This is a genomic window from uncultured Friedmanniella sp. (assembly GCF_964244005.1).
Taxonomy (GTDB): domain Bacteria; phylum Actinomycetota; class Actinomycetes; order Propionibacteriales; family Propionibacteriaceae; genus Microlunatus.
Genome location: NZ_CAXTHG010000006.1, coordinates 1 through 115,343 on the forward strand (window position 1 = coordinate 1; position 115,343 = coordinate 115,343).

At 70.6% G+C, this 115,343-nt stretch carries 92 protein-coding genes (1 of these 92 running past the window's edge); 48 read left to right on the forward strand and 44 right to left on the reverse strand.

All coding sequences use genetic code 11. From position 1 onward, the window contains the following. From ACFE76_RS05225 to ACFE76_RS05255, 7 genes are all read left to right on the forward strand, one after another. Positions 1-1,539 (forward strand): hypothetical protein (locus ACFE76_RS05225; protein WP_375430690.1); only part of this gene is annotated, 1,539 nt, incomplete at its 5' end. Then, positions 1,536-2,507: a zinc-binding dehydrogenase gene (locus ACFE76_RS05230; protein ID WP_375430691.1), complete on the forward strand. Its 972-nt coding sequence runs from the start codon at positions 1,536-1,538 to the stop codon at positions 2,505-2,507. The genes ACFE76_RS05225 and ACFE76_RS05230, both read left to right, overlap by 4 nt. Further along, entirely contained in the window at positions 2,500-3,681 is a 1,182-nt protein-coding gene (locus tag ACFE76_RS05235; protein ID WP_375430692.1) for a Gfo/Idh/MocA family protein, read from the forward strand. Before ACFE76_RS05230 ends, ACFE76_RS05235 begins: the two co-directional genes overlap by 8 nt. Positions 3,682-3,719: 38 nt before the next feature. Continuing rightward, positions 3,720-4,430: a ThuA domain-containing protein gene (locus ACFE76_RS05240; RefSeq protein ID WP_375430693.1), complete on the forward strand. Its 711-nt coding sequence runs from the start codon at positions 3,720-3,722 to the stop codon at positions 4,428-4,430. Then, a complete protein-coding gene (locus ACFE76_RS05245) occupies positions 4,427-5,164 on the forward strand; it encodes an SDR family oxidoreductase (RefSeq protein ID WP_375430694.1) in 738 nt (245 codons plus the stop codon). The genes ACFE76_RS05240 and ACFE76_RS05245 overlap by 4 nt, the downstream gene beginning before the upstream one ends. Positions 5,165-5,169: 5 nt before the next feature. Beyond that, complete coding sequence (locus ACFE76_RS05250; protein WP_375430695.1) at positions 5,170-6,225, forward strand: amidohydrolase family protein; 1,056 nt, start codon at positions 5,170-5,172, stop codon at positions 6,223-6,225. 13 nt (positions 6,226-6,238) lie between these two features. Beyond that, on the forward strand, positions 6,239-6,598 hold the full coding sequence (locus ACFE76_RS05255; protein ID WP_375430696.1) for a Rieske (2Fe-2S) protein: 360 nt from the start codon (positions 6,239-6,241) through the stop codon (positions 6,596-6,598). Between the two features lie 203 nt (positions 6,599-6,801). Here the strand turns inward: ACFE76_RS05255 and ACFE76_RS05260 are convergent, their stop codons facing one another. After that, positions 6,802-8,793, reverse strand: coding sequence for a purple acid phosphatase family protein (locus ACFE76_RS05260; RefSeq protein WP_375430697.1), 1,992 nt, complete (start codon positions 8,791-8,793; stop codon positions 6,802-6,804). Between the two features lie 52 nt (positions 8,794-8,845). After that, entirely contained in the window at positions 8,846-9,622 is a 777-nt protein-coding gene (locus ACFE76_RS05265; RefSeq protein ID WP_375430698.1) for a DUF4118 domain-containing protein, read from the reverse strand. 199 nt (positions 9,623-9,821) lie between these two features. On the opposite strand from ACFE76_RS05265, the gene ACFE76_RS05270 reads away from it, so the two are divergent. After that, positions 9,822-10,295, forward strand: a complete 474-nt coding sequence (locus tag ACFE76_RS05270) for a zinc ribbon domain-containing protein (RefSeq protein ID WP_375430699.1) — start codon at positions 9,822-9,824, stop codon at positions 10,293-10,295. A 307-nt stretch (positions 10,296-10,602) separates the two neighbouring features. Here the strand turns inward: ACFE76_RS05270 and ACFE76_RS05275 are convergent, their stop codons facing one another. After that, positions 10,603-11,265, reverse strand: a complete 663-nt coding sequence (locus tag ACFE76_RS05275; protein WP_375430700.1) for a hypothetical protein — start codon at positions 11,263-11,265, stop codon at positions 10,603-10,605. A gap of 29 nt (positions 11,266-11,294) precedes the next feature. Here ACFE76_RS05275 and ACFE76_RS05280 point away from each other — a divergent pair, with 29 nt between their 5' ends. After that, positions 11,295-12,101, forward strand: coding sequence for a phosphotransferase enzyme family protein (locus ACFE76_RS05280; RefSeq protein WP_375430701.1), 807 nt, complete (start codon positions 11,295-11,297; stop codon positions 12,099-12,101). A gap of 20 nt (positions 12,102-12,121) precedes the next feature. Here ACFE76_RS05280 and ACFE76_RS05285 read toward each other — a convergent pair whose 3' ends face one another. Together ACFE76_RS05285 and ACFE76_RS05290 are read right to left on the reverse strand one after the other, a co-directional pair. Continuing rightward, positions 12,122-12,793, reverse strand: coding sequence for a hypothetical protein (locus tag ACFE76_RS05285; protein ID WP_375430702.1), 672 nt, complete (start codon positions 12,791-12,793; stop codon positions 12,122-12,124). A 216-nt stretch (positions 12,794-13,009) separates the two neighbouring features. Continuing rightward, the gene (locus ACFE76_RS05290; protein WP_375430703.1) at positions 13,010-13,315 is read right to left on the reverse strand and encodes a hypothetical protein; all 306 of its coding nucleotides are present in this window, start codon (positions 13,313-13,315) and stop codon (positions 13,010-13,012) included. Positions 13,316-13,936: 621 nt separating this feature from the next. Here ACFE76_RS05290 and ACFE76_RS05295 point away from each other — a divergent pair. Together ACFE76_RS05295 and ACFE76_RS05300 are read left to right on the forward strand one after the other, a co-directional pair. Further along, on the forward strand, positions 13,937-14,053 hold the full coding sequence (locus tag ACFE76_RS05295) for a hypothetical protein (RefSeq protein WP_375430822.1): 117 nt from the start codon (positions 13,937-13,939) through the stop codon (positions 14,051-14,053). A gap of 517 nt (positions 14,054-14,570) precedes the next feature. Then, positions 14,571-15,107 (forward strand): hypothetical protein, encoded by a 537-nt coding sequence (locus ACFE76_RS05300; protein ID WP_375430704.1) that lies wholly within the window; start codon positions 14,571-14,573, stop codon positions 15,105-15,107. 4 nt (positions 15,108-15,111) lie between these two features. Here ACFE76_RS05300 and ACFE76_RS05305 read toward each other — a convergent pair whose 3' ends face one another. Genes ACFE76_RS05305 through ACFE76_RS05315 form a run of 3 tightly spaced genes read right to left on the reverse strand, consistent with a single transcriptional unit; the run spans position 15,112 to position 17,059 of the window. Next, positions 15,112-16,041, reverse strand: a complete 930-nt coding sequence (locus tag ACFE76_RS05305) for a cation diffusion facilitator family transporter (protein WP_375430705.1) — start codon at positions 16,039-16,041, stop codon at positions 15,112-15,114. Continuing rightward, positions 16,038-16,685 (reverse strand): cation transporter, encoded by a 648-nt coding sequence (locus ACFE76_RS05310; RefSeq protein ID WP_375430706.1) that lies wholly within the window; start codon positions 16,683-16,685, stop codon positions 16,038-16,040. Before ACFE76_RS05310 ends, ACFE76_RS05305 begins: the two co-directional genes overlap by 4 nt. Beyond that, the gene (locus ACFE76_RS05315) at positions 16,682-17,059 is read right to left on the reverse strand and encodes an ArsR/SmtB family transcription factor (protein ID WP_375430707.1); all 378 of its coding nucleotides are present in this window, start codon (positions 17,057-17,059) and stop codon (positions 16,682-16,684) included. The genes ACFE76_RS05310 and ACFE76_RS05315 overlap by 4 nt, the downstream gene beginning before the upstream one ends. 140 nt (positions 17,060-17,199) lie before the next feature. On the opposite strand from ACFE76_RS05315, the gene ACFE76_RS05320 reads away from it, so the two are divergent. Continuing rightward, on the forward strand, positions 17,200-17,472 hold the full coding sequence (locus tag ACFE76_RS05320) for a hypothetical protein (protein ID WP_375430708.1): 273 nt from the start codon (positions 17,200-17,202) through the stop codon (positions 17,470-17,472). A gap of 228 nt (positions 17,473-17,700) precedes the next feature. Here ACFE76_RS05320 and ACFE76_RS05325 read toward each other — a convergent pair whose 3' ends face one another. From ACFE76_RS05325 to ACFE76_RS05335, 3 genes are all read right to left on the reverse strand, one after another. After that, positions 17,701-17,832 carry a hypothetical protein gene (locus tag ACFE76_RS05325; RefSeq protein WP_375430709.1) on the reverse strand — a complete coding sequence of 44 codons (132 nt, stop codon included), beginning with the start codon at positions 17,830-17,832 and terminating at the stop codon, positions 17,701-17,703. Between the two features lie 299 nt (positions 17,833-18,131). Beyond that, positions 18,132-19,124 carry a hypothetical protein gene (locus ACFE76_RS05330; protein WP_375430710.1) on the reverse strand — a complete coding sequence of 331 codons (993 nt, stop codon included), beginning with the start codon at positions 19,122-19,124 and terminating at the stop codon, positions 18,132-18,134. Positions 19,125-19,210: 86 nt separating this feature from the next. Continuing rightward, positions 19,211-19,774, reverse strand: a complete 564-nt coding sequence (locus ACFE76_RS05335) for an RNA polymerase sigma factor (protein WP_375430711.1) — start codon at positions 19,772-19,774, stop codon at positions 19,211-19,213. Positions 19,775-20,519: 745 nt separating this feature from the next. Here ACFE76_RS05335 and ACFE76_RS05340 point away from each other — a divergent pair. Continuing rightward, complete coding sequence (locus ACFE76_RS05340) at positions 20,520-20,672, forward strand: hypothetical protein (protein ID WP_375430712.1); 153 nt, start codon at positions 20,520-20,522, stop codon at positions 20,670-20,672. A 25-nt stretch (positions 20,673-20,697) separates the two neighbouring features. Further along, positions 20,698-22,203 carry a DUF222 domain-containing protein gene (locus ACFE76_RS05345; RefSeq protein WP_375430713.1) on the forward strand — a complete coding sequence of 502 codons (1,506 nt, stop codon included), beginning with the start codon at positions 20,698-20,700 and terminating at the stop codon, positions 22,201-22,203. Positions 22,204-22,529: 326 nt separating this feature from the next. Here the strand turns inward: ACFE76_RS05345 and ACFE76_RS05350 are convergent, their stop codons facing one another. From ACFE76_RS05350 to ACFE76_RS05365, 4 genes are all read right to left on the reverse strand, one after another. After that, on the reverse strand, positions 22,530-23,357 hold the full coding sequence (locus ACFE76_RS05350) for a carbohydrate ABC transporter permease (protein ID WP_375430714.1): 828 nt from the start codon (positions 23,355-23,357) through the stop codon (positions 22,530-22,532). Continuing rightward, the gene (locus ACFE76_RS05355; protein ID WP_375430715.1) at positions 23,354-24,250 is read right to left on the reverse strand and encodes a carbohydrate ABC transporter permease; all 897 of its coding nucleotides are present in this window, start codon (positions 24,248-24,250) and stop codon (positions 23,354-23,356) included. The genes ACFE76_RS05350 and ACFE76_RS05355 overlap by 4 nt, the downstream gene beginning before the upstream one ends. After that, a complete protein-coding gene (locus ACFE76_RS05360) occupies positions 24,247-25,548 on the reverse strand; it encodes an ABC transporter substrate-binding protein (protein ID WP_375430716.1) in 1,302 nt (433 codons plus the stop codon). The genes ACFE76_RS05355 and ACFE76_RS05360 overlap by 4 nt, the downstream gene beginning before the upstream one ends. 119 nt (positions 25,549-25,667) lie before the next feature. Further along, positions 25,668-26,930, reverse strand: coding sequence for an MFS transporter (locus ACFE76_RS05365; protein WP_375430717.1), 1,263 nt, complete (start codon positions 26,928-26,930; stop codon positions 25,668-25,670). 117 nt (positions 26,931-27,047) lie between these two features. On the opposite strand from ACFE76_RS05365, the gene ACFE76_RS05370 reads away from it, so the two are divergent. The 4 genes from ACFE76_RS05370 to ACFE76_RS05385 all read left to right on the forward strand — a co-directional run bounded on the left by ACFE76_RS05370 (position 27,048) and on the right by ACFE76_RS05385 (position 31,357). Beyond that, on the forward strand, positions 27,048-28,016 hold the full coding sequence (locus ACFE76_RS05370; protein WP_375430718.1) for an aldo/keto reductase: 969 nt from the start codon (positions 27,048-27,050) through the stop codon (positions 28,014-28,016). 221 nt (positions 28,017-28,237) lie between these two features. Next, positions 28,238-29,272 (forward strand): GAF domain-containing sensor histidine kinase, encoded by a 1,035-nt coding sequence (locus tag ACFE76_RS05375; protein WP_375430719.1) that lies wholly within the window; start codon positions 28,238-28,240, stop codon positions 29,270-29,272. Between the two features lie 75 nt (positions 29,273-29,347). After that, entirely contained in the window at positions 29,348-30,517 is a 1,170-nt protein-coding gene (locus ACFE76_RS05380) for an endonuclease/exonuclease/phosphatase family protein (protein WP_375430720.1), read from the forward strand. A gap of 36 nt (positions 30,518-30,553) precedes the next feature. Beyond that, positions 30,554-31,357 carry an esterase/lipase family protein gene (locus ACFE76_RS05385; protein WP_375430721.1) on the forward strand — a complete coding sequence of 268 codons (804 nt, stop codon included), beginning with the start codon at positions 30,554-30,556 and terminating at the stop codon, positions 31,355-31,357. Between the two features lie 48 nt (positions 31,358-31,405). Here ACFE76_RS05385 and ACFE76_RS05390 read toward each other — a convergent pair whose 3' ends face one another. The 4 genes from ACFE76_RS05390 to ACFE76_RS05405 form a co-directional block, all read right to left on the reverse strand. Continuing rightward, positions 31,406-32,218 carry an ABC transporter permease gene (locus tag ACFE76_RS05390; protein WP_375430722.1) on the reverse strand — a complete coding sequence of 271 codons (813 nt, stop codon included), beginning with the start codon at positions 32,216-32,218 and terminating at the stop codon, positions 31,406-31,408. A 54-nt stretch (positions 32,219-32,272) separates the two neighbouring features. Beyond that, the gene (locus tag ACFE76_RS05395; protein ID WP_375430723.1) at positions 32,273-33,223 is read right to left on the reverse strand and encodes an ABC transporter ATP-binding protein; all 951 of its coding nucleotides are present in this window, start codon (positions 33,221-33,223) and stop codon (positions 32,273-32,275) included. 8 nt (positions 33,224-33,231) lie between these two features. Beyond that, positions 33,232-34,359, reverse strand: coding sequence for a hypothetical protein (locus ACFE76_RS05400; protein ID WP_375430724.1), 1,128 nt, complete (start codon positions 34,357-34,359; stop codon positions 33,232-33,234). A gap of 67 nt (positions 34,360-34,426) precedes the next feature. Further along, entirely contained in the window at positions 34,427-36,220 is a 1,794-nt protein-coding gene (locus tag ACFE76_RS05405; protein WP_375430725.1) for an ABC transporter substrate-binding protein, read from the reverse strand. A gap of 219 nt (positions 36,221-36,439) precedes the next feature. Here ACFE76_RS05405 and ACFE76_RS05410 point away from each other — a divergent pair, with 219 nt between their 5' ends. Beyond that, on the forward strand, positions 36,440-37,174 hold the full coding sequence (locus ACFE76_RS05410) for an MOSC domain-containing protein (protein WP_375430726.1): 735 nt from the start codon (positions 36,440-36,442) through the stop codon (positions 37,172-37,174). A gap of 28 nt (positions 37,175-37,202) precedes the next feature. Here ACFE76_RS05410 and ACFE76_RS05415 read toward each other — a convergent pair whose 3' ends face one another. After that, a complete protein-coding gene (locus tag ACFE76_RS05415) occupies positions 37,203-37,868 on the reverse strand; it encodes a DNA-binding response regulator (RefSeq protein WP_375430727.1) in 666 nt (221 codons plus the stop codon). 118 nt (positions 37,869-37,986) lie between these two features. Here ACFE76_RS05415 and ACFE76_RS05420 point away from each other — a divergent pair, with 118 nt between their 5' ends. Beyond that, positions 37,987-38,265, forward strand: coding sequence for a GlsB/YeaQ/YmgE family stress response membrane protein (locus ACFE76_RS05420; protein ID WP_375430728.1), 279 nt, complete (start codon positions 37,987-37,989; stop codon positions 38,263-38,265). Positions 38,266-38,452: 187 nt separating this feature from the next. Further along, entirely contained in the window at positions 38,453-39,925 is a 1,473-nt protein-coding gene (locus tag ACFE76_RS05425) for an MFS transporter (RefSeq protein ID WP_375430823.1), read from the forward strand. Positions 39,926-40,099: 174 nt separating this feature from the next. On the opposite strand, the gene ACFE76_RS05430 is transcribed toward ACFE76_RS05425, so the two are convergent. Then, positions 40,100-41,089 carry an alpha/beta fold hydrolase gene (locus ACFE76_RS05430; protein WP_375430729.1) on the reverse strand — a complete coding sequence of 330 codons (990 nt, stop codon included), beginning with the start codon at positions 41,087-41,089 and terminating at the stop codon, positions 40,100-40,102. 263 nt (positions 41,090-41,352) lie between these two features. Between ACFE76_RS05430 and ACFE76_RS05435 the strand changes: the two genes are divergently transcribed. Together ACFE76_RS05435 and ACFE76_RS05440 are read left to right on the forward strand one after the other, a co-directional pair. Then, complete coding sequence (locus tag ACFE76_RS05435; protein ID WP_375430730.1) at positions 41,353-42,324, forward strand: NAD-dependent epimerase/dehydratase family protein; 972 nt, start codon at positions 41,353-41,355, stop codon at positions 42,322-42,324. An 8-nt stretch (positions 42,325-42,332) separates the two neighbouring features. Beyond that, on the forward strand, positions 42,333-43,082 hold the full coding sequence (locus ACFE76_RS05440; protein WP_375430731.1) for a nucleotidyltransferase domain-containing protein: 750 nt from the start codon (positions 42,333-42,335) through the stop codon (positions 43,080-43,082). A gap of 57 nt (positions 43,083-43,139) precedes the next feature. Here ACFE76_RS05440 and ACFE76_RS05445 read toward each other — a convergent pair whose 3' ends face one another. Next, complete coding sequence (locus tag ACFE76_RS05445) at positions 43,140-44,498, reverse strand: reverse transcriptase family protein (protein WP_375430732.1); 1,359 nt, start codon at positions 44,496-44,498, stop codon at positions 43,140-43,142. A 355-nt stretch (positions 44,499-44,853) separates the two neighbouring features. On the opposite strand from ACFE76_RS05445, the gene ACFE76_RS05450 reads away from it, so the two are divergent. The 6 genes from ACFE76_RS05450 to ACFE76_RS05475 all read left to right on the forward strand — a co-directional run bounded on the left by ACFE76_RS05450 (position 44,854) and on the right by ACFE76_RS05475 (position 48,896). After that, entirely contained in the window at positions 44,854-45,624 is a 771-nt protein-coding gene (locus tag ACFE76_RS05450) for a PIG-L deacetylase family protein (RefSeq protein ID WP_375430733.1), read from the forward strand. A gap of 66 nt (positions 45,625-45,690) precedes the next feature. Next, complete coding sequence (locus tag ACFE76_RS05455; RefSeq protein ID WP_375430734.1) at positions 45,691-46,206, forward strand: RNA polymerase sigma factor; 516 nt, start codon at positions 45,691-45,693, stop codon at positions 46,204-46,206. Further along, a complete protein-coding gene (locus ACFE76_RS05460; protein WP_375430735.1) occupies positions 46,203-46,811 on the forward strand; it encodes a methylated-DNA--[protein]-cysteine S-methyltransferase in 609 nt (202 codons plus the stop codon). Before ACFE76_RS05455 ends, ACFE76_RS05460 begins: the two co-directional genes overlap by 4 nt. A gap of 20 nt (positions 46,812-46,831) precedes the next feature. After that, positions 46,832-47,497, forward strand: a complete 666-nt coding sequence (locus ACFE76_RS05465) for a hypothetical protein (protein ID WP_375430736.1) — start codon at positions 46,832-46,834, stop codon at positions 47,495-47,497. 122 nt (positions 47,498-47,619) lie between these two features. Then, positions 47,620-48,363, forward strand: a complete 744-nt coding sequence (locus ACFE76_RS05470; protein WP_375430737.1) for a YcnI family protein — start codon at positions 47,620-47,622, stop codon at positions 48,361-48,363. Beyond that, positions 48,360-48,896: a copper resistance protein CopC gene (locus tag ACFE76_RS05475; RefSeq protein ID WP_375430738.1), complete on the forward strand. Its 537-nt coding sequence runs from the start codon at positions 48,360-48,362 to the stop codon at positions 48,894-48,896. The genes ACFE76_RS05470 and ACFE76_RS05475 overlap by 4 nt, the downstream gene beginning before the upstream one ends. 146 nt (positions 48,897-49,042) lie before the next feature. Here the strand turns inward: ACFE76_RS05475 and ACFE76_RS05480 are convergent, their stop codons facing one another. Together ACFE76_RS05480 and ACFE76_RS05485 are read right to left on the reverse strand one after the other, a co-directional pair. Continuing rightward, entirely contained in the window at positions 49,043-49,606 is a 564-nt protein-coding gene (locus tag ACFE76_RS05480) for a dihydrofolate reductase family protein (protein WP_375430739.1), read from the reverse strand. Next, positions 49,607-51,700 (reverse strand): CAP domain-containing protein, encoded by a 2,094-nt coding sequence (locus tag ACFE76_RS05485; protein ID WP_375430740.1) that lies wholly within the window; start codon positions 51,698-51,700, stop codon positions 49,607-49,609. It abuts the gene before it with no gap. Between the two features lie 108 nt (positions 51,701-51,808). Between ACFE76_RS05485 and ACFE76_RS05490 the strand changes: the two genes are divergently transcribed. Together ACFE76_RS05490 and ACFE76_RS05495 are read left to right on the forward strand one after the other, a co-directional pair. Beyond that, a complete protein-coding gene (locus ACFE76_RS05490) occupies positions 51,809-53,626 on the forward strand; it encodes a gamma-glutamyltransferase family protein (protein WP_375430741.1) in 1,818 nt (605 codons plus the stop codon). Between the two features lie 99 nt (positions 53,627-53,725). Next, positions 53,726-54,661 carry a serine hydrolase gene (locus ACFE76_RS05495; protein ID WP_375430742.1) on the forward strand — a complete coding sequence of 312 codons (936 nt, stop codon included), beginning with the start codon at positions 53,726-53,728 and terminating at the stop codon, positions 54,659-54,661. A 62-nt stretch (positions 54,662-54,723) separates the two neighbouring features. Here the strand turns inward: ACFE76_RS05495 and ACFE76_RS05500 are convergent, their stop codons facing one another. Beyond that, positions 54,724-55,773 carry a zinc-dependent alcohol dehydrogenase family protein gene (locus ACFE76_RS05500; RefSeq protein ID WP_375430743.1) on the reverse strand — a complete coding sequence of 350 codons (1,050 nt, stop codon included), beginning with the start codon at positions 55,771-55,773 and terminating at the stop codon, positions 54,724-54,726. A gap of 95 nt (positions 55,774-55,868) precedes the next feature. Here ACFE76_RS05500 and ACFE76_RS05505 point away from each other — a divergent pair, with 95 nt between their 5' ends. From ACFE76_RS05505 to ACFE76_RS05515, 3 genes are read left to right on the forward strand one after another with little or no spacing between them, the layout of a single operon-like run. Further along, positions 55,869-57,722, forward strand: a complete 1,854-nt coding sequence (locus tag ACFE76_RS05505; protein ID WP_375430744.1) for a glycoside hydrolase family 2 protein — start codon at positions 55,869-55,871, stop codon at positions 57,720-57,722. Positions 57,723-57,742: 20 nt separating this feature from the next. Next, entirely contained in the window at positions 57,743-57,904 is a 162-nt protein-coding gene (locus tag ACFE76_RS05510) for a hypothetical protein (RefSeq protein WP_375430745.1), read from the forward strand. Continuing rightward, a complete protein-coding gene (locus ACFE76_RS05515) occupies positions 57,892-58,881 on the forward strand; it encodes an ERCC4 domain-containing protein (RefSeq protein WP_375430746.1) in 990 nt (329 codons plus the stop codon). Before ACFE76_RS05510 ends, ACFE76_RS05515 begins: the two co-directional genes overlap by 13 nt. Here the strand turns inward: ACFE76_RS05515 and ACFE76_RS05520 are convergent, their stop codons facing one another. Beyond that, positions 58,882-59,865, reverse strand: a complete 984-nt coding sequence (locus ACFE76_RS05520) for a magnesium transporter CorA family protein (RefSeq protein WP_375430747.1) — start codon at positions 59,863-59,865, stop codon at positions 58,882-58,884. Between the two features lie 62 nt (positions 59,866-59,927). Next, the gene (locus ACFE76_RS05525) at positions 59,928-61,628 is read right to left on the reverse strand and encodes an aldehyde dehydrogenase family protein (protein ID WP_375430748.1); all 1,701 of its coding nucleotides are present in this window, start codon (positions 61,626-61,628) and stop codon (positions 59,928-59,930) included. A gap of 206 nt (positions 61,629-61,834) precedes the next feature. Between ACFE76_RS05525 and ACFE76_RS05530 the strand changes: the two genes are divergently transcribed. Both ACFE76_RS05530 and ACFE76_RS05535 read left to right on the forward strand, forming a co-directional pair. Then, positions 61,835-63,193, forward strand: coding sequence for an aromatic acid exporter family protein (locus ACFE76_RS05530; RefSeq protein WP_375430749.1), 1,359 nt, complete (start codon positions 61,835-61,837; stop codon positions 63,191-63,193). A gap of 130 nt (positions 63,194-63,323) precedes the next feature. After that, positions 63,324-65,153: a right-handed parallel beta-helix repeat-containing protein gene (locus tag ACFE76_RS05535; RefSeq protein ID WP_375430750.1), complete on the forward strand. Its 1,830-nt coding sequence runs from the start codon at positions 63,324-63,326 to the stop codon at positions 65,151-65,153. A 463-nt stretch (positions 65,154-65,616) separates the two neighbouring features. Here the strand turns inward: ACFE76_RS05535 and ACFE76_RS05540 are convergent, their stop codons facing one another. Then, positions 65,617-65,847: a hypothetical protein gene (locus ACFE76_RS05540; RefSeq protein WP_375430751.1), complete on the reverse strand. Its 231-nt coding sequence runs from the start codon at positions 65,845-65,847 to the stop codon at positions 65,617-65,619. Positions 65,848-66,227: 380 nt separating this feature from the next. On the opposite strand from ACFE76_RS05540, the gene ACFE76_RS05545 reads away from it, so the two are divergent. From ACFE76_RS05545 to ACFE76_RS05555, 3 genes are all read left to right on the forward strand, one after another. Beyond that, on the forward strand, positions 66,228-66,911 hold the full coding sequence (locus ACFE76_RS05545) for a hypothetical protein (RefSeq protein ID WP_375430752.1): 684 nt from the start codon (positions 66,228-66,230) through the stop codon (positions 66,909-66,911). A gap of 102 nt (positions 66,912-67,013) precedes the next feature. Then, a complete protein-coding gene (locus ACFE76_RS05550) occupies positions 67,014-69,848 on the forward strand; it encodes an SNF2-related protein (protein WP_375430753.1) in 2,835 nt (944 codons plus the stop codon). Between the two features lie 1,235 nt (positions 69,849-71,083). Then, on the forward strand, positions 71,084-74,545 hold the full coding sequence (locus tag ACFE76_RS05555; protein WP_375430824.1) for a restriction endonuclease: 3,462 nt from the start codon (positions 71,084-71,086) through the stop codon (positions 74,543-74,545). A gap of 278 nt (positions 74,546-74,823) precedes the next feature. Here the strand turns inward: ACFE76_RS05555 and ACFE76_RS05560 are convergent, their stop codons facing one another. Beyond that, complete coding sequence (locus ACFE76_RS05560) at positions 74,824-75,846, reverse strand: ParA family protein (protein WP_375430754.1); 1,023 nt, start codon at positions 75,844-75,846, stop codon at positions 74,824-74,826. 255 nt (positions 75,847-76,101) lie between these two features. Here ACFE76_RS05560 and ACFE76_RS05565 point away from each other — a divergent pair, with 255 nt between their 5' ends. The 4 genes from ACFE76_RS05565 (at position 76,102) to ACFE76_RS05580 (ending at position 78,011) form a co-directional block, all read left to right on the forward strand. After that, positions 76,102-76,353 carry a type IV toxin-antitoxin system AbiEi family antitoxin domain-containing protein gene (locus ACFE76_RS05565; protein ID WP_375430755.1) on the forward strand — a complete coding sequence of 84 codons (252 nt, stop codon included), beginning with the start codon at positions 76,102-76,104 and terminating at the stop codon, positions 76,351-76,353. Positions 76,354-76,405: 52 nt separating this feature from the next. After that, positions 76,406-77,005: a hypothetical protein gene (locus ACFE76_RS05570; protein WP_375430756.1), complete on the forward strand. Its 600-nt coding sequence runs from the start codon at positions 76,406-76,408 to the stop codon at positions 77,003-77,005. A gap of 164 nt (positions 77,006-77,169) precedes the next feature. Next, complete coding sequence (locus ACFE76_RS05575) at positions 77,170-77,562, forward strand: hypothetical protein (protein ID WP_375430757.1); 393 nt, start codon at positions 77,170-77,172, stop codon at positions 77,560-77,562. Further along, on the forward strand, positions 77,559-78,011 hold the full coding sequence (locus tag ACFE76_RS05580) for a nucleotidyl transferase AbiEii/AbiGii toxin family protein (RefSeq protein ID WP_375430758.1): 453 nt from the start codon (positions 77,559-77,561) through the stop codon (positions 78,009-78,011). Before ACFE76_RS05575 ends, ACFE76_RS05580 begins: the two co-directional genes overlap by 4 nt. 346 nt (positions 78,012-78,357) lie before the next feature. Here the strand turns inward: ACFE76_RS05580 and ACFE76_RS05585 are convergent, their stop codons facing one another. After that, positions 78,358-79,281: an IPT/TIG domain-containing protein gene (locus ACFE76_RS05585; protein ID WP_375430759.1), complete on the reverse strand. Its 924-nt coding sequence runs from the start codon at positions 79,279-79,281 to the stop codon at positions 78,358-78,360. A 799-nt stretch (positions 79,282-80,080) separates the two neighbouring features. On the opposite strand from ACFE76_RS05585, the gene ACFE76_RS05590 reads away from it, so the two are divergent. Together ACFE76_RS05590 and ACFE76_RS05595 are read left to right on the forward strand one after the other, a co-directional pair. Continuing rightward, the gene (locus ACFE76_RS05590; RefSeq protein ID WP_375430760.1) at positions 80,081-86,359 is read left to right on the forward strand and encodes a DEAD/DEAH box helicase; all 6,279 of its coding nucleotides are present in this window, start codon (positions 80,081-80,083) and stop codon (positions 86,357-86,359) included. After that, entirely contained in the window at positions 86,356-88,557 is a 2,202-nt protein-coding gene (locus ACFE76_RS05595) for a UvrD-helicase domain-containing protein (protein ID WP_375430761.1), read from the forward strand. Before ACFE76_RS05590 ends, ACFE76_RS05595 begins: the two co-directional genes overlap by 4 nt. A gap of 1,056 nt (positions 88,558-89,613) precedes the next feature. Here ACFE76_RS05595 and ACFE76_RS05600 read toward each other — a convergent pair. The 10 genes from ACFE76_RS05600 to ACFE76_RS05645 form a co-directional block, all read right to left on the reverse strand. After that, on the reverse strand, positions 89,614-89,958 hold the full coding sequence (locus ACFE76_RS05600) for an Imm8 family immunity protein (protein WP_375430762.1): 345 nt from the start codon (positions 89,956-89,958) through the stop codon (positions 89,614-89,616). 639 nt (positions 89,959-90,597) lie between these two features. Next, complete coding sequence (locus ACFE76_RS05605; RefSeq protein ID WP_375430763.1) at positions 90,598-96,105, reverse strand: DUF6531 domain-containing protein; 5,508 nt, start codon at positions 96,103-96,105, stop codon at positions 90,598-90,600. 102 nt (positions 96,106-96,207) lie between these two features. Next, entirely contained in the window at positions 96,208-97,938 is a 1,731-nt protein-coding gene (locus ACFE76_RS05610) for a hypothetical protein (protein ID WP_375430764.1), read from the reverse strand. A gap of 63 nt (positions 97,939-98,001) precedes the next feature. Then, positions 98,002-99,690: a hypothetical protein gene (locus ACFE76_RS05615; protein ID WP_375430765.1), complete on the reverse strand. Its 1,689-nt coding sequence runs from the start codon at positions 99,688-99,690 to the stop codon at positions 98,002-98,004. A 351-nt stretch (positions 99,691-100,041) separates the two neighbouring features. Further along, entirely contained in the window at positions 100,042-101,214 is a 1,173-nt protein-coding gene (locus ACFE76_RS05620; protein ID WP_375430766.1) for a Wadjet anti-phage system protein JetD domain-containing protein, read from the reverse strand. Further along, positions 101,207-103,696, reverse strand: a complete 2,490-nt coding sequence (locus ACFE76_RS05625) for an ATP-binding protein (protein ID WP_375430767.1) — start codon at positions 103,694-103,696, stop codon at positions 101,207-101,209. The genes ACFE76_RS05620 and ACFE76_RS05625 overlap by 8 nt, the downstream gene beginning before the upstream one ends. A 26-nt stretch (positions 103,697-103,722) precedes the next feature. Continuing rightward, complete coding sequence (locus ACFE76_RS05630) at positions 103,723-104,598, reverse strand: ATP-binding protein (RefSeq protein WP_375430768.1); 876 nt, start codon at positions 104,596-104,598, stop codon at positions 103,723-103,725. Continuing rightward, positions 104,598-105,254: a DUF4194 domain-containing protein gene (locus ACFE76_RS05635; RefSeq protein ID WP_375430769.1), complete on the reverse strand. Its 657-nt coding sequence runs from the start codon at positions 105,252-105,254 to the stop codon at positions 104,598-104,600. The genes ACFE76_RS05630 and ACFE76_RS05635 overlap by 1 nt, the downstream gene beginning before the upstream one ends. After that, positions 105,251-106,717, reverse strand: a complete 1,467-nt coding sequence (locus tag ACFE76_RS05640; RefSeq protein WP_375430770.1) for a DUF3375 domain-containing protein — start codon at positions 106,715-106,717, stop codon at positions 105,251-105,253. The genes ACFE76_RS05635 and ACFE76_RS05640 overlap by 4 nt, the downstream gene beginning before the upstream one ends. 119 nt (positions 106,718-106,836) lie before the next feature. Then, positions 106,837-109,842, reverse strand: coding sequence for a fibronectin type III domain-containing protein (locus tag ACFE76_RS05645; RefSeq protein ID WP_375430771.1), 3,006 nt, complete (start codon positions 109,840-109,842; stop codon positions 106,837-106,839). Between the two features lie 137 nt (positions 109,843-109,979). Here ACFE76_RS05645 and ACFE76_RS05650 point away from each other — a divergent pair, with 137 nt between their 5' ends. From ACFE76_RS05650 to ACFE76_RS05660, 3 genes are all read left to right on the forward strand, one after another. Continuing rightward, a complete protein-coding gene (locus ACFE76_RS05650; RefSeq protein ID WP_375430772.1) occupies positions 109,980-110,855 on the forward strand; it encodes an aldo/keto reductase in 876 nt (291 codons plus the stop codon). Between the two features lie 60 nt (positions 110,856-110,915). Beyond that, positions 110,916-112,295 (forward strand): MFS transporter, encoded by a 1,380-nt coding sequence (locus tag ACFE76_RS05655; protein WP_375430773.1) that lies wholly within the window; start codon positions 110,916-110,918, stop codon positions 112,293-112,295. 210 nt (positions 112,296-112,505) lie between these two features. Continuing rightward, the gene (locus ACFE76_RS05660; protein ID WP_375430774.1) at positions 112,506-113,828 is read left to right on the forward strand and encodes an MFS transporter; all 1,323 of its coding nucleotides are present in this window, start codon (positions 112,506-112,508) and stop codon (positions 113,826-113,828) included. Between the two features lie 3 nt (positions 113,829-113,831). On the opposite strand, the gene ACFE76_RS05665 is transcribed toward ACFE76_RS05660, so the two are convergent. The 4 genes from ACFE76_RS05665 to ACFE76_RS05680 all read right to left on the reverse strand — a co-directional run. Next, complete coding sequence (locus tag ACFE76_RS05665) at positions 113,832-114,350, reverse strand: hypothetical protein (RefSeq protein WP_375430775.1); 519 nt, start codon at positions 114,348-114,350, stop codon at positions 113,832-113,834. Then, positions 114,343-114,567: a hypothetical protein gene (locus ACFE76_RS05670; protein ID WP_375430776.1), complete on the reverse strand. Its 225-nt coding sequence runs from the start codon at positions 114,565-114,567 to the stop codon at positions 114,343-114,345. Before ACFE76_RS05670 ends, ACFE76_RS05665 begins: the two co-directional genes overlap by 8 nt. 76 nt (positions 114,568-114,643) lie before the next feature. Beyond that, a complete protein-coding gene (locus ACFE76_RS05675) occupies positions 114,644-115,030 on the reverse strand; it encodes a hypothetical protein (protein ID WP_375430777.1) in 387 nt (128 codons plus the stop codon). Beyond that, a protein-coding gene (locus ACFE76_RS05680; protein ID WP_375430778.1) for a hypothetical protein crosses the window boundary here: on the reverse strand, positions 115,027-115,343 show its end. 331 nt of this gene lie beyond the right edge of the window; the window shows 317 of its 648 coding nt (coding positions 332-648); its start codon lies off the right edge, out of view — the gene reads right to left on this strand; the stop codon is at positions 115,027-115,029. Before ACFE76_RS05680 ends, ACFE76_RS05675 begins: the two co-directional genes overlap by 4 nt.

Sequence of the window (115,343 nt, forward strand, 5' to 3'; positions counted from 1 at the left end):
AACAACCCGGTCTGGCGGGAGTACCTCAAGGCCGTGATCCGGATCCAGGTCGACGCAGGAGTGGACGGCATCCAGCTGGACGAGGCCGAGCTGCCGCTGGGGGCGATGCAGTACGGCGCCTGCTTCTGCCGCGACTGCAGCGAGGGCTTCCGCGCGTACCTGCAGGCGCTGCCGGCCGAGCGACAGCCCGACGAGCTGGCCGGGGTCGACCTCGCGACCTTCGCGTACGGGCCGTGGCTGCTCGCCCAGGGCTACGACTTCCAGACCGACCAGCAGGCCTCGCCGCTGTTCGGGCACTACTACGCCTACCAGTGCCAGGCCATCGCGCGGCACTTCGCCGAGCTCGCCGACTACGCCCGCGCGTACGGACGGTCCGTCGGCCGGGAGGTGCTGGTCACCGGCAACTTCTTCAACCTCGACGCGCACTACCTGCCGCTGGCCGAGCACACCGACTTCCTGATCACCGAGATGCGCAACACCACCGACCGCCAGCCCGAGTGGTTCCGCTACGCCGACGCGTTCGCCCGGCACGCCGGGGGCCGCGAGGTCGTGGTCGTCGAGAACCCGTACGGCGGAGTGGTGCCCGAGGTGGCGGCGGCGCTCAGCGTGGGCCGCGGCTACGACCGGATGCGGCTCAGCCTCTACGAGGCGGCAGCGTTCGGGGCTAACATGACGGTCCCGTACGGCTCCTGGATGGGCGCCATCCAGCAGGACTCGTTCTGGGCCCCGCACGACCTGCTCGTGGAGTGCCAGCACTTCCTCGCCGACACCGACGGGCTGCGCTCCGCCGCCAGCGCGAACGAGCTGGCCGTGGTGCACAGCGTGCCCTCCAGTCGGGACCTGATCGCCCGGGCCGACGCGAGCGACAACCTGACCAACGCCCGCGACGCCTCCGTTCTGGTCCCCTACCGGGTCGCGACCGAGACGCTGAGCCGGGCTGGGGCGCCCTTCGACGTCGTGCTCGCGACTGACGGCGAGCTGCAGCCCGACCGCTTCAGCGCGGCCGAGCTGAGCCGCTACGCCACGGTGTTGCTGCCCGGCTGCTGGTGGCTGACTGCGCCACAGGTCGGCGCGCTCGAGACCTATCTCGACGGCGGTGGCCGGGTCGTCGTCACCGCGGAGCCGGCGCAGAACCTGCCACCGGACCGGACCCAGCGGCTGCGGTCCCACCCCGGCCTCACCCGGGCCGCGGACACCGACGTCGCCGGGCTGCAGCCGCGCGGAGCCCAGGTGGTGGTCGGCGCGGACCTGGCCGTGAACCTGCAGCGCGTACCCGGCTCGACGGCCGTCGCCTGCCACCTGGTCAACTACGGCTATGACGACGAGGTCGACGCCGTGACCGAGCTGACCGACGTGACCCTGGGGGTCCGGCTGGACGCCCTGCTGGTCACCCAGGCCCGGGTGGTCCGGCCCGGCCGGCCCGACGAGTTCGTCGAAGTCAGGCTCGTCGACGGTCGGCACACGCTCACCCTGCGCCGGGTCGGCGCCTACACCGTGGTGGTCGTCGATGCCCTCCGACAGGCTCAGGCAACGTCGTGAGGATCGCGGAGCTGCGGGGGCCGCGCCAGTTCGTGGTGGTCGACGCCGAGGTGCCCACCCCGGCGCGGGACGAGCTGCTGGTCCGGGTCAGGGCCTGCGGCGTCTGCGCCTCCGAGCTGAGCCCCTGGACGGGAACGGTGCAGGTCGACTACCCGGCCCGGATCGGGCACGAGGTGACCGGCACGGTGGTGGGCCTCGGCGCCGAGGCGACCGACTTCGCCGTCGGTGACCGGGTCGGGGTCTGGGCGACGGGCGCCGGCTACGCCGAGTACGTGACCGCCACGCAGGAGCACTGTCGGCCGATGCCTGCGAGCGTGCCGACCGACGTCGGCCTGCTCGAGCCGATCGCCTGCGCCAGCAACGCTGTCGAGCTGGCCGACGTCCGGCTCGGCGACCGGGTGCTGGTGATCGGGGCCGGCTTCATGGGCCTGCTGGTCGAGCAGCTCGTCGCGCTGCGCGGCGTCAGCCAGCTGATCGTCGCCGACAGCCGGTCGGACGCGCTGGCCCTCGCCCGCACCCTGGGCGCGACCGACACCGTCGACGTGACCCAGGAACCGCTCGAGGCTGCGGTGCACCGGCTCACCGGCGGCCGCGGGGTCGACCTGACGTTCGAGGTGACCGGAGCCCAGGGCGCTCTCGACGTGATGGGCGACGTCACCCAGATGAGCGGCACGCTGGTGCTGGTCGGCTATCACCAGGGGGAGCCGCGTCAGGTGCCGCTGGCGCAGTGGAATTGGATGGCGTTCCGGCTAGTCAACGCCCACTTTCGGGACCCGGCGGTGATCATGCGCGGGATGAGCACCGGGATGGCGCTGCTGGCCACCGGCCAGCTCGACCTGGGACCGCTGGTCACCCACCGCTTCGGACTGGACGCCATCAACGACGCGTTCGCCGCCGCCGTGGCCAAGCCGGCAGGCTTCGTCAAGGCGGTCGTCGTGGTCGATCACGAGGAGGAGCAGCATGACTGAACCCGTCGGCGAGCTGCGGGTCGGCATCATCGGCACCGCGTTCATGGGCGCGGCCCACTCGCACGCCTGGGCGACCGCGCCACGCTTCTTCGACCTGCCGTGGCGGCCGGTGCTGCAGGTGATGGCGGGACGCGACCCCGAGCGCACCCAGGCGGCGGCGGAGCGCTTCGGCTGGCTCGAGACCACTGACGACTGGCGCGAGCTGGTCGCGCGGGACGACGTCGACCTGGTCGACATCTGCAGCCCGGGCGACACCCACGTCGAGATCGCGACGGCGGCGCTGGCGGCCGGCAAACACGTGCTGTGCGAGAAGCCGCTGGCCAACTCCGTCGCCGAGGCGGAGCAGATGACCGAGGCCGCGGCGGCGGCCGCCGAGCACGGGGTGCTGGCCATGTGCGGCTTCACCTACCGCCGCGTCCCGGCCCTGACCCTGGCGCGCCAGCTGGTCGCGGAGGGCCGGCTGGGCGAGATCCGGCACGTCCGCGCCCAGTACCTGCAGGACTGGCTGTCCGACGCCGACGCGCCGCTGACCTGGCGGATGGACAAGTCCCTGGCCGGCTCCGGTGCTCTCGGCGACATCGGCGCGCATGTCGTCGACGCCACCCAGTGGATCACCGGTCAGTCGATCACCGGCGTCTCCGCCCTGCTGCAGACCTTCGTCCACGACCGGCCCTACCCCGACGCCTACGCCACGGGGCTGGCGAGAGGCAGCGGCGAGCACACCGGCCGGGGTCCGGTCACGGTGGACGACGCGGCCCTGTTCACCGCCCGCTTCGACGGCGGCGCGATCGGCGCGTTTGAGGCGACCCGCTTTGCGCTGGGCCGCAAGAACGCGATCCGGATCGAGGTGAACGGCTCGCTCGGCTCGCTGGCCTTCGACTTCGAGGACATGAACGTGCTGCACCTCTTCGATGGTTCGGCCGACTCGCGCACCCAGGGCTTCACCCGGATCGTCGTCACCGAGCCGGACCACCCGTACACCGGCTCGTGGTGGCCGCCCGGCCACGGTCTCGGCTACGAGCACGGCTTCACCCACCAGGTCGTCGACCTCGTCCGGGCGCTGGCCGCTGGCGAACAGCCGCGGCCGTCGTTCGCCGACGCCCTCGCCGTACAGCGCGTGCTGGACGCCGTCGAACGCAGCGCGGCCGCTGAGTCGCGCTGGACCTCCATCTGACCCGCTCCACTCCTCCCACCCCGACAGGAACCGCCTCGATGCCCACCGCTCCCCCCCGTTCCGCCCTCGTCGTCCGCGGGGGGTGGGAAGGACACAGCCCGGTCGAGGCCACCGACCGCTTCCTGCCGTACCTGCGCGACGCCGGGTTCGACGTCCGGGTCGAGGACTCTCCCGAGGTCTACACCGACGCCGAGCAGCTGGCCACGACCGACCTGATCCTGCAGTGCTACACGATGGGGACGGCGTCCGACGCCGCTGTCACCGGGCTGCGGACCGCGATCGCGGCCGGCACGGGTCTTGCGGGCTGGCACGGCGGGATCGCCGACTCGTTCCGCAACAGCGCCGACTACCTGCACCTGGTGGGCGGCCAGTTCGCCTGCCACCCGCCGAAAGAGCCGCACGAGCTCGAGCCGGACGGCGGCGCGGCCAACAACTTCCTGCCCTACACCGTCAACATCTCCCCCGGCGCCGCCGACCACCCGATCGTCGCCGGGCTCGAGGACTTCGACCTGGTCACCGAGCAGTACTGGGTGCTCAACGACGACTATCTCGACGTGCTGGCCACCACCACGCTGGCTGCCCGCGCCGACGACCCCTGGCACCGGCCCGTCACCTCGCCGGCGATCTGGACCCGGCAGTGGGGCGAGGGACGAATCTTCGTCGCCACCCCCGGCCACAGCCTCGACGTGCTCGACCACCCGTCGGTCCGTACGGTGATCGAGCGCGGTCTGCTCTGGGCCAGCCGATGACCGCGTCCGAGCAGCGCGACCTCACCGACACCGTCGTCGCCGTCACCGGGGCGACCGCGGGTATCGGCCGGGCGACCGCCCGGCTGCTCGTCGCGCACGGCGCCCGGGTCGCCCTGCTTGGTCGGCGGGCGGAGCGGCTGGCCGAGCTGACCGCCGAGATCGGCGACGAGCACGTGGTCACCGTGGCCGGCGACGTCGCCGACCCCGAGGTCAACCGGGGGCTGGTCGCGGCGGCGGTCGAGCGTTGGGGCCGGCTCGACAGCATGGTGGCGAACGCAGGCATCGGCTCCTACGGCGGCATCCTCGACATGACCGACGACGAGATCGTCACCATGAGCGGCACCAACTTCCTCGGTACGGTCTGGAGCGTCCGGGCGGCGGTACCGGTGATGCGGGAGGCCGGCGGCGGCGACCTGGTGATCATCAGCTCGGTGGCCGGGCTGCGCGGTGGCGCGATCGAAGCGGTGTACGCGGCGACCAAGTTCGCGCAGGTCGGGCTGGCCGGCTCGGTCGACCGCGAGCTGCGGGCCGAGGGCATCCGGGTCAGCACGCTCTGTCCGGCCGCGGTCTCGACCGAGTTCGCCATCGGCTCCGGCCGCAACGAGGGCGACGCCTGGCTCGAGGACGTGCTGACCGCCGAGGACGTCGCGGCGGCCGTGGTCGCGACGCTGCAACAGCCGCGCCGGTGGCGGACCCAGCTGTGGGCGCTGCGGAGCATGGCCGAGGAGAGCTGATACCGGTGAGCGAGGGGAATGCGCCTCGGCTGGTGGACACCGACGTCCACCAGTCGCTGCCCGACCTTGCTCCTTACCTGCCGCCGGTCTGGCGCGACCGCTGGACCACGACCGGTCTGGGCACCACCACGGGTTATGCGAACCCGCGCGGCGTGCTGCGCCGCGACACGATCCCGCCGAACGGCGGACTCCCCGCCAGCGACCCGCTCTTCGTGGTCAGCGACCACCTCGACCGCTACGACATCGACTACGCCGTCCTGACCGGACCCTTCGTGCTGCCGCTCGGTACGGACCCCGACTACCTGAACGCCATCGCCGCGGCGGTCAACGACGCCACCATCGAGGGCTGGCTGGGCGTCAGCCCCCGCTTCCGCGGCTCGGTGCTGGTCAACGCCGACGACCCGGCCGGCGCCGTGGCCGAGATCCGCCGGGTCGGTGGCCGGCCCGACATGGTGCAGGTGCTGATGGCCTCGACCACTCGCGCCCCGTGCGGTCAGCGGCAGTACCACCCCCTCTACGCCGCGGCGGCCGAGCTCGGGCTGCCGGTGGCGCTGCACCCCGGGGAGGAGGGCGCTGGGGAGGCCTGGCCACCAACTCCAGTCGGCTATCCGACGCGCTACCTGGAGTGGCACAACATGCTGCCGCTGACGGTGATGGCTCAGCTCAACAGCCTGGTCTGCGAAGGCGTCTTCGAGTTGTTCCCCACCCTGCGCGTGGTCCTCGTCGAGGGTGGGCTGTCCTGGCTGCCGCAGCTGATGTGGCGGATGGACAAGAACTACAAGGCGCTGCGCGACACCGTGCCCTGGCTGCGCCGGCTGCCGTCGGAGTACGTGCTCGAGCACGTCCGGCTGACCACCCAGCCGCTGGAGGAACCGTCGCAGCCGGAGCACCTCGGGCAGATCCTGGCCATGATGGACGCCGGTCGGACCGTGATGTTCTCCTCCGACTATCCGCACTGGGACGGCGACCAGCCGCGGCTGGCGCTGCGCCGGCTCGACCCGGTGCTGCGCGCCCGGATCATGGGCGCTACGGCGGCCGAGCTCTACGGTCTGACGGCATGACCGGGCTGACGGGGTGACCGCCCACCGGGTCGCCGCGCTCGCCGACGTCCCTGAACGCGGTCCGCTGCTGGTCCGGCTGGGCGGGATGGAGCTCGGGCTCTACCGGGTGCGCGGTGAGGTGGTGGCCTGGCGTAACCACTGCCCGCACTTGGCGGCGCCGGTCTGCCGAGGCCGGGTGACCGGCACGCTGCTGCCCTCAGCGGTCTACGCCTACGAGCCCGGCCGGGACGGCGAGGTGCTGCAGTGCCCCTGGCACGGCTGGGAGTTCGACCTCGTCACCGGCCGACACCTGGTCACCGGCTCGGACGCCCGGCTGCGCGGCTACCCGGTCGAGGTCCGCGACGGCGAGGTCTACGTGCACACCGCGGTGTGACGCTGCCCCGCCGACACCCGAAGGCGCTCAGCGGTGGTGGTCCTGGCCCGCCGGTCGGGGCGCCTCGGCCCAGAAGACGACCAGGATCTTGAATTCGACCAGCGCGAACAAGCTGATCAGGTACCACCAGCCGCTCCGTGAGGCCGGGGAGTCGAGAGCGCGATCTGCCCGACGAGAGCGGCCCGCACCGTAGAACGTGTCTCTCAGGAGCGGCCGGGATGCCGCCCGATCCGGGCCTGGCCGGCCCGACGGCGCAGGGTGATCCGGTCGATCTCGGTGTACGGCTCGTTGGTGCCGGGCAGTGCGTCGGCGAGCGTCCGGATGGTGAAGGTGGTCGGCTTGCCGAAGGCCGCGGGGACGACGTCGATCGCCAAGAAGGCGTAGTCGTCGTAGCGGACCTGCGACCAGCTGATCTCCTCGGGCACCTTGGTGCCCTGAGGATAGCCGCTGGCGTTGACCGCGGTGCCCTCAGCGGACCAGACATAGCTGTTGATCACGTTCTCGGTGTTGTTCTCGGCGGAGTTGGCCCCGCCTGGCGGGGTGTAGCCGCGGTAGCGCTGGCCCTCGGGCAGCAGCTGCGGACCCTCCGGGGTGACGCCGTCCGGGGCGGGCGCGGTGGCGCTGGGCGCCGGACGGAACGGATAGCGGGGCCGGCCGCCGCTGCCGGCACAGATGTAGGTGACGCCGTCGGCGACTGGGTCGACGGTGGAGCCGTCGGGGGCGGTCCGGGTGGGCTTCCCGTCGCGGATCGGATCGGTCCGCTCGAACAGGTGGTTGTGGCCCTGCACCACCAGGTCGACCTGGTACTTGCTGAACAGCGGGTCGAGCGCGTCGCGCACGCCGCCGTCGGAGGCGTGGTTGTTGGTGGTGGAGTAGGCGCAGTGGTGGAAGAAGGCGACCACGAAGTCGATCCCCGGCGCGACCTCGGGGTCGGTGCGCCAATGCTTGAGCGTGCTCGTCAGCCAGCGCAGCTGGGCGCCGTCGGAATAACCCTTGTTCGTCTGGATCTCGTTGCTCAGCTCGTTGGCGTCGACCGAGATGACGGCGACGTTGCCGTACACGAAGCGGTACACCGACGGGCAGCCGCGCGGCCCGTTCTTCGGCAGGTCCAGCCGGTACGCGTGCCCCCCGTAGCCGTGCTGCGGGCTGTCGCCGAGGAACGCGGTGTTGCCGTAGAGGGGCTCCATGTCGTGGTTGCCGGTGGCGAACATCCACGGCGTGTACGCCGCCTGGCCTTCGATCTGGTTGAGGAAGACGTCCCACACGTACGGGTTGTACAAGTTGGTGCCCGGCTTGGCCGTCGAACCCGGCAGCGCGCCGGTGTCGTCGGCCGGCAGCCCGCTGCCGCCCGGGTCGGCGTAGCAGATGTCACCCGCGAGCAAGGTGAACACCGGACGCTGGGTGGCCATCAGGTTGCTCAGCGTCGCCGCCGGGTGTGGGTCGGTGCCGGTCAGCCCCGCGACCGGGTCAGCGTCGTTGTAGTAGTTGTTGTCGAAGATCCCCTTCGGCCAGGTGCCGCCGGCGGCCTTGACCGTCGCCGGGTCGTCGGCCCAGGCGTAGCGCGGGTCGGTGGGGGCGTTGTTGGTGCCGACGTCGGCGAACGCCGTGAACGTGAACGGCGACGCTACGTCGTGGTGGCCCCGGCGCCGCGCCGGAGCGGTGGTGAAGTACGCCTCGCCGCTGGTCGCGCCGTCGGAGAGCCGCAGCCGGTAGTGGTAGACGGTGTCCGGCCGCAGCCCAGTCAGCGTGGCTTTGGCGTAGAACTGGCTGCCGACCGGACCGCCCGGGATGGCGTACTGGCCGACGAGGTGCACGATCTCGGCCTCGACGCGGTGCCCGAGACGGCCGGCGTCGGTGCCCAGCTCGACGAAGGCCCGCAGCCGCCGCGGCAGCATGCCGTCACGGTTGACCAGCTGAGCCGTGACGGCCATCGCGCTGTCCGGTCGACCGCGGGAGTCGGCGACGAACGACAGGTGCCGGCCCGAGATGACGGTGTTGCTGGTGCCGGCGGTCCCACCGCCCGCGGCGAACGCGGCGTCGGCCAGCTTGAACTGGGCGGCCGCGTAGCCGCCCGCCCCCGCCATCACCGCGGTGAGCAGGGTGCGCCGGCTCACGCTCTGCGACGCGAGCTGACGCGCGTTCCACTCGGTGTACTCGTCGATCGTGCTCGGCTCGCCCGTCCCCGTGATCTGCATACTGGCGATTCTGCCGACGCTGGACGGCGGCTGAGGTGAACCTATAGCCAACCTATGGTGAACTCTCGGCCACGGCGGTCCGGGCCGCGGGCAGCTGAGCGACGGTCAAGGTGGCGACCAGGGCCGCGACATGGCGCTGCTCGACGGTTGGGCGGGCGACGTGGCTGGACGCGGTGATGGCGAAGTGGGCCGGCTGGCCGAGCTCGGTGGTGACGGGCAGGGTGAGGATGTCGTCGGTCGGCAGCCCGTCCCGGTCGACGGGCAGGACGACCCCGTCCCGGGTGACCGAGCCGTCGAGGAGCAGGGTGGTCGCGCCGTCACCGGCCCCGAGGACGAAGCGGCTGCGGTCGGCGTCAAGCATGCCGGTGAGCGCTGCGCACGCTGCCTCGAGCTGGGACGCGCCTTCGCCGGGCGCCGCGGTGCCCGAGGCCAGCCGCAGGGTCCGCAGATAGCTGAGCCGCCGGTCGGCCTCGGCGTGCTGGCGTTGCGCCCACCAGCTCAGCTGCTCGATCGCCGTCCCGACCGCGACCAGCAGCAGCACCGTCGCGATGTCGGAGGCGTTGCCGACCGCGAGACTCCCGTACGGCTGGGTCCAGAAGAAGTCGAAGCCGAGACCTGTGGTGACCGCGGCCAAGACGCCCGCGGGCCGCCGGCCCAGCGCGGAGACCGCCGCCACCACCAGCACGAGGACGAGGGCGACGTGGACCGGGTCGAGGGAACCGCGGAAGGGGGTCAGCAGTCCGGCCACGAGAGGGCCGGCGACCGCCGCTCCGACCCAGACGCCGAGGCTGTGCCGAACGATCCACGAGGGTGGTTCGAGAACGCTCATCCCTTCACTGTGCGCCGGTTCGACCGCGTCGATACCGCCGTCGACCAACCTTGACGCCGAATTATCGGCTGACGGTGGAAAGGAGACTGTCTGGTCGGCCGGATCTCGACACCGCCTCCGTGCCATGATCCGGACTTATAGGCGACCGGTCCGTCCGGATCTCGGGGGGGCGGGGAGTCAGGATCTTAGGATCGACCCCGTGAAGGAACTCTCAGGTCTGATCGGAGGCATCCGGCTCGCCTATGGAGTCGTCGGCGTGGTCACCACGCTTGCCGCCCTGGCCACCAACCGGTCCATCGCCGTGCTCAACACTATGGGTGTCGCTGGTGTCGTCATGCTCGTCGTCGGCGGATCCGTCTGGCAGGGCAGCTCCGCAGCCGATGACTACAGCCGCGTCAGGAACACCGCGATCGCGATGTCCGCAGCGGGCGCCATCGCCGGCCTCCTCATGTTCTTCGGCAGGCCCTTGGACGAGAACGAGAAAGCGTTCGGCTTGCTCACGTTCATTGGAGTAGTCAACGTCATTGCGTACGCCAGCCTGCTGAGTCTCGGCCTCGCTCATCTCAAGAAACGAGCGGGCCCGGCGAAGAAGGTCTGTCCGGAGTGTGCCAATGAGGTCCTGGCGGCCGCACGGAAGTGTCAGTTCTGTCAGTACCGGTTTGAGCCCGTCTGAGCGTCGACAAATCCTGACCGGCAACGGTTGGACGGGCACCCTCGCTCGCGAGCCTCGCGGGCTGTTGTGGAGCGACCCGTCGGCACTATCCGACGAGAGGGCCTCGTCGAGGGCCGAACCGGGCTGCACCCAGCCGCATCCTCTGCCCTGTATCGACTCTCCATGTCCGAGGTAGTCGCGCCCCAGTGCCACGTCAGACGTTGACCCTCTACTGCGTTGCCGCTTGTCCGCCGCTGAGGAGTGGGGACGGCAGCCGCTAGATCGTCCAGGCCTCGGTGTGCACGTCGACCTTGTCGGACCACCGCCGCTATCGTGCGGCCAGCTCGTCGAGGACGTCGGCCGGCAGCGTGCCCTCACCCTGGCTCTGGGTCACCAGCTCGTCCAGGTGCTCCTGCCGGCTCGTGGATCCCACCGTCGCGACCACCTGCGGGGTGCTGCGGACGAAGCGGAAGCAGAACTCGGCCCAGGTCGCGATCCCCGACCGTTCGCAGATGGGGGCGACCTCCGCGGCCCGCTGCTGCAGGTACGGCTTCCACGCCGCGCCGGGGACGTCCCGGAGCAGCTGCAGCGGGTTGTCGTGGGTGATGAAGCCGTCGACGAGCCCGTCGAGGTGGCCGGCGCGAAGTGCGGCGAGCGGCGCGTCCGAGGTCCACGGGAAGATATCCAGCAGAAAGCGCCCGACCAGCCCCTCGTCGGCGATCCGCCGCAGCTCGTCCAGGATCGGTCCCCGTTGACCAAGTCGTCGGCCAGCTCCCCCACCGGGTTGAGCTGACCAGCGCCACCGACGCGATCCCCAGCGGCCTGACGTTCTCCGCGATAGTGCTGCGGACGTCCGCCGCTGTCCAGCACGGCCCGAGCCATCGCGAGCTGCTGCTCGCGGGCCACGTCGTCGTCGCCGAGCCGGGTGGTGCCGTAGATGTAGGGAGGCAGGGTCGGCCAGGGGTCGGGTCGCGGCGGCGACGCTACCCACCGGTCGCAGCCCGCGGCTACGGTCGTGGCGTGACCGCCGAGCCCGCGCGAACCAGCAGCAGCAGCGAGCCCGCCGCCGGCCACGACCGGGTGACCGTCGACGGCGATGTCGTGCACCGTCCGGCCTATCCGTGGACGCCGTCGGTCCACGCTGTGCTGGCCCACCTCCGCGCCCGCGGACTGGACTGCGTCCCGGAACCCCTGGGCATCGCCGACGGTGTGGAGACCCTGTCCTTCCTCGACGGAGAGGCCGGGCCCGCGTGCTGGCCGCACCAGGCCACCGAGCGTGGGCTGCGGTCGGCCGCTCGCCTGCTGCGCCGCATCCACGACGCCAGCCGGGGATGGACGCCGCCGGACGCACAGTGGGGCATCCCGCCCCAGCCGGGTGCCGAGGTGATCTGCCACGGTGACCCCGGACCGTGGAACATGGTCTGGCGCGACGGCGAGGCGGTCGGGATCTTTGACTGGGACTTCGCCCATCCGGCTCCGGCGATGAACGACGTGGCCTACGCCCTGGAGTACGTCACCCCCTTCCGTGGCGACCAGGAGGCGTTGCGTTGGCTCGGCTTCACCCGGCCGCCTCGGCGAGCTCGTCGGATGGCCCTCTTCGTGGAGGCGTACGGCGGGATCAGCAGCCCGTTGCCCCAGCTGGTCGACGCCGTGATCCGTCACCAGGTCGCGGTCATCCAGGTCGACCGGGATCTCGCCGTACGGGGCATCGAGCCGCAACGGACCTGGGTTGCTGACGGCCACCTCGAGACCTTGCAAGGTCACGTCGACTGGTCACGGGCCCATCGCGAGCAGCTGCTCGCCGACCCGCCGACCAGGAGGGGGTGACGCGGCATTCGTTCAGCGGTTCAGGCGTATCCGTACAGGTCGTGGCTGAGCGGGCGCGGCGGGCAGCTGTCGTACAGCTCCTGTTGGAGGTTGAGCGGTTCCGGCGGGCTGATCGCGGCGTAGGGATCCCAGCGGGAGGTGTTCGGGCTGAAGAAGTCACGGATGAAGTCCTCGCGGCTGGGGGCCGGCGGTACGGCGTAGCCGCGCTCACGAAGGCACGGGGCGAGCGCTTCGTAGTCGTAGTCGTAGACGAGGCCGAGCTGGGACGGGGTCCAGTCGGTGGCGTACTTCGGTTTCAGGCTGAAGCGGGCGGCGCACACGTACTCGGCGGTGTTGTAGGCCTTGGCCTGGGTCTCGTCGATGCCATTGGTGCCGTAGCTGAGCCCACCACCGGGTGCGGGTTCGGTGGTGGTGAAGCCGGCGTCGTTGAGGCAGGTGGCCATGGTCGCGTCGTAGGTGTCGATGGTGGTCCAACGGATCAGCCGGACGCGAGGTGGGTGCGGCAGCTCGTCGAGCTTGGCCAGGGCCTGCAGGTTCTCTGCTCTCGCGGCCGCGTCTTGAGCGTCCGTGGTGGGGGGCGGCAGGTCGATCGGGTTCTTCGGCCGCCACCCGGCTGCAGTGAACGTTCCGCTGGTGGCAGGGGCTTGACTGGCCTTCGACCACGGGACAGGGACCGGAATCGGAACCGGCATGGGCAGGACCGAGCAGGCAGAGGTCACCAGCAACGCACCGGCCGCTGTCGTCGTCGCGACCCGCCGCATCCGCAACGCGCTCAGACCAACCATCGCTTCCCTCCGCAGCTGGGTTGACGAGGTTAGTCAAGCACGAGCCGGCCGCTCTACTGAGGTCGCGACGGTGCCCTCAAAAGCGAGACAGCCGCGCATACGTCGCATTCCCGGAAGATCGGGTCACTCGGGCCACGTGACGGGCGCCCCCAGGAGACCGTCGATCTGCGCCAGCGGCTGGATGGCTGCGGGGGGAAAGTCACTCAGCTTGAGCTGGGGAAATCGGGACGTGTGTAGGTGCTGATCGAGGAACCGCTGCCAGCGGCGCAGTCCATCCGTCAGCTGGGCAACGGTGATAACTCCTTGGGTGCACGCGTCCGCGAGCTCGTCCAGGTCGAGCATCCTCGGCACCCGGCCGTCGCAGATCATGACGTCCGCGTAGAGGTCGCGGAGCACGAACTGGTCCTCCGAGTAACGGTAAACGCTCACCAGATCGACGTACCAGCTGTGCTGCTGCTCGTCCGGTATGGAGATGACCGTGCCGTCCGGTCGCGTGGTTCGACACCAGCACGGGATTCCGAACGAGACGCCGAGGTCGAGGAGTGCGTACTTACGCTCGACTCGGCTCCGTCCGGGCCAAAGCTCGAACCGGGCAGGAGCCTGCATCTCATAGGCCAGGACGTTCCCGGATCGCCGACCAGGCAGCGGTCCGAACAAGGGCTGATCCGGGTGCTGGTGCGATCCGAGGAAGACCTCGACCGTCTCGATCTCGTCAGCCAACACCTGCTCATTCTGTCGGGCAGGCGGGACCGCGGGCCAGGCCCGGTCGAACGTTCGCTGGGGCGGTAGAAGAGGTCGACCGTCTCGGTGCCCGCGAACCGCTCGCCCGGAGAGGCTGCGCTCGGTGGTTGCCCACGCAGCCAAGCAGGCGGTAAGCCTGAGGACAGAAAGTGGACCACTAGGGCGACGATCGAGCTGCGACCGGCGCCCCGAGCGTGGGCGGCACACGACACGGGCAGCGGCGCTCTGGTCGGGTTCGTCATGATCAGCGACAACATTCCGGAGCCGATCGACGATGACCAGGTCGGGCCCTAATTCCTGTGGAAGCTGCTGATCGACCGCCCGTACCAGGGCCGCGGGTACGGGACGGCCACCATCGACGCGATCGTCGCGTACCTCGAGCAGCGCCCGGACGCCGACGTCCTCTTCACCAGCAGCGCCTCGTAACGTCACGTCGCTGGTGCGTTGACTCGTGCTGAAACTGTGACCTGTTCTTGCACGCGGGCCGGGGGCGATTGCCTGATGATCTGGACGTGAATCGCGCTGGGCGGGTGGGTCGGGACGTGTTGTCGTATGCGTTGCCGATCCTCGGCACGGTGGCCGTTCTCTGGTGCGCTTCGGAAGCCGTGGGCGACGCCGGCCCCGGCAGTAGCCTCCACAGCGGCTTCGTCGGCGGGATCGGCGCCGCGGTCGGAATCGGCGTGACATCGGCCCTCGCCCGGCGGCGTGCCCTGCAGCGAACCAAGGCGATGCTGCCGGCCGCGTTCAGCGCCACCCAGCGCGACCTCGTGTTCTCGGCGGCGTGGGGCGGACCCCTGCCCGACGACCAGGCCGTACGCGCAGAGGCGCGGCGGCTGGCTGAGCAACGAGCTTCAGCGCGTGGGTCGACCCTGAGGGTGAACGCCCTCGTCTTCGCCGTCCTGGCCGCAGCACTGGCCGTGGCTGGAGCAGTGGCGTCGCCCTGGTGGTGGGGTCGGGTTGCCTGTTGGCGCTGGGCGCGGCCTGGCTGGGCTGGCAGGACCGTCGACTCACCCAGCGGCTGCAGGTCCTGCGCCAGACCGAGCTACCGGACGATCCGGTGGACGACGGCATCCGTCGCCTCGTGGGCGATCCGGTCACTCCATCGGCCGAGTCGGGTCGCGGTCTCGTGGAGATCATCGTCCGCAAGGCCTTCCTGGGCTCGTTCGCCACCGAGATCCGCGTCCGGCTCAACGGTCAGCCGGTTCCCGCGGAGTGGGGGCACAACACCTATCTCGTCAGGGAAGGCCTCTACCGGATCGCGATCAGTGCCGAGTACGTGTCCGAGTACGGGCAGACCACGACGACGCTCGACGTCCCCGCCGGGCAGCGGGTTGGCCTGCACTACAGCCCGCCAGCGGTGACTTTCTTGCCCGGCCGCACCGGCACGGAACCCCAACGTTCGGCGGGTGCTCTGGGGACAGGCCTTGTCCTCGCCGCGTTCCCGGTCCTGGCCGTCGTCCTGCTGCTCACCAACGCCTGAGCAGTTAGTGGTGGCTGGTCTCGTGCTCGGTATGGGTGGCCTGCTCGAACTGGAAGGTCGAGTGTTCGACGCTGATCTTGAAGTGGGTGGCCACGCAGGTCTGCAGGTCGTCGAGCAGCCGGGCCAGGTGACCGTCGTAGAAGCACTCGTCGTCGACGACGACGTGCGCCGTCAGGACAGGAAGTCCGCTGGCGATCTGGCTGGCGTGCAGGTCGTGGACGCTCTGGACGTGAGCGACGTCGAGGATGTGAGTGCGGATGTCGTCGAGATCCAGCCCGGCTGGGGTGGACTCGAGCAGGACCCGGCCGACGTCTCGGAGCAGCGAGACGGTGCGCGGAAGGATGAGGACCCCGATCAGCAGGGAGACGACCGCGTCGGCGCGCGTCCAGCCGGTGGTCGTGATGACAACCGCGGCGACGATCACCGCGACCGAGCCGAGCGCGTCGTTGAGCACCTCGAGAAAGGCCGCCCGCAGGTTGAGGTTGGTTCCCCGGCTGCCGGCGAGCAGCGAGATGGAGACGGCGTTGCCGACCAACCCGACGATGCCGAAGATCAACATGCCGCTGGAAGTGACCTCGGGCGGTTCGACGAGACGGCGGATGCCTTCCACCAGCACGTAGATCCCGACGCCGAGCAGCAGCAGCGCCTGAGCGGCGGCAGCAAGGGTCTCGGCCCGCTTGTAGCCCCAGGTGCGTCGGCTGGTCGGCGCCCGGGTGACCAGGTGCGCGGCGACCAGGGCCATCACCAGTCCGGCAGCGTCGGTGAGCATGTGGCCGGCGTCGGCGAGCAGCGCCAGGCTGCCCGTCCAGACGGCCCCGATCACCTCCGCGACCAGTACGCTCACGGTGATCGTCAGGACCAGGGCGACCCGGCGTCGGTCCGCAGCGGCGACCAGGTCGGCGCTGCCGTGGTCGTGGTCGTGGAGCGGGCTCATCGGCGGTCCTTGACGCTGCACGCGGCGCAGCAGACCTCGCCGCGCCAGGCCTCGACCCCTTCGCGGACGGCGACGGCGGCGATGACCAGTGCCGCGACCGGGTCGGCCCAGGTCCAGCCGAACAGGCTGTTGAGGGCCAGGCCGACGAGCAGGACCGCGGAGAGGTAGGTGCAGAGCAGGGTCTGCTTGGAGTCCGCGAGCGCCGACCGCGACCCGAGCTCGCGACCCGTGCGGCGTTGGCCGTAGGACAGCAGCGGCATCACCGCGAGGCTGACCGCGGCGAGCACCAGGCCGATGGTGGAGTGCTCGGGGGTCCCCCCGCCGAGCAGGGAACGGGCCGCATCAACGGTGACGAACGCGGCGAGGCCGAAGAACGAGAATGCGATCACCCGCAGCGCGGTCCTCTCTCGCGCCTCGGGGTCGCGGCCGGCGAACTGCCACGCCACCGCAGCGGCTGAGGCCACTTCGATCACCGAGTCGAGGCCGAACCCGATCAACGCGCTGGACGACGCCCGAGTACCGGCAGCCATCGCCACCACCGCTTCGACCACGTTGTAGCTGATGGTGGCAGCAACGAACCAGCGGATCCGCCGAGACAGCACCGCCCGGCGGACAGGTGAGGGACCGAGCGACAGCACCGTCATACCGGCGTCACCGCACCCGCCAGGGCCGGGTCCACCAAGGACGCTGACCGAGCCGGGCCAGCGTAGGACTCGCCGCAGCAGTCGGGGTCGACGACCAGCACCATCGCGAGCAGATCGTCCAGTGCGTGGGCGATACGCGGATCCGTCAGCTCGTAGCGCGAACGTCGCCCCTCCGGGACGGCTACCACGAGGCCGCAGCCGCGCAGGCACGCGAGGTGGTTCGACATCGCCTGCCGGCTCACCCCGACCAGGTCGGCGAGGTCCGCTGGATAGGCCGGGCCTGCTCGCAACGTCAGCAGAACCTTGGTACGGGTCGGATCAGACAGCGCGTGCCCGAACCGGGCCAGCGCCTCCGTCGACGAGGAGATCAGCACGTGCTCGACGATACACGGAGGAGTGTATTCACGGCGCTCTGAACTTGGGAAAGGTCGATCCCGGGGGCCGTGACCGGTCGGCCCGCTCCCTGCGGAGCGGTGTCGGTGCCGCGTCGTAGGCTCACTGCCGTGATCCGACGATGAGCAAGGTTGATGCCCAGCGGGCGATGCGTGAAGCCAGGTACGCCGCTAACCGGGCCAGCGGGCCCACCCGCCGCGAGGCGGCCGCGAGCGGCGACAGCCCGGCCGCCCCGGCTGCTCGGACGCCAAGCACCAAGCCGGCTCAACCCACCAAGGTCGCTCCGGACACGACGGCAGCGCCGGAGGTCGAACGCTGTGGACACAAGTCCATGAACGGCCGAGCGTGCACCCGCGAGGCCGGTCACGCCGAGAAGAACCACCGCTACAGCTGACGTCCGGCCTGCCCGTGCGGCTTGTGAGCCGGAGCACGACAGCGAATAGATCACAGCGCCTCGCAACGCGTGCATCGGACCCTGCCTCCACCGCCCGGTACGGCGAGGCCATCAGGACCACCATGGCCGCTCGGACCAGCCCTACCCCGACTTTCGCGAGGCTGCGCAAGGCAAGGGATTCACCCACACGAAGTCCATCGGCCACTCGACCGGCAACCTCGTGGCTCTTCAGGATCGGTAGCGGCGCCGGGACCCGTAGCCGATCGCGAGCAGCGTGAGCCCGACGAGGAGCAGGACCACCGACAGGGGCGCCGTGAAGGGTCCGTCCGACCCGAAGCCGTACAGCATGCCCGCGACCAAGCCGACGCCCGTGATGGACCCACCAAAGCGAAGCGCGACGTTGTCGCCCCGAGCCCGACGGCTCCGACTCTTGCTCTCCTGCTACGGCTGGACTGGCGTCTCGGAGGCCTTGCTCCGCTCGGTGCAGACGCGAGTGCTCGCCTCAGCCGACGGCATCGAACGCACCGCTTCCCGCGGCGATGCGGCGTACCAGCACATGCTCGAGACGGGTGTAGCGAGCTCACTCCGCGCAGCCGCCGCCGAGCTCGCCCGGGACAGCGCCACCCTTGCCGGGACCTCCGGGTCAGCGTTGCCGCCGGTCAGCGGATCGTTTCGGCATAGAGAAACTTCTCGGTTGTTGCGTCAACGAGGGTGGCGGTGCGAGCGACTTGGGTCAGCGGGTTGCGAGGGGTGGCGCTCGGATCGAGATCGGGACCTGGACCGGCGGCCATCTGAACACCCTCCTGGGACACCAGAACCCAGACCATGCGGTCCTTGATGATGGGCTTTCCGGCTTTCGTGTAGCCGTTGACGGTGACCTGTGCGTAGGTCACGTACTCCAGGTTGTTCGACGCCTTGGTGATGGCCGAAGGAATGCCATCACTATCGATCTCCACCGGAGCCACCTCGGTTCCGCTCGCTTCCAGCTCTGCGAGGAGCGAGTCAGGAATCGGCGGATAGGCGCGCGCAGCCGGCGGCACGATCTCGGGGGTCTTGGGAACCGCGATGAGCGTGGCTGGGGTGGTGGCTTGGTCGAGGACGACGGCCGGCTCGAGAGGCGCTGCCAGGGTTAAGGTGACGCGAGAGGTGACGCCAACTCCTCGACACATCCCGTCCTTCGGCTGCCCGACCGGGTTGTCCTTGACGACCACCAGCACCTCCAGCCCTTGGGTGGTCGGCTGGGACTCGACCCGCACCAGCTGCTTCGTCAGCCCCTCCGGAATGCACTGGCCGTTGTCCCAGGACAGGCGGAGCTGACTGCCGTCCAAGGTGACCGCCACGACACGAGCTGCGCTTTCACCCTGGCCCAGCGGCTGCAGGGCCGGCACGGACGAGCTACCGGTGGATGGCGGCGCAGCGACGACCGGGCCCGCGGAGCCGAGCCGACCGGACAGGGCGACCCCGGCTAGCACGACGAAGATCAGCGCGGCCGCGAGCGACACCAATATCCGCAGCCGGCGGGCCTTTCTCGGTGGCCCGACCTGAAGCGGGACGGGCGACCAGTCGATCCGCTCGATCCGGTCGGTCTCCGAGCCAAGGTCGCTGACCAGCCCCTGCCCGGCCACGATCCGGGAGCTGAGCTCGGCCAACATCTCGGGAGCAGTCTCCGGACGGTCGGCAGCTGGGTCGAGCGTGCGGAGCTGGGCGTGAGCCTCGGGAGGCAGTGCAGCAAATCGAGTCATGGGGTCACCTCAGTGATGGTTGTGTCCACGCCCGAGCTCGAGCCGGCGGGGACGGCAGGCTGAGCGTTGGTTCGGCCGAGACCGGCAGCAAGGCGGCGGCGGGCGCGATGGAGCCGCATGGTGAAGGCGGAGAGGCTGCAGCCCAGGGAGGCCGCCGCCTCCTTGGCGGTGAGCCCGTCCCACGCGACCAGGGCCAGAACCTCCTGGTCGGCCGGCGACAACGAGTGCAGGGCAGCCGACCAGCGCCGGGTCAGCTCCTGCCCGTCCTCCACATCCCACCGTTCAGGGCCCGGCTGGGCCCGTAAGCGCAGCTGCAGCCGGTCAGCCCGCTGGCGCGAGCGCCGTTGGTTGGCCAGGACGTTCCGTGCTGTCCCGATCAGCCAGGGCAGCGGCTCCGCCGGGATCTCATCCAGCCGGCGCCACGCCACCACGAACACGTCCGCCGCCGCGTCTGCAGCCGCGTCCGACTCCGTTCGCCGCAAGGCGTATCGCAGCACCTCGTCGTAGTGGCGGCGGAACAGCACGCTGAAGCGCTCTTCCGCACTCTCGCCGTTGCTCACACCCCTCCATGTCCGCCAACCCGGCCATCCTCACCCTGGTAAGGGAGCGCAGGGCAGGTGCAGCACGCGTGCCTCGAGGTCGTCCGCTGGCGCCAGGGTGATCGTGACCTCGCCGCCCGGGAGTCCGATGGCGGGCCAGGATGCGGCGACGATGAGCCGCCGGTCGGCTGGAGTGGCGTCGACCCAGGCATCGATGCCGAGGACGAAGTAGTCGTCGCTCCAGCTGCCCCGACGGGAGCCCCGAGGGATCGCGGTGATGCCGTCGGCGGTGATGGTGATGACCGGCTCCGTGCCTCTCGGCCGTTCCTGACGCCCACCGGCTTTGGCCCGGCACTCCTTTGCACGGGTGGAGGTCGTCCAGCCGAGAACGCGATATTCGTCAACCTGATCGTGGTGCGCGAGTTCTTCCAGCGCATGACCGCGCTACCCATCGGCGCCCCGGCGGTGAACGCGCAGCCTTCGCCGACCCGCAGGCCTGAGGTTCGTGGCCGCACGCGACTACGGGCAGTACTCCGCGATCACCCAGGCGCCAGAGCTCGTGGATGAACGAGCAACATCCTGGCCGTGCGACTCAAGGAGCCGCAGGCGGCCGACGCCCTCCGCCGGGTCTCGCACTCCCCGGTCATCGTCTACGAGCTGACCCCGGTACGGCCGCGAGCTCGAGCCCCCCCAGTCTGGCGCTCGGCGCCTGGGACTTCAAGGCAATGGGCGAACCGCGCTTCGGTCTCGACGAGCTGGTGATCGGGTGGACCGCTCCACCCTGGACGTGACGCGCAGGGACGACCGGTCGATCGCCACCGGCGTGGTCGAGGTCCTGCATGGGCGCAACACCCTTCTCGACCGCTTCGCGAGCACGTTCCGCCTGGCCGCCTGCCCTCTGCTGGGAGGGTTGCAATAGGTCAGGTATTCGAATAGGATGGGGCATGGCTCGGGGGATCCAGCAGTGCGACGACACGGACGTGTGTCCGGTCAACCGCGCGGAGCGCGGGCTGTCGATGCTGAACGCCGGGCTCGACGAGCTGATCGCGGCGGTCGACGACGGAGAGCTCGGGTCGTTCGACGACCAGGAGCTGATCGGATTCCTCCAGCGGTTGGAGAAGCACCGTAACCAGATGCCGGTGGTCGACCACGCGATGCTGGCCGAGGCGGAGAGTCGTCGGCTGGCCGACCGGCTGACCCAGCCGAACCTGGTGCGGGTCCTGGTGGGGGCGTTGCGGCTGTCCTCGCGCGAGGCACAGAGCCGGGTCAAGGCCGCGGAAGCGGTCGGGCCTCGGACGACCATGGCCGGCGAGCGACTCGAGCCGATCCGGCCGGTGCTGGCGGCGGCGCAGCGGAACGGTCAGGTGACCCCCGAACAGGTGCAGCTGATCGTGCGGGCGCTCTCTCAGGTGGACCGGCCGGGGTTCGACCCGGCCCAGGTGGACGCCGGAGAGACCCTGCTGACCGGGTTCGCGGAGACGTTCGAGCCGCGAGAGCTGAGCCGGCTAGCCGACCATGTGGTGGAGCGGATCGACCCGGACGGGACCCGACCCGACGACGAGCTGGTCGCCGAACGTCGGCACCTGAGCATGCGGCAGGTCCGCAACGGCAGCTGGATCGGGGAGTTCCGGCTCACCGGGGTCGCCGGGGCCAAGCTGGCTGCGGTGCTGCGGCCGCTCGCGAAGCCGCGGACCGAGCCGGTGCCCTGCGCCGACGGGGCGAACCGGACCGCAGCGCTCCTCGCCGCCTCCGACGGGCGGACGTACGGGCAACGGATGCACGACGCGCTCGAAGACGTCTGCGACCGGATGCTTCGCTCCGACACGCTGCCGGACGTCGGCGGGGTCCCGGCGACGGTGATCGTCACCATCAGCGAGGAAGACCTGCGCGAGCGGGTCGGGGTCGGCCACACCTCCGACGGCGCCCGCCTGTCGGTCGCGCAGGTGCTCGACCTGGCTGGGCAGGCCGACGTCATCCCCACCGTCCTCAGCCGGGCAGGCGCGGTCAAAGCTCAGGGTCGGAACCGGCGGATCGCCACCGCCGCCTTGACCTGGGCGTTGATCGCCCGGGATGGCGGCTGCTCGTTCCCCGCCTGCGACCGGTCCCCGGAGCTGTGCGAGCGTCACCACATCGTTCCGTGGATCGACGGCGGCCTCACCGATCTCGACAACCTCACCCTGCTGTGCCGCTATCACCACCACCAGTTCGAACAGCGTGGTTGGACCGCCGCAATCAATGCTGACGGGCTTCCCGAGTGGACCCCGCCGAAGTGGATGGACCCTCAACGACGACCCCTGCTCAACGCCCGGATCCGACAACGACTGCTCAGCCAGACCCTGCCGCCGACCCTGTTCAGGCCCACTCCCGTAAAGGGCGGTCGCGACCCGTCGGGGGAAAGTGACGTGGGGTGGGCGATCGACTCATCCGATGATCGAGACCCCCACCGGTGAGATCCTGGTGACAAGCCACAGCCAGACTACGAGCCGGAGCTGGAGCGGCTGGCTTCTGGATGGTTTGAGTCCGACGTCCGCTGCATCGCCCTCGAGGTTTCGATGAGTGCCGAGACCGACGTTTCGTTGCGCGAGGAACATCCGTGCCGCAACCACTACCGCCGACATCGCGGGCGGAAGCCGTGCCCGGTGGCTCGGGCTCAGCCGCACTCACGGTCCGGCGTCAAGCCGACTGTTCTGACGCTAGCCAGGTCCTCGAAACGATCCGGCGTCATCCGGTGCGTTTCCCACCTCGTGGGAACCGCTCACCACGCCGGTCCGGATCGTCAGCGAATGCCGCTGCGCGCGAAGCCTTGGACGAAGTAGCGCTGAAAGACCAGGAACAGCACGACCATCGGCGCGACGTTCAGCAGCGCGAAGGCCATCGTGCCGCCGTAGTCGGAGCCGAACTGGCCCTGCAGGTAGAGCAGCCCGATCGGGAGCGTGAAGAGCTGGTTGTCCTTGAGCGCGATCAACGGCCACGCGAAGTCGTTCCACGACCCGAGCAGGCTCATGAAGAACAGCACCGCGAGCAGCGGCCGGCTGAGCGGCAGCACCACGTACGCAAACACCCGCAGCTGACCGGCACCATCGATCCGGGCCGCTTCGAGTAGGTCACGGGGGATGGCCAGCATGTACTGTCGCGCCAGGAAGACCCCGAACGCCGACGCCGACGTCGGCAGGATCACCGCCCAGTAGCTGCCGTACAGGCCGAGCCCGGTGACCAGCCGGAACAGCGACACCATGATCACCTGCACCGGGATCATCAGCGTCGACACCGACAGCAGGAACAGCGCCGTCGACCCGCGAAAGCGCAGGTGCCCGAACGCGTACCCGCCGAGCACGCTCACCCCGACGGTGATCAGAGCCACGACCAGGGCAATGGCGACCGAGTTGCCGAACCAGGTGGCGACCGGGAAGGCGGCCAGCACCCGCTCGAAATTGGCCGTGGTGAAGGACCGTGGCCACAGCCGCAGCGCCCCGCCGAGCAGCTCGGCCCGGCTGGAGAAGGCGACGACGACCATCCAGTAGAGCGGGCTGACCATCACCGCACAGACCGCGACGGCGATGAGCACCCGGCAGGCCCGCAGGCTCCGGTCGCGACGGCTCCTCATTCCGCCAGGTCCCGGTTGCGGCTGAACCGCCACTGCACCACCGTGAACGCCAGCATCACGACCAGCAGCACCATCCCGATGGCGGCGGCGTACCCCTGGTCTCGGGTGACGAAGCCGTTGTCGTAGGCGTAGGTGACGAGCACCGACGTGGCGTTCTGCGGCCCGCCGCCGGTCAGGACGAAGACGATGTCGAAGACCTGGAAGGAGTAGATGACGTTCATGATCAGCAGGAAGAACGTCTGCGGCCCGACCAGCGGCACGGTCAGGTAGCGGAGCTGCTGCCAGGGGCCGCCGCCGTCCAGCCGGGCGGCTTCGTAGAGGTCGGGGCTGATGGCCTGCAGACCGCCGAGGTAGATCAGCATGTTGAAGCCGACCCGCCACCACAGGGTGACGAGCACGACCGAGGCGAACGCGGCCGCCCCACCGGACTGCCACGGCACCGCGGGCAGGCCGAAGAAGCGCAGCAGCTTGTCGAGCACCCCGCTGTTCTCGTCGAAGACCAGCACGCCCATCAGCGCCGTCGCCACGCCGGAGATCGCCATCGGCAGGATCAGGATCGACCGGAACAGCCCGCGCGCCGGCAGCACCGGGTTCAGCAGCACCGCCACGCCGAGCCCGAGCGCCATCGACACCGGCGTCACCAGCAGGGTGAACAGCGTGGTGTTCAGCGTCGAACGCCAGAAGAGCGGATCGGCGGCGAGCCGGGCGTAGTTGTCGAGTCCGACGAAGGTCCCGGCGCCGAAACCGTTCGTCCGCTGCAGGCTCAGCACCAGCGCACCGACCAGCGGCACCAGCACGAACAGCCCGAGCAGCACCACGCTCGGTGCTACGAAGGCGTAACCCGCCCACGACTCACCCCGGACCCTCCGGACCGACGCCGAGGCCACGCTCACGAAGCGGTCGCGCGGGCGATGCCGGCCGCGAGACCAGCGAGGGTGTCCTCGGTGGTCTGGCCGCCGACGAAGGCCTGCTCCAGCTGGTCCTTCAGCACCGTGATGATCTTGGACATCGACGGCGACGCGACCTGGCCCGCGTCCTCCGCACGGACCACCGAGGCCTGGCCGACGAAGACCGGCGACAGCTCGGGCCGGACCGCGAACTCGATCCCCGACGTCGCCAGGTCGCGGCGGGTGGGCAGCAGCGAGGCCCCGACGCAGAAGTCGCGCATCGCGTCCGCCGAGGTGACGAAGTCCAGGAACTTCGCGGCCAGGTCCGGCTTCTTCGAGGCGGCGGTCGCCACCAGCGCGTTGCCGCCGAAGTCGCCGCCCCCACGGACCTTGCGCGGTGCGAAGGTGGCGCCCCACTCGAAGTCCAGCGTCGACGCGGCGTCGGGGATCATGAACGCGCCGCCGAAGACCATCGCCGTGGTCTGGGAGTACCACATGTCCGCCGCATAGGTCGTGGACTTGACGGAGTCGTTCGGCGGCACGAACAAGTTGTTGAAGAAGCTGCGGCTGAAGTCAAGAGCCGCCCGCCCGGCGCTGGAGTCGATGGCGGGCTTGGTCAGGTCCTCGGCCAGAAAGCGGCCGTCGGCCTGGAAGAGCAGGCTGAGCCAGCGGGTCACCCCGTTGCCCTGCCAGTTGTATGCGAACGGGTACTTGTCGCCCGGCAGGGCCTTGCGCAACGTCTGCGCGACGGTGGTGAGCTCGTCCCAGGTCCAGGCGTCGCCGACCGACGTGGGGACGGCGGCGATGCCCGCCGAGGACAGCAGCGCCTTGTTGTAGAGGATCGCGGAGGTGTCGGTGTGGTGCGGCACCCCGAACGGGCGGTCCTGGTTCTGCACCGCGCGCCAGGCCGCAGGGGTGAAGCGGTCACCGAACGCGGCGTCCAGGTGCGGGCTGAGGTCGAGCAGCTGACTGCGGCCGGCGTACCCCCCGAACGTGTAGTACGGCACCCGGAACACGTCCGGGGCAAGGCCGGCCTGCAGCTGGGCGTCGATGTTGGTGAACATCTGCTCGTACGGGACGGCGTTCAGGGTGACGGTGACACCGGCGTTGGCCGCCTCGAAGCCGGTGATCGCCTTCCGGAAGCCCGCCAGCTCGCTGTCGGTGCCCCAGGTGGTGAAGCTGAGCGTGTTCGCGTCGTCGTCCGGCTTGGACCCGGACAGCCCGAAGCCGCACCCGCTGAGGCCGGCCGGTGCGGCGAGGGCGCTCGCGCCGCCCAAGAAACGACGTCTGGTGATCGGTGTCATGGTGTTCTCCCCGTCGTGCGCTCGTCCCCCGGACCGGTCGACGGCCCCGCGGTGGGCATGATCACCCGGCGGGAATTCTGTGGATCACCAACACCTGGATGCCTTTACCTCAACATTCCTCAGAAACTACGTTCTGCTGGTCTTTCCGATTGCCGCTCATCGTCATTATCGGCCGCCACGAAATGTTCGGTGACCGTCCGAAGCAGACGCCAGGCCGCAAACACCGCGACGGCACTGAACAGCACGTGCACCGCGACGAAGCCGTCGGCGAGACCGGCCCCCAGCGCCACGCCGGCGATCAGCGGTCCGAGCGCCGAGACGCCGGTCTGCAGACCGGAGAACAGCCCCAGCGTGGTCCCGACGTAGCCGTCCGGCGCGAGCTGGGCGACCAACGGGTTGAGCACCGGGCCGTACATCGTCTCGCCGGCCGCGAAGAGGCCGAACGTGACCACGAGGACCGTCGGTGCGAGCTCCGGCGTCCGCGCAGCGAAGGCGAGAATGACCCAGCAGAGCAGCCAGATCGCCCCGACCGCCATCAGCAGCCGCGGCGCCGACCGCGAGGCCGTCCACTTGACCACGCCCATCTGCAGGACGAGGAGCACGAAGCAGTTCACCGCCGCCGCCGTGCCGACGGTGCGCTCGGAGACGTCGAGGACGATCAGCGCGTACGCGGGCAGACCGCTGTCGAACTGGGCGTAGAAGGCCAGCGCGAGGGCAGCGGTCAGGACCGCGGTCCAGCGCAGCGCCGGGTTCGCGGCCACCAGCCGCAAGGCGCGGCCCGTCTCGCCCGGAGCCGTCGGCACCAGCACCGGCGGTGAGGTGATGTCGTTGACCCCGCGGACGGCGAGCGCGACGAGCAGCCCAGACAGCGCGAACCCGGACGCGGCCGCGCCGAAGGCGACGTCCATCCCGTCGGCCTGGCGCAGGTCGACGACGTAGCCGGCGGCGAACGCGCCGACACCCATCCCGAGGGCCTGACCGGTGGCCAGCCAGGCGAACACCGAGCGGCGGTCGTCGCTGCGCACCCGGTTCAGCAGCAGGACCGACTGAGCCGGGGTCCCGGCCGCGAGCGCGAAACCGAAGACGGCCATCCCGGCCAAGAACGTGCCGGGCCGGTCGGCGGTCGTCAGGGAGGCCGCCGCCACGGCGGCCACCACCTTGGTGCTGATCGCCACCAGTGCCGGGGACCAGCGGTCTGCGAGCCTGCCACCCACCGGGGCAGCCGCCAGCGCGCCCACCGAGAACAGGCTCGAGGCCAGCGCGGCAACCAGGCCGCCCCAGCCGCGGGTGCTCGCCGCGTACGCGTACTGGTACGGCAGGACCGTGCCCCAACCGAGCATCCCCACCGCCGACGCCAACACCACCAACCGTGCCGAACGCATGTCGCACCTCCTCCAGACCGTCCCCATGACGCTAACACTTCGTTAACGAAGGCTTCGATATCGAAATTCCTGATGGAGCATACGTGATCGGACGACCGCAGCGGTCACACTGGTCAGGTGAAGTTCCTCGAGATCGACGGTCTGGGCCAGGTCAGCCGAGTGGGGCTGGGGACGTGGCAGTTCGGCTCCCGCGAGTGGGGGTACGGCGACGGCTACGCCTCGGGTCCCGCGCACGCCATCGTGGCCCGTGCCCGCGAGCTGGGCGTCACGCTCTTCGACACCGCCGAGGTCTACGGCATGGGCAAGAGCGAGCGGATCCTCGGCGAGGCGCTCGGGACCGAGCGCGACCAGGTGGTGGTCGCGAGCAAGATCTTTCCGATCGCTCCCTTCCCGCCCGTTGTCCGACGTCGCGCCGCCGGCAGCGCCCGCCGACTGCAGCTGGCCAAGATCCCGCTCTACCAGATCCACCAGGCCAACCCCGTGGTGCCGGACTCGGTCACCATGCGGGGAATGCGCAGCCTGCTGGACGACGACCGGATCGGCGCCGTCGGCGTCTCGAACTACACCCTGCAGCGCTGGCAGCAGGCCGACGCGGCTCTCGGTCGCCCGGTGGTCAGCAACCAGGTGCAGTTCTCCCTGGCCAAGCCGGGACCGCTGAGCGATCTCGTCCCCTTCGCCGCTCAGGAGAACCGGATGATCATGGCGTGGAGCCCGCTGGCCCAAGGCCTGCTCGGCGGCCGCTACGGCCCCGACCACCGGCCGGGCGGCGTCCGGGCCGCGAACCCGCTCTTCGGCACCGAGAACCTGCGTCGGGTCGCTCCGCTGCTGGACCTGGTGCGCGCGACCGCCGACCGCTACGACGCGAAGCCGGCCCAGGTAGCGCTGGCCTGGCTGCTCGCCCAGCCGCAGGTCGTGGTGATCCCCGGCGCCTCCAGTGTGGAGCAGCTGGAGTTCAACGTGGCGGCCGCCGACCTCGACCTGGACGAGGACTCCGTGACCGCCCTGACCGCAGCGGCCCACTCGTTCGACCCCGTACCAGCGGCCCGCACCCTGGTCGACGGCCTGCGCGAGAAGGCGAGTCGCTGATCAGCGGCAGCGCTTCATTCGGAGCCCGCGCCTTGCTGGATTGGCGTGTCGCTATTGAGTAAGAATTGTCCTATTCCTCGGCAACAATAAGGTCTCGGAAAACCTTTTCAATCTTGGTTCGACCCGGACGAGCGCCTATTCTCAAGGGCAGTCACGTTACCCGGGGGACGTGACAGCTCGCTTCACCATTACCGAGATTCGCGTCCGATCGGAGTCCAGCCGTGGCGTCCCCGTCCTCCTACCGCACCATGCCCACGACGCTCCTGCACCACGCGTCGCTGGAGTCCCAGCCGCAGCAGCCGAATCCGGTTTGGTTACGCGCGGCGCTGGACTTCAGCCAGCTGCTGCTGAGCCGCTCCGACACCGACCCGCGGCCGTGGGCGGCGCTGAGCGCCAGCGTCTGCGAGCTGCTGGACGCCGACGCCGTGGTCGTGGTGCCCGCCAGCCAGGACGCGCCCATCGCGGGCTGCGTGGTCCTCGGCCGGGTGATGGCCCTGCCGCTGGTCGGCCGCAACGGCAGCCTCGGCGTGATCGAGGTCCACCGCCGCAGCGACCAGCCGGCCTTCTCCGAGGACGACGCCGCTCTGGCGCGCGGTCTGGCCCACGAGGTGACCATCGCGCTCGAGCTCGGCGACGCTCGGGCGGCCCAGCACCGGAACCGGCTGCTCGAGGACCGTGAGCGGATCGCGCGCGACCTGCACGACCAGGTGATCCAGCGTCTCTTCGCCACCGGCCTGCGGCTGCAGAGCACCGCCAAAGCCAGCAAGGACGAGGCGGACCGGGCCCGGCTGACCGAGGTGATCGACGAGCTGGACGAGACGGTGCGGCAGATCCGGACCACGATCTTTGCCCTGCACTGCTCGGACACCTCCTCGACCTCGATGCGGCGGGTGGTGCTCGAGGTTGCCGAGAGCGTGGGCTCAGCCTTCGGCCTGCGCCCCGAGGTCTGCTTCCGCGGACCCCTCGACGCGCTCGTCGACGCCCAGGTGGTCGACGACGTCGAGGCCGTCGTCCGCGAGGGACTGACCAACGTGGGCAAGCACGCCGGCGCACACCGCGCGACGGTCAACCTCAGCGCGACCGCTGGCCAGCTCCGGCTCGTGATCGAGGACGACGGGGTCGGCCTGACCGGCAGCACCCGCGACAGCGGCATGGGTAATCTGCGCTGCCGCGCCGAAGGGCACGGCGGCGCCCTCAGCGTCGACCGCTCCCCGATGGGTGGGATCCGGCTCTGCTGGACCGTCCCGCTGCGCTGAGCCCCCCGGACTGCCCGGGCCAGCCGTCCTGTCGGAGTGTCTACGCTGGCCCGACCGAGGCGAGAGGGGACGGCGGTGGCTCAGCGTGAGGAGTCGGGGCGCGTTCTCCGCCGCCGCCGACTCGTGATCGCTCTCGCGGTGGCCCTGCTGGTCGCGGCGGGCGTCGCCGTGGGGACCGGAGTGACCGGCCGCTCCGCGACGACCGAACCGACCGACGTGACCGTGATGACCCGCAACCTCTATCTCGGCGGGGACATCACCCGACCGGTCCGCGCGGCACAGGGCCAGACCGGCGTGGCGGCGCTGCTCGCGCTCGGGCACGCGGCGGACGCCCTGCGTACGGTCGTCGACCAGACCGACTTTCCCAGCCGGGCCCGGCTGCTGGCCGCCGAGCTCGCCGAAAGTCGGCCGGACCTGGCCGGCCTGCAGGAGGTCGCGCTGTGGCGGCACGGCCCGCTGCAGCTCGACCAGCCCGGCCGGTTGGACGCGACCGAGGTGGACCTGGACTTCCTGGCGCTGCTGCTGGGTGAGCTCGACACCCGCGGGCTGCCGTACGACGTGGTCGCGACCCAGGACGAGTCCGACGTCGAAGCGCCGGCCTTCCGCGGCGACCCGCGGACCGGCAACGATCCCACGGCCCGAGACGTCCGACTGACGATGCGCGACGTCGTGCTGGTCCGCCGCGGATCGGGGATCGAGGTGACCGGGACCGGGACGGGCCAGTACGCCCACCGGATCGACGTGGACCTCGGCGGTGTGGCGTTCTCCTTCATCCGCGGCTACGCGTGGGCCGACGTCCGCGTCGGCGGGAGTGCGCTGCGCTTCGTGACCACCCAGCTGGAGTCGCAGAGCCCGGCCGTGGCCGAGGCGCAGGCGCAGGAGCTGCTCGCCGGGCCGCTCGCGGTGACCGGACGACCGGTCGTGCTGGGCTGCGACTGTAACTCCGGTCCGACGGAAGCCTCAGACGACGGACGTGCGGCGTACGGGCTGCTCGTCGGCAGCGGACTGGCCGACGCCTGGGTCGCGCAGCCGGACGGGCAAGGAACCGGCGCGACTTGCTGCCTCGGTGAGCGGGTGGACGCCGAGGCGCCGGACTTGGACCGCCGGATCGACCTGGTGCTCAGCCGCGGCGCCATCACCGACCGCGCCGAGCTCGTCGGCTCGACGCCGGCCGGACGCGACCCGGCGAGCGGGCTGTGGGCCGCCGACCACGCCGGGCTGGTCGCCCACCTCCGGCTGGGCTGAACGGGTCGCCCGCCACCGCCCGCGTAGCCTCGCAACGTGCTCGAGGCCCTCTCCCCGCAGCGACGACGCGTCGTGCTGGGCACGGGCGGGCTGGTGCTGATCCTGGTGCTCGCGCTGGTCGTGACCGGCGTCGTCCGCTCCCGCGCGGCTGCCGTCCAGCCCGTGCCGCAGGACCAGCCCGGCCCGGTGCTGCTCGTGCCCGGCTACGGCGGTACGGGCAGCTCGCTCGAGCCGTTGGCCGCGGCGCTGCGGGCCCAGGGGCGGCAGGCCGTGGTGGTGCCGCCGGTCGGGGACGGGACCGGCGACCTGGCCGCGCAGGCCGAGCACCTGGGCCAGGTGGCCGCCGACGTCCTCCTGCGTCACGTTCAGGGCGACGCCGGGGCCGCTTCGGTGGACGTGATCGGCTATTCCGCCGGCGGGGTGGTCGCCCGGCTCTGGGTGCGTGAGGACGGCGGCGGCTCGGTCGCCCGGCGGGTCCTCACCCTCGGCGCGCCCCAGCACGGCACGAGCCAGGCCGCGCTCGGCAGCCAGCTGGCCGGCGGCTGCCCCGTGGCCTGCGAGCAGCTCGTCCCCGACAGCGACCTGCTGCGCCGGCTCAACGCACGCGACGAGACTCCGGCTGGGCCCGCCTGGATCACGTTGCGCTCCACCAGCGACCAGGTCGTCACCCCGGTCGACTCGGCCGCCCTCGATGGCGCCCTGAACGTGACGGTGCAGGACGTCTGCCCAGGGACCACCCCCGGCCATCCCGACCTGCCGACCAACGCGGTCACGCTGGCCCTGCTCACCTCGGCCCTCGGCGCCGCACCGCCTGCCGTCCCCACCGACGTCCGCTGCTGACTCCCCGCGAGCGTCGGGTAGGTCGGGCCTGGGCGCGATCGGGACGAATCAGTCGTCGATGTCTTTCGTGGTGAAGCTGGCCCAGGCGGCGAGGCCGAAGACGACGAGATAGCTGAGCTGCACGAGCAGGCCGCGGACGACGTCTCGCGTGAGGATCGGGTCGCGGAAGAGGTCGACGAACGAGAGCCAGTAGCGCGTCGGCAGGAACGGGTGCAGGGCCTGCGCGGCGTCCAGACCGAGCAGCACGGTGGAGGCGATCAGCAGACCGATCGTGCCCAGCGCCGCGCCGACCGAGGACGTCGTCACCGTCGAGAAGAACAGCGCCACCGCGGCGACCCCGAGCATGCAGACCACCACGTACGTCAACGCCAGCGCGGTCCGGCCCGCCACCTGCTCCGGGGTCAGCGTCGAACCGCTCAGGCTCACCGTGCCGGCCGCCGTCGAGCGCCCCAACAGGAGACGCCCCTCCACGTAGGACACGCTCGCGACGACCAGCACCGCCATCAGCACGAACGCGATCACCGTCACCAGCTTGGCCAGCAGCAACCACGTCCGACCGACCGGTCGCAGCAGCAGGTAACGCAGCGTCCCCGTCTGGCTCTCGCCGGCGATCGCGTCCCCGCCGAGCACCGCGACCGCGATGGGCAGGAACAGCGGCAGCACCACCCCGAGCGCCGCCAACGGAAAGAGCGTCCCGTCCGTCAGCACCGCGGAGAGGAACGGCGGACCCGTGCCCGGTTGCGGTCCGAGGTCGGTGACCGCCAGCAGCACCGCCACCAGCGTGGGCAGAGCCACCAACATCGCGATGATCACCCAGGTGCGCGGCCGCCGCAGCATCTTGACCAGCTCGACGGTGATCATCTGCTCGCCTCCGGCTCGACGGTGATCATCTGCTCGCCTCCGGCTCGACGGTGATCATCTGCTCGCCCCCGGCTCGATCGTCATCAGCTCCACGGAAGTCGGGACCGGCGCCGGTCGGGGTGTGTCGGCCGCTTCCAGCACCAGCTGTTCGAGATCCCGACGGTACGGGCCGATCTCGGCCACGGCGATGCCCTCCCCCACCAGGTAGGCGTTCAGTGCGGCGGGGTCGGCGGCCTGGACGAGCAGCCGGTCCTGCTCGACCGCGGTGACCATCCCACCCAGCAGTGCGCGGCAACGTTCGAGGTCGGGGGTCCGGACGGCGACCAGACCGGTCGGCCGCAGCAGCACGTCCAGCTGCTCCTGCAGCACCAGCCGGCCCCGGTCGAGGACGCCGACCCGGGTGCACATCTGCTCGATCTCGGCCAACAGGTGGCTGGACAAGAAGATGGTGGTGCCGTCGGCGTTCAGCCGCAGCAGCAGCTCCCGGATCTCGGCGATGCCCTGGGGGTCGAGGCCGTTCGTCGGCTCGTCCAGCACCAGCAGCCGGGGCCGGCGCAGCAGCGCGGCGGCCAGCCCGAGCCGCTGCCGCATCCCGAGCGAGTACGCCCGGGTCGGCCGGGCGTCCGCCGGGTCGAGACCGACCTCCGCGAGCACCTCGGTGACCCGGGTGCCGCGCCGACGCCGCGGCAGCCGGTCCGCCCCGCTGGCGTCGAGCAGGGCGAGGTTGGCGCGGCCCGACAGGTGTGGGTAGGCGCCCGGCCCCTCGACCAGCGCCCCCACCTGCGGCAGCACCTGGCGCCGGGCGGCCGGCATCGGCTGACCAAGCACCTCGGCGGTCCCGGATGTCGGCAGCACCAGGCCGAGCAGCATCCGGACCGTCGTCGTCTTCCCCGACCCGTTCGCCCCCAGGAAGCCGTACACGTCGCCGGCGGCCACCTCCAGATCGACAGCGTCGACCGCCCGCAGGTCGCCGTACCGCTTGGTCAGCGCGGACGTGGCGATCACCCGATCGCTCATCCCGCGGCCAGCAGCTGAGTGGCGGCGCGCTGCAGCGTCGCGGCGTCGACCGTCCCGGCCAGCAGCACACTGCCGCGGCCGTCCCGCCGCGGGGTGAGCAGCACCCCGATCGGCCCGACCGGGGCCAGCGTGCCCTCCGCAGTCTCGGTCGCGCTGGCGCTGGAACGCAGCCGCTCCCGCAACGGACCGGCCACCTGGCCACGCAGCGGCAACACAATCAGCGCGGTCGGTCCGCGGCCGTAGATCCCGACCGCTCCCGGGTCCTGGCCGTTGCGGACGCTCAGCCCGGCCAGGCTGACGGGCAGGTCGTACGGCGCACCGGCGTTGGCGGCGGCCGCCACGTCCACCGACTCCTCGAACTCGATCCGGCTCTCCGCCGACGGCGAGTAGGAGGTCTGCGCCCGGTCCGGCGTCGCGCGGTCGAAGGTGGTCAGGGTCGCGCTGACGGTCGGGCGGCGCTCACCGACCGCGTACAGCTGGACCCGAACAGCCAGCCCGGTCGCCGGGTCGGCCCACAGGTCGACGTGGTCGACGGTCCCGACAGGACCGACGGGGTCCAGGTCGGGCGGCACGCCCCTCAGCGCACGGGGCGTCAGGCGCAGCCCGACGGCGTCGATCCCCGCCACCCGTGCCGTGGGCAGCCGGGTCAGCTCGTCCTCGCGGGCCCCCTGCAGCATCGAACGGCCGAGCGTCGGTGGCAGCAGGTCGGAGGCGTCCGGCAGCCGGATCCGCGACACGGGCGAGATCGTGGCGGTCTCGGACTCGAAGACCCAGCGCGTGAGGTACCCGTCGTGCCGGAAGAGGTCGGTCTCGCCGGTGCTCCGGATCCGGTCGACCCGCCAGTCCTCAACCCCCCGCCACCACACCCGCAGCGTGTTCTGACCGCCCAGCAGATCAGCCAGCGTCGCGAACGAGTCGCTGGCCGGCACCTGGAGCGCGCCGGAGGTCTCCGCCAGTCCCGACCAGCCGGTGGCCGCCGACTCCTGCACCCGGTGGGCCAGCTCGGCCGCCGGCAGCGACGACGCCTCAGCCGGCCGCCGGGCCAAGGCGACGGGGGTGGCGACCAGGACGGCAGCCGCAAGCAGCACCACGGCCCATCGGCCGGCACTGCCCCGGCGCCTCATGGCCGCAACTGTAGGCGCGCCGGCGAAGACCCGCTCGGGATCCACGGCGGCGCTACCCAGCCCGGCGCTAGGTGCCGATCTTCTTGATCCCGAAGATCCAGCCGACCGAGGCACCCGTCCACCCGGGCGGGGCGTACGGGTTCTTCTCGTCCGGGAAGTTCGTCCAGTTCGAGGAGTTGTACTCGTAGAACTCGTTCGGCCGGTACATCAGTGGGATGACCGGGATGCCTTCCCGGTAGATCGCGTCCAGCTTGGTGTAGATCTCCTTCAGCTCATCCTCCGACGTCGCCGCACCGACCGAGTCGAGCAGACCCGCGACGTCGGGGTGGGAGAAGCGGGTGAAGTTTGCGAACGCCGTCTTGCCGATCGGCGGGATCCCGCGGTCGTCGAGCACGTCCCGGAAACGGGTCCACGGGCTGGCGACGCTGACGCCCGAGGCGTTCCAGCAGGCCAGCTCGAAGTTGCCGTTCTGGATCATCGTGGTGACCTGCGGGGCTTGGGGAAACTTCGTCTTCACGTCGATCCCGACCGCCGTACAGGACTTGGCCACGATCTCCAGCGCGGTGTTCCAGTCGCTCCACCCGGTCGGGGTGATCGCCTCCCACGGTCCGAGGCGGGTGCCGTCGGGCAGGGAGTAGATGCCGTCCTTGCCCTTGGTGCAGCCGAGGTCGTCCTCGAGGATCGAGACGGCCTTCGCCGGGTCGTGCTTCCACCCCTGGCTGTCCACGGTCGCCTGGTCGTAGTACTTGCCCTCGGCGCCGTTGGGCAGCATCAGGCTGGCGTTGGCTGGGTCGGAGTAGTCCGACATGGCGGTGCTGGCGATGTTGGCGTAGTCGATGGCGTAGGCGATGGCCAGCCGCACCTTGGGGTTGTCCAGCCCCTTGATCGAGCTGTTGATCTCCAGCAGGGGCAGGTTTCCCGGCAGGTAGTACGGCTTGTCCTTGAGCCAGGTGCCGACCGGCTTGCCCTTCTCCCACATCTTCCAGATCTGCGCGGTGAAGGTCTGCGCGGCGTCCAGCTCGCCGCTCTCGAGCTTGAGGTCGGAGTCGTTGTTGCTCTTGAAGATCGGGTGGTTGATCGTCGTCATCGCCGGCGTCCCGAAGACGGCCTTGCCCCAGTAGTCGTCGAACCGCTTCAGGTTGATCTGGGTCTGGTCGTAGCGGTCGAGCACGAACGGGCCGCTGCCGACGGGCTTGAGGTTGGTCTGGGCGCCGACCTTGGCCCCGAACGGCTCCCAGACGTGCTGCGGCACGATGAACACGCCGCTGATGGCGTCCTTGACCGAGTTGGGGTTGAAGGGCTTCTTCTTCACCGTGAACGTGACGGTGCGCGGATCCGTCGCCACGACGGACTCGAGGTAGGTCCAGACGTTGGTGTAGTTGAGGCTGGCCTTCTTGGCCAGCTCGAAGGTGAAGACGACGTCGGACGCGGTGAGCTCGGTGCCGTCGGTCCACTTCGTGCCGTCCTGCAGCGGCAGCACGAACGTGCCCGGCTCGGGCTGCTGCAGCTCCTTCGCCAGACCGGGCTTGAGCGAGCCGTCCAGCAGGTCGAAGCGCAGCAGGGTCTCATAGATCAGCTGCGTGTGGTCTTTCGCCGTGGGCCAGGCCGGGGTCGCCCCCAGCGGGTTGAAGCTGGTCGGCACGCCGGACTGGACGAACACGAACAACGTGTCGCCCGCCGCACCCGCTCGTCCCTTGGCCGCACCGTCGCCGGTCTTGTTGCCCGTCTGGGCGGTCCCGCAGCTGGTGGCACCGAGCCCGAGCGCGGCACCGCCCAGCGCCAGGCCGGTCAGGGACAGAAAGCCCCGCCGGGTCGATCGGGGGACGAAGCCGGCCTCGGCTTCGTGCTGCAGTTCCGTCATCTAAGAGACCTCCCGAGCCGGGGTGTGGGCTGAGCCACAGTGGATGTAGCCAGACCCTACGTGCCTGAACCGCCTTCGCCGAGGCGGGTGACGCAAGCCGCGCCCGGTGTCCAACCAGGAAGTGTCTTGCGTGAGAACATGGCCCTATCTCCGGTGGGGGACGCACCCACCGTGTTGCCGTGACCGCGTGGGGCGCCGCGCGTGCTGCCGGAGGTCCCCGTGACGCTCAAGCCCGAACCCGACGCCCCCTCGACCGCTCGGCCGTCAGCCGGACCGGCCCACGTGCAGTCGGTGCACGTCGGCGGTCCGAAGACGTATGAGTGGCTCGGCCGGACGCTGGTCTCGAGCATCTTCAAGGACGAGGTGACCGGGCCCGTCGCCGTCCGGGGTCACAACCTCGAGGGCGACGACCAGTCCGACCGCAAGAGCCACGGCGGGGCGGACAAGGCGGTCTACGCCTACGCCCGCGAGGACGAGGACTGGTGGGAGTCCCAGCTCGGCCGTCCGGTCCCCGACGGCTTCTTCGGCGAGAACCTCACCACCGTCGGCCTCGACCTCACCCACGCCGTCATCGGCGAGACGTGGCAGGTCGGGACGTCCGTGCTGCAGGTCACCGAGCCGCGTACGCCCTGCTGGAAGCTGGGGCTGCGCAGCGGCGACCCGGGCTTTCCCCGCCGGGCCGCGGCGTCGCGGCGGCCGGGGGTGCTGCTGCGGATCCTCACCGAGGGCGTGTTGCAGGCCGGCGACCCGGTGACCATCTCCGACCGGCCGTCGCACGGGGTCACCGCCGCCGCGATCAACCGGATCTACTACGGCGAGGACCGCTTCCTCGGGCCGATCTACGACACTCCCGAGCTCGCCGCCCACTGGCGGACCTGGGCCGACCACCGGACCGTCTGGCACGAGGAGGACGAGCGGCGGGGCCGGATGCGGCACGTCAACGCCTCGGGCTGAGCCGGCTCAGAGCTGGCGCCACCAGCCGTCACGGGCCGCCGCGCCAGTGCTCGATCCGGTGGTGGTCGGGGGTGAAGCCGCGCTCGATCCCCCAGAGCACCGCCTGGGTGCGGCTGGTGACGTTGATCTTGCGGTAGGTCGAGCGGATGTAGGACTTGATCGTGTTGGGGCTGAGGTAGGTGAGCTGGGCGACCTCGGCGTTGTTCTTGCCCTGGGTGATCAGCGCAAGGATCTCGGCCTCGCGGTCGGTCAGTCCCTCGGATCGGCCGGGCCAGTCGAGCCCGGTTGCGGGCCGGGCCCGCCGCGGCGGCTCGCTGATCACGACCTCGCCGGCGTGCACAGCCTCGAGCGCGGCCACCAGCTCGCGGGCCGGCAGCGACTTCGACAGATAGCCGTGCACCCCCTGTCGGCGTGCGTGCTCGACCAGGTCGGGGTGGAAGTTCCAGGTGTAGACCACGACCCGTTTGGCGCGCGGGTTCTCCACCAGCACGGCGATCTCCTGCGCATCGGACTCGGGCTGGGCGAACGAGTCGTAGAGGACGACGTCGACGAGGTCGCTGACCGAAGAGTTGGTGTCGATCTCGGCCACCAGCACCCGCTCGCGATAAGGCTCGAGCATCGTGGCCACGCCGACGACCACCACGTCGTAGTCGTCGACCAGGGCGATGGTCAGGGGTTTGCTCGGCGAAGACATAGGAGACAACTTAACCCCCTTAGGGGTGTACCACAGCCCCCCAAGGGGTGGAACCGTAGAGACGTCAGCGCGGGAGGTCCACAGCCCCTGCCGCCCACCCGTACAGAAAGGCACCATCATGATCGGCCTCATCATCACCTTGCTCATCGTCGGCCTGATCGCCGGCGCCCTGGCGCGGCTTCTCGTCCCCGGCCGACAGGACATCTCGATCCCGATGACCATCCTGCTGGGCGTCATCGGCTCCTTCGTCGGCGGTTTCCTCGGCTACCTGATCTTCCACCAGGACAGCTCGAGCGGGTTCTTCCAGCCCGCCGGGCTGATCGGATCGGTCATCGGTGCGGTCATCGTGCTGCTGATCTGGACCCGCGTCGGCGCGCGTCGCAGCGTCCGCTCCTGACGCTCGCCGCCTGACCCAAGACCCCCCGCACGCGGCGGCGGTCGGCTCCGACGAGGATCCGGCCGCCGTCTCGTGCGTCCCGTCACGCACGGCCCGGGGTGCCGGTACGGATTCTGGATCTCAGGGCATGATCTGACCAGATCCGCGCGGAGCAGTCCGGCGGTGACGATGAAGGAGCGTGACGATGATGTCATCAGCATCGGTACAGGACGAGAAGCCGGTCCGCAGCCTCATCCCCGTGCGGATGGACACGATGCCGTGGTCCCGGTTCCACTGGATGGTGATCTTCGGCCTCGGAACGGCCTGGATCCTGGACGGCCTCGAGGTCCAGATCGTGGCCTCGGGCGGGTACGAGAAGTCGCTGGGCATGGGCTCGACCGAGGTCGGCCTGACAGCCGCCATCTACCTCGTTGGCCAGGTGGCGGGCGCGCTGTTCTTCGGCCGGCTGACCGACAAGCTGGGCCGCAAGCGACTCTTCGTCCTGACCCTGGTGATCTACCTCGTCGGGTCGGGCCTCGCCGGGCTGTCTCCGAACGTCTGGTTCCTGTACCTCTTCCGCTTCGTCGCCGGCGTGGGCATCGGCGGTGAGTACTCCGCGATCAACTCCGCGATCGATGAGCTCATCCCGGGCAAGTACCGCGGCCGGGTGGACCTGGCCATCAACGGCACCTACTGGTTCGGCGCGATGATCGGCGCCTTCGGCAGCTTCCTGCTGCTCGACACCGACCGCTTTGCCGAGAACGTCGGCTGGCGGATCGCCTTCTTCATCGGTCCGGTGCTCGGTCTGGCCATCATCTACCTGCGCCGCCACATCCCCGAGAGCCCGCGCTGGCTCGTGACCCACGGCCAGTCCGAGCGGGCCGAACAGATCGTCGCCGACGTCGAGCAGCAGGTGCAGGCCCAGGGCAAACAGCTGCCCGAGCTCGACGAGTCCAAGGCTTGGTGGATCAAGGCGCACGAGGGGGTGACGCTCAAGCAGCTGCGGTACGTCTTCCTGAAGCTCTACCCGACGCGGACCGTCTTGGGCCTGACGTTGATGATCACCCAGTCGTTCCTCTACAACGCGATCTTCTTCACCTCCTCGCTGGTGCTGCAGCACTTCTACGGCAAGACCTCTTCCAGCGCGGCGCTCTACTTCTTCCCGTTCGCGGTCGGCAACCTCCTCGGACCGCTGCTGCTCGGCCGCTTCTTCGACACCGTCGGCCGGCGCAAGATGATCGGCGGCTCCTACGCGCTCGCCGCGGTCGTGCTCTTCATCTCAGCGCTGCTGTTCCAGGCCGACCTGTTGACGGCCGGCACCCACACCGCGCTCTGGTGCGTGTCGTTCTTCTTCGCCTCGGCCGGGGCGTCGGCGGGCTATCTGACGGTCTCGGAGATCTTCCCGCTCGAGGTCCGCGGCCAGGCGATCTCGTACTTCTTCTCGATCGCGCAGCTCTTCGGGGCGGCGGGGCCGCTGATCTTCGGCGCCCTGGTCGGCGAGGGCACGGCCCGGACGCCGCTGTTCTGGGGCTACGTGATGGCGGCGGTGATCATGCTCGTCGGAGCGCTCGTGGCCTTTGCGTTCGGCGTCGACGCCGAGGGCAAGGCGCTGGAGGACATCGCCCCACCGCTGAGCAGCTACGACGAGCACGGCAACCAGCTCTCGAAGCTGCCGGTCTAGGAGGGTGTTGTCGAACGGCGGCCGTAGCGAGCAGGTGCCCGGGTACGTGCTGGGCAAGGCGCCGGAGGAGTCGGATAGCGGTGTTCTCTCCGCGACGACGGCAACGCAGCCCGGTGCGTGCCCGGGTGCCGCGCAGTAGGTCGGCGTTTGACACCACCCTCCTAGGCCTCTGCTCTACGAGGCCGTTGGTAGTACCTGCCGGAGAGTGTCGGCGAAGCCGGCCGGGTCGCCCATGAGGCCGGCGTGGTCGCCGGGGAACACCACCGGCGTCACGCCGAGCCGCTCGGCGAGCGCGACGGCCGAGCGGACCGCCAGCTCGCTCGTGGAGGCCGCGCCGACCGCGACCACGACCTCCGGCCCCGCCGAGCGGAGCACGTCGGCGGGCGGCTCGTACCGGGTGAACGGCTTCAGCATCCGCAGAAAGAACAGCTCGTCGTCCGCCTGCTGCTTCGCCGGCGGCGCTGCCGGGGCGGCAGGCACCTGGTCGGGCGCCGTGTCGTCGGGCGCCGTGTGGTCGGGCGCCGTGTCGTCGGGCGCCGTGTCGTCGGGCGCCGTGTCGTCGGGCGCAGTGTCGTCGGGCGCCGTGTCGTCGGGCGCCGTGTCGTCGCGAGGCGGCCAGGTCGTGGGGGCGACGCCCGCCTCGGTGACCGGCCCCTGGTGCATGACCAGCGAGACGAAGGCCCCCCAGCCCGCCCCGGAGCCGCCGCTGCGGTAGGCGTCCTCGACGCCGTCGACGACGGGCCGCACGTACGGAGCGTCCGCCAACAGCTCCGTGACCGGCGGCTCGTGCGCGACCAGTGTCCGGACCCGCTCGGGATGCCGGGCGACCAACGCTAGCCCGGCGACCGCTCCACCGCTGCTGCCGAAGATGTCGGCCGGTCCCCGGTCCAGCGCCTCGACCAGCAGCGCCAGGTCGTCAGCCTGGATCTCGGGGGTGACGGCCAGGCTGGGGTCGTCGACGGTGCTCTGGCCGAGCCCGCGCGGGTCGTACGTCACCACCGTGTGGTCCTCGGCCAGCAGGTCGGCGAACGAGGCGAACGCCCCACTGGTCATCGGCTGACCCACGACCAGCAGCAACGGACCGGTACCGCGCACCTCGTAGTAGAGCCGGCCGCCGGGGACGTCGAGCTGGTGGGTGGTGGCGGCCGTGGTCGTCGAGGTCATGTCGTCCTCCGAGGATGTGCGGGTGGTGAGCAGGTAGACCGGGCGGCCGGCGCGAACTCATCGGTCCCGCTCAGACCGCCGCGGCCGGCCGCCTAGTAGTTTGTCGCCCCTAGGCCTTGTGGCTTGCGGCGTCCAGGTGCGTGCATCGCAAGGCCGACGAGGAAGGGCTACCGGGTCGTAGCACGACGGAGAACGTCGCGAGGTGCGTGCCTGGGCGCCGCCAAGCCCAAGAATGAAGGGCTACAGACTACTAGCCTGAGCGCATGCGCGTCGTCGTGATCGGTGGCCGTGGCCACATCGGCAGCTTCCTGGTCCCCCGGCTGGTCCGTGCCGGTCACGAGGTGATCAGCATCAGCCGCGGCCAGCGGGCCAGCTACGTCGACGACCCGGCCTGGACGCAGGTCCGTCAGGCGACGGCGGACCGGGTCGCCGAGGACCGGGACGGGACCTTTCCGAGCCGGGTCGCCGACTTGCAGCCCGACGTCGTCATCGACCTGATCTGCTTCACCCTCGACTCCGCCGCGGCGCTCGTCGACGGGCTGCGCGGCCGGACGGGGCACCTGCTGCACTGCGGCTCCGTCTGGCGGCACGGGCCGAGCCTGAAGCTGCCGATCACCGAGGACAACGGCGCCCCGCCCCTCGGGAAGTACGGCACCGCCAAGGCCGCCGTCGCCGACCTGCTCAAGGCCGAGACCCGCGGCGGCGGGCTGGTCACCACCTCGCTCCACCCCGGCCACATTGTCGGTCCCGGCTGGCACCCGATCGGCCCCCTCGGCAACGTCGACCCCGCCATCTGGACAAAGCTGTCGGCAGGTCAGCCCCTCGACATCCCCGGGATCGGAACCGAGCTCATGCACCACGTCCACGCCGACGACGTCGCGCAGGGCTTCGTCGCCGCCGTCGACCACCGCGACGCCGCCGCGGGTGAAGACTTCACGATCGTCGCGCCGGCCGCGCTCACCGTGCGGGGCTACGCCCAGATCGCCGCCTCCTGGTTCGGCCGGGCCGCCGACCTGCGCACCGTGACCTGGGACGAGTTCCGGGCGAGCACCAGCGAGGAGCTCTCCCAGTCCAGCTGGGAACACCTCTCCCGCAGCCAGTACCTCAGCATCGACAAGGCCCGCACCCTGATCGGTTACGCCCCTCAGTACGAGCCCGAAGCGGCCATCCTGGCATCGGTCCGCTGGCTGATCGACCACGGCCAGCTCGATCTCCCCCGCCCGCTCACGGTCTGATCTCCCGCATGTTCACGGTGGCGGAACGGGACCAGCTGTTACGTGATCTGGTCGACCGCGCGGGGGCCGACCCGTCGGTCACGGCTGCGGCTCTGGTCGGCTCGGCGGCCCGCGGCGAGAGCGACCGCTGGTCCGACGTCGATCTGGCCCTGCGGCTGAGCCCCGGGGAGGAGCCGGCCCGCGCCGCCGCGCACTGGACGGCCGTGCTGGCGGAGCTCGTCGACGTGGCGCACCACCTCGACGTCTGGTCGGGGCCTGCCCTCTACCGCGTCTTCCTGCTGGAGAGCTCGCTGCAGCTGGACCTGTCCTTCTGGCCGGCGGCGGAGTTCGCCTCGACCGGGGAGCCGTTCGCGCTGCTCTTCGGGACGGCGAACCCGCCTCGCGTCCCGGTCGAGCCCGACCTGACCACCGTGGTCGGCTGGGCCTGGCTCTACGCGCTGCACACCCGGGCGGCCCTGGCGCGCGACCGCCCCTGGCAGGCCGTGCAGATGCTCGACGGCCTCTGCGACCAGCTCATCACCCTGGCCTGCCTTCGCCACGAGCTCCCCGGTCACCAGGGTCGGGGCGTCGACCGGCTGCCGCCCGCTGTGCTGACTCGCCTCGCACACACAATCGTTGGCTCGCCCGTCCCCGAGGGACTGGCCCCAGCCTTCGCCGTCGCGATCACGCTGCTGATCGAGGAGATCGCCCACCTGGATCCGGCCCTCGCCGGACGTCTCCGGGCGCCGCTGACCTCCCTGACCGAGGCTGCGGAGTGAATCCGGCGCCGCCCGGGATCATCGGGTAGAGAACGACCGCGACTACCCGGCTGTTCTCTACTCGATGTCCCTTCCGTCCTCAGCCGGCCAGCGGATCGCCTCGAGCTGACGCCGCAGTCGACGACCGCGGACGGGGTTCACCGACTCGACCCAGCCGACCCGGCCCTCCAGGTGGGCCCGAAAGTCGGGGTGCTGCTGCCGGTTGGCCACCTCGGGGCCCGATCGTCCGGCCTCGTGCAGCACGGCCCGCAGCCGGTCCTCGTCCTCGCGCGGCACGCCGAGCTGCTCGTTCACCACGATCCCCGTCACCAGCTGGCGCTGCGACGACCGCTGGACGCGCGTCTTGGCCGGGTTCAGGGTGAACGCCTCCTGGGCCACGATGGTCGACACCGCCTGCACCAGCCGGGCGGACCGCAGCGACGCGGGTCCGGAAAAGACCAGGTCGTCGGCGTAGCGGCTGTAGGTGGCGCCGCCCAGAGCCTCGGCGTAGCCCGCGAGCCGTCGGTCGAGGGCGAAGCAGGCGAGGTTGGCCAGCGCGGGTGACGTGGGCGCGCCCTGGGGTAGGTGCGGCGCCCGCAGCCGGGCTCGCAGCAGGGCTCGGGAGCTGCTGTCTCCGCCGCTCGGCATCCCCGACAGCACCCCGACCGGCGTCCGGTGGGTGACCAGTCCGGTCAGGGTGGGCACGACGCCGTCGGGATACCCCATCCGCCGGAACAGCCCGGCCACCCGGGCGGCACCGACCGCCGCGAAGAAGTGCCGCAGGTCAAGGCTGACCACGAGGTCCGCACCCACATGGCACCGGGCGTGGTCGAGGGCGCTGCGGCCGCGGACGAACCCGTACGCGGCCGGGTGCAGCGGCACCCAGACCAGCACCTCGCCGAGCAGTCGTCGCAGCACCGCCCGCAGGATCGGGGTCGGCACCTCGAGCAGTCGCGGTACGGCGCCCGGTCGTCTCACCCAGCGGTAGCGGTACAGCCGCAGCGGGCCCTCGGGCCGGCGCCGCTGCCGCCCCTGGACGTCGGCCAGCCAGGGCAGCTGCTCCTCCGGCACCTCCAGCAGCGCAGCCAGCGCGGGCAGGTCGTCGAGCACCGGCACCGGCCAGGACCGGCGCCCCATCGTCCCCGGCACGGTCGGGATGCTTCTGACGCGCACCGACACCTGCCGCCGCCGGTCACGCTCCAGCCCCTCGGCGAACGCCGGCAGCCCGGCAATCAGCTCGGCCAGTGCGTACGGCCGGTCCAGCGGCGGCGTCGGGTGCTCGGCGAGCACGTCCCGCGCGACCGCGGACGTCCAGCGGTGGTCTGGGCCGAGAGTCCGCCCGGCGGCGGCACGCAGGGAGCGTACGGTCCAGCCGTCGGCGGCCAGGAACGCCCAGCTCAGGGCACGGGCCACCGCGCCGTCGGAGTCCGAGCTCACGTCCGGAGGCGAGGTGGCGCCGTGCGACCTGTCGCGCTCGTGCGGGTGCGCAGCTGCGCGGAGCGCGGCGAGGCACCTGCGTGCCTGCTGCAGGGTGGACGTGCGGTCACCGGAGGGAACCTCGGCGCCGATCCGCGAACGGATCGAGTTCTCGCGTTCGGCGCCACCTCACCACGCCATGGTGCCAGGAACGCGCCGAGCTCGCTCAGGGCACCAAGATCGCCCGTCCACGCGGACCGGCCGCCGCGCCCGTGCCCGGCGACCATCACGGTGGCTGACAGTCACGGTGCGCGATCCTGACGGATAGTCGCGTCAGGATCGCTCAGCGTGACGAGCGCGCCACTAATCTCGGGGCGTGACCGAACCCCCGCCGACCCCTCCGCGCTCCGTCGACTGGGCCGACCCGCTCCCCGACGCCGACGTTCAGCGGGTGCTCGTCGTCGCGGCCCACCCCGACGACGCCGACTTCGGCGCGGCCGGGACGATCGCCGCCTGGGTCAAGGCGGGCATCGAGGTCACGCTGCTGCTCTGCACCCGGGGCGAGCAGGGTGGCTTCGACGACACCCCGCGCGCCGAGATGCCGGCCATCCGCGAACGGGAGCAGCGCGCAGCCTCGGCCGAGCTGGGGGTCACCGACGTGCGGTTCCTGGACGGTTGGAGCGACGGCTGGCTCGAGCCGAGCTGGGAGCTGCAGCACGCCATCGTCCGGGTGATCCGGCAGGTACGGCCGCAGCGGGTGGTCTGCCAGTCGCCGCAGCGCATGCTGCAACGCCTGCAGGCTTCGCACCCCGACCACCTGGCCGCCGGCGAGGCGACCGTACGGGCGGTCTACCCAGCAGCGGAGAACCGGTTCGCCTGGCCCGAGCTGATCACCGACGAGGGCCTCGAGCCGTGGAAGGTGACCGAGCTCTGGCTGACCGCGCACGCCGAGGTGTCCCACGTCGTCGACATCACCGACACCTTCGGCGCCAAGGTGCGCGCCTTGCAGGCTCACGTCTCCCAGACCGCCCACCAGGGAGCCGGCCTGGAGGAGATGCTGCGCAGCTGGAACGCCCGGAACGCTGCCGTCGGCGGCCTCCCCGAGGGCCGGCTCGCCGAGGTCTTCGCCGTCAGCCGGATCAACTGAGGCCGGTTAGCTCAAAGGGAAACGGGCCGGACCTCACGTAAGCAGGGAGCGAGGCGTCTACAGAGCGTGCCGACCACACCCCCGTTCGAGACGATCGTCGAGGCCCACGGCCGTACGGTGCTGCGGGTCTGCCGGGCCGTCCTCGGTTCCGGCGACGCGGACGACGCGTGGTCGGAGACCTTCCTCGCCGCTTTGCGGGCCTATCCGGAGCTGCCCGCAGGCGCGAACGTCGAAGCCTGGCTGGTCACTATCGCCCACCGCAAGGCCATCGACATGACCCGCACCGCTGCCCGCCGGCCCCCGCCGACGGACCGACCACCACCCGACCCGGCGGGCCACCACGCCGAGCAGGACGAAGACCTGGTGGACGCGGTCGCCCGACTGCCTCCCCGACAACAGCAGGCTGTCGCCTACCACTACCTCGGCGGTCTGCCGTACGCCGAGGTGGCCGCCCTGGTCGGGGTCAGCCCCGACGCTGCCCGCCGGGCCGCCGCGGACGGCATCGCCGCCCTGCGCCGCACCTACCTCACCCCCGAACGCCCCACCCCCAAACGCCGTGACACCGAACGGACCCAGCCATGACCACCGACTCCCTCCTCACCGACCTGGCCCGCGCGCTCGACCCGTCCGTCGATCACCAGGACGCCCTGCGCGGCCGGCTGGCCGGCGCCGCTGAGAGTGAGGGCGTGCTCGACGTCGCCTACCGCACGCTCGACAGCCCGGTCGGCCTGCTGCTCGTCGCCGCCACCGTCCGCGGCGTCGTCCGGCTCGCCTACCCCGCCGAGGACCATGCGCGGGTGCTGCAGACCCTGGCCGACCGGGTCAGCCCGCGCGTCCTGCGGGCCCCGGCCCGGCTCGACCCGGTGGCGTACGAGCTCGACGAGTACTTCGCCGGCCGCCGCCGCGACTTCGACGTCGACCTGGACTGGCGGCTCACGGCCGGCTTCCGGCGGCTGGTGCTGCACGAGCTGGCGGGCATCGGCTACGGCCGGACCGCCACGTACGCGGCGGTCGCCCTCCGCGCGGGCAACCCGCGCGCCGTCCGGGCCGTCGGCAGCGCCTGCGCCACCAATCCGCTACCGCTGCTCGTGCCCTGCCATCGGGTCGTCCGCTCCGACGGCGGACTCGGCGGCTACCTCGGCGGTCTGGACGCGAAAAAGATGCTGCTCTCGCTCGAAGCCGGCTGAGGAGTTCCTATGCTGGGGTCGTGCCGACCGCCGCCCGACGCAGCCCCGACCGGGGTGCGGTCCGGCTGGCCCGGGTGGCGGTGCTCGGCGGCGGCTCGCTGCTGCTGGCCACGCTGGCGCACGTGGTGGCCGGTGGCCCACTGCCCGCCGGGTGGGTGCTGGCGCTGAGCGGGCTGATGCTCGGTGTCGTCGCCGTGACCCTGACCGCGCGGCGGTGCCGCTTTCTGGTCCTGCTCGGCGCGCTCACGCTGCAGCAGGTGCTGTTGCACCTGGTCTTCGACGCGGCCAGCCTGACCCGCGGCTGCACGCCACTGCCGACAGCCGCGGCCGGGCACGGTGCCCACCTGGCGGCCGGGGCGCACGCGGCGGCCGGGGCGACGCCGCACGTGATCACCCAGACCTGTGGGATGGCGGTGGGAATGGCCTCGGCCGCCCTCCCCGGCTGGGCGATGTGGGTGGCCCACCTGGCCGCCACGGTGCTCACCGCCGCCCTGCTCACCCGTGGCGAAGCCTGGCTCTGGCGTACGGCCGACCGGGTCGTCGCGGTCGCGACCGCCGCTCCCGCCGAGCGGCCCCGGATCGAGCCCGCAACCACGCCGGCCTCCCGCCCTCGACCGGCACGGACCCGGCGACTGCCCCGGCCGGCCGCTCCTCGAGGCCCGCCGCGCGTCTGCCTGACTTCCTGACCACTCCGAGCCCGGCGCCCGTTCCCGCCACGCGTGGCGGTACGGCGCGCCACCTGGGCTCGAACCCCGGCACGCGACCGACCGGTCGCGTCCGGCTTCCCTCTCTCGTGATCGGAACCGTCATGACCATTCCTTCCCGTTTCCCGCGCCCATCGGGCGCCCGACGCTCCACCCGGATCGGCGCCGCGGTCGCGGCCGCCGGCCTGCTGACCTTCGCCGCTCCCGTCGCCGCGCAAGCGCACGTCCGCGTGCTCGCCGACAGCACCGCCGCCGGTTCGGACAGCGCCCTCACCTTCCTGGTGCCGACCGAGTCCGCCACGGCCAGCACGGTGAAGATCTCGGTGCAGCTGCCGCAGCAGTCACCGTTTCTCGAGGTCAACAGCGAGCACGTCCCCGGCTGGACGGTGTCCAGCACGGAGGAGAAGCTTCCTACCCCGGCGACCATGGAGGGGACAACCATCACCAAAGCGGTCCGGACGGTGACCTGGACGGCCGCCGAGGGTGAGGGGATCGCTCCGGATGAGTACCAGGAGTTCTCGCTGTCCGTGGCGCCGCTGCCCGCCGCGGGCCCCGTGCTGCTGCCGGTGACCCAGACCTACTCCGACGGCACCGTCGTGCAGTGGGACCAGCCGACACCCGCCTCCGGTGAGGAGCCCGAGCACCCAGCCCCGGAGCTCGTCGTCACCGCCGCGACGACCGAGCCCGAGAGCAGCGCGAGCCCGCCACCCGCCAGTACGGTGACCACGACGGCCGCGTCGACGACCGGCTCTGACGGCGTGGCGCGTGGCCTGGGCGTGGCGGCCTTGGCGGTCGCGGTGGCTGGCCTGGCGGTGGCCCTGCTCCGGGGCCGTCGGCGGACCGCGTGACCCTCGCCGTCCGGCTGATCCTGGTGCTGGCCGGGGCGGCGTTCGTCCTCGTGGCGGCCGCCGGCCCGGCGGCCGCCCACGACGTCCTGACCCGGACGGCCCCGGGCAACGGCGCGACCGTCGCGGTGACGCCCGCGTCGGTGGTGCTCACCTTCGACGCACCGGCCATCGCCCTGGGCACCAAGATCGACGTCACCGGCCCGTCGGGCCCGATCCAGCAGGGTGCGCCCGTGCTCGTCGACAACACCGTCACCCAGGCGCTGCAGCCCGGCGCGCCGGCCGGCCGCTACACCGTCGAGTGGCGGATCACCTCCGCCGACGGTCATCCCGTCTCGGGCAGCTTCACCTTCGCCGCCCGGGCGGCGGGGACGGGCGATCCCGCGTCAGCCGCGAGCCCCGCCAGCGCTCCGGCCATCCCAGCCGGGGCCTCGAGCGCCGTCTGGCCGTGGCTCGTGGCGGTCGGACTGCTCTCCTTCGTCGTCGTCGGCGCGGTCGCGCTGGGGCGCCGCGCGGTGGCTCAGCACGAGGACTAGATCCGGCTGCCCGGCTGGGTCGCCGACGTTGACGAGCTGCTGGTCACCCGGGAGGAACGGATGGCCCTGGTGCTCGACGAGGTCGCCGGTATCGGGGATCAGCTGGCCGTCCGCGCAGCTCGGACCTCGCCGGTGCTGGCGAACGGTCAGCCGTCACCGCGAACCGCGTAGGCCAGGGCGACGGTCCCGTGGGCGAACCGCCGCTCGTCGACCAGCTCGAGGGTGAGCTTCAGAGCAGCCGGTAGGAAAGGCGTGCCGCCGCCGACGATCACGGGGACGAGCAGCTGGCGGATCTCGTCCACGAGACCCTCCCGCACAGCGGTCGCCGCCAGCCCCGGACCGCCGACCAGCAGGTCCAGATCGCTGTCCTGCTTGAGCTTTCGGACCGCATCCACGTCGAAGACCCGCATCAGCGAGGTACGGCTGGTGGTCACGTCCGGCAACGTCGTGGAGTAGACAATCTTGTCCGCGGCGCGCCAGAGCTGGGCGTAGTCCTGCATCACCGCCGGCTCGTCGACAACGTCCATGGTTTCCCAGGCAGACAGCACCTCATACATCCGGCGGCCGTAGAGATGGGTGCCGATCCCCCGCTGGGTGTCGTTGACGAAGGCGTGCACCTCCGCATCAGGCATGGCCCAGGCGAAGGAGCCGTCCGCGTCGGCGACGTAGCCGTCGAGGGAGGTGATGCCGGCATAGATGAGTCGCGCCACTCAGCGCTCGCAGGCGATGCCGTCGTTGTCGCGGTCCAGGTCGTGCTCACCGGCGTGCCGCGAACCGCCGTCGTTGTAGGCGTAGAGCGCGTTGCTACGCAGGAAGTTCGTCACCGGCGTGCCCGAGGTCGAGTCGGACGCGCCGGTACGTCCGACGCCGTGTGCGTGGTCGGCGTTCATGGACGCGCAGTTCGGATAGGCCACCAGCCGCAGCGGTGCCTTGACCTTGACGGTGAGCGTGGCGGTGGCCTTGCGGACGCTCGCGGTGCCGCGGTAGGTGACCGTGTACTTCTGCTTGCCCTTGGGCTGCTTCTTGGCGGTGTAGCGGGCCGTGCCGTGGCGGACGGTCACCTTGGTGGCCACGGTCGCGGAACCGCGGGTGATCTTGACCGAGCCGCCGAGCTGATCCTGGCCCGCCGCTGCCACCGTGATCCGGAAGGTGACCTTCTTCGCCACGGTCGAGGTGCCCCGGACCGTGAGGTGGGCCGTGACCTTGTTGCGGACGGAGACCGCGACCGCAGACGTGGCCGACGACACCCGAGCGCTGCCCGCGTAGCTCAGCGTGTAGCGGTGCCGGCCCGGCTTGGCCTTGGCCTGGTAGACGGCGACGCCGCGGACGACCTTCAGCGTCCGGGCCACGGTCTTGGCGCCGTCCCGAACCTTCAGCACCCCGCTCCCGGGCTTGCCACCCGCCGTCAGGCTGGCCGAGAGCCGCACCCGGCCCACCGCTGGGGAGGTCGCGGTCACCGCCAGCACGCTGCGGATCTTCGTCACCGTCGCGCCGGTGGAGGAGGTGCTGATGGCCGTCCGGTCGTCCGCGGTGTGTCCGGTCACCCTCACCGAGAACCGGTGACCGACGTCCTTGGTGACCAACCGGTAGGTCGTCTTCGTCGCACCGGTGATGGTGTGCCCGTCGCGGAGCCAGCGGAAGGTGGTCCTCACCCCGCCCTCGCTCCACTGGGGTGCCGCTGCCGTGAGCGTCGCGCCGACGACGGTGCTGCCCCTGACGGTCGCCGGCCGGACCGCGGTGAGGTCGTCCGGGACCGGGACCGGGACGGCAGGATCGATCATCTGCACGGTGTAGCGGTACGGGTCGACCGGCTGGCCGCCGACCTGGACGCCCGACACCGTGACGTCGTAGGAGACCAGCGCGTTCCCGCTCGGCGCCACCAGCTGGCCCACCTCGAAGACCAACGAGGAGAAGCGACCGACCGGGTAGGCGGTCGCGGTGACCGGCGTGCCGTCGCCGGTCGTGACGCTCACCGTCGCGGAGCTCAGGTCCGCGGTCGGGTCGGTCGGGGAGAACGACCAGCGGCCCGCCGGTTCGAGGGGCGCCGGGAAGTAGCCGGCGGTGGGCCAGCTCGTGAAGGCCGGAGTCGCGACCGGGGTCTCGTCCGAGGTGGGCAGCACCCAGAGCGCGTTCGCGGTGCCGAAGGTGCCCGACCCCATCACCTGGGCGCTCGGACGCTGGAGCCACCAGCGGTGCCCGGCCTCGGTGTTGCTACTGCCGTTGTCGTCCATGTACCCGGCGACCACCGAGGCCCCGGGATAGCCGAGACCGAGGTTGGAGCTGCCGGCAGCCTCCGCGCCCTCGGCGGAGTAGCAGTCCCAGCTGGACGGCGGCGTGTGGCTCAGCGCGCGGTTGGCGTACATCATCAACGCAGCCTGCTGGGCTTTGGCCGAGAGCGCCGGGTCGAACGTGACCGCGGGCACCTGACTCATGGCGCGGAAGTAGTTGACCAGCTCCAGAGTCGCGTCCTGGAGCTCCTCAGGGGTCGTCCCGGCATCGCACGCGCTGACGTCAGCGGGCGACGGGGTCGGCGCGTTCACTGTCACGGCCGGCAGGAAGACGTCCCGGTAGGCCGAGGCGACGGCCGTCCGGTCGGAGGTGTCGATGCTTCCGGCTTCGGCGACGATCCGCGACTGCGCGGCCGTCACCGGCCGGCTCGGCGCGACCGCCGGCGCGAGTGCGGTCTCGAGTCGCCACGGCTGAGCTGACGCGGGTGTCGGGGCCAGCGGCAGCAGCAGCAGCGCCAGCATCGCCACGCAGCAGCGCAGCAGGCGGGGGGACCGGGGATCAGTGGGGGTCGGCACCGGCACATCATGCCTGTTCTCAGCCCGCTTTCAGCATTCCTCGGGAACGGCACGTGCTCGGCCCGGCACCGACCACGGGTACGCGGCGGTGCAGGGGATCATGGCGACGTGCCTAGCGCCTCCTTCAGCCCAGCTCCCCCTTCGCTCACCCGTCCCGACCTCCGCGGCACGTTCGGGATGTGCGCGACCACCCACTGGTGCGCCACCGGGGTCGTCCAGGCCGTCCTCGAACGCGGGGGCAACGCCTTCGACGCCGCGGTGGCGGCCGCGTTCGTGCTGCACCTGGTCGAGCCGCACCTCAACGGGCCGGGCGGCGACCTCTGCGCCATCGTCGCCACCGCCGACGACCCGGCGCCGCGGGTGCTGGTCGGCCAGGGTCCGGCGCCGACCGGCGCCACCCTCCAGCACTTCGCCGCGGAAGGCCTCGACCTGGTGCCCGGCGCGGGCGGGCTGGCGGCGGCCGTACCGGGCGCGGTGGACGCCTGGCTGCTGCTGCTGCGCGACCACGGCACCTGGGAGCTCGCCGAGGTCTGGGCCTACGTCCTCGACTACGCCGAGCACGGCTATCCGTTGGTCCCACGGGTGGCGGCGACCGTCGCCTCGGTCCGCGACCTGTTCACCCGGCACTGGACGACGTCAGCCGACTTCTGGCTGCCCGGCGGTGATCCGCGGCCCTCGACCGAGCTGGCCACCAACCCGGCGTACGCGGCGGTGCTGCGTGGGCTGGTGGCTGCCGGGGCCGGTACGACCACCCGCGAAGAGCGGATCGACGCCGCCCGGCTCGAGTGGCGGACCGGGCTCGTCGCCCGGACGGCCTCAGCCTTTCTGGCCACGCCGCACCGGCACTCCTCAGGCCGCGACCACGCCGGCGTGATCGCGGTCGCGGACTTCGCCGCGCACGAGGCCTCCTGGGAGCCGGCCACCACGCGCGACTTCCGGGGCTGGACGGTCGCCAAGACCGGCGCCTGGGGTCAGGGTCCGGTGCTGCTGCAGGCGCTGGCGATCCTCGACGGCTATCCCGACGACGAGCTCGACCCGCAGACCGAGCTCGGCGCGCACCACGTCCTGGAGGCGTTGAAGCTGGCGCTGGCCGACCGCGACGCCTACTACGGCGACCCGGACGTCGCCGCCGGTGACAAGCCGGTGCCGCTGGAGGTGCTGCTCTCCGACGCGTACGCCGCCGAGCGTCGCGCGCTGATCACCGACCGGGCGTCGACCGAGGTCCGGCCCGGTGAGGTGCCGGGGCACGTCCGGTTTCGGGTGCCGCTGCTCACCGAGTCCCCGACCGGCGAGGCAGCGGGGGTGGGTGAGCCGACCGTGGCCCCGACCGGCCGGACCCGGGGCGACACCTGTCACCTCGACGTGGTCGACCGGTGGGGCAACATCGTGTCGGCGACGCCGTCCGGCGGCTGGCTGCAGTCCTCGCCGCACATTCCCGAGCTCGGCTTCTGCCTCGGCTCCCGGCTGCAGATGACCTGGCTCGACCCGACGTCGCCGTCGGCGCTGCGGCCGGGACGGCGGCCGCGGACGACGCTGAGCCCGACGCTGCTGCTGCGCGACGGCGTCCCGGTGTCGGCGTTGGGGACGCCCGGCGGCGACCAGCAGGACCAGTGGCAGCTCGTCTACCTGCTGCGGGTGCTCGTCGGCGGCTACACCCCGCAGCAGGCCATCGACGCCCCCACCCTGCACACCAGCGCGATGGCCGGGTCGTTCTGGCCCCGCACCTGGACCCCGGCCGGCGCCGTCGTCGAGGACCGGCTGGGTACGGCGGTGCTGGCCGGGCTGGCCGCACGCGGCCACGTCCTGACCCGGGCGGGCGACTGGACGCTCGGCCGTCTCTCGGCGGTCACCCGTGACCCGGCGACCGGGGAGCTGGGTGCGGCGGCGAACTCCCGCGGCGAACAGGGGTACGCGGCCGGCCGCTGACCCGCGCGTCGTCCCGGGTCGGACGCCCGCCCGCCGTAGCCTGCTGCTGCCGGGCATGGTCCCGACGATCCCCCCGCCGACCGCTCCTCGGGAACCGACTTGACGCTGCTGACGCCGGACCGGCCGCGGACCGCCGACCGGCGTCCGCCGGCGCGACCCGTCCGCCGGACCACCGAGATCGTTCGTCCGACGCGGACGGGCGACCGGGCCCGGCTGGCGGTGGCCGTGGTCGTCACCGTCGTGGCGCTCGTCGTCCTCGCAGTGCACGGACCGCCCTTGACCCCAGAGGCTCCCCCCGCCGAGCAGCAAGCCCCGCCGGCCGCACCGGGGCTCGAGGCCCAGCTGAAGGCCTACCTGACCGGACGTCCCACCACGGCGGCCGTCGAGGTGCGGGACCTCACCACCGGCCAGGAGTACGGCTACCGCGCGACCAAGGCGTACGACAGCGCGAGCGTGGTCAAGATCGCCATCCTGGCGGCCACCCTGCGGCACGCGGAACAGCAGCAGCGCGGACCCACCGCCAAGGAGAAGTCGCTGCTCAGCCGGATGATCCGGCTCTCCGACAACGGCGCGGCCACCACGCTGTGGAACCGCCTCGGCCGCGGGGACACCTTCGACGAGTTCTTCGCCGCCGCCGGGATGACCCACACCACGGCCGGTCCGCGCGGCTACTGGGGTCTGACCCGGGTCACCGCCGCCGACCAGGTCGTGCTGATGGCGCACCTGACCCAGCCCAGTCCGCTGCTGAGTCAGGAGTCCCGCGACTACGCCCGTGGCCTGATGGCGAAGGTCGACCACGACCAGGACTGGGGCGTCTCGGCCGGTCCCGGCCAGGACGACACCGTCGAGCTCAAGAACGGCTGGCTCCCCCGCGGCACGCACGGCTGGGCCGTGCACAGCGTCGGACACGTCCAGGGCGACGGCCGCGACTACCTGATCGCGGTCCTGACCGTGGACAACCCGACGGAGAAGAAGGGCATCACCACGGTCGAAGGCGCCTCCAAGATCGTCTGGCGCGCCCTCGCCCCCGCCTGAACCCCGACTTGTCAGAATCCAGTTGTCCTATGGGACAACTGAGTTCTGACAAGTCGGAAGAATCAGGGCTGCAGCAGGACCTTGATCGCGCGCCGCTCGTCCATGGCGCTGTAGCCGTCGGCAGCCTCGGCGAGCGGCAGGGTCAGGTCGAAGACGCGTCCGGGGTTGATGGCCCCCGAGAGGATGTCGGGCAGCAGGTCGGGGATGTAGCTGCGGACGGGGGCGACGCCACCGGCGACGTTGACGTTGCCGCCGAACATCAGCCGGATCGGCAGCTCGGCGCCGCCGCTGGGCACCCCGACGTACCCGACGTGACCGCCCGGCCGGACCGACCGCAAGGCCTGGTCCATCGACTCCTTGGTGCCGACGCACTCGAGCACACAGTCGGGTCCGACGCCGTCGAACAGTGCGTGCACCGCCTCGACGCCCTCGTCCCCGCGCTCGGCGATGATCGTGTCCGCGCCGAACTCTCTACCCAACGCCTGCCGCGACTCGTGCCGGGAGAAGAGCACGATCCGCTCGGCGCCGAGCCGCTTGGCCGCCAGCACCGCACAGAGGCCGACCGCGCCGTCGCCCACGACCGCGACGGTCTTGCCGGGTCCGACGCCGGCGGAGACGGCCGCGTGGTGACCCGTACCCATCACGTCCGACAGCGTCAGCAACGAGGGCACGAGCTCATCGGCGGGCACCTCGTCCGTGGCCACGAGCGTCCCGTCGGCCCACGGCACCCGGACCCGGGCGCTCTGGCCGCCGCTGACCGGCAGGCCCTCCTTGTCGTCGGCGCCCCAGGCCGCACCGTGCAGGCAGGAGGTCTGGACACCGTTGCGGCAGTTGACGCAGGTGCCGTCGCTGACCACGAACGGGGCGATCACGAACTGCCCCGGCCTGACCGAGGTCACCTCCGGGCCGACCTCCTCGACGATGCCGACGAACTCGTGGCCGATCGGGTGGGTCTGCTTGGTCGGCTGGACGCCGCGGTACGGCCACAGGTCCGAGCCGCAGATGCAGGAGGCGGTGACCCGGACGACGGCATCGGTCGGCCGTTCGACCTTGGGGTCGGCCACCTCCGCACTCCGGATGTCGCGGGGACCGTGAATCAGAGTGGCACGCATGGGCTCATCCTCGCAGGCCGCGAAAGCCGGGGCTGCGTCGCCCGCCGCTCTTTCAACGTTGCAAGAACGGCCGGACTGCTGCCACGATGACGACCGTGACCGGAACCGATGAGGCCCTCGTCTCTGCAGCTGAGGGCTCCTACCCCCGTCCCCAGCTGGTGCGCCCGCTCTGGTGCGACCTCAGCGGGCCGTGGGGGTTTGCGTACGACGACGAGCGCGTCGGCCTGGACGAGGGCTGGCCGACGACCGGCTCGTTTGCCCACATCCCCGTCAAGGCCACCATCACGGTGCCGTTCCCGCCGGAGTCGGTCGCGTCCGGCATCGGCGACCCCAGCTTCCACCCCGTCGTCTGGTACGCCCGCGAGCTGACCGCCGCCGAGCTCGACCAGGCGGGACGCGGACGTCAGGGCAGCCGGATCCTGCTGCACTTCGCCGCCGTCGACTACGTAGCCGACGTCTGGCTGAACGGGCAGCACCTGGGCCGGCACGTCGGCGGCCAGACCCCGTTCACCTTCGACATCACCGCCCAGGTCACCGCCGGCCGCGGCAGCCTCGCGCTGGTCGTCCGCGCCGAGGACGACCCGCTCGACGTCGCCCAGCCGCGCGGCAAGCAGGACTGGCAGGCCGAGCCGCACGGGATCTGGTACGACCGCACGACGGGCATCTGGCAGCCCGTCTGGCTGGAGGCCGTCCCCGAGCAGCGCGTCGAGCACCTGAGCTGGTCGTGCGACGTCGCCCGGGGCACCGTGGAGCTCGATCTCGAGCTGGCCGGCCGGCCGCGTACGCCGGTGACCGTGCAGGTCGGGTTACGGTACGCGGGCGAGCTGCTGGCCGAGGTCTCGTTCCGCCAGGGCGAGCCGCGCAGCCGGACGGTGATCACCCTGCCGCAGCAGCAGAACGGCCAGGACTACGAGTCGTTGCTCTGGTCGCCCGACCACCCGCGGCTGATCGACGCCGTCGTCACGCTGATCGGCGCCGCCGGGACGCCGGTCGATGAGGTGGCGTCCTACCTCGGGCTGCGCAGCGTCGGCTGGGCGGACGGCCGCTTCCTGCTGAACGACCGCCCCTGCTATCTGCGCTCGGTGTTGTCCCAGGGCTACTGGCCCGAGTCCCACCTGGCCGCGCCCAGCGCCGACGCCCTGCGCGCCGAGGTGCAGCTCATCCTCGACCTGGGCTTCAACGCGGCGCGCCTCCACCAGAAGATCGAGGATCCCCGGTTCCTCGCCTGGGCCGACCGCCTCGGGCTGCTCGTGTGGTCGGAGTTCCCGGCGGCGTTCGAGTTCTCCGTCACCGCCGTGGAGCGGACCACGCGGGAGTGGCTCGAGGTCGTCCGGCGCGACCGCTCGCACCCTTCGATCATCACCTGGGTGCCGCTGAACGAGAGCTGGGGCGTGCAGTCGATCGCCACCGACCCCCAGCAGCAGGCGTTCGCTCGCTCGCTGCGTGACCTGACCCTGGCGCTGGACCCGAGCCGGCCGGTGGTCAGCAACGACGGCTGGGAACAGATCGACCCGGAGCTGTGGACCATCCACGACTACACGACCGACCCCGAGACGTTCGCCGCGACCTACGTCGACCGCGACGCGGTCCGGACCCTGATGTCGGGGGTCGGACCGCCTGGCCGGCGGCTGGTGCTGGGCGAGCTGGTCGACCGCGGCCAACCGGCGATGGTCACCGAGTTCGGCGGCGTCCGCTACACCCCGGACGCGGAGGCGGCGAACACGTGGGGCTACGCCACAGTCGGCGACGCGGGCGCGTACGAGGGTCTGCTGCGTGGACTCTTCACCGCCCTGCAGTCCAGCCCGGCGGTCGCGGGCTTCTGCTACACCCAGCTGACCGACACCATGCAGGAGGCCAACGGGCTCACCGACGCCGACCGGCGACCCAAGCTGGACGCTACGGTCATCCGGTCGATCGTCCACGGAGAGGATCGACGCCACCACGAATGACGATGCACGGATATGAGGGCATGACCGTGGCCCTCCAGATCCGAGACGTCCCCGACGAGGTCCGCGACCTCCTCGCCGAGCAAGCTCGACGTGACGACCAGTCAGTTCAGACCTACCTCCGGCGACTGGTCGAGCGGGAGGCGCGGCCGTCCGCGGAAGACTGGGGTCCGTGCAGCTACTGATCGCCCGCAACCCCGAACCGGACAGCAGCCTGCCCTACTTGATGCTGGTGCCGCTCGGGGACGGGCTCGTCTTCCGGACGAAGGGCACGTGGCCGCGCACGTCGGCGATCTACTGCCACCCGGTACCGCGCAGCGAGTGGCCCAGCGAGCCCGATCTGGTGGAGCAGATCCCCCTCCGGTCGTGCGAGCGCCGGGGCGCCGCGATCGACATCATCGCCGACCGCGGACGCGAGCAGCGTTCGCAGCTGGTCTTCACCACCGCCCGCGGCCGCGAGATGGTCTTCTGGCAGGCGCCGCGCACCCGGAAGCAGGCCCGGCCGAACGTCCGGGTCCCGACCGCGCGGGCATCAGGCCTGCCCGAGCTGGCGATCGTCGTCGACGCGCACGAGCGCTACCCGTACAGGTTCGCCAAGCAACAGGTGGTCACCACGCGCCGGGGGCTGCGTTGCGGCGACTACGGGGTGGAGCTCGACGGCGTCTTGGTCGCCGCTGTCGAACGGAAGTCGCTGTCGGACCTGGTCGGCAGCCTGACGAGTGGCCGGCTGCGGTTCGCGCTCGCCGAGCTGGCCGCCCTGCCGCGGGCGGCGGTCGTGGTCGAGGACCGCTACTCCCAGGTGTTCGCGGTTGAGCACGTCCGGCCTGCCGTCGTGGCGGACGGGCTGGCTGAGCTGCAGGTCCGGTGGCCGACGGTCCCCCTGGTCTTCTGCGAGACACGCACCCTGGCCGAGGAGTGGACCTACCGCTATCTCGCCGCTGCGCTGACCTGGATCCGGGAGGAGGCCGACGCCGAGCGGCGGGTCACCGAGGTGCCGGAACCGACACCCCGACCGCTTTCGGCGGACGCTGCGGGACCGTCGACGGCCGAGATCCGGGCCTGGGCCCTGCTGCAGGGGTTTCCGGTCGCCGACCGAGGCCGGCTGAAACCCGAGATTGTCGCCGCCTGGCAGGAATCCCAAGCCGCGCCGCCGAGAAGCTGATCACCACCAGCCCTGGCGTTTGGCCCAGCGCAGCAAGATCAACGAGAGCGAGACCATGATCACCAGCAAGATGATCAAGGCCGGCCAATGCGTGCTGTCGTTGACGATCACGTTCATGCCAAGAACCGACGAGAGAGCGGTCACGGGCAGGGTGACGGCGGCGATCACCGCGAGGCGTTCGGCGGCGATGGTCATCTTGGTGTCGGTCCGGGCCCGGTAGAACTCCGTCACGCCCATCAGGAAGTCGAGCTGGCTGTGGCTGATCGTGCCCACCCGCTCGTACTGGTCGAGCAGGTCGCTGAGCAGCGCCCGGGCCTCCTTGGGCAGGAAGGTCGCGACGGTGAGCGTCCGCTTGCAGATCTCGGCGCTCTGGGTCGCCATGGTGCGGACGGTCAGCAGCTCGTGCCGGGCGGTGAACAGTGCGGTCAGAAAGGCCTGCGGCTCCTCGTTGGCCGCGCCCATCACGCGCTGCTCGAGCAGCCCAACCTGGCGGGCGAGGTCACCGGTCATGGTCTCCTCGTGCCGGATCACCGCCGACACGATCGCGTAGGAGATGGCGAACGGGGAGTCGGCCCGAAAGCGTCCCGACTCGAGCCGGTCGGCCACCCGGCGGGTCTCGCGCAACGCGACCTCGAGCGGCACCACCGGGTTGAGCGGCCCGTGCACCGTGACCAGGTAGCGCGTGCTGATGAACTGGTCGAGCTCGAGGTAGTGCACGTGGCCGGCGGTGCCGATCTCGGGCGCATGCAGGATCAGGTAGAGATGGTCGGCGTAGACGTGGACGCGCGGGGTGTGGTTGCGCTCGCGGGCTGCGGTGATCGCCATCGGGTGGAAGCCGAACTCGTCCCGCAGGAGCCGTTCGGCCTCGTCGCCCCAGGTGGGGAGGTCGAGCCAGAGAAACCCGTCCTCGCGTTGGAGGAGGTCGTGCAGGTCTGCGAGGTCGCGCAAGGCCACCCCGCCCGAGTCGATCCACCGCAGCTCCATACCAGCGCTATCTTGCGCCCACGGCCCCGCGCGACACCAGAGGGGGCCAGCAAACTTCTCCTTCAGAGCAGGTGGCGCAGCAGCCGGGGCAGCTTGGACCAGCCCGGATCCGCCTCGAACGCGACCAGGTCGGCGCCAGCCCGGCCGGCCGTGGGGTGGTCGGCGAACCACGGCGGGGTGGGCCGGGACTGCACCGGCCCGCGCAGCACGACCTTCTCGAAGCCCTGCAACATGTACGAGTTGTGCACCCAGCCCGCCCCGCTCTGGATGTCGGTCAGGGTGGCGCTCGGGTGGCCGCCCCAGGGCAGGGACACCAGGGCGTAGTTGAGCGCCGGCCAGTGGTTGACCGCCACGTTGCCGTAGCGGAGGTCGGTGATCGCCCGGTCCAGCGCCGCTGCCACCGACCGGTCGCGTTCCAGCTCTCCCGGGATCACGATCGCGGCGCTGAGCGTGCCCCAGAGGGTGTCGTTGACGAAGCCGGTCGCCGTGGCGAGGAACTCGACCGGGTCAGTACTGCCGACCGAGGTCTCCGAAAGCAGCGAGCAGAACGGCTCGGTGGTGAAGAGCGGCTCGTCGCGGTCGGCGGCGTCCAGGCCCCGGATGATCCCCCACGGCAGCTGGCCGGCCGCGCAAGCCCCGATCGGCTGCACGGACCGCCCCTCGGTCAAGGTGGCGTAGCGCTGGGCGGCGCCCGGGTAGTAGGCCTTTCGGTTGGGGATCCCGGCCAGGAAGCTGGCCACGAGGTTGAGGAACTCCTCGCGCTGCGGCCACCCGTTCGCGGTGACGACCATCTTGGCCGAGATGCAGTTGCACGACGCGTTGTTGGCGACCATCGTGGCCAGGTAGCGCGCCTGGAAGACCAGGTCGGCGTGCGGGTAGCGGTGCGGCACGACGATGACCGGCGTGACGTTGCCGAGCTCGGAGGTGATGGGGATCTGGAGCAGCGGCTCGTTCGCGGCGCGACGCCGGTCCTGCTCGGGGCCGGGCGGTCCCCAGACGAGCGCGTCGTGGGTCTGCGCCGACCCGGTCAGGTGGACGGCGTCGATCCCGGTGTGCTCGACGAGGTGCCGGCCGACGTCGGCGCCGCCGTAGACGATCCGGAGGAAGCCGGGGACGATCAGCGGGGCGAGCGCCTGCTCCAGCAGCGGACCGACCCACTCGTTGACCGGGTTGATCTTGAGCAGGCAGACCTGGCCCTCGTTGAACATCTTGGTCAGCACGTCCATCGCCGGGATGCTCGAGGCGTTGCCCGCGCCGAGGACCAGGCAGACCCCGCCTTCGGGGCCGCGCTCGGCGTAGAAGGGCGCTTGCGCCTCGTGGGCGGCGGCCGCGTCGACGCCGTCGGGGAACAGTGCGTACGCCGAGATCCCGCGGTAGAGCGCCCGGTCGAAGCCGGTGGCCGGGAACAGGTCCACCTCGAGCCGGCCGTCGGCGCGGATCCGGGCCGCCGTCCCGAGCGCCGGCCGGCCGACCGCGGCCACGGCGTCCAGGCTGTCGGCGAGCAGCCGGAGGTGCCGGACGGTCGGCAGCGGACCCGTCAGCCATTCCTCCGCCGACGTCGACGGCAGGCCCTTGGCCTCGAGCCCCCGAGCCGACCAGGCGGCCGCCACCGCGACCGTGCCGGGCAGGCAGGAGCGCACCAACCTCGCCTTGGCCCTCGGACTCAGGCGGGCGAACGTGCGCGCGTGCTCACGCAGATCGTCGACCGCTCGGTCGAGGTCGTCGGTCGAGGTGGACTGCCCACTCGCCGCGGGCGCACTCATGCTCAGCTGGGCCATCCTTGAGCGTAGGAGCGACCCGCCGCTCACGGCAAGCACTCGGGCGGTCTCCGCTGGTACCGCTGATAAATGCTCCCCAGATGCCTCTCGGAGGGGAACAGGCGGCTCATAGCGGATCTGCGGAGCATCCATCAGCGGCTGACCCGCCACCCCGTCCCGCCCGGACCCGCGAGACCGGCCACACTGACCTCGTGGCAGAGCGGTCCCAGCGGGTACGAGCGCGGCTGCGGTCGAGCCTGCGCCAAGGCCTGTGGTGGGCGTGGCCGTCCTACCCAACCTCGTGGAGCGAGGTGCCGGCCCGGCTACGGCCGGCGACTGCGCAGATCGGCCGGCTGACCATCGCTGCGGTGGTCGCCTACCTGGTCGCCGACCTCGTGAGGCCGGGCATACTCGACCTGACCGCGCCGCTGACAGCCCTGCTGGTGGTGCAGGCCTCGACGGTCGGCACGCTGCAGATGGGTCTCGTCCGGGTCGGCGCGGTGCTCACCGGGGTGCTGGTGGCGGTCGGCCTCGCCAGCACCATCGGGCTGTCGTGGTGGAGTCTCGCGCTGGTGATCACAGCCTCGCTGGTGCTGGCCCGGGTGCTCCGGCTGGGCGACCAGTCGCTGGAGACGCCGATCAGCGCCATGCTCATCCTGGCCGTCTCCGCGCCCGAGATGGCCGCCGAGGGGCGGGTTCTCAACACGCTGATCGGCACGGTGATCGGGATCGGCTTCAGCGTGCTGGTGCCGGTCTCCATCCCCAGCGCGCGAGCGACCAGCGCCGTCCGCCGGGTCGCACACGCCCAGGCGGCGCTGCTGGACGAGGTTGCGCTCACCCTCGCCGACCGGTCCCCGCACCCGGAGGAGGTGGGGGCCTGGATCGAGTGGATCGAGGACATCGACCACGACGTGGACGCCGCAGCGGGCGCGGTCCAGGCGGTCGAGGACAGCCGCCGGCTCAACGCCCGCGCCCTGGCCGCGGCCAAGATCCATCCGGGGCTACGCGCGGCGCTGGACCGGTTCGACTGCTGCCTGGCCGCAGAACGCGCGTTGGTCGTGGTGATCGGCCGCGAGTCCTCCGACGACGGGTCGACCGACACTCCGGCCGACACCGAGCTGCGCCGGGCGTTCGCGGTGGTGCTGGACGACGTGGCGGACGCCGTCCGCGGGTCCGGTGACCTGGTGAGCGCCCAGTTCGGGGGCGCCTCGGTGGACCGCGTCGACGAGATGGTGGCGCGGACCGCCGACGCCGTCCGTGAGACCCGGGCCGTCCTGACCGAGCTGCTGCTGCTCGACGTCGACCCGCGCCGCCAGACCCCGCTGTGGATGCTGCAGGGGTCGGTGCTGGCGGCCGTGGAGCAGATCCTGCTGCAGCTCGACCCCGTCCCCGCTGACCCCCGCCAGCTCGACCCCGCGTTCCTGCAACCCATCACCGCCGCGTGGCTCACCCGTTACCGGGCGTCCGAGGGCGACGACGCCTCCGGCCGCCGACGCGGCCGTCGAGGGTGGTGGGGGCTGGGCCGGGTCTGGCCGCGACCGCCGGCGCCCCCGCGGGACCCACCCGGCTGAGCGGGCCCTTCATCGTGACCGAAAGTCCCGGGCCCGGCCGTCGAAGGGCCTTCCGAGCGGGGACTTCCGGCTGCAGGGCGGGGTCCTTTCTGCTCTGCTGATCCGCCACGGCAGAAACCAGACTCGAGGTATGTCCTCCTCAGCTGCTCGCCGCCCCCGCCTGCTGCAGGCTGGCCTGACCGCCACGCTCGCCGTGGTGGCCACCGCCGCTCCGCTGCTCATCACCTCGGCCAGCGCCACCACAACAACGGCAAGCGCCGCCACGACGACGCCGGCGATGCACGTCTCTCACGGCGCCGGCTCGGTCGGCAGCGCTCGCTACCCGGTGCCCACCGACGCCGTCGTGGTCTCCCCGGCCGGCAGCGACACCAACCCGGGCACCCTGGCCAAGCCGTACCGAACCCTCGCCAAGGCGGTCACCAGGGTCCGTTCGGGCGGCACGGTCGTCCTGCGGGCCGGCTCGTACCACGAGTCGGTCATCGTCCCGCCGAACCACGCGGCCACCATCCAGCCCTACCCGGGCGAGAAGGTCTGGTTCGACGGCACCCGCAAGGTGACCGGGTTCACGAAGAGCGGCAGCGCGTGGGTGGCGCCGTGGAACGTCAGGCTCGACGCCAGCCCGACCTACGTCAAGGGCGCCCCGGACGGCAAGGCCACCGGCTGGCAGTTCGTCAACGCCAAGCACCCGATGGCCGCGCACCCGGACATGGTCTGGCTGGGCACCAAGGAGCTGACCCAGGTCAAGAGCCGCAGCCTGGTGAAGGCTGGCACCTTCTACGTCGACCAGTCCAAGCACCAGCTCGTGCTGGGCAGCAAGCCCACGGCCACGAAGGTACGGGCCTCAGACCTGCAGACCGCTTTCTCCCTGCGGGCGCCGGGCACCGTGCTGCGCGGCTTCGGCATCCGCCGCTACGCCAACTCGGTCTGGCAGCAGGGCGTCGTCACCGCGTACTACCCCACCATGACGCTGGACAACATGACGATCCTCGACAGCGCGACCGGCGGCCTCGGCTTCTACAAGCCCGGCTCGACCGTCAAGAACACCACCGTCGACGGCAGCGGCCAGATCGGCATCCAGGCCAGCTACGCCGACGGGCTCGTCCTCGACAACGTCTCGGTCACCGACAGCAACGACCAGCTGTTCAACCCGGGCCCGAGCGCCGGTGGCGTCAAGATCACCCGGACCCGCGGCGTGACCCTGCGCGACAGCGAGATCCTGCGGACGAAGGGCAACCAGTTCTGGGCTGACGAGTCCACCTACGACATCACCGCGACCGGCAACGAGATCCTGAACGGCACCCGGTACGGCATGCTGCTGGAGATCTCCTCCACCGCCGCGGTCACCGACAACGTCATCGCACACAACGCCTACGACGGCGTGATGGTCACCGACACCGACCACGTCCGGATCTGGAACAACACGATCGTGGCCAACCGTCGCGCCGTCGCCTTCGCTCAGGACTCGCGCCGGATCACCCAGCTGGGCACCGCCGGCCACGACCAGCGCCGCCCCCAGCCCGACCGCAGCATGCCGTGGGTGATCGGTCACAGCTCGGTCAGCAACAACGTGCTGGCTGCCGGCAAGACCGCGAGCACGGTCCTCGCGGTCGAGAGCTTCGAGCACGCCTTCGACGCCGACAAGCTGGACATCACGGTGAACGGCAACGCCTACTCCCAGACCGCCCTCGGCGTCCCGCAGGCCACCGTGGTCTGGGCCCACAAGGGCGCCCAGCCCGACCGGTTCGTCCAGCTGGACCGCTTCCGCGCCGCCACCGGCCAGGAGAAGGCCAGCGTGCACGCCCTGCTCAGCACCCCTGTCGACCGGGCGTACCGGGTCAAGAGCGTGATCAGCGCCAAGTCGGGCACGGTCGCCCAGGCCCTGCCGGCCGACCTGGCCGCCGAGGCCGGCCGCAGCGCCGGGGTCAAGCGGCTCGGCGCCTGGGACCGCCCAGTCTCCTGAGCCCTCTCTCGACCTACCCGACTTGTCAGCGTCTGTGGTCGCCAGAACGACCACCAGCGCCTGACAAGTCGGTGCTAGGTAAGGAGGAAGTCGGCAGGGTGGGAGGTGCTCAGCACCCGGTCGTGGATCTCCTGGGTCAGCGTGACCCCGCCCTCGGCGAGGGCGTCGAGCAGCACCGAACGGGCGGCCGCCACCAAGTCGTGCTCCGGCCGGCCCCCCGTACGGCGGGTGAAGGCGTGCAGCAGGGCCCGACGTCGGCGTAGCCGAACAGCCGCAGCAGCTCCTCGGTCAACGCGGTCTCGGGTCCCAGGCCGAGGTCGGCGTCCACCACCGCCCGAAAGGCGGCGCGGCTGAGGCCGTGGCCCGCGGCCCGCGGCCCAGGATCGTTCCGGTCGCGTCGGCGACTAGGGCGACGGTCGTGGAGCTGCCGGCGTCGAGGCCCAGGTAGGCCGGGGTCATCCGGTCATTCCACACCAGCGCCGTGACCAGTGGCTGGTCTGGCCTCGCTGTCGCGGACCACGCGCCAGGCCCACCAGAGCAGCGGCACCTGCAACGGCAGCCGCAGCACGGTCGCCAGCCGTCGCTTGGGGGTGTTCGCGCGCTGCGCCATGTGCACGTTGCCCGGGAACACGCCGACGAAGAGGGCTGCGGTGGCGAGCCCGCCCAGCCGGCCACCCCGGACCCGACCGCCCACGCCCGCTTCGTCCCCGGCAGCCAGTCCGGCAGTGCCGCGTCGAAGACGTTCGGCCGCACCAGGTGCACCGTCCCGGTGAACGTCAGCAGGGCCGCCAGCCCCAGAGCCGTGCGCGTACCCGGGTTCGTCATCGTCCCAGGAGGTCCTAGTCGTAGCTACTTCGAACGCGCCGACTGCGGTCGCGCTCCTGGGGGGCCCGACCGTCCTAGCCAGCAAGGGCGGCGCCTACACATCAAGACGTCGCCACGGGATGACGTTGTCGCATGTCGCAATTTGCTCAAGAGACGCTCGAGGTAATCCCGCCAATGAACAACACCATGGCGCACGTTCAAGAATTTGTAATCTACGCGAACGCCGTTCGCCCATGAGAGGCTCAATGTGTGGCTGACAACGACACTGACGACCTCGTGCATGCGAGCGGAGCGGGCTGGGTACAGCGTCTGGTGACGCGCACGTTCGAGCAGGGCGTCGGCCCGATCACAGGATCGCGGACCTATGCGGAGGACCGGCTCCGTCGGTGGGGCGACCCGGAGCGCGCTATTAGCCGCATCATTAACGAGTCGACCTTGGCGTCAGGCACCAGCGGCTTCGTCACGGGCGTCGGTGGCCTGATCACTTTGCCGGTCACCCTGCCGGCAAGTCTGGCCGGTGCTCTTGTCATCAACCTCAGGATGGTGGGAGCGATTGCGCACCTTCGTGAGTGGGAGCTCGAAGACCCCCACACGCAGACCGTCGGCATGATGGTGGCCGCTGGAAGCAGCGGACAGGCAGCGCTCTCCGCCCTCGGCGTGAAGGTAGGGACGGAGGTCGGAAAGCAAGCCATTAAGGCGATCCCGATCACGCTGATTCGGGAGCTGAATCGGCGCGCCGGTTTCATGCTGCTCGCCAAGTACGGCACTCAGCGCTCGGCACTGACCCTCGCCAAAGGCGTCCCCCTGCTGGGTGGTTTTGCCTCCGGTGCGATCGACAGCACGCTGACCAGGGCCGTCGGACGAGCCGCCACCACAGCATTCCCGGTCATCGTTGACGACAATCCTCAAGCGGTGACGACCGTTCCTTCCTGACGACCGCTCTGGCGTCAGGCGTCGCCCGTCAGCATCACCGGCCCGGAGCGGCCGTAGTAGCGTCGTGCCTCTCGGGCGAGCAGAAGGGGCATCGACGCCGTTGTGACGAGCAGTTCCCCCACGATCGCCCCGGGCTCGGTGGTCATCGTCCGCGACGAGGAGTGGCTCGTCACCTCGATGGAGACGACTGACGACGCCACCCTGCTGTCGGTCCAAGGGCTGTCCGAGCTGGTCCGCGGCACCAGCGCGACCTTCTACGACAATATCGACCACGTCGAGGTGTCCGACCCGAGGGACGCTCAGCTCGTCGGCGACGACTCCCCCGGTTACCGACGAGCCCGCCTCTGGCTGGAGGCGACGGCACGCAAGACGCCCGTTCCGCTCAGCGATCCGACGCTCACCGTCTCCGCAGAAGCGCTGGCCACACCCCTCGCGTACCAACGGGCTGCCGTGACCAAGGCCCTCGACCCTGACAACTTGCGCCCGAGGATCCTGCTCGCGGACGCCGTCGGACTGGGCAAGACGCTGGAGATCGGGATGATCCTGGCCGAGCTGACCCGGCGCGGACGCGGCGAGCGCATCCTGATCGTCTGCCCACGGCACGTGCTGGAGCAGATGCAGCGTGAGCTCTGGACCCGCTTCGCGCTGCCGTTCGTCCGGCTCGACTCGGTGGGGGTGCAGCGGGTCAAGCAGGTGCTGCCGGCGACCCGCAACCCGTTCACCTACTTCAAGCGGGTCATCATCTCGATCGACACCCTCAAGCAGGGCCGCTTTGCCAGTGACCTGCGCCGGCACCGTTGGGACGCGGTGGTCATCGACGAGTCGCACAACGTCACCAACTCCCAGACCGAGAACAACCGGCTCGCCCGGGTGCTCGCGCCCAACACGGACGCGCTGATCCTGGCCTCCGCCACCCCCCACAACGGGCAGAAGGAGTCCTTCGCCGAGCTCGTCCGGCTGCTGGAACCTACGGCCGTAGACCCGACCGGCGAGCTGATCCACGACGAGGTCGCCCGACTGGTCGTCCGCCGACACCGGCACAGCCCGGAGGTCGCCGACGTGGTGGGCGCCGACTGGGCCGAACGGTGCGAGCCTCAGCATTTTGTCGTCACGCCGTCGCCGGCCGAGGACGCGGTGGCTCGTGAGCTCGACGCGGTCTGGCTGCACCCCGCTGGCGGCCGCGCGCCTTCGGTGGGCGATGGCGCCGGCCTATTCCCGTGGACGCTGGCCAAGGCCTTCCTGTCGTCACCGGCCGCGCTCGCCCAGACCGTCAACGACCGGCGGGCCAAGGCCGTCGGCGAGGAGGCTGTCGCTCTCGATCGGCTGCAGGAGCTCAACGAGGCGTGCCTCACCAGCCGTGGCGGGAAGTACGGCCGGCTGCTGGACTACCTGCGAGAGATCGGGGTCGGGTCCTCGTCGCCGACGCGCGGGGTCGTCTTCGCCGAACGAGTCGCCACGCTCGGCTGGCTGGCCGAACGCCTACGGCACGACCTGCGGCTGCCCGACGACGCGGTGGCGGTGCTCTACGGCGGGCTCGACGACACCACCCAACAGGAGGTGGTGGAGTCGTTCAAGCAGGGCAGCTCACCGACCCGGCTGCTCGTCACCGGCGACGTCGCCTCCGAGGGCGTCAACCTGCACGCGCAGTGCCACGAGCTGATCCACTACGACATCCCGTGGAGCCTGATCCGGATCGAGCAGCGCAACGGGCGGATCGACCGCTACGGCCAGCGGCACTCACCACAGATCACCACTCTGCTGCTGAACCCGTCGACCGAAGGCTTTGCCGGGGACATCCGGGTGCTGGCCCGGCTGCTGGAGAAGGAGGCCCAGGCGCACGCGGCCCTCGGGGACGCCGCCAGCCTGATGGGCCGCTACTCGGTGCGCGCTGAGGAGTCGGAGATCCTGAGCGTGCTGGCCGGGCGGCAGTCCCTCGACGACGTCGTCCGTGACGTCGACACCGCCACCCTCGACGATCCCGTGGCGGCCCTGCTGGCCGAGCTGGCCGCCGTCCAGCCCGCCCAATACTCGCCGGCGTCAGGCCAGCAGCCCGCACCGGCAGCCTCGCTCTACGCCCGACCCGTCGACTTTCTGCGCGACGCACTGGTCGAGGTGTTCACCACTCCGGACGCGGAGCCGTTCGCGGGCGGGGTGCGGTGGCGCGAGCACGCCGACCACGGGCTGGTCTCGCTGATCCCGCCGGTCGACCTGAAGCAGCGGCTGCGCGTACTGCCGCGCGTCTACCTCCGGGAGCGGCGGATCGACGAGGACCTGATGCTGGCCACCACCCAGCTGCGCGGCCGGGCCGCGCTGTCCGAGGCACTCAACGACCCCCGCGGCCACGGCTGGCCCGAAGCCTCCTACCTCGGTCCCCTGCATCCGGTGCTCGAGTGGGCGGCCGACCGCGCCCTGGCCACCCTGTCCCGGCGCCAGCTCTTCGTCGTCCGCGGCGACGTCGCGCACCCCACCGTGCTGCTGCTCGGCACGCTGACCAACCGGCGCGGTCAGGTGGTGGCGGCGGGCTACCTGGCCGTCGAGTTCCCCAACCCGGCCGTGACCACGTTTGCCCCGACCACCGCGTATGCCTCGGTGGCCGAGCTCGCCGAGACGGTCGGCTTCCGCGCCGGCCAGCACAACCCGGGTGCCGTCGCCGACCCCGAGCGCTTCGCCCCGCTGCTCGTGGCCGCCGTCGGAGCCGGCGAGCAGCAGCTCGAGCAGCTCTTTCACGAGGCCGACAGCGCAGCACGTGCGCGGCTCACCGCCTGGCAGCAGCGGGCCGGCGCCTGGGCGCAGGAAGCGGACGCCCTGGTCCAGCGCAGCAGCCTGCGCCAGCACCGCGGCAGCGTCGCCGAGGAGGAACGGCTGGTCGCCGAACTGACCCCAGACCGCCGCCTCGTCCGACCGCTGCTCGTCGTCGTCCCGGAGGACGAGCAGTGAGCACGCCGGAGACCCCGCCCGAGGCGGAGGCCAGCGTAGACGCCCTGGTCGTCGTCGGTGAGTGGATCAGCGAGCACTACTTCACCGCCGACACCAAGGGCGAGTCCTTCGGTGCCCGGGTCGGCGAACGCCGCCGCGCCTGGGACGCTGCGGAGGCACCGACCGCCCGGTCCCGGTTCCTGGCCGGACGGTCCGACCTGGCGGCCGGCCTCGCGGCGTGCCACACCGACGACGCTCCCCCCACCGACGTCATCGCGGCGGTGTACGCCGACGTCCGCACGATCCTCGGCTACGACACCGGGGAGTACCGCGTCCGCCGCCAGGGCCCGGCGCTTCTGTACGGCACGCCCGGGGTGGTCGGCGAGCCGCTGGTCATCGTGCAGGCCAGGCCGCTGGAGGCCGTGGAGGACCTGCTCGACCGGCACGCCGACACGTTGCTGACGCCGTACCCGCTCGACCCCGACCAGCTCGACCCTGACCAGAGCAAGACCGGCGAGACCCTCCTCTCCGCCGCCGCGCTGCTGTTCCGGCTGTTCCTGGCCGACGACGGTCCGACGTTCGCTCTGGTTCAGGCCGGCCGCTGGCTGTTCGTCACCGACGAGAGCCGGTGGGCCGAAGGCCGCTACCTCGCCGTCGACCTGCAGGCCGTCCTCGCCCGCCACGAGACCCGGCGCGGCGGTGAGATCGACCGCGCCCTGACCTGCGTCGAGGCCACCTCACTCGCTCCCGACGCCGACGGCGCGATCTGGTGGAGCGGCGTTCTCACCGACTCGGTCAAGCATTCGGTCGGGGTCAGCAAGGACCTGCGCGAGGGCGTCCGACGCTCGATCGAGGTGATCGCGAACGACGTCGTCGCCCGCCGCGCCGAGCAGGGGCTCGACCCGCTGCCGGCCGACCAGGCTCAAACGTTGGCCGTCCAAGCCCTGCGCTTCCTCTACCGCATCCTCTTCCTGCTGTACGCCGAGGCCTCGCCCGAGCTCGGGGTCCTGCCCACCGGCGTGCCCGAGTACGAGCAGGGCTACAGCCTGGACCGGCTGCGCGAGCTGGTGCTGACCGAGCCGGCCACCCCGCAGGCGCGCGCCGGTACCCACCTGTACGCCTCATTGACGCTGCTCTTCGAGCTGGTGGACGGCCGCCGACCCGCAGGTGGCCTGGAGATCTCTCCGCTGCGCGCGGACCTGTTCCGACCCGAGGCCACCGCCCTGATCGACGCGGTCGGGCTGAGTAACCTGGCGATGCAGCGGGTGCTGGAGTCGTTGCTGCTGACCAAGAAGACCTCGGGCCGCGGCGGACCGCGCGGACGCCAGCGCGGCTTCATCTCCTACGTCGACCTGGGGATCAACCAGCTCGGGGCGGTGTACGAGGGCCTGATGTCCTACACCGGCATCTTCGCCGCCGAGGACCTCTACGAGGTGGCCCGGGACGGCAACGCCGAGAAGGGCTCCTGGGTGGTGCCGGTCGACCGGGCCGATGCCGTCGCCGCCAAGGACTTCGTCCGCGAGGAGGACCCGGACACCGGCGAGCGCCGGCCGGTGCTGCACTCACGCGGCACCTTCGTCTTTCGGCTGTCCGGGCGGGAACGCCAGCAGTCGGCGTCCTTCTACACCCCAGAGGTGCTCACCCGCTTCACCGTCGGCCAGGCACTGGAGGAGCTGCTCGATCCGGACGGCCGGGTCATGACGGCGGCGGAGGTCCTGCGATTGACCGTGTGCGAACCGGCGCTCGGCTCCGGCGCCTTCGCCATCGAGGCCGTCCGGCAGCTGGCCGCGCAGTACCTGACCCGGCGCCAAGCCGAGACCGGTGAGCAGATCCCGGCCGAGGACTACCCGCAGGAGCTGCAGCGGGTCAAGGCCTATCTCGCGCTGCACCAGGTCTACGGCGTCGACCTGAACGCCACGGCCGTCGAGCTGGCCGAGATCTCGCTCTGGCTGGACACGATGGCTAGCGGTCTGCAGGCGCCCTGGTTCGGGCTGCGGCTGCGTCGCGGCAACTCCCTGGTCGGCGCCCGGCACGCCGTCTACTCCCGGGCCGCGGTGAACGACCGCTCGTGGCTGACGACACCGCCGGCCGATGTACCCCTCACCGACCTGGCCGTAGCGACCGATCCGGACCAGGCGTCCGGCGTGCCGGGCGGCCGGGTGCACCACTTCGTGCTGCCCGCAGCCGGCTGGGGCGCGACCGCCGAGGCGAAGGAGGCCCGGGAGCTGGCCCCTGAGGTGACCGCGCTGGTGCGGCGCTGGCGCCGGACGATCCGCAAGACCCCGACGAAGGTCCAGCTGGATCGGCTGGTCGACCTGAGCCGGCGGGCCGAGGTGCTGTGGCAGCTGGCGCTGCGGCGGCTGCGGATCGCCGAGGCGGAGTCGCGCCGCGACCTCGCGGTCTGGGGGCGCGATCTCGAGCCGCACGGCAGCCAGGTGTCGCGGGAGGCGATCGAGGCGTCGCTGGCCGACCCGAACGGCGCTTACCGGCGGCTGCGCCGGGTGATGGACGCCTGGTGTGCGCTCTGGTTCTGGCCGGTGCATGGCTCTCAGCGCGAGGCCGCCACCCGGGTGGACCCGCCCAGCCTGGAGCAGTGGGTCGAGGCACTTCAGGGCCTGCTGGGTCGGGACCCGCAGCGGCTGCGCCGGACGAACCAGGACACTCTGGCTGCCAGCGGCGACTGGGAGGCGTTGGCCCAGGCCGAGGCCGACGACCTCGCCTTCGCCCACGCTCAACCAGTCGAGCAGGTGCTCGCCGCCCACCCGTGGCTGGGTGTCTGCGCCGAGGTGGCCGAGCGGCAGGGCTTCTACCACTGGGAGCTCGACTTCGCCACGGTGTTCAGCCGAGGCGGCTTCGACCTCCAGCTGGGCAACCCGCCCTGGGTACGGCCGACGACTGACATCGACGCCCTGCTGGCTGAAGGCGACCCGTGGTGGCAGCTCGCGCTGAAGCCGAGCGAGATCGAGCGGGCCGAGCAGCGCAAGCGAACACTCGACCTGCCTGGGGTCGTGGACCTGGTCATCGCCGGCGTGACCGACGTCGCCGGGCTCTCGGAGTTCGTCGGGTCGCCGGTCGACTATCCGCTGCTCGCGGGCACCCAGCCCGACCTCTACCGCTGCTTCATGAGCCAGGTCTGGCGACACATCAGCCCGGGCGGAGCATCGGTGCTGATCCACTACGAGACCCACTTCACCGACGAGCGGGCTGGGGCTTTTCGGGCCGCGAGCTACCGCCAGCTGCGTCGGCACTGGGAGTTCATCAACGAGCTCTTGCTCTTCGATATTCAAGACCAAAAGCACTGGGGGGTCAGCGTCTTCGGATCGGAGCGCGATCCCGCTTTTCTCCAGGCCACGTCGCTCTACCACCCCGACACGGTGGCGCGCTCGCTGCGGCACGACGGCAGTGGACCCGAGCCCGGCTTCAAGGACCCGGATGGTCATTGGGATCTGCGGCCCCATCGAAGCCGGATCGTCCGGGTTACTCCCGAGGTGCTGCGGACCTGGCACGAGGTGCTGGAGACCGAGGCCGTGCCGGTCGAGCAGACCCGAATGCTCTACACCGTCAACCGGTCGGTCGCCCACGTGTTGTCGGTGCTGGCCGCGTCCCCCCGGCTCCGTGACCTCGGACTGCAGTTCTCGGCCGGCTGGCACGAGAAGAACGACCGTCAAGCGGGCCGGTTCGTCCAGCAGTGGGGCACGCCGGTCGACTTGCGCGAGGTGATCCTTCAAGGACCGCACCTCTTCGTCAACACCCCGCTCTACAAGCAGCCGAACGCGACGATGCGGCACCACCTGGATTGGACCGCGACGGACCTCGAGCAGCTGGCCCCGGACGCTGTCCCGGTCACGGCCTACAAGCCCGCCGGCAGCCGCGCCCGCTACGACGCCGACTACACCCACTGGGACGGCACCGCCGCCCGGGACCACTACCGCGTGGCCTGGCGCCGCATGGCGGCCAATACTGGTGCTCGGACCCTGCTGGCGGCGGTAATTCCCCCTGGCGCCGCGCACGTGAATGCCGTCGCATCGGCCGCGTCGAGCAACGGACGACCTGAGCACATTGTCGACTTGCAGACCATGTTGTCGACTGTGCTGGCCGACTTCGCGGTCCGGAGCGCACCCAAGGGTGACATCTATCCGGTGACGGTCGCACGGCTGCCCCGGCCGCATACCGGCCATGCCCTGCTACCGGCCACACGGCTGCGCACCCTCCGCCTCAACTGCGTCACCGACGCGTACGCCAACCTTTGGCACGACTGCTACGACCCGGCCTTGGCCGCCGACGCGTGGACCGACGATCGGCCCCGCCCCAACCAGCCAGCGCTGGGCGACATCGGCCCGCACTGGACCCCCGCCACCCCCTTGCGCATCGCAGCGGACCGGCGGCAGGCGCAGGTGGAGATCGACGCGCTGGTGGCCCTGATGCTCGGGGTCAGCGCCGACGAGCTGTGCACCGTCTACCGCACCCAGTTCGCCGTCCTCTACGGCTACGACCACGACGAGTACACCTTCGACGCGCTCGGTCGGATCGTGCCCAACGCCGTCCTCAAGGTCTGGCGCGCGAAGGGCGAACGGATCAGCGCCGACGAGCGCACGCACACCAACGGCGCCGGCTTCACCTACGCATACGAACTGCCATACGGCATCCTCGACCGCGAGGCCGACCTGCGCCGGGCGTACGCGGAATTCGAGCGTCGTTGGCCGAGCGGACGGAGGTGACCGGCCAGCCGTCCAGACCAAGATCATTACGACTTACCGGAAAGGCTGAGGCTATCGCCAGCCTGCCCAAATCACCTGAACGGTTCGAAACCGATTCGAAAGCAGGGGATCGGCTCGCATCCCCCCAAACCGTCCGCCCATTCCACCCCGACTCTGGCCAAGTCGGACGGCAATGGCAGGCTGATCAGCGCTTTCCTTAGCCTCTGGGATATCTGACACGCCGGCCTGCGGGACTCTGGACTTACGCCGAACGGCAGGCCCGATATCTAGTCCTATTCTCAGAGCGTGTCCACCAGTTTCTGGACTGACTCCACGCAGTTCTGCAAATACTCAGCCTTTACCCGGACTCGCTTACCCATGACCTCCTTGCGACCGGCAGTCTGCGCGTAGAAGGGACAGCCGCGCGCGAAGGACACGACGCCCGCGGTCTGGAAGTCCCGGATCTCCACCATCACGTCCTGCGTCTGCGCCGCCGAGAACATGCCGGGGTTCTGAGCGAGGAGATTCTGTACGTCGGTGTCGATCGAACTGAGTACTGCAGTGTAGGCGGAGGCCGACACGACGTACTGCGTCAGGCGGTTCTTCGCGATCACGTGGACCTTCGCCAGCTCTCGACCCTCCGCCTGCAACCTCGTCGCGAACGCGTACTGCGTGTAAATCGCCGACGGCAACCTCAGCCCATAGATGAGCGAAAAGGCGTTCTGGATCGCGCGCCGCGACGAGTCGTCAGCCATGACCGGAAGCACCAGGCGATCGGCGCTGGCGAGCGCAATCTGGGTGTACATCGAGAAGGAGGGGTTGGCGTCGATGAAGATCGTGTCGTACTCGTCCCCGATAGCAGCGACCAGGTCGCGAATCCAGTCGATCACGCGCAGCCACGGTGAGGTGCTGGGGATCTGGTTGTTGGCCAGCGTGGACACCGCGTTGCTCTGCAACTCGAGGATGGGGTCCCCCGCGATGAGGTCGATGTTCTCAGGGATCATGGTGTTGTAGTCCACGGGGCGGCAGGTGTACGCCTTCGGGTCGATGACGGGCGGGGTATAGGGGTTCGGCAGGCGCAGCTCGAAGTAGCCGCCGATTGTCCGACGCGTCGGTTCGCTCTGTCGGGCGAGCAGAACGTCGCTTCCCTTCCCTGTGAGTCCGCCGAGGAGCAGCTCGGACAAGTTCGCCTGAGGGCAGACGTCAATCGCCAGGATGCGCTTGTCGGGGTTCTGGTAGGCGTAGAACGTGAGGGCCTGGAAGCAGAGGCTCGTCTTCCCGGTCCCCCCCTTGTTGTTCCAGAACGCGTACTTCATCGGCATGGCGATACCTCCAGTGAGGACAATTTGGACGAGGCCAACGTACCATCTGGACGTAGATCGTGGCCCGTTAGGCCGCCATCGCCTCGCCTCTCAATTCGGAGCGCGCTCGGCGCTCGTCCGGTTCGACGGACGGGTTGTCGAGGCACCGTCCGGCGCCGGACGTGCGGTCGCCGGGCACGCGGGAAACGACGGCTGGTGACGGCCGGCGGCTCAAGGATCTGCGCCACGCCTCCCGCCATCCGGCGGAGAGTCACCGTGACCCAGATTCGCGTACTGTTCTTGGTATGCAACATTGATTTGATTCATTGCAAGCATGAAGCCAAGGCTGCCCTACGACTACTAGCCGAGATCACGGCTTACCAGTGGGGCATGGTGACCACCGCTCAAGCCAGCACCCTCGACATCACGCGGGTTGACCTCTCGCGGCTCGTTGACGGCGGGCACCTCAAGCGGCTCGCCCACGGGGTCTACATGCACTCCGGTACCCCCGGGCGACCCGTTCGATGACCTACGTGCCGCCTGGCTCAGCACTGATCCGGCAAAGCTGGGCGAGGAACGGATGCGCGACCGCTCAAACGAGGTCGTCGTCGCCGGCGTCTCCGCCGCTCACCTGCACCACATCGGCGACCTGTGGGCCAGCCGGCACGAGTTCGTCGCACCGAGGCGGCGACAGAGCCAGCGGACGGAGATTCGCTATCGGCAACGAGTCCTTCACTCACGGGATGTGACGCTCGTCGGGGGACTGCCGGCGATGACGATGGAGCGGACTGTCGCTGACCTCGTCGAAGAGGTGGATGACCTCAGCCTCGTCGCTGATGTCCTGGGCTATGCATCGCGCAAGGGCAGCCTCGACCTTCGCCGACTCGAGGAACTGCTCGCACCACTCGCCGGGCGGCACGGGCTTCCGAAGGACGACGGACTAGCGTTCCTCGATCAGCTTATGGAGATCGCCGGCCTGGACGCAGACACCGCCCTCGGCCCACGCGTTGCCGAAAGGTTCTGCGGTGACCCTAGCAAGGCTGGAATCAATCGTCTGATGATGACTCCCGAGATACAGAAAACCATGCGCCCGGTCCAAAAGAAGATGGCCGCGACGCTCCACCAAGCTCTGGCGCCCAGGCTGTCCAACTGGGTGAGACCATCCGAGCCGGGCTCATAGAGAGACCAGGCGTTGACGAGCTTGCCAGAACTCTCTCTGAGCAGCTCACGAGCAGCGACGTCATGACTGTAGTAACCCGGGCGTACGGAAAACTCTGAGCGATGCCATCGCGCTCAATCGCGGAACACTCAATAGCACCCGCGAGGCGCAGCGGACGGACGTGGATGACTGACGACGCCATCTACCCGACGGCCGCAGGCGTCGAGGCGGCGATCAAAGACGCTGCGAGAAAAGCGTCGGCCGCCGGTCCGTCACTGAACGTCAACCAGCGGATATCACTGGAATACTTCCACCGCTTTCTCAGCCGCGTGTTCTCCGGAGGCGACGACTCCGAGTGGATACTCAAGGGCCGGATGGGTATCCTTGCTCGCGTACCGTCGACCCGAACGACCCGTGACATCGATCTGTATCGCCAGCAGCACACCCTTGCGCAAGCCCTCGATGACCTGATTCGTCTGGCCGCGATCGACCTCGAGACCACTTCAGGTTTGAGTACGCCAGCCACACCAGCTCGATTGACGACAACACGCAGCCCTACACCGACGGTTGTCGGGTGACGTTCGCGATCTACATCGGCCTGAGCGGGAGAGGAGCGCTTCAGGTCGATCTGGCGGTGGGTGTAGGCGTCACCGGCGAGATCACGACGGCCAGTCCCGGGGGTGCACTGGACCTGCCGCGACTGGCGACCCATCCATATCGCCTCTACCCGGTCATCGACCAGATCGCCGACAAGGTTTGCGCGACGATGACAACGTACGGTGAGCGACCCTCCAGCCGGGAGAAGGACCTCGTTGACCTCGTCGTGTTCGCGACAACTCACGACATTGACGGCTCCGCTCTCAGACGCGCGATCGCCATCGAGGCGCGTCGGCGTCAGATAGACCTCCCCGCCCACTTCGCGGTCCCGGCTTCCTGGGGAGCCGGCTACGGCAAGCTCAGCAACTCTTTGCCTACTGCGCCGGCTACCGCACTGTCGACCTGGCCAGCGCTATCGTCCGACGGCTGATTGAGCCGGCGCTGGGCAGCGATGCCGACGGTAAAGCCTGGTCGCATGTGCACCTCGCCTGGTCGTAACGCGTCGACCGGGTTTCGTCATGGTGAACGACGACCGGACGGCGCCTTCCGAAAGTGCGGCCGACCGGCCCTAATCTAGCCCTAATCTGGCTCTTCGTTACCTGCGGTGGGGGCGGTTGTGATACGCCGGTGGAGCTGGTTGCGGTGAGGTGAGGTCAGGGTCGGGGTCCTCAGGATCGGTAGCGACCAAGCAAGCCTCTTCCGCAAGGACCCCGACCCAGCGCATCAATTCCCACCGGCGTGTCACGCCCGCCTCACCGCAGGTACGAAGAGCCCCTTTAGTCGAACCGACCGACCATCGCTCGGATGCCTCGGCTCAGCCACCGCCAGCCAAGCAGAAGAACGACCCAGGCGAGGTAAAGCTCAGCCATATCGCTTGTGTATCCGCTGCTCGGATCGGTAAGCCCGGCGATTAGTACAATGGTTCCAGCAATCCCGGCCATCACGCTCAGGATTGTGCAGGCAAGGGCCACAGGCACCCAGAGTCCAGTAAGGGCGCCGTAGCGAGCGTTTCCCGTCACGCCGCTAGCAAGCGCGCCGAAGAACGTTAGCGTCACCACGAGGACGACGGCAACGGTCGGACGATTCCAAAGGGAATAGTTAATCGCGGTTGATAGCACATCTCCGGTTCGGTAAAAGCTCCCATATGCCGGACCGCCCGGAGCGAGCATCAACTGTGCGAGTTGCGATATAGCAAAACTCGTTGCAATTAGGCACCCACCTAGAGTTGAGAACCGAACGACACGACGGAGAAGAGCGCTCGTTCCCGATCGCACCGCTGTTCGGACCTCACCGATCGCTGTACGCGTGTACCCAAGCACGCTCCTTCCAAGACCAAACCATGAATACATCGCCAGGACCGTTGCGACCGCGAGAATTAGGAGCGACGGTAAGCCGAGCCAGAGGAGAATCGAGGTGAGGGCAGACGACGTGTCGGGTATGGGGCTATTCACCTTGACGTAGCTGAATTCTGTCGCGGCCGAGCTGCGAGATCTACCTGCCGTCGTCATGACGACGACTTTCACTCTAGCTGCCGCGTGCGGCGGACTCTTGACCATCAGCTCGGTCGCCGAAACCCGGGTCAAGGAAGTGCCCGCAACGTCGCCGAAAATAACCTTCGTCGTTCCCTTGAGATGGCTGCCGGTAATTGTCACGGTCGTTCCACCCACCTCGGAACCACGCTTCGGAGACATGGTGGTCACAGTGGGAGGCAAGGCCGCGGCCGCTGAACCCGCGACCCCCACAGAGAGCAGGCAGCTCAGCAATACAAGGACGATCAGTACCTTCGGCCGCATCGTCGTCTCTTTTCCCCCGCGGAAGCCTAAGCCAGTGGCGCGATGCAATTGTAGCGTGCGCGGCCGCGCCGCGGAATCGGCTTGATTGCTTGCCTCCACGCTCGGAGTCTTGTCAGGTGGGCAAGCGCGGCATTGCGCAGGTGGATCGATGATTTCGAGCGTGCGCCGTCAGATCAGCTCAGGCACGCGATCGCCATTAGAGGCGCGTCGGCGTCGGATGGAGTTCCCCAACCGCTTCGCCGTACCGGTCCTGGGAGCCGGGGACGCCAGAGCCAACAGGTCGGCGCTTGGCTGCACCGAGTACCGAACTATTGACGAGCAGCGCGGTGGTCGGGCGGCAGATCGATCCGGCGCTGGGAAAGCGGTGCGGAGGGCAATGCCTGGTTGTAATTACCCCTCGCCTAGCTAGTCGTCACACTTCGTCAGGGTCATGATCAGGACTGCGGTCGGTGCCGCCGCTCCGCCCGATGTCGCCACCCAGGCTTGGTCAGACGCGAGACTGACCGGTTCGAGGTCCGTCTGACCGGACCAGCAGTGACGACGCCGTTACATTTGACCCTCAACGTCAATGACGAAACTACACGCATGGAGGTTTGGTGCACATCGGTCCGGTTGCTGCGGACGAGAAGCACCTGACGCCTGCGTGGCTCCGATGCTCCAAGGTCGACCGATGGGCCCGCTGGGGTAGTGCCGAAGGACTGACCACGTGAGCGAGCTACTGCCCACCGTCCAGGCGCTCGACCTGCAGGACGGGCTGGTCGACTTCCTGACGACGACCTTCGCCCTGGTCGACGCCGACGCCCGGGCCGCGCTGGAGGACTTCCTGCGGCACGTGACCGAGGGCATCTTCAAGGGCCCGTACGTGCGCCTCCGGCTGCCCTTCCGGCCGGCTGGGCCCGGCTGGCGTGATCCGCTGGACTGGGCGCCGGAAGGCTTCGTCCCGTACGGCCACCAGGCCGCAGCGTTCGCCCGGCTCAGCAGCAAGCTGACCGCGCCGGAGCCCACGCTCGTCACCACCGGAACCGGCTCCGGCAAGACCGAGGCGTTCCTCTACCCCCTGATCGACCACGTGCTGCGGGCGCGGGCAGCGGGAGTGACTGGGACCAAGGCACTGGTGCTCTACCCGATGAACGCGCTGGCTACCGACCAGGCCGGACGCCTCGCCGCTCTGCTCGCAGCCGACCCCCGACTGGCTGCCGTCACCGCCGCCCTCTTCATCGGTGACTCCGGGCCCGATCGCACGATGGTGACCAGCGAGAGCTTGATCACCGACCGCGGGATCATCCGCGACACCGCCCCCGACATCGTGCTCACCAACTACAAGATGCTCGACCAGCTGCTGCTGCGGCATGAGGACCAGGCGCTGTGGCAGCAGAGCGCGGACAGCCTGACCTACGTGGTGCTGGACGAGTTCCACACCTACGACGGCGCCCAAGGCACGGATGTGGCCATGCTGCTCCGGCGGCTGGCGCTGGCCCTCGAGCACGGACGTGACGCCGACGATCCGCGCAACGATGAACCGCTCGCCGGTCTGGTCCCCGTGGCGACCTCCGCCACGCTCGGCGACGCGGGCGATCCGGCGGCGATGATTTCCTTCGCGACCACGGTGTTCGGCGTGCCCTTCGACCGCTCGTGCGTGGTCACCGAATCCCGACGCACCGCCGAGGAGTGGAGCGACGGCGCGTCGACGCGGGTGGCCGCGGCAGCCCTGAGCCCGACTCCATTGGCCGGAGCCGCGGTCGCGGAACTGAACCGGGCGTGCGCGGCCACCGAGGCCGACGGCGCTGCCCTCGCCCAGGTCGTGCTGGAGCACCTCTACGGCCAGCCGTCGGCCGACCTCGCCCGGCTGCCGACCAGCGACCTGGTCCGCGGCCATCCCCAGCTCGCCACGCTGGTCGCCGCAGCTGCCAAGCCCCGAAGCCTGGACGACCTGGCCGCTGCCGTTCTGGGCAGCGACGAGGACCCGGCCGAGGCGCAGCTCTTCGTCAGCTTCCTGATCGCCTGCCTGAGCCACGTCCGGGCCACCACGGGTCGCGACGAGATCAGCGTGGACACCCACCTGTGGGTGCGGGAGCTGACCCGGATAGATCGGGTGGCGGCCGGCCTGCCGGCGTACCGGTGGAGCGACGACGGCGGCGTGAGCGCCAGCGACCTCCTCGGCGCCGCTGCCGAGCGACCCACCTTTCCAGCCGTCTACTGCCGGCACTGTGGCCGTTCCGGCTGGGGGGTCGAGCTGGCGCCGACCGGGAGCGGGCTCGCCGCCGACGACCGTGACATCCGTGGCCACCACGCCGCCGGCGAGGGCCGGTTCCGCGCCCTGCTGCACGCTCCCCAAGAAGCGGCTGCCGAGGCGGCCGCCGAAGGAATGGCCTGGCTGAACACCCGGACTCGCGAGCTCAGCCCGCATGAGCCGGCGGCGGCCGATGACGACCTGCGTGAGGGCTGGCTACTACCGGTGCTGACCCTGGTCCACGATCCCGAGGAAGAGTCGCGCCGCGACCGGTGCCCGGCCTGCGACCAGCCCGACGGCATCCGCTTCCTCGGCTCAGCCATCGCCACCTTGTTGTCGGTGAGCCTCTCATCGCTCTTCGGGGCGCCGCACCTGGACCGTCGGGAAAAGAAGGCCCTTGTCTTCACCGACAGCGTTCAAGACGCGGCTCACCGCGCCGGCTTCGTGGAGAGCCGGTCGTACACCCTGACCCTGCGGGCCGCCATCCGAGCCGCCACCGCCTCCGAGCCGACCACGCTGCCCCAGCTGGTCGACACGATCATCGCCCAGGCCGGCGACGACCCGTCCCGCCGCTACCGACTCCTGGCCCCCGACCTGATCGGCCGTCAAGGGTTCGACCCGTTCTGGCAGGTGAAGAGCCAGCAGTCCATCCCCGAGCGGACGCGCGACGACGTACGGCTGCGGCTGCTGTTCGATCTGGCGTGTGAGTTCGGCGTTCAGTCGCGCATCGGCCGCACCCTGGAGGTGACCGGCTCGGTCGTCGCCGAGGTGGACGCCGGGCCGGCCGACCAGCTCGCGGCGGCCGGACGCGGCACCCTTGAGGAAGCGGGCTACCAGGGCACCCTGCTGACGGCAGCCGATGACACAGCCGTCACCGCCTGGGTTAGGGGGACGTTGGAGCACCTGCGGACCCAAGGGGCAATCTTCCATCAGTGGCTCGGGGGCTACCTCGACGAGGACGGCAGCCGCTACCGGATCTGGGGCGGACGAGCCCGCGAGCACGGGATGCCCGCCTTTCCCACCGGTCGGACGGCTCCCGCCTTCCCCAGGATCGGGCCACGACTGGAACGCGGCGACCCGCTGCTGGACGCGGTGACCAGCCCACAGAGCTGGTACGCCCGCTGGACCGCCCGGGTGCTCGACGTACCTCCCGGGCACGGCGCCCGGCTGGCCCGGGCGTTGCTGGAGCGGCTGCACCGCGACGGCATCCTGCAGGCTCACACCACCCGCAGCCAGGCGACCGTCTACTCCATCCCCGCGGACCGGGTGCTGGTGGCGAGCGCCGAGGTCGACGGGACGGGCCCCGATGCCTCCAGCGGCGACCACCGCCTCGTCTGCTCCCTGTGCCGGACCGAGCAGGCCGGCAGCGCGGCGGTGGTCCGCCAGCTGCGCGGCGCGCCCTGCCTACTGGTGCGCTGCGGCGGCCGGCTGGTCGAGGCGCCTGTCACCGACAACTACTACCGCCGGCTCTACGCCGCCAGCGATCCCCAGCGGATCGTCGCCCGGGAACACTCGGCCATGCTCGAGCCCGGCGTCCGGCTGGCGTACGAGACGGGCTTCAAGGCCGGCGGCGCTGACCCGAGCGCGCCGAACGTGCTGGTAGCGACGCCGACGCTGGAGATGGGCATCGACATCGGCGACCTGTCCTCGGTGCTGCTCGCGTCGCTGCCCCGGCACGTCGCGTCCTACCTGCAGCGCATCGGGCGGGCCGGCCGGCTCACGGGCAACAGCCTCAACCTCGCCTTCGTGACCGGACGCGGCCAGCACCTGCCTCAGCTCGGCGACCCGCTGTCCATGATCGACGGCCCCGTCCGCCCCCCGGCCACCTACCTGGACGCGGAGGAGATCCTGCGCCGCCAGTACCTGGCCTCGCTGGTCGACGACTTCGCCCGCGACGACGACCGGCCGCACCCGCGGACGGCGCCGTTCGCGCTCGGCTCCGCCGACCCGGGCTCGTTCCTGGGCGAGCTGACCCACTACGCCGAGACCGACTCGGATCGCCTGCTCGACCGATTCCTGCGCCGGTTCCCCCAGCTGACCGACGAATCCGCGGCTTCGCTGCGGAGCTGGGCGGTGGCGGACGGCACCCGGGGTAACAGCGGCCTGGCCCGCCAGGTGGAGGACGCCTCCTTCCGCTGGCGCACCGCCGTGGCCGGGCTCGACGACCGTGAGGTGGCGATCCGGGCTGCCCTACCGGAGCTGGAGCAACGCGAGCACTCCCCGGCGGCCACCGAGGACGACGAGCGCGCCGCCCGCGCCGCCCGCAGCGCGCTCCGCCAGACCGGTGCAGCACTGGGGGTGCTGCGTGGGCGGTACTGGGTGGGTGTGCTCGAGGAGTACGGTCTGCTGCCCAACTACACCCTGCTCGACGACAGCGTCACCCTCGACGTCGCGCTGAGCTGGCTCGACCCCGAGACCCAGCAGTACGACTCGATGACCAGCAGCCACCAGCGCAGCTCGGCGGTGGCCCTGAGCGAGTTCGCTCCCGGCGCCACCTTCTACGCCCGTGGCCTGGAGATCGACATCGACGCCCTCGACCTCGGCGTCGACGGCGGCGCGGTCACCCGCTGGTCCTTCTGTGCCGCCTGCGGCTTCGCGGCGCCGACCGAGACGGTCGCGAGCGCCTGCCCGCGCTGCAGCAGCACCAGCGTCACCGACGTCCAGCAGCGGTTCGACGCCGTCGAGCTGACCCGCGTCTCTGCCCAGGCGCACCGCGACGAGGCCCGGATCAGCGACCGCAGCGACGAGCGCCGCCGGGCGCGGTTCACCGTGCTCACCGCGGTCGACGCCGACCCCGACGGGCTCGCCGGGCAGTGGTTCGTCGACGGGTACGCCTTCGGCGCCCGCTACTTCCGGTCGCTGACGATCCGGTGGCTGAACGTCGGACCGAGGGTCGGCTTCGGCACCCCGCGGACCATCGCCGGCGACCGTCAGCCCGGCAACCTCTTCCGGGTCTGCGCCGGCTGCGGGGTGCTCGACCGCGCCAGCCGCGCCAACCGGCCCGACGAGCACCGCGCCTGGTGCCGCTACCGCACCTCGACCGACGAGCACACCGAGACCGTGCTGCTCACCCGCACCCTGGTGACGCAGGGGGTCGTCATCCCGCTGCCCTGGTCGGTGAGCCTGGGCGACGCGTTCGCGCTGCCCAGCCTCGCCGCGGCCCTGCTGCTCGGCCTGCGCGAGAGCTTTGGCGGCTCCCCCGACCACATCCGTGTCGTCCCGACCATCGACCCCGTGCTCGGCGGGGACAACCGGGAGGCGCTGCTGCTGCACGACCAGGTCCGGGGCGGTACCGGCTACCTGGCCGAGCTGGCCGTACCCGAACGGGTCTGGGCGCTGCTGCGGAAGGCCTGGCAGGTGGTGGCCGCCTGTCCGTGCGCCGGCGAGGGCCGGCTCGCCTGCCACCGCTGCCTGCTGCCCTTCGCGCCCGCCGGACGACCCGACGCCGTGTCGCGGGCCGCGGCAGAGCGACACCTGCGGGCGATCCTGAACGGCGGCTCCGGACGCGACGAGCCGCCGGAGACGATGACCTGGGTGTGCACCACCGAGGCTCCCGCGCCAGCCAGCTCCTGGGAGTCTCACCTGGAACAGCACTTCCGCGAAGCCTTTCTCCAGCTGGTCCGCGAACTCTCCGGGACGGTGACGGAGCAGCCCGACGCGTACGGCAACACCCTGCACGTCACGTTCCACGGCACCGGTGGCGGGCGGACGTGGCTGCTCGAACCTCAGGTGACGATCGGGCAGGCGCGCCCGGACTTCGTGCTGCGGAGCACCGACACGCAGCTGCCGTCGGTCGTCATCTTCACCGACGGGTACGCGTTCCACGCCGCTCCCGACCGGGACCTCGGCGCCGACGCCCGGCTGCGTAGCGACCTAACGGCGGCCGGTCACCTCGTCCTCTCGATCACCGCCGCCGACCTGCGCGAGCCGACTGCGCCCACCTGGTACTCCCCCGAGAGCTGGCCGGTGCTGGTCCGCCGCGCCCCGACCGTGGTGGGGGTCCAGGAGCAGCTGACCGGTGGACCCCTCGCCTTCCTGCGGACCTGGCTGCTGGAGCCGGACGACGCGCGGCAGCGGGCCCTGGCCGACGTCCTCCCCTACCTCTTCGCGGGCGGGGCGACCCCGGTCTCGCTCGACCCGGACGCCGCCCTGGACCGGGCGGCGCTCGATCTGCAGGCCGAGCGGCCGGCGCCCTCGGGCTCGTCGAGCGGTCTGCTCTGGCGCCGCGGCGCCCTGACCGTGCTGGTCCGCCTGACCGCCGCCGGCGGCACGGTCCGGACTGAGGTCGCGGCGGTGCTCGACGACACGCCCCCAGCCCGGCATCAGCCCGACTTCCCCGACTCGTGGCGGGACTGGCTCCGCCTGGCCAACAGCCTGCAGCGGCACACCATCGCGGCCACCGTCACGACGCGCATCCTCGTACAGTCGCCGGACGTCGCGTCGGTCCCGGCTCCGGCGACCAGCAGGCTTGAGCCGGCGTGGGCCGCGGTCCGAGCCGAGATGATCGACGACCGGGGCCGCGACCTGATCGAGGCCCTCGCGGCAGCCGGGGCCGAGTTGCCGAGCCAGGTCGGCGAAGAGTTCGGCGCGGCGCGCATCCCGGCTGACCTGGCCTGGGAGAGTCACCACCTGGTGGTACTCACCGACCCGGAGGAGGACGACGTGCAGACGCTGACCCGCGACGGCTGGACGGTGGTCGCGCCGGACCCGGAGCTGGTGCTGGCAGCCCTCGCCTCGACGACGGGGCGCCCGTGAGCGCCTGCACCCTGGTGATGACCAAGCCCGACAAAAAGCTGGACCCGAGCCTGCAGAAGCTCACCTACGCCTTTCTGGAAAAGCTGACCACCGACGACGCGACGCCCGGCCTGCACATCGAACCGATCACGCACTCGTCCGACGCGCGCGTGCGCACCGGGCGGGTCAACCAGCAGTACCGGGCCGTCCTGTTCAAGCTCGACGGGGGCACCGGCCCGCTCTACGTTTTCCTGGGGGTGTGGAACCACGACGAGGCCATCACCGTCGCCCAGAAGTCGGTACTGTCGCTGAACCCGGTGAACGGGATTACCGAGGTCCGGATGGTCGAGCCCGCCGAGCCGGCGCCTACCTCGACCCCTTCGCCCCCAGCACCCGTCGACGAACTTCCGGCGATCCTCGGGTACACCGTGGCCGAGCTGGTCGGCCAGCTCGGTCTGGGTGCCCGTCTGGCGGAGAGCGCAGCCCGTGCGGCCAGCGAGGACGAGCTGCTCGACCTCGCGGCCGGTGCCCCGCCGTGGCAGGGCCTCGCGCTGGTCGACCTCGCCTCCGGGGTGTCGCTGAGCGAGGTCCAGGACAAGCTCAACCTCCAGCCGCAGGCGCCCGAGCTTCGGGACGCTGGCGAGGAGGAACGGTTGGTTGCCGGCCTGCGGCACCCGGCTGCCCGGCTCACCTTCGCCTACATCGAGGACGACGAGGAGCTGCGGCGGATTATCGAAGGCGGCGACCTGGACGCTTGGCGGGTCTTCCTCCATCCTGAGCAGCGCGGTTACGTCGACCGCGACACGACCGGACCGTTCCGGCTCTCTGGGGGGGCGGGCACGGGCAAGACCGTGGTCCTGCTGCACCGGGCCCGACGGCTCGCGCGAGCCCGTCCCATGGCGCGGATCCTGCTCACCACTTACACCACGAACCTCGCCCGCCAGCTCGGGCGCGACCTCGTGCGGCTGGACCCGACGGTGCCCCGCGGCACCGGCCGGGTCGACCACGGGGTGTCGGTGACCGGGGTCGACGCGTTCGCCGCCGCCGTGCTGCGCGAGGCCGAGGACCTCGAACCCGACTCCGTAGCCGTGCTGGGGGCGAGCCGCAGCGGGGTGAGCGGACGGACCGACACCGCCGCCGCGTGGCGGGAGGCGGTCGAGCAGTCCGGCTCTGGACTGCCGGAGAGCCTGCGGAGCCCCGCCTTCTTCGAGGCCGAGTACGCCATGGTCGTGCTGCCGAACCGGATCACCGATCTCGAGGCCTACCTCCGGGTACGGCGCCCGGGACGGGGGGTGCGGCTGAGCCGCGGTCAGCGCAGGGTCGTCTGGTCGGTGGTCGAGTCGTATCGACTGGCCGCCCGCGCAGCCGGAACGGTCGACTTCGGGGAGGCGGCAGCGCTGGCGGCGGCCCACCTGGCCCGGGTGGCCGCTGCGGGCGGTGAGCGATGGTTCGACCACGTGCTCGTGGACGAGGGCCAGGACCTCTCCCCGGCGCAGTGGCAGCTGGTGCGGGCCGCCGTAGCGGAAGGGGCCAACGACGTCTTCCTGGCCGAGGACTCCCACCAGCGCATCTACGGCCACCGGCTGACCTTGAGCCACTACGGTCTGCGGATCACAGGACGTTCCCGCCGACTGACCCTCAACTACCGGACCACGGCGGAGAACTTGGCCTACGCCGTCCAGCTGCTGGAAGCAGGCTCGTTCACCGACCTGGAGGACGCCGCCGAGGACAGCACACGGTACCGGTCGGCGCGCAGCGGGCCACCACCGCGGCGCGCCCCGACCGCGTCCCTCACCGACGAGCTGCAGCAGGCGGCGGACCTGGTCCGGACCTGGGTGGAGCAGGCTGATGCCGCCGGCATCCCGCGCGGAACCATCGCCGTCTTGGTGCGGGACCGCTTCCAGCGCGACCGGGTGGTCACCGGCCTAGCCGAGCGCGGCGTGACCGTACGGGGTGTCGAGCGGGAGGCGGCCGCGAGCAGCGAGCCGGTGGTGATGACGATGCACCGCGCCAAGGGGACCGAGTTCTACCAGGTGCTGATGTTCGGCATGTCGGAGGCGTCCGTCCCCAAAGGTCTCGCGGCCTACGACTACTCCGACGACGACCGGGCCGACGCCCTCCTTCGCGAGCGGTCGCTGCTGTACGTCGCCGCCACCCGCGCCCGGGACGAGCTGGTGGTCAGCTGGACTAAGACGCCGAGCCCGCTGCTGGTTCGGTAGTCCGATGAGTTTGAACAACCATCAGCGACGAGCTCGGCGTAGCACGTGACCATCAACCCCCAATAAATTCCCACCTGCGCAGGCGGGCCATAGGCGTGATACCCAATGTCATAGTTGCTGGCCCGCATCCTGCGGATCATCATGCTCGGCTCGGAGGGGGATAAGGAAGCTCTCCGTGCTTGCAACGTGGCACCCTCTAACCCAACGTCAGCGGCTAGCGTGAAGCGACTATAGTCGACACCCGTTGAATCACAAGCGTTCTCGAATTCGTCGAGCCATCGATGAAAGTCAGGTTCAAAGTACAGGTAGCCATCCGGTATGGTCGGAGCATCCGCGCCAGAGAGGCAGTTGAGAGCGTCCCACACCACAAGGTCGTCGGCACCATCATCGACCTCGCCGACCCACTGATCGGCCCACCGAGCAATCTCTTCGCGTGAAAGTCGCCCAGTGACGAGATCCATCAACTTCTCCTTGACAGCGTGTCTGCTCGGAGCCGGCTGCATCACCTGAACCCCTCATAGGTACCGTCGGCACCAAAGATGTGGTGCACTTTCACTTCTCAAAGTCTCGGGGCGGGCAATGCGAACCTCTGCCGACGTGATTGATAGTCTCGTGCCACCCTATTCTTTCCCCTACGGAACCCATTCGCGAACACGTCGGCGCCCTCCTATTTCGCCGAGCTTCTCAGCTGAACTCAGCTTACTTTAGTAACGCAAATGGCCATCCGGCAGGTCCCGGAATCCTCCTTGACCGTATTTCTGTGACTGCCGTAGGTGCTCATGAAGGAGAGCGCCAGCTTCTTGCGCTCTCGGCGCTGGCGCGGGGGAGCGGATGCTGATATAGGCCTTACGTCGCTCGGCTCCTGGCCGCCAGCGAGCAAACTTGAGTCATCGCCGAGCCCCATCGTGATCCTCCTCACTGGTCCCGTCGAAAAGCGGGATTTCAGGGCTGGTACTTATCAGCGAGGGGGCTCGAAAGCCACTCCGTTGGTCTTTCGAGCGGGCATCAAGTGCCGCGCAAGGGGACAACATCAGATATGGCGATCTAGCTGTAAGGCTAGTCCTCCAGTTCCCAGTGGCCTATCCGCGCCAACTTCCGCGCTATATCCTCCCAGTTGGGTGCCGTGAGCTGCTCTACCCTTCGTCGCAGAAAATCTTGCGCACGTGTCAGGTCGAGAGTTGCCATAACTAGCATATGGCGTCGGAGCTGCGGACCCTTCTGCTCAGTCTCTTGGGCCAGCCATCCTGGGGTGCAGACCAAGATGTCAAAGGCATCAATCCCAGGCGAATGTGCAGGACCTATCATCATGCGTAGAAGAAACGCGTCATTCGCAGGATCCTCCGATACGTAGTCGTCTGGCTCATCGATCATGCCTTCAAAGCTCTTGATGACGGCTTGCATCACGGCGCGTCCGAGATATCGACGAGCCCATCGGCTAGCGGCTCCCGTGTGACCTGCCTCGGCGTCCGGGTTTCAAGATTAGCTCGCCAGGCGCCGAGATGCTGCTTATGAGGTATCGGTCGACAGGCACGCATCCCGTCCACGCTCTTCCAAGCCAATCCGCTGCGAGAAAATTGCGCTCCATCCCCCGTCCAGGCCATACCCACAACGTGAGCCTGCTCCTGGGTCGCCGATCCAACGGCGCACCCTTCCACGCGGCTCAGAGGACGAGCTCGCGATGGTCGATCTGTAGTGCCGGCCAAAGTACGCCATCGCTGTCGAGAACCCAGGCGGGAGTTGTCAATTCAATTGCTATGGCCTCCACCACTTGCACGAAAAGGTCCTCCCATCGACATTCTATCCAGCATGCAGTAGTCGCCGACATGTTGGGCTTGTCTCCGATCTTCACAATGATCGGTTCCTCCTGCCAGTCCCAACTAAGCTCTGGTTCCAAGGTGACAAAGACGGTAAACAAACGGCCGCGGTGGTCCTTCAACTGACAGAAATCACCAGTGTCAGTGCATATCGCGCCCAGCCTACTGAGAACGCTTCGAACTTCGTCTTCCAGGTGAGGATTGATAGCAACTAGAAAGGCTCCTTTCATCCCAATTCACGCACGATCGCAATAAGTTCGTCTGTGTCTCGCGCAATCGGTAGTCCTTGACTGGCCGCGTTGAACCAGGCACCCCTCGGCATGTCGGGGGCGTAGCCAATGACGGTAAGATCTGTCGTGGCCCTCGTCTTTTGCATTTGCCCGGTAAGCCCTCTTGCATTACCGCTCTTCACCTGGACCCCCAAGTCACCCAAGTCTATGTCCACCTCTCTCGAATGCAGATTCTTCATGGCCACATTGGAGTTCACCGACCGTACTCGACCAGGTAATGCGCGCTCGATCGCGTTCGCGGCATCGGCGACATGCGGATCGGACGAGGTGAACGGCTTCCCGCTTCCTCCCTGCGAGGTCAGGCTAGGACGGACAGCGCTCAGCGTACGACCGGCGTAGGTGCTGATGCCGTGGGCAGCCGCTCCGCCGGCGCCACCGGTGACGCCGCCAACGAAGGCTCCTCGTACCGTCCGGTCAGTGAGCTCGCTGACGGTGTGCGGGCCCGGCCCGGCGAGGTACGAGCCGCCACGGAAGATACCTCCGTCTGCGGCACCGCCGGCAACACCAGCAGCTATTGACTCCCTCATGCCGATGCTCGCGCCGGTCCTGAGCGCAGCCCCGGTGACCGCACTGCCGGCGCCGAACCCAACGCCGCCGGCCGCGCCGGCGACCGCGACCTCGGTCCAGTTCACGTCACCCGTGGTCGCCTTCTGGATGATCGTGTCGGCACCGGCGGAGACCAGCATCATGCCGATCGGCCCACCGACTCCGGTGGCGATCAGGGCGCCACCGGCGACGACCATGGCGCCGCCGGCGACGTACTCCCCGTTGTCGTGCATCCACTGGTTCACGGCGACGTTGGCGCCGAGCAGGTTCCCGCCCAGGCCGTTGCGGTTGCGGTAGGCCGCAAGGTCGGCGTCGCTGACCGGGTTCAGGCCGGTCGGGTCGAGGGCGTGCAGCGGATCGTTGCCGGCGTAGGAGTACGGGTTGCCCGCCCAGCCAGCCCCGATCACGGGGTCCAGCGGATCGACCGACAGGAAGGCTCGAGACGCCGGGTCATAGACGCGGGCGCCCATGAACTCCAGTCCTCCGACCGAGATCTCGCCGGCCGCCCCGACCTCGAAGCCTGATCCGGACCGACCCCCAGCGCCGACGCTCCACGGGTCCGCGCCCGCGGAACGGGAGGTCCGCCAGCCGGGCGCCGTCCAGGTCTCGCCGATACCGGTGAGCGGACCAGCGGCGACAACCGGCAGGCCACCGGCCAGCACCGGGGCACCCGCGTAGGCCGCCGTGTCCCAGAAGAACTCTGACTCGTCCTCCCCACCCTCCAGCACGGCGAGCTCGCCCAGGGCGTCGGTGTGCAGCGTGGTCCGCTTGACGCGGTCATCGACGTGCTCAGTGATCGAGCCGAGGTGGCCGGTGGGGCTCCAGCCGAACTCCTCGACCCGGCCGCGTCCATCGCTCGTGTGGGTGCGGCGTCCGAGGCTGTCGTAGGCGAAGGCGGTTCGGCGACCGTCCGCGGCTGTGGTGGCGAGCAGCTGTCCCGCCAGGTCGTAGACGTGCTCCACCATCGCGTCGTCGACCGACTCTGCCGCCAGCCGGCCGGCCGCGTCGTACCGCCATCGAGTGACCGAACCGCTGGTCCGCGCCTCGGTGAGCTGGCAGGCCCCGTCGTAGGAGTAGCGGGTCTCGACCCCGTCGCGGCTCACCGCGAGGATGCGGCCGTCGGGGTCGCGGTCGATGCCGGTCCGGGTCGCACCGCCGGTATCGGTGACCGTGTGGGCGACGACATGTCCGTCGCGGTGCTCCCAGGTCTGCAGCAGTCCGCCCGCGGCGGCGGCAATCAGCCGCCCGGCCCGGTCGCGGTCGAAGGTCGCCCGGCCGAACAGCGGGTGCGCGACCGAGATGAGCCGTCCGGCTCCGTCGCAGCCGTACCGGGTCGTCAGCCCGTCCGGTGTGGACATGGTGCTGCGGCGCCCGTCGGCGTCGTAGGTCCAGGACACCGCTCGTCCGTCCCGCACTCGCCTGACCAGCTGGCCGCGCCGGTTCCACTCCAGGACGTGCCGCGACACCCTGTCCGCACGGGTGTGGTCGTCGACAGTGACGGTCCGAAGCCGCAGGTCGCGGGCGAGCGTGGCGACCGTACGGCCGTCGACCGCCATGCCGAGAGGTCGGCCGGCGGCATCGTAGGTCCAGGTGGTGGTGTGCCCGTCAGGGTCGGTCTGCCAGGCGAGGCGACCCGCGGCGTCGTAGCCGGCGGAGGTGGTGCGGCCGAGCGGATCGGTCTCCGCGGTGCACCGGTTCAGACCGTCGAACTCTCGGCGCGTGACCGCACCGGTCGGGTTGATGATCTCGACCGCGCGACCCAGGACGTCGTAGCCGAAGCGCGTGACGCCCCCGCCGCCGTCGGTCACCGCGACCATCTGGCCGGCCACGTCGTAGGAGAACCGGCGACGCCCCTGCTGGGGATCGCGGGACTCCACCACCCGACCGCACCGGTCGTAGCCGTACGTCGACGTACCCGCACCCGGCTGGTGGTGGACGACCGGTCGGCCGCACCCGTCGTAGCGGGTCCACGCGATCTCACCGGTCGGCAGGGTCTGCCGGACCGCACGGCCGTCCGCGTCGTAGGCGATGGTGGTGCGGGCGCCGAGCGGGTCGACCACCGCCGCCAACCGGCCGCATTGGTCATACTCGTAGCCGGTGACGGACCCCGTCGGGCTGACCACCGCGACCGGACGACCAGCCGCGTCCCGGCGGATCAGCGTCAGACCGCCCTCGGCGTCCAACGACTCCACTGGCCGGCCGCACCGGTCGTAGCTGAGGGCCGCCGCTGACCCGTCCTCCTGGCCGAGCGACGTGGGCCGGCCCAACGGGTCGAACCCGGTCACCGTGCACGCAGTCCCGTCGTCCACCCGCAGCCGCCCCGACGCCCGGTCGACGCCGACACTGCGTCGGACCCCCGTCGGGTCGACCGTCGCCGTCAGCGCCCCGGACGGCTCGTACTCGGAGCGCCAGACGGCACCGGTCGGGTCGGTGCTGGCGACCAGCCGCGACAACGCGTCGTGGGTGAACCGCCAGGCACTGCCGTCGGGCAGCTCCACCCCCGCCAGGAGCCCCAGGTCGTCGACCTGCCGGGTGATCACCCGACCCAACGGGTCGACGGTCCTGGACTCGGCCCCGTGCACACCGTGCTCGACACTGGTCCGGCCGCCCAACGGGTCGACGACGGCGGTCAGCCGCCCGGCCGCCGTGTGCTCGTACCGCCAGACGGCGCCGTCGGGGTCTCGCCGGGAGGCAAGGACGCCGGTCACCGGGTGATAGTCGTACTGCGTTCGCTGACCCGACGGGGTCAGCGCCGCGGTCACCCGACCCGCAGCGTCGCGTACGGTCCGCGCGACGCCCCCGGCCGCGTCCGTCACCGTCATCAGGTCCCCGAAGACGTCGTAGCGGAACCGGACCACCACCCCGACCGGGTCGGTCACCTCGGTCAGCAGACCGTCCTGCCAGACCAGCCGGGTGACTCCGCCCTCGGCGTCGGCGACGGTCGACGGATTACGCTCCGCGCCGTCGTAGGAGTAGGTGGTAACCGCGCCCTTCTCGGTCACCACGGTGGTCACCCGGTCATGCTCGTCGTAGCCGACCGTCACGTCGGCCCCGGACGGCGTGACCGTCCGGACCCGCCGACCCCGCAGGTCGTACTCGTGCACGGTCGTCGCGCCGTCGCGCTCGGTGAGCAGCACCGGGTTGCCCCAGCGGTCGTAGCTGGTCGACTGCCGGTGTTCGGCGGCGTCCACCACCCCCACCAGCCGACCGCGGGCGTCGGCGATCCAGGAGTTGGAGCGAGAGCCGTCCTCGTCGGAGACCACCGTGACCCGGCCAGGCAGGTAGGCGTAGCGGGTCACCCGGCCGAACGGCGAACGCTGCGACGCCACCCGCCCCCGCTCGTCGTAGACGTTCTCCGCCTCCACCACCCCGTCGGCGTCCACCACCGCCGACACCAGCCCCGACGGCTGCCCATCGGACCCGGACCACCGGTACGTCCGGGTCCCGGCCGGATCGGCGACGGCGGTCAGCCGGCCCCAATCGTCGTAGCGGTAGTCGACCCGGCGGCCGTCGGAGGCCGTGGCCGAGACCACACGCTCGCTATCCGCGACCGTCCCCCACCCCAGGTCGAGGTACCGGCCGCGGCCGTGTTCGAGCCGTGCCAGACGGCCAGCGGCGTCCCTGACCAGGCGGATGGCGCCGCGACCGTCGCCCGCCCCGCTGCCGAATCCCGACAGGCTCCCGCCGGTGGTCAATCGCCACCAGCCGCCGACGTTGTCACCGACAGCGAGGCCGTCGCCGCTCGCCACCAGCCACAGGTTCTCCCCGACAGCGCGGTCCCAGCCGTCTCCGAGCCGCGGGAAGGTGACCTCACGACCGTCCGGCAACCGGAAGCGGGCCAGCCCTGCAACCGGGTCGAAGGTCAGTCCCGACTCGGCCAGCGACGACCAGCCAGGGCCGAACGCGCCGACCTCGGCGTTGAAGGAGTTGTAACAACGGGTCAAGGCCAACGATCCCGCCGCACCCGGGAACGACAGATCGGTCTCGTGCTCCACGAAGTTGCCGGTCGCGGTGTTGACCGGGTCGTCGGCGTACCCCGAGGTGACGTCCTGGCCGAACATCGCGCTCGGCCCCTCGATCACCAGGTCGGCGCGCGACACGTCGACGTGCGACGCCCGCAAGGCACCCGACAGCGCGCTGTTCGCCACCGACGAGACGCGATGGTCACCACCAGCCGCCGCGAACGCGGACGCCAACGTCGTCACCCACCGCACGTCCTCGTCGTTGGCGGCCAGCCACCGTTCGAACCCGGTGAACACGCCGAGCGCGTCCAACGTGCCCCACCGACACGACTGCCCGAAGCTCGCGAACGCCACCCGCAGCCCCACCGGCATGCGGCGCAGCTCGTCGTTCGCGCGTTGCGACCCGAGCGCGAAGGTGCGCAGATCGGACGGACGCGCCGACGACGTCCCCCCACCTCCGTCAGCACCGCCACCGCTGCCCGGCGGCGGCGTCGCCCGGGACCGGTTCACCGGCGGCGACACCGCGATCGTCGGCTCCTCCGCCGGCGGGCCGAACGGCGGGTCGTCCCCGCCCGACAGCCAGTCGCCGACCTTGTTCCCACCGCTGCGCTGGTCGTGCTGGACCTTCCACGCCCGGGCCACCTCCCGGCGCTGCTGCTCGAGACGCGCCCCCTCCTTCCGTCGCTGCGCTCCCGTGGCCACCTCGCGCAGCCGGTGCCCCAGCTCGACCGCGTCACCCGCCGCCACCGTCGCGTTCGCGGCGAACAGCCGTGAGAAGTAGCCCGCGAAGTCGACCTGCGCCGTGATCTGCCACGACAACCGCGACCCGGACTGACCCTCGATGGCCGTCGCCGCGTCCTGGCACGTGGCGATCAGGGCGTCGGCGACGCCGTCATCGAAGATCACGTCCGCCGCGATACCGCGCAGGTCCCCCACGAGCACATCCCCCGATGTCCGCCGAACGTCAGCGGCTGCCGACGGCGTGGTCATCGTAGGCAGGCCCGGACACCCCTGAAGAGTTATCCACAAGCCTCCTGGTCAGCTGTCGCGGGCGTCCATCAGGTAGCGCCGCTGGCTCGACACCAGATACCGAGCCGAACCGACCGAGCCCGGGCTGGAGCAGTGCTCGGCTCCCACCGCCTGTCGCATGGTGGTGATCCGCGTCGAGGGGGACGACGCCAACCCGAAATAGCTCATCAGCAGCCGCGTTGGCGGCCTCGGCGGGTAGACCGCCGCGTCGTTCGCTCGGGCCACCAGCCAGCACAGCGCCGCCGCCGCCGTCTCCGAGCTGCCCCGGCCGCTGAACGCGCGGGGCCGGCCCAGCACGGCGTCCCGGAGCAACCGTCGGACCGCCGTACGGTGCTCGACGTCGAAGAGGTCGTCGCAGCAGCCGTCGCAGAGCGCGAGCACGGCCGCCACCCGGTCGTGCAGCTCCGGGGGCAGTCCGGTCCAGTCGAACGGCTCATCCGGTAGGGGCTCGTCGTCCAACGCCGCGAGCGCCCGGCGGCCGCCGACGTAGTCGGCGACGACGTCCAGCCGCAGCTCAGCGAGGTCCGGCGGCTCGACCAGACCCATCGCGTCCAGTAGGGCCGCAGGGCCCTGGGGCCGCCGTTGCCCGATCAGCGTCCGGTACTCGGCTTCGAGCAAATCGATCGCTCCCAGCGTCGGCTGCGTCAAGGCGGCGCCGAGACCCGCCTGATCGTGGCCGAACGGCACCAGCGCCCGCAGCACCGCCGGCATCCGCCGGAGGTACGCCTGGTCGGCCACGACCTTGCGCGGATACCAGTCGATCAGCAGGATCTCCACCGCCAACGGGCTCCAGCGCAGGGGATCGCCGTAGCCGTAGTCGGTGCCGTACCAGAGGAGGTCGTCCACGATGGAGCGGTCGTCGGGCGAGTCGAACGCCGCACCGCCCTCGCTGGCGACGAACCGGTCCACGAGCGCAGCGCGGTCGGTCTCGGACCAGGCCGGCCGGACGAAGCCGGACCCGCCCGCCGGCAGCCTCCTCAGGAGCCACTCCAGCAGCGGCCGGCTCGCGGGCCACGAGTCGGTCTCCGGGCGGGGCCAGGTGATCGCTGCCCTCTCCACCGCCTCCTCGATCCGAGCCCGGACGTCCGCCGGAGTGAGCGTCTCGACCTCGGGCTGGACACCCTCGGGCGCGTTCTCCGCCCACAAGGCCTGGAACCGCGTCAGCCTCTGGTCGCTGAAGAAGGCGTCCTCCACCACTGTCCCGCCGCGAAAGTCGACCGACACCACCGCGGTGAGGTCGAAGCCCTCGAACCGGGTGTGGATGACCAGGTGACAACGGTCTCGTAGGGGGTCGAGGAACTGCTGTGCGCCGACCACCTCAACGGTCGCCATCCGCTGCAGCCAGGCGGGCCAGAGGATCGACCGCGCTCCCACCTCGCGGGCCACCCGGGACCGGACCAGGTCGTCGTCGACGAGCCGTGACATCACCCCGGCCAGCGCTCCCGGCGCCGGACCCGCCGCCACGAATACGTCCAACAGCTCCGGCAGCGGCGGCAGATCGCTCGGTTCCTGGCGCTCGAACGGGTGCGCGTTGCGTGGGTCCAGTCCGTCCAGCAGGCTGCTCGCGAGCTCCAGCACGGCGAGCGGATGGCTCGCCGCCAGCCGGTCGTCCAGATCGGCGACGAGCTCGGCGATGCCGGGGGCGTCGGCGTCGTCGGCCAGCGTTGACTGCCGCGACCGGCTGCCCGGCCGTCCGCCCGGCCCGGAGCGTTTCGGGGTACGACGTCTGCTCTTCGGCACCGGTCAACCCTAATCCGGTCCGCTGCGGTCTCAGACCGAACTCGTCCTGCGGCAACCTCGCGCTCAGGGCGACGTGTCGGCGTGCAGCCGGATGCTCGAGAGCTCGACCGACCCGTCGTTGAGCCGCCAGTAGTGCAGCCGTCTCGCCGCCGGCGTGCCCTGCTGGAGCGCGACCCGCCAGCAGGTCGCGCCATCCGTCCGGCTGACGTAGGGGTCGTCGCCGCCGGCCCCGGTGCGCAGCTGGTGCACGTCGCGGCCGGCACTGTGCTCCGCCCGCCCGATCAGCACCTCGACGACGACGTCGACGACCTTCTCCCGGCTGATCCCCTCGACCGCCTCCCACGAGGCGAAGAAGTGGTCACCGACCCGCCAGCTCCGCAACGGCAGCTCGACCTTCTCCGTCGGCGTGGTCCGGTACGCCCAGGTGACCTCCACGTCGAAGCGCAGCTGCTCCTCCCGGTCACTGAACAGCGGCTGGTCGCTGACCAGGGTCCGGCCGGCCAGCCGCTGCTCGGCCGCCCGCAGGGCCCGCTCGGCCGTGGTTGACCGCTCCCGGTAGCGACGGACCTCGGTCCTGGAGGAGTCCAACGCGCGACGGGTGGCCTCAAGCCGCTGCCCCGATCGTCGTACCTCCAGCAGCAGCTGGTCCCGCTCGGCCTGCAGGGCGGCGACGGCCGGGTGCTGGGAGTCGGGGATCGCGAAGCGCGCGTTGTCCACGGGCTCGGCCGGCGGCCCTGGCTCACCATCAGCGACGGTGGAAACGGCTGCCGGAACCAGCCACGGAGGCCCACCGGCGAGCACCGACGGCGCCTCGAGCGGCGTAGCGGTTTCCCCGGCCAGGGCGAGGACCGGCTCGTCGTCCTGCCAACCCGTGACGGTGACCAGGATGACTTCCCCGCCCGACAGCACCGTGCGCAGGTCAGCCGCGTCGTCACCGTCCAGCAGGCTGGCCACGTCCACCGGTGCCTGCACGTCCGGGTAGATCTCGGCGACGCACAGCTCACGTTCGACGTGCCGCACGCGGGCCAAGACGACCGAGCCGGGGACGTACGGGACCAGCGCCTCCACCGGCGGGCGCGCCAGCCCGACCACGTCCAGCCGGCGCTGTTCCGGGTGGTAAGTCCCGCGCACCCGCATGCCTGTGACGAACAGCTGCTCGGCGGCGAGTCCGGGTGCGGTCAGCTCAGGCCAGATGAGGGCGGGCATCGGCGTTCGCGGTTCGAGCTGTACGAGCGCCCGGCCGCCGGCGTTGCCGAGGACCACCCCGCTGGCCTCCCAGCTCGGGGACGTCGTCGGCGCCTGCTGCAGACCTTGGGCGAAACCCATCGCCATCGCGTCGCTCAGCACCGTCTCGGTGACCCGCTCCCGGTCGGACAGGCCGAAGGCGAACCGGAGCGGCGCGCGGCCCGGGTCCTGCTGCCAGTCCGTGGTCGTGGGATACGCCCGGGCCGCGCCGCCGTACACCTCCGTCCGCGCTGGCAGCCGGGCCGCCAGCGCCCAGGTCTGGGCGCCGGTGGCCAGCACGAACACCTCGGCCAACCCGGCCAGCTCCGCCGAGAGCCGCTCGACGTCGGCGTAGGGTGCCGTGGCGCCGGCCGCGACGGTGACCACCACCACCGGGGTCGACCGGCCCGGGTGCAGCAGGTGGTCGGCCAGGGCCGCGGCGTCCTCCGCTGTCGTCACCACGGTGGCGGCCCGTGCGGGCGGCGGCTCGGGCACCGGGGCCGGCTTGCGGCGTCGCTGCTTGGGCACGTGGTGTCCTGTCCTCCGATCCGACCCGGGGCAGTGCCCTGCTGGACAAGGTTCTTCAACAGGTACCGAGCCGGCACTGGCGAGATCTGGGACCGCGGCACGGATCTGTGCGCGCCGACGTCGAGGATCCGCGTGGCACGACTATAACGACGAAGACCGGGGTGCCAGCCGGAGCCTGAGAAGGTTGAAACTGATGAGACTGCGCGGTGTCGCCTGGTGTCTGGCGCGTCGACGGCGCCCTCGCCCGCCCAGTCAGACGCGCAGCCCGAATGGCACGTGTCGGCGCGACGCTCTTCGGCGGCCACTCCGAGCATGGCACGATCAGACTTATCGCAACGGCTGAGCCACCCCTCACCCCAGCTCCGCCAGCGCCTGCCGCACCCTCGAGAACCGGATGCGTTCCTGCTCGAGCCGGACGTGCTCGCCGTACCGGTCCTCGACCAGGTCACGGTAGAGCGCGCCCTCCTCTTCGCTCAGGTGCAGCAACGGCGAGGCCGTCGGGACCTCTTCACGGACCCACTGCAGCGGGTGGGCCAGCAGGGTGTCGACGTCCATCAGCATCGAGGTGACGTCGGGGTAGCGGATCCGCAGCCGGTCCAGGATGGCGAAGCCGTACGTGTCCAGGTCGCCCCAGTAGATGATCGAGACCTGGGACAACCAGGTCAGGGCCGCGGCGGAACCGAGGGCGAAACCGGAGCCGAAGATGGCCACCGTGTCGGGCAGGTCCGGCAGGGCGAGATAGCTGATCTCGTTCTCCACCATCAGCACCCGCCCGACGCCCAGGTCGAGCCGGGCCAGCTCGGCCGTCCGCAGGGTGAGCTCGCTGACGCCCGGAAAGTGAGTCTGCGGGATGAGGAACCGTAGCCGGGTGTAGTCGGGCTTGCGGCGCAGCCCGAAGCGGCCGGCGAAGTCCGAGCGGGAGTAGCGCAGATCCACTCTGGAGGCCGGCAGCACCGCCTCCAGCAGGTCGCAGAGCAGCAGCCGATGGGCTTCGATGAACTTGGTGTCGACCCCCGCCACGTCAACTTGACGGAGGTACAGCTCGGGACTCTGGTGGGCCGCGATCCAGCTCACTGTGGCCAACAGCCGCGACCACACGGCCTCGTGCTCCGACACGACCCGCGGGTGCGCGACCGCCCACCCCACCAGCTTCGGCAGCTCCATCCGGGTCTGGTCGAGCAGCTCATCCAGCCGCCGTACCGATCCCGTCACCCCGAGCAGCGTGAACAGCTGCGGGTACCCGTCCACCCAGACGCGCGCCGGCAGCTCGTTGACGCCGACCCGCCGACTGGAGACCGTCTCGGTCTCCAGCCGGAGCGCGCCCGAGCAGTCCCGGCGCAACCGCTGCTCCCAGGACCGCACCTCAGCGAGCCGGTCGAGCAGCTCGTCGGTCCGCGGGCCACGAACCGGCAGGGCCAGCGGCTGCCACGGCTCCCCGGCCGCGTACGCCTTGAGCAGCCGACCGGAGTCCCACCGGCGCTGCAGCACCGCCCGCAGGTCCGCGGCGGTCGTCCAGCTACTCATCCGTACGGGTGTCGCGCTGCCGCCGGTACTCGGTGATGCTCATCCCCTGCAGCCGCGAGTGGTCGCCGGTCAGGTTGTCGACGTAGCCGACCACCGAGACGTGCGGCTCGATGACGTGGATCTTCTGCAGCGGGGTCACCACCATCAGCTGCAGCCCGAGCTTGGTGAACAGCCGCAGCGCGTACCGGGTCGACTCCTCCGAGCCGCGGCCGAACGCCTCGTCGATCACCACGAACCGGAACGAACGCGACTTCTTGGCCCCGTAGTCGAGCTTGAACTGGTACGCCAGCGAGGCTGCCAGGATCGTGTAGGCCAGCTTTTCCTTCTGGCCGCCGGACTTGCCGCCGGAGTCGGCGTAGTTCTCGTACTCGGTGTCGTCGGCGTGCCAGCGTTCGGAGGCGGAGAAGATGAACCAGTTGCGCACGTCGGTGACCCGACGGGTCCAGGCGCGGTCCAGCTCGGTCATCCCCTCGCGGCCGCGCAGCCGGTCGACCAGCCGCTTGACCTGCAGGAACTTCTGCTCGGAGTACTGGTCGTCGGCGTCCCCGACCAGCCGGTCGGTGCAGGCCCGGAGGTCGGCGATGAAGTCGCGGACGTCGAGGTTGGGCGTCCGGTCCGGCAGCAGCCGGATGTAGCGGTCGGGGTTGTAGTCGATGGTCACCAGCGACTCGTTGATGGTGCCGACCCGCTCACGGATCAGCTGCTCCTGCTTGTTGAGCTGGGCGGAGAACATGGCCACGTCGTGGATCGTGTTCTTGTTGAGCGACCGCTTGAACTCGGTCTCGAAGCGCGGCAGGTCGTCGCGCGCCACCCGGTCGTACAGCTCGCGAAACTCCCCACCTGAGGCCAGCGAGTCGTCGAGCTCGCCGGTCTCGTCGGGGTAGGCCGTGCGGAACTCCCCCATCCGCCGGACGCAGCGCAGCCCGGTGCTGTTCATCGTGCCGGCCGCCCGGTCGATCCGGCGGGTCCAGTCTGCGGCCAAGGCCGACTCCAGGCGATCCAGCTGGGCGGCTTCGCTGACCGGCGCCAGCGCCTCGGCGGCGCGCGCGTTGACCTCATCCGCCCACCGCCGGTTCCGCTCGAGCGCGTCCGGGTCGACGAGCAGCTGCTGCGCCTCGGCCAGCACCGCCGTCGCGCGGACCCGGTCACCCTCCAGGGCGCCGCCCTCGGCGTCCAGCACGCGCCGCTGCTCCTCCGCCACCCGGACCTGCTGCAGCACCTCGGCGCGCTGCTGCATCAAGGTGGCCAACCGGTCCGAGGACGCGGTGAGCTCGGTCAGCTCGCGGCGCCTGGCGCTGATCTCCCGGACGACCTGTTCCCAGTCGAGGTCGGTCGAGCTGCCGTACTCGGCCAGGCCGGTCAACGCGGCGAGCCGTCCCCGGACCACGCTCAGCCGATCGGCCAGACCGCTCACGGTCTCGGCGAGGGTGTGCAGGACGTCGTTCAGGCCGATCGCCTCGGCCAGCACGGCCTCGACCTTGGACTCGTTTGACCAGCCGAGCGCATAGGACAGCCGGTCGTCGATCCGGCGTCGGTCGTCCTTCTCGTGCCGGTCGCTGTCCTTGATCTGGCCGGCCCGGGTCACCCCGCGCGTCACCGAGGAGAAGTCGCTGACGTCGGTGACGCACACCAGGCCGGCGCGGCGTTCGAGCTGGGCCTCCAACCAGGGCCCGAACCGGCTGCCGGGCTTGACCTCGAGGCAGTCCACCAGCAGTGTCTGGCCCAGCCGTCGGGACGACTCGGCCTGCGGCGCCAGCCGGTCCGGGACGCGGTAGTAGACCAGGCGGGCGCCCAGGTGGTGCCCGTCGACCCAGCGGCGGACGCCGTCGTACGCCGCGTTCGGCACCAGCAGCGAGAGCGCGAACCCGTGCAGCACCCGCTCCGCCGCTCCCTCCCACGCGTGGGACTCCGCGCGTACCTGGATCAGCTCGCCCGCGAACGGCAGGCTTTCCGGGTCGAGCCGCAGGTCGGTGCACAACCGCTCGCGGATCTTCAACGGCGCCTCGGGCAGGTTGGAGCGACGGTTCTGCAGGCTGCGCAGCTCCTCGTTGACCGCCGTCGCCTCCTGCTGGACCCGCCGCAGCTCGACCCGGCGTTCGGTCTGGTCGTTCTCGAGCTCGACCTGCTCGTCCTGCTCGTCCTGGAGCACGGCGAGTCGGGCGGCGGCCCGCGCCTGGGCGGGCCCGAACGCCTCGACCGAAGCCAGCCGTTCGACCTCGGCCGCGGCCAGCAGGTCGTTGAACCGGTCGAACCGCCGTCGCCGCTCAGTCTGCAGCAGGTCGAGCCGGGCAAGCTCGGCCTGCAGCGCCGCGATCCGGTCCCCGCCGCTGCCGGCGATCTCGATGCTGAGGTCGCGCTCGGCCGCGCCCAGCTGCTCGAGCCGCGCACTGAGCTCACGACGGTCACCGATGCAGCGCTCCAGCCGGCTCGCGAGGGTGGCGAGCTGCGCCTCGACCAGCACCACTTTCCGTTCGGCCAGCACGTACGGCAGGGCGCTGCGCTGCTCGGTCAGCTCGGCCAGGTCTGCTGCAGCGTGGCGTACGCGTCGAGGTCGGCCACCAGCGGCACGAGCAGCTCGAGCTGGGCCCGGGCCCGCAGCACGGCCGTGTGGGCGCGAGTCAGGTCGTCGAAGTGAGCGACCAGGTCCTTGAGGTGGCGGCTGACGTCGAACGGTTCCAGCATGTGCTGCCGGACGAAGTCGTTGAGGTTGTCCACCGCCTTCATCGAGACGGTCTGCAGGAAGAGGTCGAGCGCCTGCTCGGACTCGACGCCGAGCCGGCGCCGGAACTCCCGGCCGTACTCGGGGAAGCCGTTGACGGGTGTGATGCCGCGGTCCCGCAGCCGCCGGCGAAGCGTCGCGATGTCGGAGCCGAAGCCGGAGAAGTCCGCGGCCACGCTCAGGTCACCATCGGCGGCGACGAAGAAGCGTTCCGGCTGACGTGCCGTGTCCTTGGTCCAGAACACCTGCGCCAGGGTCACCGTCGAGTCGTAGTCGGCGTTGCCGAAGACGCCGAGGATCACCGAGTAGTCACCGGCGTCGCGCAGCGCCACCGGCCGCGAGGCACCGGTCGTCTCGTTGCGCTCGGACTTGTAGTGGCCGAGCACGTACGAGCGCAGGTCCCGCTCGCGGGTCTCGGCGCCAGCCGCCTTGTTGTAGGAGATCCGCTGCGTCGGCAGCAGCAGGGTGGTCACCGCGTCGACCAGGGTCGACTTGCCCGAGCCGATGTCCCCGGTCAGCAAGGCGTTGCGGCCTCCCACCTCCAGCTGCCAGACCACGGAGTTGAACGTGCCCCAGTTGTAGATCTCCAGCCGCTGCAGCCGGGTACCGGGCAGCCGGTCCGAGGCCGGGTCCTCCAGCTCGGCAAGTCCGAAGAGCCCCTCCATCACTCACCCTCCCCCGACTTGTCAGCGTCAGTGGTCGCCAGAGCAGCCACTGACGCTGACAAGTCGGTTGAGTCCGGGCCCGCCAGCTCATCCGTGTACGCGGCCAGCCGCGCGTCGAAGTCGGCCAGCCACTGTGCGTCGACGTAGGCCTTGAGGATCCGGCGCACCTCGAACTGGGTGGCCGAGCCGCGCAGCCGGCGGAGGAAGCCGAGCTCGACGACCTTGGTGAGGTAGCTGTCGATGTTGGTGACCAGCCGGGCCTCGTTGCTCGTCGCCGGCAGGAAGAGCCGCACCATCTCGACGATGTAGTCCCGCTCCAGCACCAGCCGGGTGTCGGCGTTGGCGGCGTCGAACTCGGCCAGCTTCTTGCGCAGCAACGCCAGCAACAGGCTGACGTGGAAGGACAGCGACCGGCGCGCGACCAGCCGCGGCCCGGTCTCGTCCGCGTCGTCCTCACGGCCGCGTAGGTAGGCGTAGCCCTCGGCCTCGTCGACCTGGCAGGTCAGCCCGAGGACGGCGACGTAGTCGCTCACCTGGGCGCGCAAGGCCAAGAGCTGGGGCCACAGCAGCTCGTGGGTGTCGCGGTAGAGCGGGCCCTTGAGCAGCGGCACCACCACGGCGCCCAGGTCGGGCGGTGACGACGCGTCGGCGCTCACGGTGCGGTCCCTGGTTCGGCCGAGCGGCGGGCGAACGTCACCGCAGGAGCGTCAGCGACCCGGGTGACCTCGCCGTCGTCGTCGCCAGCGGTCCACTCGATGAGCCGCCGGCTGAAGGGATCGAAGACGACCTCGAACTGCGGGTGTTGCAGGGACAGGTAGCCGACCAGCTCGGCCAGCCCCTGGCGTAGCGGGCGTTCGGCGACCACCTCGTCGAGGTCGACCTGCCGTTGCGCGGCGAGGGCCTGCCGGACCGTGCGGCTCAGCTCCTCCACGTCGAGGTGGACCTGGTCGAGCAGGATGGACGCGTCGAAGTCCTCCTGGCCCGCCTCGAGCCCCTCAGAGCGCAGCACGACCGGGGTCGGTGGGGTGTAGAGCGGTCGCTCGAACGGCAGGTTGAGCGTCGCGGCGGTGTCGGCAAGCTCCATCCGGAGCCCGCCGGTGGGCTCTTCGCGCAGGTCCAGAGCCCGGGACTCGATGCTGCGCAGCAGGTCGAAGACCCGACGGTTCTCCAGCCAGACCTGGTCATCCAGGAAGCGCCGCAGCTGCTCCGACAGCAGCCGGACGGTGCCCTGGGTACGCTCGCCGGCGTCGATCCAGTCGAAGTGGACGTGACCGAGCCGGCCCGCCTCGAGCGCGAGCGCCTCGACCGCGCCCAGCCGGCCGAGCAGGTCCGACAGCTCGGCCTGGCGCGAGGACGAGAGCAGGAACTCGTGCAGGGCTTGGAAACTACGGCCCTGGTCGGAGTCGGCGATCGAGCTGCGGCTACCGAGCACTTCGTCGAGCAGCTCGCCCTTGGAACCGCTCCAGCCCGCGATCTGCACCCGCAGGTTGCGGTCGAGGGCCCGAAAGTTCTCCTCGACCTCACGCAGGTCGGCCAGCAGCTCGCGGGCGTTGCGCGAGAACTGGTAGTAACGGTCCCGCTGGCTGAGCGAGTCGAGCAGCTCGACCTCGCCGCGTTCGGCCCGGGCAATCTCGTCGTCGAGGTCGGCGCGGCGTCGGTGCAGCTCCTGCAGCCGGCTCGCCGGATCCTCGTCCGCGCCGAAGACCATCTGGCGGAGCAGCTCGAACAAGGTGTTGAGCCGTGACTCGGTACCGACGAACTCGCGCGCCTGCAGGTCCTGGACCCACAGCCGCGCCTTCTCCACCGCCGGCGTCACGTCGTAGTGGGCCTCGTCGCTACCGGGCGGAAAGAACTTGCGCAGCCAGGCCTTCTCCGGCGCCGCCCACTCGTCGAGGTAAGCCGTCGGCTGCCGGGGGAAGGCGTCCTCGCCCAGCCGTTGCCGCAGGGCGTACAGCTCGTCGTCGAGGAGTCCGGCCAGGACCGACGCAGGCTGGGCGCCAGCGTTCCCGTCGACGAACACCCGGCCCAGGAAGGACAGCACCAGCGGCGCGTGCGAGGCCCGCAGCAGACCCCAGGCCCCGTGGTGCGCCTGCAGCTGGGCCAGCTCGTCGTAGTGCACTCCCCGGGCCCCCTCGCGTGATCGGTGCGTCCGGAGATTCTAAGCCGCCCACGAGATGCTGCGACCCCATAAGTTGCGACATGGTGCCGCGAGTACGCGGCACCATGTCGCAAGCTATTTCACTGCCCGAGCACCCAGACCGCTGCTCGACTCACTGGAGTGGTCTCACCGGTGCTGGTGACAGCCTGGACGCTCAGCGTGTAGGGCTGCCCCGCGGCGAGGCTGGTCATCGTGAAGCTCCGCGCTGAGGCGGGTACGACGGTGGTGTACGCGCCCACTCCGACGCTGTCGGTGCCGTCGCGGGAGACGCGGTAGCCGGTGACGGTCTTGCCGCCGCCGATGATCGGGACGTTCCAGCTGATCGTCGCCTGGCCGGCGGCTGGCTGACGTACCGCCACCGACGAGGGAGCCGAGATCGTGCTGAACGAGCTGGGCACGACACCGCTGCTCACCGGTGCACCGACCCCGGCGGCGGTGACGGCCTGCACGGTCAGCGTGTACGTACGGCCCGGCACGAGCGCCGTCATGCTGAAGGTCCGCGTTGCCGCGGAGACCACCGTGCTGTACGCCCCGACGCCTTTCTCGTCGGTGCCGTCACGCGAGACCCGGTAGCCCGTCACCGCCGAGGAGCCCGACGTCGGCGGCGACCAGCTGATGCTGGCCACCCCGGGATCGGTCGGCCGGACGGACACGCTGGTGGGAGCCAGCGCCAGGCCCGGACCCAGCACCGTCACTCGAACCGGCGCCACCACCCCCGCCCCCTGGGCGTTCACCGCCGCGACGGTCAACGTGTAGATCCGCCCCGGGACGAGCCGGGTCAGCGTGAAGCTGCGAGCGCTCGCGGCGACGGTGGTCGTGTACGCCCCCTCCCCTGCGCTGTCGACGCCGTCGCGGGTCACCCGGTAGCCGGTGACGGCCGACTTCCCGGGCGCGCTCGGCGGCGACCAGCTGATCGTCGCCGCCCCGGCCGCGCTCTGCCGGGCGGTCACCGCGAGCGGCACGGACGGCGCCGGAGCGAGGTTGGCGGTGAGCGTCGCGGCAGCGGCGGGCGTCACGTAGTCGTGGGTGACCGCGCCGTGGTCGGACCACCACTCAAACCCGTACGGCTGGCCGCCCAGCTGCTGGAACGGTACCGAGACCCGCAGTGCCCAGTTCTGCCAGGAGGTGATCGTCGTCGGTGCGGTCACCGTCTGGCCCTGGACGGTGACCGTCGCACCGGTCGGCGCGCTGGCGAGGGTGACCGCGACCGTGACGGGGTTGAACGTCCGGCTCACGGTCGTGGTGACCCCGGCTGAGTCGGTCGCGCTGAGCCGGATCTCGAGATAGCTGTCGGCCGCCGCGTCCAGGTCTTCGGGCGCCGGCCCGGCCAGCGCGACGTCGTTCCCGCTCACCGGCCCGAGATAGGGGTGGGTGTGGGTCTCGTGGTGCCGCAGCACGGTCCAGCTCAGCGCCGACGCCGGCAGCGTCCCGTCCTGAGCGTCGGTCGCCGTCCCGGTCAGCCGGTAGGCGCCACCCACGACGAACTTCTGTCCCGCGGTCGGTGCGGTGATCGTGACGACCGGCGCGGTGTCACCGGGGTTCACCACCACCGACGCCGTCGACGTCAGTCCGGCCGGGTCCCGGACGGTCAGGGTCGCCGTCAAGCGCCCGGCCCGCGCATAGCTGTGGCTGACCTTCGCGGTCGTCGTGGTCGCGTTCGCGGTGCCGTCGCCGAACGCCCAGGTGTAGCTCAGCGCGTTTCCGTCCGCGTCGGAGGACGCCGAACCGTCGAGCGTCACCGCCAGCGGCACCGCCCCCGACGTCGGAGACGCCGACACCCGGGCGACCGGCGCCCGGTTGGCGGTGCCGGTCGCGGCGAGCTTGCGCACCTCGCCGCCGCCGGCGTAGCTGGTGTAGTAGAGCGACTGGGTGGCGCCATCGCGAGCGAAGGTCAGGGCCACGGCGCTGCTCACGCCGAGCCCGCTGACCAGCGTGGTCTTGACCTTGGTGGGGCTCAGGCTGAAGATCGTCCCGCAGACGTAGTCGCTGAACAGGTACGCGCCGGTGTAGGCGGCCGGCCAGACGCCGTTCGGCACGTACGCGCCGCCGGTGATCGAGCCGCACGTCGTCCCGCCGACGGTGGTGGAGTGCGGATAGTCATAGACCGGGTCGGTCAGACCGGCCGGGGTCGGCGTGCCGCAGCTGGTCTCGGAGTTCGTCCGCTGACAGTGCCCCTCACGACTGTTCCAGCCGTAGTCGGCCCCGCGGGCGCCCTGGTCGACCTCCTCCCACACGTTCTGGCCGACGTCGTTGACCCGGAAGCTCGTGCCGGTGGCGTTCGGGTCGAAGGCAAAGCGGAACGGGTTGCGCAGCCCGACCGCGTACGCCTCCTGGCAGGTCACGCCTGCCGCGGCGGGAGCGGTGTTGCAGCGGGCGGTCCCGCTGCCGACGAACGGGTTGTCGGCCGGGATCCCGCCGCTGGTGGTGATCCGCAGCACCTTGCCGTTGAGGACGTTCCGGTCACGGCTGGTGTCGTTGTCGCCGCCGCACCCGCTGCCGCCGGCGTGGCTGGCGTCCCCGTGATAGTCGCACCCGCCGTCGCCGGTGGTGACGTAGAGATAGCCGTCGTGGCCGACGTGCAGGTCGCCGGCGTTGTGGTAGCCGGCGGTGGAGTAGATGCCGTTCAGCAGCTGGACCTCGCTCGCCGGGTCGATCACGTCGCCGGTCATGGTGAACCGCGACACCCGGTTGCGCGGGGCCCCGGCGCTGGTCGGGGTTCCCTCGGCGACCGGGCAGGTCGCGTCGCTGCCGAGGGCGGTGTAGAAGACGTAGACCGTACGGCTGGCCGGGTCCGGGTCGGCCGCGATCCCGAGCACCCCGCGCTCGGCGTTGGTGCAGATCTTCGCGGACAGGTCGAGCGCTGGCGTGGGCAGCAGGGCGCCGTTCTTGATCACCCGCACCTGCCCGGTCTGCGAGGCGACGAGCAACCGACCGTCCGGCGTCTCGGCCAGCGCGGTCGGCGACGGGACGGCCGCGACCGCTGAGTCGGTGAAGCCGGCCGGTACCGCGGCCCGCGCTTCGGGAGCGACCGCGGTCAGGGCCGTCGCGATCAGCGACGCGGCGAGCAGCGGACGGAGCAGACGCACGGGAACTCCTCGATCGGGGGCGCGACTCCCCACTATGGCGGGTGCGGACCCCCCGCCGATAGGGCCCGCGATTGCCCGCCGAAGATCTGGGTAGAGGGTGGGCGAACACCAGCGAGCGACGAAGCCGAGGACGGACCATGAACACGCAGACGACCAGCGCGGACGGCTCCTCAGCCGCCGACGTCGCCCTGATCCAGATCGCCCCCGGGGTGCACCTGGCGCAGATCGGGTTGGGCGTCTTCCAGGTCCCGCCGGACGAGGCGCAGCGGGTCGTCGAAGACGCGCTCGAGATCGGCTACCGCCACATCGACACCGCGGCCGCGTACGTCAACGAGACCGGGGTGGGGGCCGCGATCAAGGCCAGCGGCGTACCGCGCGAGGAGATCTTCGTGACCTCCAAGCTGCGCAACGGCGACCAGGGCTACGACTCGGCCTTCCGCGCCTACGCCGACACCTGCGAGCGGCTCGGCGTCGACCGGCTCGACCTCTACCTCATCCACTGGCCCTACCCCTCGGCTGGCTTGTTCGTCGACAGCTGGCGCGCCCTCACCGAGCTCGCCGCCGACGGCCGCGTCCGGTCGGTCGGCGTCTCGAACTTCCTGCCCGAGCACCTGGACGCGATCGCGGCGGTCAGCCCGCTGCGTCCCGCCGTCAACCAGATCGAGCTGCACCCGACGTTCCAGCAGCCGCACGTCATCGAGGCGAGCCTGGCGGCGGGCGCGACCGTCGAGGCGTACTCTCCGCTCGGCCAGGGTGCCGACCTGGACGCCGAGCCGGTCGTCGCGGCCGCGGCGGCGCACGACGCCAGCCCGGCCCAGGTGATCCTCGCCTGGCACCTGCAGCGCGGCTACATCGTCATCCCCAAGTCCTCGCGCCGCGAGCGGATGGCGGAGAACCTGGCCGCCGCCTCCCTCCGGCTGAGCGAGGAGGAGCTGCAGGCGATCACTGCCCTCGACTCCGACGCCCGGATCGGTGGCGACCCCGCCACCTTCGCCATGACCCAGATCCGCTGACCCAGAACCCATGAGTCCGTCCGTGAGCCCGTGTAGGGCAGGTCCCGATGGAGTGACCAGATGAGCCAAGCCGTACCCGACGTCACCTCCGGTGAGCTCGGCGCCCCCACCCGCCAGCAGATCCGGACGGTGGTGCTCGCCGCGTCGTTCGGCAACCTCGTCGAGTGGTTCGACTTCACCACCTACGGGCTGCTGGCCATGATCATCGCGAAGCACTTCTTCACCGTCGGTGGGGCCGATGGCAGCAACACCCCGTTGCTGCTGGCCTTTGCGACGTTCGGCGTGGGCTTCCTGGCCCGGCCGCTCGGCGGCCTGCTGATCGGGTTGTACGGCGACCGCAAGGGCCGCAAGCCGGCGCTGCTGCTCTCGATCACGCTGATGGGCGCGTCGACGTTCGCCGTGGCCCTGTTGCCCGACCAGGCGGCCATCGGTCTCGCCGCGCCGATCCTGCTGGTGCTCTGCCGACTGCTGCAGGGCGTCGCCGCGGGCGGGGAGTGGGGCGGCGCCGCCTCGTTCCTGGTCGAGTGGGCGCCCACCAGGAAGCGCGGGCTGCTGGGCAGCGTGCACACGGCCACGATCTTCGTCGGCACTCTCGTCGGGTCGCTGGTCATCGCGGCGCTGACCGCCGGCCTGGGCTCAGACACCATGGGCGACTGGGGCTGGCGGATCCCGTTCGCCATCGGTGGCGTGCTGGCTCTGATCGCTATCCCCGTCCGGCTCCGGGCCGAGGAGACGCCGATCTTCCGGGCCGAGGCCGCGCAGGCGGAACGCTCCATCGAGGACGTCAAGACCCCAGACGTGACCTCGGGGGTCGCGCCGTCGATGCCGACGACCAAGGCTGCGCTCACCAAGCGGCTCGCGTTCACGTTCTGCCTGGTCGGCATGCAGTCCGCGGCGGTCTACACGTTCACCAGCTATTTTCCCTCGTTCGTGACGCAGTACACGACCAACAACGGTCAGCCCGTCGGCGCCGGTGCGGCGCTCTTCTCCAACGCGCTGGCCAGCGTGATCGTGATCGCCGTCGTGCTCACCTCCGGCAACCTGTCCGACCGCATCGGTCGCAAGCCGGGCATGATGATCAGCTGCTTCCTGGTGCTGGTGCTGTCCTACCCGCTGATCACCCTGGCCTCCCGGGCCGACAGCCTGGCGGTCACCGTGGCGGTGCAGTGCGTGCTTGCGGCGTCGGTCGCGCTGTTCCTCGGCTGCCTGCCTGTGGTGCTGGTCGAGCTGTTCCCCGCCCGGGTCCGGGTCGCCGGGCTCAGCACCTCCTACAACGTGGCCTCGGCCGTCTTCGGCGGCTTCGCGCCGCTGATCGCCGGCGGTCTGGTAGCCGCCACCGGCTTCCCGCCGAACGCCTCGCTCTGGGCCGTCACCGCCGCCGTCGTCTCCACCGTCGCGGTCTTCTTCTTCAAGGAGACCCGCGGGGTCGACCTCGCCTGAGTCGGGGCATCGGGGCCGAAGTACGTGCGCTCTACCTTGGGGGCCGCGAGTCAGCCAGAGCACGGCCGAGATCCTGGACGAGCTGCGCGAGGACCGTTGATCGATATCGACTCCTCGAATAGGCCGACCCCGGCTCCGCGCGGCGCAAAGCCGGGTTATGTTCAGCACAGGAGCCGGCCTCCGCCGTCCGGCCTGGTGGGAGGAAACCCAATGACTGCTGACGTCTCGGCGTCGCCGACGACCACGAACGACCGCCGCTACCTGACGTACCTGATCGTCGTGGCGGTCGCCGGCTGGGCGCTCGCCAGCTACGACACCAACCTGCTGGTGCTGACCCTGCCCGACATCCAGCGCGACCTCGGACTGTCCGACGGCAAGATCGGCCTGCTCGGGTTCATCGTCTTTTCCGCCGAGTTCGTGATCGCCCTGTTCATCGGCTACGGGATGGACCAGAAGGGCCGCAAGTGGATGTGGATGTTCTGCCTGGCGATGGCGGCGCTGTTCACCGGGCTCACCTTCTTCGTCCAGAACTACTGGCAGCTCGCGCTCGTCCGCTCGCTCGCCTCCGGCTTTGCCCAAGCCGAGCTGGCCGTCTCGATCACCCTGGTCAACGAACAGATGCCGGCCAAGCGCCGCGGACTGCTCTACAGCGTCGTCCAGGGCGGATACCCGCTCGGGGTGTTTCTCGCCTCCGGGGTCTACCTCCTGGTGGCGGCCTCGCACGGCTGGCGCACCGTCTTCCTCTGGGGCGTCGTGCCGCTGGCGGTGGTCGCCATCGGCCGCAGCAAGATCCGCGAGTCCGAACGGTTCGTGCACCTGAAGGCGATGCGCGAGGCGGTCGCCGCCCACGACACCCGCCGGATCGCCCAGCTCGAGGAGCAGTTCCCGGTCGACGTCGAGGACCTTGAACGCGGATCGATCCGCAGCCTGTTCGCCACCCCCGGACCGGTCCGCAACACCCTCGTGCGGCTCAGCGTCGTCTGGCTGCTGTACGCCTCGGCGTTCGTCGCCGTGAACACCTACATCACCGTCTGGCTGACGAGCGAGAAGGGCTGGAGCGAGACCCAGGTGGCCACCCTGCTGCTGGTCTCCGGCGGGATCGGCTACCTGTTCTACCTGCTGGGCGGGCTGCTCGGGGAGCGCTTCGGCCGCCGCAACGTGCTGCTGGTCACCGGTCTGCTCGTCGGCCCGCTCAACCTGTTGCTGCTGCTCACCACCAACCACACCGCGATCGCCGTCCTCTACTTCCTCGCCTTCCAGGCCACGAACGGGACCTGGTCGGGCGCCGGCTACTCCTACCAGGCCGAGAGCTTCCCCACCCGGGTCCGCGGGCTGGCGATCGGCTGGATGAGCTCGATGTTCGTCGGCGGCCTGATGATCGGCAGCCTGCTCTGGACGATCCTGGTCAGCAGCACGAACTTCACCGTCGCCTGGGTGGTCATCGGTGTGGTCCTCGGCTTTGCCCAGGGCGTGAGCACCCTGCTGCTGCCCAACATCAAGCCGGGGCAGGAGCTCGAAGCCATCGCCCGTTGACGGTCAGCGGCCCGGCGCTCGTCCCGGGATCCCGCGGCGCCCGATGTACACCCCGATCGCCAGCACCAGGACGCCGATGGCGATCAGTCCCGGCCCCTTCGGCTGACCCCCGGCGGTTGGCTGACCTTCGGCCGGCGGCGGCACCGCTACCCGACCGAGCAGCCGGGTGGCCGTGCAGTCGTTGTCCTCGTACGGCGACGAGGCGTTCACCGGGTGGAATTCGTAGCGGCCGCCGACCTCATAGCTGCGGTCCACCGAGGTCGCCGAGTTCTTGCCGCCAGGAGTGCCGCGGACCGTGACCGTCTGCCCCGCGTCGGTGCGGACCGTCGCCAGCCGGCCCTGCCAGTCGGTCGCGGTCACGATGCCGGTGAAGGCGTACGGGGACCCGGACGGGCTGCCGCTGGCGCAGGACGCGTAGGCCAGAGCGGGGCGGAGGGGCGCCGACCAGAGCAGCAGCCCGAGGACCGCGACCAGGAGTCCGACCACCAGTGGTGCGACCGGTGACGGGAGCCGCTCAGGCACGGACGGCCGCCCGGACGGTGAGCACGTCGGGCAGGTGCGCGGCGATCTGGGTCGAGCAGTCGCCGTCGTCCAGGCTGGTGGAGATCGTGCCGTCCCGGGCACCGACGTAGAGACCGGCCTGGTCGCCTGGTCGGTGGTCATGGCGTCCCGCATCCCGGCCAACAACCGTCCGGGAGCCCTCCTCGAAGGGCATCGACTCCCGCAGGGCCCGATCCACCGCCCCTTCTTGGTCCCCACCAGCAGGACGGTGTCACCCATCAGTGCCCTCCCGGACGTCGACGGCCAGCGATCCCTCAGGCGCGCGCCCTGTCCTGCAACACCTCGAGCGCCGCCCGAAGGCCCGACTCGCCAGGCTTCACTGCGTGGTAGTGCTTTGCGCTGATGTACTCCACGAAATCGGGTTCGGGCGCGATTCCGTGCACTTCAAGGTAATACTCGAGGCCCGCGTTCCAGATCCATTCGCCGTCTGTGACGGTGGACGTCGGCACTACTTTGCCCCGGGTCGGATCTAACCGATCGATGTCCCGAAAGGTGGTCCTCCGCACGAAGGTCCCACCGCTGAGGAACCTGCTGAGCATCGACCTCAGCTCCGCATCGTCGACACGCGTGCGGTCCTCCGCAAAGTACGGCTGACCGTCCTCGCCGACGCCATCGAACAGTCGAGCGCGACGCATGGTCATCGACGCTTCCTCCCTTCGTCTGGCATGAACAGCCGCCACTCACCGTCATGCGGCTCCGTTGGTATCGGCTCGCCGAAGATATTCACTCCCGACGCTGAGGTGACAAAGATCCCGTCCGGGCCGGACCAAGCCAACTCGGTGGGAGCGAGCACCGGAACGCTCATCCGGTTCGACAGCTGCTGGGCGAACCCGTCGGCCGTCTGGCCCGTGTCGCAGGCGAAAAGCCGGATCGGGCCACCTTCATAGCGTGAGTCATGCTCGAGCATAGTCGCGAGATCGTCCGGGCTGAGCTGATCGCTACCGATGTAGACAT

Bases quoted from the DNA above. Each gene is read 5' to 3' on its own strand.
- ACFE76_RS05235 (WP_375430692.1), top strand. From the start codon at position 2,500: ATGACTGAACCCGTCGGCGAGCTGCGGGTCGGCATCATCGGCACCGCG.
- ACFE76_RS05240 (WP_375430693.1), top strand. From the start codon at position 3,720: ATGCCCACCGCTCCCCCCCGTTCCGCCCTCGTCGTCCGCGGGGGGTGG.
- ACFE76_RS05245 (WP_375430694.1), top strand. From the start codon at position 4,427: ATGACCGCGTCCGAGCAGCGCGACCTCACCGACACCGTCGTCGCCGTC.
- ACFE76_RS05260 (WP_375430697.1), bottom strand. From the start codon at position 8,793: ATGCAGATCACGGGGACGGGCGAGCCGAGCACGATCGACGAGTACACC.
- ACFE76_RS05265 (WP_375430698.1), bottom strand. From the start codon at position 9,622: ATGAGCGTTCTCGAACCACCCTCGTGGATCGTTCGGCACAGCCTCGGC.
- ACFE76_RS05285 (WP_375430702.1), bottom strand. From the start codon at position 12,793: ATGCCGGTTCCGATTCCGGTCCCTGTCCCGTGGTCGAAGGCCAGTCAA.
- ACFE76_RS05305 (WP_375430705.1), bottom strand. From the start codon at position 16,041: ATGAGCCCGCTCCACGACCACGACCACGGCAGCGCCGACCTGGTCGCC.
- ACFE76_RS05310 (WP_375430706.1), bottom strand. From the start codon at position 16,685: ATGACGGTGCTGTCGCTCGGTCCCTCACCTGTCCGCCGGGCGGTGCTG.
- ACFE76_RS05320 (WP_375430708.1), top strand. From the start codon at position 17,200: ATGAGCAAGGTTGATGCCCAGCGGGCGATGCGTGAAGCCAGGTACGCC.
- ACFE76_RS05330 (WP_375430710.1), bottom strand. From the start codon at position 19,124: ATGTTGGCCGAGCTCAGCTCCCGGATCGTGGCCGGGCAGGGGCTGGTC.
- ACFE76_RS05345 (WP_375430713.1), top strand. From the start codon at position 20,698: ATGGCTCGGGGGATCCAGCAGTGCGACGACACGGACGTGTGTCCGGTC.
- ACFE76_RS05350 (WP_375430714.1), bottom strand. From the start codon at position 23,357: ATGAGGAGCCGTCGCGACCGGAGCCTGCGGGCCTGCCGGGTGCTCATC.
- ACFE76_RS05360 (WP_375430716.1), bottom strand. From the start codon at position 25,548: ATGACACCGATCACCAGACGTCGTTTCTTGGGCGGCGCGAGCGCCCTC.
- ACFE76_RS05365 (WP_375430717.1), bottom strand. From the start codon at position 26,930: ATGCGTTCGGCACGGTTGGTGGTGTTGGCGTCGGCGGTGGGGATGCTC.
- ACFE76_RS05390 (WP_375430722.1), bottom strand. From the start codon at position 32,218: ATGATCACCGTCGAGCTGGTCAAGATGCTGCGGCGGCCGCGCACCTGG.
- ACFE76_RS05400 (WP_375430724.1), bottom strand. From the start codon at position 34,359: ATGAGGCGCCGGGGCAGTGCCGGCCGATGGGCCGTGGTGCTGCTTGCG.
- ACFE76_RS05405 (WP_375430725.1), bottom strand. From the start codon at position 36,220: ATGACGGAACTGCAGCACGAAGCCGAGGCCGGCTTCGTCCCCCGATCG.
- ACFE76_RS05415 (WP_375430727.1), bottom strand. From the start codon at position 37,868: ATGTCTTCGCCGAGCAAACCCCTGACCATCGCCCTGGTCGACGACTAC.
- ACFE76_RS05420 (WP_375430728.1), top strand. From the start codon at position 37,987: ATGATCGGCCTCATCATCACCTTGCTCATCGTCGGCCTGATCGCCGGC.
- ACFE76_RS05425 (WP_375430823.1), top strand. From the start codon at position 38,453: ATGTCATCAGCATCGGTACAGGACGAGAAGCCGGTCCGCAGCCTCATC.
- ACFE76_RS05430 (WP_375430729.1), bottom strand. From the start codon at position 41,089: ATGACCTCGACGACCACGGCCGCCACCACCCACCAGCTCGACGTCCCC.
- ACFE76_RS05435 (WP_375430730.1), top strand. From the start codon at position 41,353: ATGCGCGTCGTCGTGATCGGTGGCCGTGGCCACATCGGCAGCTTCCTG.
- ACFE76_RS05440 (WP_375430731.1), top strand. From the start codon at position 42,333: ATGTTCACGGTGGCGGAACGGGACCAGCTGTTACGTGATCTGGTCGAC.
- ACFE76_RS05460 (WP_375430735.1), top strand. From the start codon at position 46,203: ATGACCACCGACTCCCTCCTCACCGACCTGGCCCGCGCGCTCGACCCG.
- ACFE76_RS05470 (WP_375430737.1), top strand. From the start codon at position 47,620: ATGACCATTCCTTCCCGTTTCCCGCGCCCATCGGGCGCCCGACGCTCC.
- ACFE76_RS05500 (WP_375430743.1), bottom strand. From the start codon at position 55,773: ATGCGTGCCACTCTGATTCACGGTCCCCGCGACATCCGGAGTGCGGAG.
- ACFE76_RS05510 (WP_375430745.1), top strand. From the start codon at position 57,743: ATGACCGTGGCCCTCCAGATCCGAGACGTCCCCGACGAGGTCCGCGAC.
- ACFE76_RS05520 (WP_375430747.1), bottom strand. From the start codon at position 59,865: ATGGAGCTGCGGTGGATCGACTCGGGCGGGGTGGCCTTGCGCGACCTC.
- ACFE76_RS05525 (WP_375430748.1), bottom strand. From the start codon at position 61,628: ATGAGTGCGCCCGCGGCGAGTGGGCAGTCCACCTCGACCGACGACCTC.
- ACFE76_RS05535 (WP_375430750.1), top strand. From the start codon at position 63,324: ATGTCCTCCTCAGCTGCTCGCCGCCCCCGCCTGCTGCAGGCTGGCCTG.
- ACFE76_RS05555 (WP_375430824.1), top strand. From the start codon at position 71,084: ATGCAGCGGGTGCTGGAGTCGTTGCTGCTGACCAAGAAGACCTCGGGC.
- ACFE76_RS05560 (WP_375430754.1), bottom strand. From the start codon at position 75,846: ATGCCGATGAAGTACGCGTTCTGGAACAACAAGGGGGGGACCGGGAAG.
- ACFE76_RS05570 (WP_375430756.1), top strand. From the start codon at position 76,406: ATGCGCGACCGCTCAAACGAGGTCGTCGTCGCCGGCGTCTCCGCCGCT.
- ACFE76_RS05575 (WP_375430757.1), top strand. From the start codon at position 77,170: ATGACTGACGACGCCATCTACCCGACGGCCGCAGGCGTCGAGGCGGCG.
- ACFE76_RS05600 (WP_375430762.1), bottom strand. From the start codon at position 89,958: ATGCAAGCCGTCATCAAGAGCTTTGAAGGCATGATCGATGAGCCAGAC.
- ACFE76_RS05620 (WP_375430766.1), bottom strand. From the start codon at position 101,214: ATGAGTAGCTGGACGACCGCCGCGGACCTGCGGGCGGTGCTGCAGCGC.
- ACFE76_RS05630 (WP_375430768.1), bottom strand. From the start codon at position 104,598: ATGGAGGGGCTCTTCGGACTTGCCGAGCTGGAGGACCCGGCCTCGGAC.
- ACFE76_RS05650 (WP_375430772.1), top strand. From the start codon at position 109,980: ATGAACACGCAGACGACCAGCGCGGACGGCTCCTCAGCCGCCGACGTC.
- ACFE76_RS05655 (WP_375430773.1), top strand. From the start codon at position 110,916: ATGAGCCAAGCCGTACCCGACGTCACCTCCGGTGAGCTCGGCGCCCCC.
- ACFE76_RS05660 (WP_375430774.1), top strand. From the start codon at position 112,506: ATGACTGCTGACGTCTCGGCGTCGCCGACGACCACGAACGACCGCCGC.
- ACFE76_RS05675 (WP_375430777.1), bottom strand. From the start codon at position 115,030: ATGACCATGCGTCGCGCTCGACTGTTCGATGGCGTCGGCGAGGACGGT.